Origin of the sequence: Streptomyces sp. NPDC048290 (assembly GCF_040652095.1) — a bacterium.
Classification (GTDB): Bacteria; Actinomycetota; Actinomycetes; order Streptomycetales; family Streptomycetaceae; genus Streptomyces.
In genome coordinates this window covers 240,340-355,396 of the sequence record NZ_JBEZLM010000007.1, presented here as the reverse complement: position 1 = coordinate 355,396, position 115,057 = coordinate 240,340, and the positions used below count along the sequence as shown (strand labels likewise).

The following is a 115,057-nucleotide window of genomic DNA, read 5'->3' as shown; positions in this document are numbered from 1 at the left end:
GTCTCACGCCCGAAGGTGTCGGCGTACGGCACGTTCTCGATGACGAACGGCACCCGGCGGCCCGCGCGCGGGACCAGGATGTTCCGGGTGGCGCCGAGCGCCAGGAACGGCCGGACGAGGGCCCCGCCGTGCCAGATCCGGTCCATCACCCCGTACCCGGTGCACATCTCACCGCTGTCCAGGCCGACCGAGAAACGGCGCCGCAGCTCGGGGTGGAGCCGCTCGAAGTCGGCGCCCATGGCCGTCCGGAAGATCGACCGGTGGACCGGGACGGGTCCGCCGCTCATCGCGGGTTCTCCAGGGTGCGCGGCAGCCGGGGCGCCCGCACCCGGGTGGCCGGGGCGCGCAGACAGCGGCGGGCGGCCGGAGTGGTGGGCAGCGGCGGCAGGAACAGCGCCAGTGCCACGACCCAGAGCAGCAGCAGCGGCCACAGGTACGCCATGGCGGGGGCGAGCGGCCCGAACAGCCGCAGCAGCGCCTCCATCCCGAGCCCGGTCACCGCGCACCCGATGACCAGCGCCCGTACGGCGATCTCCGCGAGCCAGTGGGCCAGCGCCCGCGCGGGGCTGATCCCGCGCTCCAGCCAGAGCCGCAGCCGGTCGAAGGACCAGGCGGTGGCCCAGCCCATCAGCCGCCGGAACAGCCACCGGTCGAGACAGACGCCGGGGCGGCCCCAGCGGGGGCGGTAGTCGTAGCCGGTGAGGAACCGCACGCCGTCGCCGTCGGGCACGTACCGCCAGTAGCCGCTGCCCTCGGCGAGCAGTGAGAGCGGGTGCGGGGAGGAGAAGCGCAGGGCGGAGGTGCGGGTGCCGTCGGGGCGCTCCTTCTCGCCCGCCGACACGCCGGTCCCGGCGACGGTGAGGAACGGCAACACGCGGGTGGCGTACCGGAAGCGCTGCGGCTCGCCGTCGCCGCGCGGGAGGTAGTCGATCTCGGTGAAGCGCAGGTCCCAGCGCTGATGCCGGGCGGGTTCCTGGGTGGCCGACCAGAGGGTGTCGAGGTCGGCACGGATGCGGGTCTCTATGTAGAGCGCGGTGTCACCCATGGTGTGTGTCCCCCACGTCGTATCGAGCGACCGTGCCGAGCAGCCAAATTGAGCGACCGCTCAAACCTTGTGACGGGCACGATAGCGCGATTTGAGCGACCGCTCAAAGTACGGGGACGAGAAAACCCCGACCCTTGGGGCCGGGGCTTCTTTTCAGCGAACGAACGGAACGCGGAGACCGGACTAAGGGGACCGCCCCTCCGAGAGGTGCCGTTCGACCGTCTCCACCTTGGAGGTGAGACCGTCGGTCACACCGGGCCGGATGTCCGCCTTGAGGACCAGGGAGACCCGGGGCGCACGCTCCTCGACGGCGGCCACGGCCCGCTTGACCACATCCATGACCTCGTCCCACTCCCCCTCGACCGAGGTGAACATGGCGTCGGTACGGTTCGGCAGCCCGGATGCACGCACCACCCGCACGGCGTCGGCGACGTACTCCCCCACGTCCTCGCCGACACCCAGCGGTGTCACGGAGAAGGCGACGATCACGCGTTCACGACCCCTTCCTTACGGGCGCGCGAGGCGATCACCGCGTCCTCGGCCTCCCGCTTGAGCATCCGCTCGGCGAAGAAGCCACCGGCCGGCAGCACGGAGAGGGCGAAGTACAGGGCGGCCCGGCCGAGCGGCCACTTGGTCTTGTTCCAGGCGTCGGCCCAGAAGATCACGTACAGGATGAACAGGACGCCGTGGACCGGGCCCATCACGGGCACCGCGTCGAAGTCGGTGGTCCGCTTGAGCACGGAGCAGACCAGCAGGACGAGGAACGAGATGGCCTCGGGGGCCGAGACCAGGCGGAGGCGGCGCAGCGCGCCGGCGGTCTTGATGTCCACGGGTCACCTTCGGTGTGTCGGGGGTATCCGGTGCCGGTCCCCTGCGGACCGGCGGCTTCACGCAGCTTTGTGAACGGAAGCACAAACGGTCACCATTGTGGCAGGCGCCCGCGCGGGGTCCGGACGGGGGGCGGTGGTCCGGGCCCGCCCCGGGCCGCTCAGCAGGTGCGCCGCTCATGGCCGGGGGCGCCTTCGGGCGTCACGTCCACGTCCCGGAGGACCACGGAGAGCCGGTCGCCCCAGTCCCGGCAGGCCGCGGCGAGACCGGCCCGCTCGTACTCGATGTCGAAGACCCGGTCGTCGTACGCCGTCGCATAGGAGCCGCACTCGTCGTACTGGCCGCACTCCTCGGCGACGGCGAAGTCGAAGCCGAGGGCGCGGCCCTTGCCCGCCAGGTCGGCGGCGTTCTTCTGACCGATGGCAAGACCGGCCGTGTGCGCCCGCTCGACCAGCAGCGCGGCGAAGGCCAGGTCGTCGGCGGCGGTGAGCAGTCCCGCGGAGCGGAGGTGGGAGTCGAGGTTGTCCGCCTCCACGGCCTGGAAACCGGCGTCGGCGCAGCCGTCGATCCACGCCCCGACGACCTCCGCGAGGCGTTCGCGCTTGGCGGGGGTGGAGATGTCGAGGAGGGCCTCGTCCCAGTCCTGGTCGACGACGAGGCCGCCGTCCCGGCCCCCGTCGCGCAGCAGGAGGTCGGGGTGGTGCTCCTCCCACCAGCCGGTGGCGTCGGGCTGGGCCTGGAAGGCGTTGACGTAACAGAGGTTGTAGAGGCCGGGGGCGGGCTTGGCGCCCCGGTCGCGGGAGACCGCGCGGACGCCCTCGGGGGGCGGGTAGGCGCCGCCGATCTGGTAGTCGAAGGACATGCCGGGGGTGGGCAGGACGACCTCGCCGGTCGGGGCGGGACCGTCGCCGTCCGCCGTGTCCGGATTACCGCCGGAGCCGGAACAGCCGCCGAGGGCCAGTGCCCCGCACAGCGTCAGCACCGTCAGCGCGCGGGGCAGGGCGGGGCGGGGACGGTGGGACATCGGGCGGGGCTCCTGTCGGGGCGGGGCGGGTGGGTGCGGGGTGGATCGGGGCCGGGGGGTTCGGGGCGGGGCGGATCCGCGCCGGACGGAATAGGGGCGGACTGGGGCAGACTCGGGCGGACCGGTGCCGGGCGGATCAGGGGCGGACTCGGGCACATCGGGGCGGGGCCATGGTGCCGTGCCGTGCCGCGCCCCGCCCATGATGCCGCCCCGGGCACAGGGCACTCGGGGCGGCATGGGCAGGCGGCCGGGTCACGGGGTCGAATCGCGGTCCGCGCGGGACGCCGACATCGGGGGCGCCGTCGGTGCGCGGGCGCGGGGCGCCACGGTCGGCCGGGTCAGTTCACTCCGTACCGAGCGCCCTCCGCAGCACCCCCACCGCCTGCGTGATCGCCGCCTCCGCGGCCTGCGTCCCCCGCAGCGCGTCGAGCATCACGAAGTCATGGATGACCCCCTGGTAGCGGACCGCGGTCACCGGAACCCCGGCCGCGCGGAGCTTGTCGGCGTACGCCTCGCCCTCGTCGCGCAGGACGTCGGAGTCGGCGGTGATGACGAGGGCCGGCGGCAGTCCGGCGAGTTGTTCGAGGGAGGCCCGCAGCGGGGAGGCGGTGATCTCGGCGCGCTGGGACTCGTCGGTCGTGTACTGGTCCCAGAACCACCGCATACCGTCCCGGCGCAGGTAGTAGCCCTCGGCGAACTGGTGGTAGGACGGCGTGTCGAAGCTCGCGTCGGTCACCGGGTAGAACAGCACCTGCTGGACCAGGTCGAGCCCGCCCCGCTCCTTGGCCATCAGGGTGAGCGCGGCGCTCATGTTGCCGCCGACGGAGTCCCCGGCGACCGCGATCCGCCCGCCGTCCAGGCCTTTGGTGGCGCCGTCGGTGACGACCCAGCGGGCGACCGTCCAGTTCTGCTCGATGGCGACCGGGTAGCGGACCTCGGGCGAGCGGTCGTACTCGGGGAAGACCACGGCCGCGCGGGCGCCGACCGCCAGTTCACGGACCAGCCGGTCATGGGTGTGGGCATTGCCGAAGACCCAGCCGGCGCCGTGGATGTAGAGGATCACGGGCAGCGGGCCCGTGGCGCCCTTCGGCTTGACGATCCGTGCCTGGACGCTGCCGGTGGGGCCGCCCTGGACCGTGACCCACTCCTCGTCCACCTCGGGCTTGGCGATGTCACCCGACTGGATCTCGTCGACCGCCTTGCGGCCGTCGGCCGGCGGAAGCTGGAAGAGGAACGGCGAGGCGCCGGTGGCCTCCGCGAGCGCCTTGGCGGCGGGCTCCAGGACGACCGGACGGGGCGCGGTGGTGTCGGTCATGACGAACTCCTCGGATCGGTGCCGTGGGCCGGACCTGCTGTCCGTCGCCCGGGTGGGGGCGGCACCTCATGAAGGTATCGCGCAACTAAATCGTGCGCAACTTATTCGAGCACGATAAAATCGAGATCGACGGAGACTCAAGGGCCGCAGGCCGCCGAGGAGGACGCCGTGACCAGCGAGAAGCACGAGGGGGACACCATGACCGGCGAGAAGCACGAGGGGAGCGCCATGACCGGCGAGAAGCACGAGGGGGGCACCATGACCGGCGAGACCGCGCCCGAGGCCGTACGACCCCCGCAGCCCCCCGCCCCCACCCCTGCCCGGCCCCAGCCCTCCCCCCAGCCCCCCTCCCTCCTCCTCGACGACCAGCTCTGCTTCGCCCTCTACGCCGCCCAGCGCGCGGTGACCGCGCGGTACCGCCCGCTGCTGGAGGCGCTCGGGCTGACGTACCCCCAGTACCTAACGATGCTCGTCCTCTGGGAGCGCGACGCGGTGGCGGTCCGGGACCTGGGCGCCGCCCTCCAGCTGGAGTCGAGCACGCTCTCCCCGCTGCTGAAGCGGCTGGAGGCGCACGGTCTGGTCCGCCGGGAGCGCCGCGCGGACGATGAGCGCTCGGTGGAGATCCGTCTCACATCCGCGGGCCGGGAGCTGCGCGAGAAGGCCCGGACCGTCCCGCTGGACATGGGCGCGGCGATGGCGCTGACCCCGGAACAGGACGCGGCGGCGAAGCAGTTGCTGCGGCGGCTGACGGCGAACGTGAGCGGTGGTCCGGAGGCGGCCGGGGGGCCTGGCACTCCCTAGGGGAGGGTTTCAGGGTGCTTCTCCACCCTGGGGCCCTGTTCGCGGGGGCTCCGCTGGGCGTACCTTCCGGTGCGTGGCGATGTTTCGACTTCAAGGCAGCAAGGTGCTGGCCGTCGAGATGACCGGGGACGCCGTGAAGGCGAAGAACGGTTCGATGGTCGCGTACGACGGCCAGATGGCCTTCAAGAAGCTCAGCGGTGGCGGTGAGGGCATCCGTGGGATGGTCACCCGCCGGCTCACCGGTGAGCAGATGACCGTGATGGAGGTGCGCGGCCAGGGCATGTGCTGGTTCGCGGACCGCGCCTCCGAGATCAGTCTCGTCGGTCTGCGGGGGGAGACACTGTATGTGGAGTCCAGCAATCTGCTGGCGACCGACGGCGGGCTGCGCACGGGCACGCAGTTCACCGGCCTGCGCGGCGCGACCCAGGGCAACGGACTGTTCACCACGACCGTGGAGGGCACCGGCCAGGCGGCGATCATGTCGGACGGTCCGGCGGTGCTGCTGCGGGTGACCCCGCAGTATCCGCTGACCGTCGACCCGGGCGCCTATGTGGCGCACCAGGGGAATCTCCGGCAGTCCTTCCAGTCCGGTGTGACATTCCGCACCCTGCTCGGCGAAGGCGGCGGCGAGGCGTTCCAGATCCGCTTCGAGGGCGACGGCGTGGTCTACGTCCAGCCCAGCGAGCGGAACACGATCGCGGGGGATGTGTGATGGGCTTCCGGGAGATCAACTCCAAGATGGTCGAGGCGACGGTCGCGCCGGGGCAGCGGCTGTTCAGCCAGCGCGGCGCGATGCTCGCCTACCGGGGCGAGGTGAGCTTCACGCCCAACATGGCGGGCGGCCAGGGCGGGGTGATGTCGATGATCGGCCGCCGGGTGGCCAACGAGGACACCCCGCTGATGACCGTGGAGGGCAGTGGCACGGTCCTGTTCGGGCACGGCGGCCATCACATCCAGGTGATCAACCTGGCGGGCGACACCCTGTGCGTGGAGGCCGACCGGCTGCTCGCCTTCGAGGGCACGCTCCAGCAGGGCACGCTGTTCCTGGGCTCGCAGGGCGGGGTGATGGGCATGGTGCGCGGCCAGATCAGCGGCCAGGGCCTGTTCACCACGACCCTGACCGGTCATGGCGCGGTCGCCGTGATGGCGCACGGCGGGGTGTTCGAGATCCCGATCACCCCCCAGCGCCCGGTGCATGTGGACCCCCAGGCGTACGTCGCCCACCACGGGGACGTGCGCAACAAGCTGTCCACCGCCCTCGGCTGGCGGGACATGGTGGGCCGTGGCTCCGGCGAGGGGTTCCAGCTGGAGCTGAGCGGCAACGGCGCGGTGTATGTGCAGGCATCGGAGGAGAAGCTGTGACCGCCTACCCGGCTGCGGGTCCCGTCGTGCACGACCCGATGACCCTGCCGACCGACGACAACGTGAACGCGTACACCTTCTGCGTGGAGCTGAAGGGCTCCCAGTGGTTTCTGCAGAAGGGGAAGATGATCTCGTACTACGGCTCGATCGAGTTCAACGGGATCGGGCACGGCCGACTCGACCGACTTGTCCGGACCTCGTTCCATTCGCCTCTGCACGCCTCGGACTGGGTGGTGGCGGAGGGAAATGGGAAGATGCTCCTCGCCGACCGGGCCTTCGACGTCAATTCATTCGATCTCGATCAAGGCAACCTGACCATTCGCTCCGGCAACCTGCTCGCTTTTCAGCCAACTCTCGCGCTCAAGCAGTCGATCGTGCCGGGCTTCCTCACCCTCATCGGAACCGGAAAGTTCGTGGCGGCCTCGAACGGGCCGGTGGTCTTCATGGAGCCCCCGATCCGGGTCGACCCGCAGGCCCTCGTCGGCTGGGCCGACTGCCCCTCGCCCTGCCACCACTACGACCATGGGTACATGACGGGCCTGATGGGCGGCCTACGGGCGATGACGGGCCTCGGCGGGGCCTCCGGAGAGGAGCACCAGTTCGAGTTCGTCGGCGCCGGGACGGTCCTGCTCCAGTCCTCCGAGGCGCTGATGGCCGAGCAGACCACCGGGACGGTGCCGCATCAGGCGGGGGTGCCCGGCGGCGGAGTGCCCGGCGGGCATGGACCGCAAGGCGGCACACCGCGCCTTCCCGGACAGCTGGGAGACCTCCAGCGTCGCTTCGGGCTGTGAGCGGTAGTCTGCGGAGTGTGACTTCGAACGCGTGCGCACTGTCACACCACCCTCACTAGTTCGCCTTTCAACCTTTTAGGTAGACTTCATTCATGGAGACCGAGACGGCCACGCGCTGGCTGACCGATACGGAGCAGTGCGCCTGGCGCACCCATCTGGAGGTCAACAAGCTGTTGGCGTACCAGCTGGAGAAGGACCTGCACCCGTTCGGCCTGACGATGAACGACTACGAGATCCTGGTGAATCTCTCCGAATCCGAGGACCTGCGGATGCGGATGAGCGATCTCGCCTCCGCCACGCTCCAGTCCAAGAGCCGCCTCTCGCACCAGATCACGCGGATGGAGAACGCCCAGCTGGTGCGCCGGGAGAACTGCGAGTCCGACCGCCGCGGCCTGTACGCGGTCCTCACCGAGCACGGCCTGGAGACGATGCGGAAGGTCGCACCGCACCATGTCTCCTCCGTGCGCAAGCACTTCATCGATCTGCTGGCCCCCGAGGCACTGACCGAGCTGGACAAGGCCCTCAAGCCGATCGCGGAGCACCTGCGCGGCCAGCGCGGACGCCCGTGACCCACGCGACCTGCATGACCTGCACGACCCGCACGACCCGCATGACCCGAGCGACCAGCATCGCCTGAGCGACCAGCATGACCAGCACAACCAGCGCGAAGTAACCGACCAGCGCGACCTCGGCGGAAGGTGGCCGGGCCCTCCCAGGGCACCGGCCCGGCCACTACCGCTCCCCGCCGAGCGGCAGGCGGAGTGCGAACAGCGCTCCGCCCGCCGGACCCGTCCCCACCGTGAGCGTGCCGCCATGGCGCACGGCGACATCACGGGCGATGGCCAGCCCGAGCCCGGCCCCGCCGTCGTCCCGGCTGCGGGCGTCGTCGAGCCGTACGAACCGTTCGAAGATCCGTTCCCGGTCGGCCTCCGGCACCCCGTCGCCGTCGTCGGCGACCTCCACCACCGCCCGGCCGCCCTCCTGGCGCACCGAGACGGTCACCTCGCTGCGCGCGTGCCGCCGCGCGTTGTCCAGCAGATTGGCGAGGACCCGCTCCAGCTGCCCCCGCGACCCGGCGACCTCCACCGGCCCCTCGGCCGTCACCCGCACACCGTCCCGCCCCGCCGCGACCTCCTCGGCCAGCGCCGCCAGCTCCACCCGCGCGTCCATCGGCCGCTCCCCCGCGTCCAGCCGGGCGAGCAGCAGCAGATCGGCGGCCAGATGCTGGAGCCGTACGGTGTCCTCGACCGCGCCCGGCACATCCAGCAGCTCCGGATGGGCGGCGCCCACCTCCAGCTGGGTGCGGAGCGAGGCGATCGGGCTGCGCAGCTCGTGCGAGGCGTCGGCGACGAACCGCCGCTGACGCTCCACGGACGCCTCCAGCGCGGCCAGCGTCTCATTGGTGGTGCGGGCCAGCCGGGCGATCTCGTCATGGGTCCCCGGCTCCGGCACCCGCCGGGTCAGATCCTCCGAGGCGGTGATCTCGGCCATCTCCCGCCGGATGCCCTCGACCGGCCGGAGCGCCCGCCGGGTCACCAGCCAGGTCACCCCGGCGACGATGCCCAGCAGCAGCGGGAAGCCGATCAGCATCACCTTCAGCGCGGTGTCCACGGCGTTCTGCTCGGCGGCCAGCGGGGCGCCCGCGAAGACGGTGTAGGTGCCCTGGCCGGGCACGGCCACCTCGACCTCGGCGAACCGGTAGTCCCCCTCCTGCCCGTCGATGGTCGCGGACCCGTTGCTCAGCGGGGCGTCGTCACCGATGTCCCCCGGCCCGAGAACGCCACCGGAGCCGTCGTCGTCCCCCGAGGCGTCCCCCGCGGTGTCGTCGGCTTCGTCATCGTCGTCGTCGCCTGGGGGCGGCGGGGCGGGCGTACCGGACGGCGCGGGCCGCACCTGATCGCTGGCCGTCCCGCTGATCCGCTCCAGCCCCTCGCTCGCCACGACCAGCGTCCCGTCCTCGGCCAGCACCTGGGTGGGCCGGTCGGTGTCGTCGAGGGTGAGGTCCTGGTAGGGCACGCCGCCCGACAGCTCGGCGGCGACCTCGCGGGCGGCGCGCTCGGCGTCCGCACCCGCCTGGTTGGTCAGATTGGCGTACAGCGAGAACAGGACGGCGGCCCCGGCGGCGGCCAGCGCGACCGCGACCACCAGGGTGGCGCCGAGCGTGGCACGGGCCCGTACGGAGGCGAACAGCCGGCTCACCGCGGCGCCTCCAACCGGTACCCGGCGCCGCGCACGGTCCGGATCAGCCGGGCGCCGAGCTTGCGGCGCAGCGCGCTGACGTAGACCTCCACGATGTTGGGATCGCCCTCGTAGGCGAAGTCCCACACGTGCTCCAGGATCTCCGCCTTGGACACCACCTCGCCCCGGCGCAGCACGAGCTGCTCCAGCACGGCGAACTCCTTGGCGGTGAGCGCGATCTCGTCCTCGCCCTCCCCGCGCACCACCCGCCGCGCCCCGAGGTCGATGGTCAGCCCCCCGACGACATGCACCGGCGAGGACCCCTTCCCCTGCCCGTGCCGCCGCAGCAGCGCCCGCACCCGCGCGACGAGCACGACATACGAGAACGGCTTGGTCAGATAGTCGTCGGCCCCGGTGTCCAGCCCTTCCGCCTCGTCGTACTCCCCGTCCTTCGCGGTCAGCATCAGGATCGGTACGTCATGACCGGCGGCCCGCAGGGTGGCGCACACCCGGTAGCCGTTCATCCCCGGCAGCATGATGTCCAGCACGATCAGGTCGTACGGGGTCTCCGTGGCCCGGTGCAGGCCCTCCAGACCGTCGTGGACCACGTCCACGGCGTAGCCCTCCGCCGTCAGGCCCTTGGCCAGGGACAGCGCGAGGCGTTTCTCGTCCTCCACGATCAGCAGCCGCATACGTCACAGGGTCCCAAACCGAAGCTGAAGTGATCTTCAGGTGCCTTCAGCGTGGCTTCAGGTGGTTCCAGGCACCTTGGTGGACGTCGGACAGCGACGGACCGCACCGACACCAGCTACGGGGAGGAACCCATGAAGCGCAACATCCTCATCGCCGCGATCACCGCGACGGCGGTCGTGGGCGGCGGAACGACACTGGCGTTCGCCTCGTCCGGCGCCACCTCACCGCCCCCGACCTCCTCGACGTCGGCGGCCTCGACGGTGACGCTGCCCCCGGCGGAGCAGGACGACCGCGACGACCGAGACGACCGCGACGACAACGGCGACGACGACGCCAAGGCGATCGCCGCCGCAAAGGTCACGGCGGCCCAGGCGATCGAGGCGGCGCTGAAGGAGCACCCGGGGACGGCGGTCTCGGCCGACCTCGACTCGGACGACGACGACGCCCCGGCGGGCCTGCACTGGGAGGTCGACATCCTCGGGACGGGCGGCAAGTCCTACACGGTCCACATCGACCCGGCGACGGCGAAGGTCACGGACTCCCGCGAGGACACGGACGACGACGATGACGCGCCCGGCGACCTGAAGGTGACCGCGGCGGAAGCGGCCACCGCGGCGTCGGCCAAGGGCTTCGTCACCTCCGTCGACCTGGCGGACGACGACGACCGCGCGACGGGCTGGGAGGTCGAGGTGACCGACAAGACCGGCACCAAGGAATCCGACTGGCACGTGAACCCGACGACGGCAGCGCTGACCCAGACCGGTGACGACACCCGGGACGAGACTCGGGACGCCGCCGGGAACGAGTCGGGTGACGACACGGGGGACAAGGCCGGGGACGACACCAGGGACGAGGCGGGTGACGACGCCAGCGACGACACCGCTGAGGCCGACGACGACGGCAGGACGGCCGACGACAAGAACGACGACGACGCGAAGGACGACGACAAGGCGGGAGACAACGACGACTGACCCCCCTCCACCCCCACCCCTCCGACAACCCCGCACGGGCGGGTGGGTGGGAAAGCAGGACTGACGCCGGGGACCGGACAGGGGCGGCGGCACCGACGCGGCGAGGGAACCCTCACCAGAGGGGCCGCACGGGCGGGTGGGCGGGAAAACACAAGGGCAACGCCGGATACCCGGCAACACGCTGCGCCACGAGGAGAGGGCGCCTCGGCAGCAGGCCCGCACGGGCGGGTGGGTGGGCAAACCTCACCCCCCCGAAACCCCCCGCACCAACTCATCCGCCGCCCCGTACACATCCACCTCCCCCGCGACGACCCGCTCCGCCAACGCCCCCAACCGCCGATCCCCCCGAAGATCGGCCATCCGCTCACGCAACGCCGTGACGGCGATCGTCTCGACCTCCCGAGCCGCGCGAGCCCGCCGCCGAGCCACCAGAACCCCCCGCTCCTCCATCCAGGCCCGGTGCTTCTCCAGCGCCTCGACGACCTCCTCGACGCCCTCGGCCCGCGCGGCGACCGTCTTCACGATCGGCGGACGCCAGTCGCCCGGCCCCCGGGCCTCCCCGAGCCCCAGCATGTGGTTCAGCTCGCGCGCGGTCGCGTCCGCCCCGTCCCGGTCGGCCTTGTTCACCACGTACACATCGCCGATCTCCAGGATTCCGGCCTTGGCCGCCTGGATGCCGTCCCCCATCCCGGGCGCCAGCAGCACCACCGAGGTGTCGGCCTGCGCGGCGATCTCCACCTCCGACTGCCCGACCCCGACGGTCTCGACCAGGATCACGTCGCAGCCCGCCGCGTCGAGCACCCGGATGGCCTGCGGCGCGGCCCAGGCGAGCCCCCCGAGGTGACCGCGGGTGGCCATGGAGCGGATGTAGACGCCCGGGTCGGAGACGTGGTCGGACATCCGGATGCGGTCGCCGAGCAGCGCCCCGCCGGAGAACGGCGAGGACGGGTCGACGGCGAGCACCCCGACCCGTCTGCCCTGCTTCCGGAACACCGTGACCAGCGCCGACGTGGAGGTCGACTTGCCGACCCCGGGCGATCCGGTGATCCCGACGACGTACGCCCCGCCGGTGAGCGGGGCGAGCGCCGCCATGACCTCGCGGAGCTGCGGGGACGCCCCCTCCACCAGGGAGATCAGCCGGGCGACGGCACGGGGCCGCCCTTCCCGCGCCTGGGCCACCAGGGTGGCGACGTCCTGCATCACGGCTCCGTCCGCCAGAGGAATGTACGCACTGTACGCAGTACGCCGTATGAGACGTACCCGGTTGAGACGACCCGGTCGAGACGTACCCGGTCGAGACGTACCCGGTTGAGACGACCCGGTCGAGACGTACCCGGTCGTCAGGGCTTGGCCACCCGCACGATCAGCGCGTCCCCCTGACCGCCGCCGCCGCACAGCGCCGCCGCGCCGATCCCGCCGCCGCGCCGCTTCAGCTCCAGCGCGAGATGCAGCACCAGCCGGGCGCCGGACATGCCGATGGGGTGGCCCAGCGCGATGGCACCACCGTTGACATTCACCTTTTCCGAGGACACCCCGAGGTCGTTCATTGACTGGACGGCGACCGCGGCGAACGCCTCGTTGATCTCGATGAGGTCGAGGTCCTCCACGCCGATGCCCTCCTTCTTCAGGGCGTGCGCGATGGCGTTGGACGGCTGGGACTGGAGCGAGTTGTCGGGTCCGGCCACATTGCCGTGGGCGCCGATCTCGGCGATCCAGTCCAGACCCAGCTCCAGCGCCTTCGCCTTGCTCATCACGACGACGGCGGCGGCACCGTCGGAGATCTGCGAGGCGGTGCCCGCGGTGATCGTGCCGTCCTTGGTGAAGGCGGGCCGCAGCTTGGCGAGGGTCTCGACGGTGGTGTCGGCGCGGATGCCCTCGTCCTTGCTGAAGAGCACCGGGTCGCCCTTGCGCTGCGGGATCTCCACGGGCGTGATCTCCGCCTCGAAGATGCCGTTCTTCTGGGCGGCGGCGGCCCGCTGGTGGCTGAGGGCGGCGATCTGGTCCTGCTCGGCGCGGCCGAGGCCGAGGCGGGTGTTGTGCTTCTCGGTGGACTCGCCCATGGGGATGTTCTCCCAGGGGTCGGTCAGCCCGTCGTACGCCATGGCGTCGAGCATCTCGATCGCCCCGTACTTGTAGCCCTCGCGGGACTTGGGGAGCAGATGCGGGGCGTTGGTCATGGACTCCTGCCCACCGGCGACGATCACCTCGAACTCGCCCGCCCGGATCAGCTGGTCGGCGAGGGCGATGGCGTCGAGCCCGGAGAGGCAGACCTTGTTGAGGGTGAGCGCCGGGACGGACATCGGGATACCGGCCTTGACGGCGGCCTGCCGGGCCGGGATCTGCCCGGCACCGGCCTGGAGCACCTGGCCCATGATCACGTACTGCACCTGGTCGCCGCCGATCCCCGCGCGGTCCAGGGCGGCCTTGATCGCGAAGCCGCCGAGGTCGGCTCCGGAGAAGGACTTCAGCGAGCCCAGCAGCCGCCCCATGGGCGTGCGCGCGCCCGCGACGATCACCGAGCCGGTCGTACCGGAAGTTCCAGAAGACATGAGCTGCGATCCCCTTACCGGCCTGCACAGCCGAGGAGTGAACGAGGGTTTACTTCGAGCGTACTGAGCGGTACTCCACGGCGTCATCGGGCCGTCGGTGTGATCGCGCGCACGTTGCGTAACCACCGCGGTGCCGCTCCACTGAAACCATGCTGACGCGTATCGACCACATCGGAATCGCCTGTCATGACCTTGACGCAACGGTCGAGTTCTACCGGGCCACCTACGGCTTCGAGGTGTTCCACACCGAGGTCAACGAGGAACAGGGCGTCCGCGAGGCCATGCTCAAGATCAACGAGACCTCGGACGGCGGCGCCTCCTACCTCCAGCTCCTGGAGCCGGTCCGCGAGGACTCCCCGGTCGGCAAGTGGCTCGCGAAGAACGGGGAGGGCGTACATCACATCGCTTTCGGCACCGCGGACGTCGACGCCGACGCGGCGGACATCCGCCAGAAGGGCGTCCGGGTCCTCTACGACGAGCCCCGGCGCGGCTCCATGGGGTCCCGGATCACGTTCCTGCATCCCAAGGACTGCCATGGCGTTCTGACAGAACTGGTCACTTCGGCGCCTGTTGAGTCACCTGAGCACTGACCCTCGTACATAGGGGCCGGTAGGGTTGGGTGCGGTCGCCACCGCTTGATGGGCGATCCGAGTCCTGCCGCCCGCCTGGGACGGCGGGATTCGTGCCGGGGTCCGGGTTTCGGGGGTCGAGCGCCGGGGCAGCAGCCCATGCTCCACCGTTGATCTGACACCATTCCCCGGGGGCACCGTCCGCAGGCCGGACTGTGCCCGTACGGAGTGACTTGCGACCAGGGGACGGATGGGACCGCGCAGTGCGGGGCTACGAGAGCCAGGAGCGAGAGGCGGCGGCTGACGTCGACCACCTCTCTCGGTTCGAAGCCGAGATGAAGCGGCTGAAGACCGAGCGGGAAAAGGCGATCCAGCACGCCGAGGACCTCGGCTACCAGGTCGAGGTGCTGCGCGCCAAGCTGCACGAGGCGCGGCGCACCATCATGTCCCGGCCGGCCTACGACGGGGCCGACCTCGGCTACCAGGCCGAGCAGATGCTGCGCACCGCGCAGCTCCAGGCCGAGCAGCTGCGCGCGGACGCCGAGCGCGAGCTGAGCCAGGCGCGGGCCCAGACCCAGCGGATCCTCCAGGAGCACGCCGAGCACTCGGCCCGGCTCCAGGCGGAGCTGCACCAGGAGGCCGTCACCCGGCGCCAGCAGCTCGACCAGGAGCTGGCCGAGCGCCGGCAGAACGTCGAGTCGCACGTCAATGAGAACGTGGCGTGGGCCGAGCAGCTGCGGGCTCGCAGCGAGTCGCAGGCCCGCCGGCTGATGGACGAGTCCCGCGCGGAGGCCGACAAGGCGCTGGCCGCGGCCCGCGCGGAGGCCGAGCGGCTGACCGGCGAGGCCCGGCACCGGCTGCGCGAGGACGCGGAGGCCACCCGCAGCGAGGCGGAGCAGTTGCTGCGCCGGGCCCGCGCGGACGCGGAGCGGCTGCTGAACGCGGCGTCGACGCAGGCCCAGGAGGCCACCGACCACGCCGAGCAGCTGCGGTCGTCCACGGCCACCGAGTCGGACACCGCCCGCCGTCAGGCGCAGGAGCTGAGCCGGACCGCCGAGCAGCGGATCACGGAGGCGGACGAGGCGCTGCGCAAGGCGCAGTCCGAGGCCGAGAAGGTGCTCGGCGAGGCCAAGGAGGCCGCCGCGAAGGCGCTCTCCGGCGCCGAGTCCACCAATGAGCAGCGCACCCGTACGGCCAAGGAGCAGGTCGCCCGGCTGGTCAGCGAGGCCACCAAGGAGGCCGAGGCGGTCCGCGCGGAGGCCGAGCAGTCGGTCGAGGACGCCCGCGCGCAGGCCGAGAAGATCGTCGCGGAGGCGTCCGAGAAGGCCCGGACGATCACCGCCGAGGAGAGCGCGACCCAGCTGTCCAAGGCGGCCAAGACCGCCGAGGACGTCCTGAACAAGGCGTCCGAGGAAGCGCGGCAGACCACCGGGGCCGCCGCCGAGGAGGCCGAGCGCATCCGCGGCGAGGCCGAGGCGGAGGCGGACCGGCTGCGCGCCGAGGCGCACGACCTGGCCGAGCAGCTCAAGGGCGCCGCGAAGGACGACACCAAGGAGTACCGGGCCAAGACGGTCGAGCTCCAGGAGGAGGCGCGGCGGCTGCGCGGCGAGGCCGAGCAGCTGCGGGCCGACGGGGTCGCCGAGGGCGAGCGCATCCGGGCGGAGGCGCGGCGCGAGGCGGTCGCCCAGATCGAGGAAGCGGCGCGTACCGCCGAGGAGTTGCTCGCCAAGGCGAAGGCGGACGCGGACGAGCTGCGCCAGAGCGCGACGACGGACAGCGAGAAGGTCCGTACGGAGGCCATCGAGCGGGCCACCACCCTGCGCCGGCAGGCGGAGGAGACGCTGGAGCGCACCCGTGGCGAGGCCGAGCGGCATCGCGCGGAGGTGGTGGAGCAGGCCGAGGGCGTCAAGGCGGACGCCGAGCGGGCCGCGCGCGAGCTGCACGAGGAGACCGAGCGGGCGACACAGGCCCGCCGTGCCGAGGCCGCCGAGGAGCTGTCCCGGCTGCACGCCGAGGTGGAGAACCGGCTCGCGGCGGCCGAGCAGGCGCTCGCCGAGGCCCGCGAGGAGGCGTCCCGTATCCGCCGGGAGAGTGCCGAGGAGTCCGAGCGGCTGCGCGCGGAGGCGGCGGACCGTATCCGCGCGCTCCAGCAGCAGGCGGAGACCGAGGCGGCCCGGCTGCGCGACGAGGCCGCGGCGGACGCGTCCGCGTCCCGGGCCGAGGGCGAGGCCGTCGCCGTACGGCTGCGGTCGGACGCGGCCACCGAGGCGGAGCGGCTGAAGGCGGAGGCGCAGGACACCGCGGACCGGGTGCGGGCCGAGGCGCAGGCCGCCGCGGAGCGGCTGGGCACGGAGGCGTCGGAGACGCTGGCCGCCGCGCAGGAGGAGGCCGCCCGCCGCCGCCGCGAGGCCGATGAGCATCTGGGCGCGGCCCGGCAGGACGCGGACCAGGAGCGCGAGCGGGCCCGGGAGCAGAGCGAGGAGCTGCTCGCGGCGGCGCGCAAGCGGGTCGAGGAGGCGCAGGCCGAGGCGGTCCGGCTGGTCGAGGAGGCGGACCGGCGGGCCACCGAGATGGTGGCGGCGGCGGATCAGCACGCCCAGCAGGTGCGGGACTCGGTCGCGGGGTTGCACGAGCAGGCGCAGGAGGAGATCGCCGGGCTGCGGTCGGCCGCCGAGCACGCCGCGGACCGTACCCGGCGGGAGGCGGGCGAGGAGTCGGACCGGGTCCGCCAGGACGCCTACGCGGAGCGCGAGCGGGCGTCACAGGACGCGACCCGGGTGCGCCGGGAGGCGAGCGAGGAGTCGGAGGCCGCGAAGGCCCTCGCGGAGCGTACGGTCACGGACGCCATCGCGGAGGCGGAGCGGCTGCGTTCGGAGAGCGCCGAGCACGCCCAGCGGGCGCGGACACAGGCGTCGGACACCATCGCGCAGGCCGACCAGGACGCCTCGCGGACCCGGGCGGACGCCCGGGAGGACGCCAACCGCATCCGTTCCGACGCGGCGAACCAGGCGGACACGCTGATCACGGAGGCCCGCAAGGAGGCCGAGCGGCTCACCACGGACACCGCCGCCGAGACCGAGCGGGTGCGCGCAGAGACGACCCGGGCGGCGGAGAAGCTGCTGTCGGACGCGACCGGCGAGGCGGAGCGGCTGCGGGCCGAGGCCGCCGAGACGGTGGGCAGTGCCCAGCAGCACGCCGAGCGGGTCCGGGCGGAGTCGGAGCGGGTCGGGGCGCGGGCCGCCGCGGAGGCGGAGCGGCTGACGTCGGCGGCGCGCGAGGAGGCGGACCGGACGCTGGACGCGGCCCGCAAGGACGCCAACAAGCGGCGCTCCGAGGCGGCCGAGCAGGTGGACACGCTCATCACGGAGACCGCGGCGGAGGCCGACAAGCTGCTGACGGAGGCTCAGCAGCAGGCGCAGAAGACGACGGCCGAGGCGGAGGCGCAGGCCGACTCGATGGTCGGCGCGGCCCGCAGCGAGGCCGACCGGCTGGTCGCGGAGGCCACGGTCGAGGGCAACAGCACGGTGGAGAAGGCCCGTACGGACGCGGACGAACTCCTCGTCGGGGCGCGCCGGGACGCGACCGCGATAAGGGAGCGGGCGGAGGAGCTGCGCGACCGGATCACCTCGGAGATCGAGCAGTTGCACGAGCGGGCCCGCCGGGAGGCGGCCGAGACGATGAAGTCGACCGGCGACCGCTGCGACGCCCTGATCAAGGCGGCGGAGGAGCAGCTCGGCAAGGCGCAGGCGAAGGCCAAGGAGCTGGTCACGGAGGCCAACTCGGAGGCGGGCAAGGTCCGGATCGCCGCGGTGAAGAAGGCGGAGGGCCTGCTGAAGGAGGCCGAGCAGAAGAAGGCCACGCTGATCAAGGAGGCCGAGGAGCTGAAGGCCGAGGCGATCCGCGAGGCCCGGCGCACGGTCGAGGAGGGCCGGCGCGAGCTGGAGGTGCTGGTCCGCCGCCGCGAGGACATCAACGCGGAGATCTCCCGGGTGCAGGATGTGCTGGAGGCTCTGGAGTCGTTCGAAGCTCCGGGTGCGGGCAAGGACTCCGTCAAGGCGGGGGCGACGGTCGGCGCGCCTCGATCGGGTGGCAAGTCCCCGGACGGGTAGCGCGTGTCCGCCCCGGGTGGGCGGCGCCGGTGACCATGATCCAGCGGTGGGTGATCGGCGCAGGTGGATGGGGGCGGTGGCGCGGTCCCGGGGCGGGCATGGGAGAGTGTCCGCGACGGGCGCGCGGTCCGCGCGTGTACCGCGGACCGTCATATCGGCGCTTGCGTTGTGCGGCGACTTCCGTGTCTGCTGGGGCCTTTGACCCTGTCTCTGGCAAGTTGTCTGACGGTTAGCCACCCAAAAGGGGTGTCATTCTCCAGATCAAACACGCATCCGCTCGATGACACACCGCTTCGGCCCCTAGGATTCCCCCTATCACCTCACCGGTCTCATTCGACAGGAACCCCATGAGCGACACTTCCCCCTACGGCTTCGAGCTAGTGCGGCGTGGGTACGACCGCGCTCAGGTGGACGAACGTATCTCCAAGCTCGTCTCCGACCGTGACAGCGCTCTCGCCCGCATCACCGCTCTGGAAAAGCGCATCGAGGAACTCCACCTTGAGACGCAGAACGCCCAGGCCCAGGTCAGCGACGCGGAGCCGTCGTACGCCGGGCTCGGCGCGCGCGTCGAGAAGATCCTTAGGCTGGCCGAGGAGGAGGCCAAGGACCTGCGCGAGGAGGCCCGGCGCGCGGCGGAGCAGCACCGCGAGCTGGCCGAGTCCGCGGCCCAGCAGGTGCGCAACGACGCCGAGTCGTTCTCCGCCGAGCGCAAGGCGAAGGCCGAGGACGAGGGCGTCCGGATCGTCGAGAAGGCCAAGAGCGACGCCTCTCAGCTGCGCGCCGAGGCGCAGAAGGACGCGCAGTCCAAGCGGGAGGAGGCCGACGCGCTCTTCGAGGAGACCCGCGCCAAGGCCGCCCAGGCCGCCGCGGACTTCGAGACCAACCTCGCCAAGCGCCGCGAGCAGTCCGAGCGGGACCTGGCGTCCCGTCAGCAGAAGGCCGAGAAGCGTCTCGCGGAGATCGAGCACCGCGCGGAGCAGCTGCGGCTTGAGGCGGAGAAGCTGCGGACCGACGCCGAGCGCCGGGCGCGCCAGACGGTGGAGACCGCGCAGCGCCAGGCGGAGGACATCGTGGCCGACGCCAACGCCAAGGCCGACCGGATCCGTTCGGAGTCCGAGCGCGAGCTGGCCGCTCTCACCAACCGGCGTGACTCGATCAACGCGCAGCTCACCAACGTGCGTGAGATGCTGGCGACGCTCACCGGCGCCGCGGTGGCCGCGGCCGGGAACCCGGTCGAGGACGAGCCGATCTCCCGTGGGGTGCCGGCCCAGCAGTCCCGCTGACCCGCTGGCCGGATAACGGCCCGGGTACAACATCTGAATATGTGCAAAGCCCTCTGCCGCCCGGGTGGCAGAGGGCTTTGTCACGGTCTAGCGTTGGCCCATGATCGAGCTTGAGGGGCTGACGAAACGGTACGGCGACAAGGTCGCGGTCGATGACCTGACCTTCCAGGTACGGCCGGGCATCGTCACGGGGTTCCTCGGTCCGAACGGTGCGGGCAAGTCGACCACGATGCGGATGATGCTCGGCCTGGACCGGCCCACGGCCGGCGACGTACGGATCGACGGACAGCACTACGACGCGCTGAAGGACCCGTTGAAGGCGATCGGCGCGCTGCTGGACGCCAAGGCGATGCACGGCGGGCGCAGCGCGTACAACCATCTGCTCTGTCTGGCGCAGAGCAACGGCATCCCGCAGACCCGGGTCTCCGAGGTGCTGGACACGGTGGGGCTGACCGCGGTGGCGAAGAAGAAGGCGAAGGGGTTCTCGCTGGGCATGGGCCAGCGGCTGGGCATCGCGGGCGCGCTGCTCGGCGATCCGCGCATCCTGATGTTCGACGAGCCGGTGAACGGGCTGGACCCCGAGGGCATCCACTGGATCCGCAATCTGATGAAATCGCTGGCCGCGCAGGGCCGTACGGTGTTCGTCTCGTCCCATCTGATGAGCGAGATGGCGCTGACCGCCGATCATCTGGTGGTGATCGGACAGGGCCGGCTGCTGGCGGACACCTCGATGGCGGACTTCATCGCGCAGAACTCGCGTTCCTACGTCCGTATCCGCTCCCCGCACCGCGAGCGGCTGCTCGATGTGCTGCACGGGGCGGGGATCACGGTGGTGGAGACGGGCAGCGGGGCGCTGGAGGTCGAGGGCGGCAAGGCGGAGCGGATCGGTGAGCTGGCCGCACAGCACCAGATCGTGCTGCATGAGCTGAGCCCGCAGCAGGCGTCCCTGGAAGAAGCGTTCATGCAGCTGACCGCGGAGTCGGTCGAGTACCACGCGCACGACGGTGCGGCGTTGGGCGGGGCGGCACCGGCGGCGCCGGTCCCGCATCAGCAGCAGCAGTGGGGCGAGGGCTGGAACGGCGGCAGCGGCGGGAAGAGGGGCGCCTGATCATGGCGGCGACACAGGTCATCCGGTCCGAGTGGACCAAGATCAGGTCGGTGGCGTCCACGGTGTGGACACTGTCCCTCGCCGTGGTGGTCACCATCGGCCTCGGCATCCTGATCTCCGCGCTCTCCAAGAGCGAGTACGACAATCTCAGCCAGGAGAGCCAGGTCTCCTTCGATCCCACCTACACCAGCTTCGCCGGGATGAGCCTCGGTCAGCTCGCGATGATCGTGTTCGGGGTGCTCGTCGTCTCCAACGAGTACTCGACCGGCATGATCCGCACCTCGCTGGCCGCCGTGCCGCAGCGCGGCACCCTGCTGTCCAGCAAGGTCGCGGTGGCCGCCGCGCTGGCCCTGGTGGTCGGGATGGTGACCAGCTTCATCACCTTCTTCCTCGGTCAGGCGATGCTCGGCGATCTGAGCGCGTCGATCGGCGACCCGGGCGTGCTGCGGGCGGTGATCGGCGGCGGTCTGTATATGACGCTGATCGCGATGTTCTCCATGGGCATCGCCACGATGCTGCGCTCCCCGATGCTCTCGCTGGGCATCCTGATGCCGTTCTTCTTCCTGATCTCCAACATCCTGGGGGCGGTCAGCGCCACCAAGACGGTCGGCCAGTACCTCCCCGACCAGGCGGGCAGCAAGATCATGCAGGTGGTGACACCGGTGAACGACGACACTCCCTACGGTCCCTGGGGCGGTCTGGCGATCATGGTGGCGTGGGTGGCGGCGGCGCTGCTGGGCGGCTACGTCCTGCTCAAGCGGCGGGACGCCTGACCCGACGGAGCGGCCCCGCGGCCAGGGAGGGCGGACCCGGTGACGGCCGGGTCCGGGCCCACGGGGTCCCATGATCGAGGATCGACGCCGAGCCGTTACTTTTTGCAGTGCCTTGGCCGGAACCGTCAGCACCTCGATATCCTCCTAACCCTTGCGGGGGCGTCTGCCCTGCTGTCCTGATCCTTTCGATGGGTGCGGAGCATGATCGAAGCAGTCGGCCTGACCAAGCGCTACGGCGACAAGACCGCTGTGTACAACCTGTCCTTCCAGGTCCGTCCCGGCCTGGTCACCGGCTTCCTCGGGCCCAACGGCTCGGGCAAGTCCACGACCATGCGGATGATCCTCGGCCTGGACAACCCCACCGCGGGCCAGGTGACCATCGGTGGCCACCCCTACCGTCGGCTGCCGAACGCGCCCCGGCAGGTCGGCGCCCTGCTGGACGCCAAGGCCGTGCACGGCGGCCGGTCGGCGCGCAACCACCTGCTGAGCCTCGCCCAGCTCTCCGGCATCCCGGCCCGCCGGGTCGACGAGGTGCTCGGCGTGGTCGGCCTCCAGGATGTGGCGAAGCGGCGCTCCAAGGGCTTCTCCCTCGGCATGGGCCAGCGGCTCGGCATCGCGGCGGCCCTGCTCGGCGACCCCCAGGTGCTGCTGTTCGACGAGCCGGTCAACGGTCTCGACCCCGAGGGCATCCTCTGGGTGCGCAATCTGATGAAGTCGCTCGCCGCCGAGGGCCGTACGGTCTTCGTCTCCTCGCATCTGATGAGCGAGATGGCGCTGACCGCCGACCATCTCATCGTGATCGGCCGCGGCCAGTTGCTCTCCGACATGAGCGTGCGGGACTTCATCGCCGCGAACTCGGCCGGGTTCGCCCGGGTCCGCACCCCCGACACCGAGCCGCAGCTGCGGGAGAAGCTGGCGTCCGCGCTCGCCGAGGCGGGCGGCCAGGTACTGCCCGAGCAGGACGGGGCGCTGCGCGTGATGGGGCTCGCGCTGCCCCGGATCAGTGACATCGCCCACGGCAGCGACGTACGGCTGTGGGAGCTGTCGCCGCACCAGGCGTCGCTGGAGGAGGCGTACATGCGGATGACGGCGCATGCCGTCGACTACCGCTCCACCACCGACCAGAAGTCCGGTCTCCAGCAGCAGCTGCCGCCGGGCGTCCAGCCGCCGCCCCCGGTCCCGGGCCAGGGCCAGCCGGGCTGGTACGCGCCCCCGCCGCCGCAGCAAGGCGGGCGGCCGTTCGCCCCGCCCCAGCCCCCCGGCGCCGCCAACCCGTACCTCCAGCAGCAGGGCACCCCGGCCGCGCCCGCCGCGGCCCCCGCCGCCGCCGACCCCACCAAGCCCGAGGACGCCCGATGAGCACGCCCCAGCCCCCCGCGCCGCAGGCCGCGCCCCCGTGGCAGCCGCAGGCGCCCGGACCGTCCGCGCACCCCGGCTACACCTCGCCGATCCCGGTGGTCCGCACCCATCTGGGACACGCGCTCGCCTCGGAGTGGACGAAGATCAAGTCGGTCCGCTCCACGGTGTGGACGCTCGGTGTCTTCGTGGTGCTGGTCATCGGCATCGGTCTGCTGGCCGGCATCGTGGTCAGCAGCAACACCTCCAGCGAGTCGATGAGCGGGGAGAGCCCGCTGCCGCTGGGCTTCTTCGGGCTGCTGCTCGGCTCGATGTGCCTGATGACCCTGGGCGTGCTGACCACGGCCTCCGAGTACGGCACGGGCATGGTCCGCACCACGATGACCGCCTGTCCGACCCGGGGCCGGGTACTGGCGGCGAAGTCGATCGTGTTCTTCACGCTGGCCTTCGTGGTGACGCTGGTGTCGTCCGGTCTCGTGGCCGTCGTGCAGACCGCGCTGCTGGACGGCGCCCGGCAGCCGACCGGCTCGGAGTGGCTGAAGGCGACCGTCGGCGTCTCGCTCTACGTGTCGCTGCTCGGGCTGCTCTCGCTGGTCGTCGGCTCGATCATCCGGCACTCGGCCGGCGCCATCACCATCATGATCGGGGCCGTGCTGGCCCCGCTGGTGATCGCGCTGTTCATGTTCGCCGAGTCGCTCCAGCCGGTGCGGGACGCGCTGTTCGAGTACTCGATCCCGAACCAGATGTCGATCTTCTACGCCAACTCGCTCAGCGAGTCCGGGCCGTCCGGCTGGGACCCGCTGTGGATCATCCTCGGCCTCACGGCCGCCGCCTTCGCCGGGGCGTACGCGCTGCTGGAGAAGCGGGACGTGTGAGCCCGGCCCCGGCCGGGGCGGACGGACCTGGCGGACGGTCAGAACTTCGGCGCGTTTCGGGACCGCTGCACCCGCGTGGTGCGGCGGTCCCGCGCGTTCCAGCACGCCGTGTGCCAGTGGCGGCGGTCGTCCACCCCCGCGTGCTGCGGCCAGGCCACCACATGCGGGACACCGTCGGGGATCGCCTGGTCGCACCCCGGGCAGCGGTACGCCTTGCCCTGCGCGCTCGACCCGGCCACATGCCGGATGTTCCACTCCTCGCCCTGCCAGTGGGCCGACGACTGCCAGCCCCCGTAGCGCCCGGGGCCGTCGTCCTCGGGGCTGCGGCCGTCGGAGTCGGCACCCTTCGGGCCCTTGGGCCGGTTGCGACGCGGGGACACGGAACACCTCTCGGGGCTATACAGGAAGCACGGTCCGTGTCCAGCGTACGCGGCACGGACCCGGGTACGCGGAGCACGAAGGGCCCGTACGTCCCCCGCCCGGTCCGCGCATTCTCCCGACTATCCGCAAATCCCTTCGCCGGGGCGTGACCTCGGCACGTGTCAGACGGTTATGCCGGGTGGGGGAGCTCCGTGTCGGAGCCGAGGAAGCAGGAAAAACGATGCGCGTTGGAACATTCGTGTTGGCGGCCCAGTTCCCGGGTCAGGGCCAGGGGGAGGCGCTGCACCGCGCGGTCCGCTCGGCCGAGGTCGCCGAGGAGGCCGGGCTGGACTCCGTCTGGCTGGCCGAACACCACTTCGTGCCGTACGGCGTCTGCCCGTCGGCGATCACCCTGGCCGCCCTGCTGCTCGGCCGCACCCGCCGTATCCGGGTGGGTACGGCGGTCAGCGTGCTGCCCACCACCCACCCCGTGACCCTCGGCGAACAGGCCGCGCTGCTGCACATGACGAGCGGCGGCCGGTTCTCGCTGGGCGTCGGCCGCGGCGGACCCTGGGTCGATCTGGAGGTGTTCGGCGGCGGTCTCGACGCCTACGAGAAGGGGTACCCGGAATCACTCGATCTGCTGTCCCGGTGGCTGCGCGAGCCGTCCGTCGGCGCGGCGGGCGAGCGGTACGGCTTCCGTGAGGTGCCCGTCGTGCCCAGACCGTCGGAGGCGCTGTCGGGCGCCCCCGGGCCGGAGCTGCTGGTGGCGTGCACCTCGCCGGGGAGTGTGCGGATGGCCGCCGAGCGGGGGCTGCCGATGCTGCTCGGGATGCACATCGGCGACGAGGAGAAGGCCGAGATGGTGAGCCACTGGCGCGGCTGCGCACGGGCCGCCGGGCGGGACGAGCGGGAGGTCCTGGACGCCGGTCATGTCTCGGCGGGCGTCTGCCAGATCGCCGACCGGCGCACGGACGCGGAGGAGACCCTCCTCAAGACGATGCCGGGCTGGCTGAAGCAGGGGCTCGACGCCCATATGACGGTGGACGGTCGGGAGCGCCGGATGCGCGATCCGCTGGCCTACACCGAACTGCTGTGCGGGCTGCACCCGGTGGGCACCCCGCGGCTGTGCGCCGACCGGCTCGCGGCGACCGGGGAGCGCACGGGGATCTCCCGGTTCGCCCTGCTGATCGAGGGCTCGGGCGACCTGGCGGCCACCGAGGAGAACGTACGGCGGCTGGGCACGGAGGTGCTGGCACAGCTGCGGTGAGCGGGCGCCGGGCGCCCGGCGGACATGCCGCGCGGGGCGACCCTCCGGTCGCCCCGCGGGGCATCCGCCATGGGGGCCTGCCGCTCCGGTACGTATCGCACCTCCCGCGTACGGAGCGGCAAGCAGGGCGGCAGGCCGCCTCAGCAGTCCCGGAGCTCCGGGGACTGGTTGAGCAGCTGACCACGGATCGACGTGAAACGGGCCAGCCGCTCGTCCACCGAGGCGTCCAGCGGGAACACCGCCAGCCGGTGGCAGTTCTGGAAGGCCAGCCGCACCCCGAAGTGCCGCTGAAGCGCACCGCGGATCGCGTCACTCGCGAGCGCACGCAGCAACTGACCGCGTGCCTGCTCGTCCGGCGGGGGCGTCTGGTTGTCGGCGAAGGGACCGCCGTCCACCTTCAGCTGGGCCACCAGGGAGCTGACCATCTCCCACGCGTAGGGCAGGGAGGTCCGGACGCAGTCGACGAAGGCTGCTTCGTCGACCTCGCCTCGCTCGGCCTGTTCGAGTAGGGCCGGTGAGACGTCGAGCGACATGGGTTCTCCTCTCGCACCCCGAACAACAGGGGTTGCCGGACAGAAAAGGGAGCGCGCGCCTTCGAACACGGTGCGTACACGGGTCGCGACCTCCCGTTCATACCGTAGGCAACTGTGGAGGGTGACACCAGGAAAACAGGCACACCTGGTGGACGCTTTACGCGCACAATCGGCCACGGACGAACAGGAGTGATCTGACAGAACTCGGGCAGCGTCCCGAGCACCCCGGGACGGCCGGGACGGGTGCGGCGCAGGCGAATCGCGCGGACCCGCACGGGTCGAGTAGCGTTGCCGACCATGCGTCTCGTCATCGCCCGCTGCTCGGTGGACTACGCCGGCCGGCTCACCGCCCATCTGCCCACCGCACCCCGTCTGATCCTGGTGAAGGCGGACGGCAGCGTCTCGATCCACGCGGACGACCGCGCCTACAAGCCCCTCAACTGGATGTCACCGCCCTGCACGCTCAAGGAGGGCAGCGGCGACGAGGACGGCGTCTGGACGGTCGTCAACAAGGCCGGCGAGAAGTTGATCATCACGATGGAGGAGGTCCTCCACGACTCGTCGCACGAACTGGGCGTCGATCCCGGCCTGATCAAGGATGGCGTGGAAGCACACCTCCAGGAACTGCTCGCCGACCGGATCGAGACCCTCGGTGACGGTTACACGTTGATCCGGCGTGAATACATGACCGCGATCGGCCCCGTGGACATCCTGTGCCGGGACGCCGACGGACAGACGGTCGCCGTGGAGATCAAGCGGCGGGGCGAGATCGACGGTGTCGAGCAGCTGACCCGCTATCTCGAACTCCTCAACCGCGATCCGCATCTCGCCCCGGTCCGCGGTGTCTTCGCCGCCCAGGAGATCAAGCCGCAGGCCCGGGTCCTGGCGACGGACCGGGGCATCGGCTGCCAGGTGCTGGACTACGACGCGCTGCGGGGCATCGAGGACGACAAGCTCCGGCTGTTCTGAGGCGGATGCCGTGACGCCGGTGTCCTGACCCGGGTCTCGCGTACGACACGAGGGCGGGGCGCCCTTTCCACGGCGCCCCGCCCTCGTGCTGTCCCTGTACGGTGCCGTCGCGCCGAAGTCGCACGGACGGCGTTCGTCAGATGCCGCCGACCGAAGAGCCGTCCGGGGTGGCCGGGTCCGACGCCACCGGGTCCGACGCGACCGGGGACGCCGCCGACCCGCTCGGCGCCGGGCCGCTCGCCGAGGCCGTCGCCGAGACGGAGCCCGTCGGGGACGACGACCCGCTCGGCGGCGGCGAGGTGGTCGGGGACGGCGACGACGAGCCGGTGGGCGTCGTACTGGGCGAGGGGGACGTCGACGGCCTCGGGGAGGTCGACGGACGCGGCGAGGTCGGCTTCGGGGACGTCCGGGTCGGCGACGGCGACGAACCCCCGCTGCCCCGCGTCCCGCTCGGCTCGTCCGACGGCTCCCCCGCGCCCGCGCCACCCGTGGCGGTCGGCCCCGGACCGTCCGCCGTACCCGGGGTGGTGCCGGGGCGGGTGGTGGAGCCGGTGGCGCCGTCGTCCGGGCGGTCCGCGCCCACGCTGTCGTCGCCGACGCCCTGGCTCACCGACGGGTTGACGCCGACCTCACCGGCGGGCGGCTCGCCCTCGCTGTTGGAGGTGGCGCCGAGCGTCACGACCGTACCGAGCACGGCGGCCAGCAGGGCGCCCGCGCCCGCGGCGACGAGATTGCGGCGGGCGAAGCCGCGCAGTCCGCCGCGCGCCTTGCGGGACGGGGCGGCGGGGCCGACGCGATGGGTCACCAGTGTGCCGTCGTCCAGCCGCTGGAGCGGCGGGACCGATCCGAGCGGGACGGCCGCCGCCCCCTCGGGGCGGGCACCGGGCGTCTGCTCGGCCGCGGTGGCGCCGAGCGCGGGCATGGTGCCCGAGCGGTCGTCGACCAGGGCCAGCGCCCGGCGTCCGGCGACCGTGCCCCGCTTGTCGGCGAGGGCCGCACGCAGCCCGATGGACGTCTCCAGCTCCGTACGGGCCCGCTCCAGCCGGTCGACGCAGAGCGCGAGCACCCCCAACTCATGGTGGAAGTACGCCTGTTCCGCGACCTCGCCGGAGAGCCGGGCGGCCTCGCCACCGGCCCGCAGCGCCCGGTCCCAGGCGCCCCAGTGCAGTCCCGCCGCGAACGCGGGCGCCGCCGTGCGGGCCAGCCGTACGGCCGGGCTCCGCTCGTCCTCGGGCGGCGTCGCGGCGAGCGGCACCAGCACGGCCAGCGCGGCGAGCACCGCGTCGGCCTCCGCGCACACCCGCTCCGGGGTCACCGAGGGATGCCCGGCCCACCAGGAGTAGTGCTGGGCGGCCGAGAGGGCGTGGGCGTCGAGGTCGTCGCCGTACCCGGCGGCCTCCAGTTGGGTCAGCACCCCGGCGGCGAGCCGGTAGCGCGGGCCCGCCGGGGAGATCAGGGCGCAGCCGAGCAGCTCACCGAGGGCGGCGTCGGCGTGGGTGTCGCCGACCAACGCCGGGAGGTGCGCCTGATGGGGCACCTCACCGCCGAGCGCGACGGCGAACCGCAGGGTCGCGCGGGCCGAGGGGCTCAGCCGGGAGGCGAGCAGCGCGGCGGGCGCGGCGCCCTCGGCGAGCGAGGGCAGCGGCACGTCGTCATGGACCGGGGCGCCGGGTACGGCGTCGAAGGGGGCGTCGACCGGGAGTTGGGGCCGTGCGGGCGGGTCGGTCCGTTCGGTTCGTTCAGTTCGTTCGGTTCGTTCGGTTCGTTCGGTGAAGACATCGGCCTCGTCGAGGGCCTCGGCGTCGGACCGCAGCCGGTCGCGCTGCCGCAGCAGGGCCCCGGCCTGGACGAACCGCAGTGGCAGTCCCTCGGACTCGAACCACAGGTCCCCCGCCCAGTTGGCCTCCTCCTCGGTGAGCGAACGGCCGGTGGCGCGGGTCAGCAGATCGAGGCCCTGGGCCCGGTCGAGGCCGCCGAGGACGACCTCCTCGACGGCCGAGTCGGCGGCGGGCGCCGGGACCTCGGGGGTCGCGCCGAGCACGAAGGCGCACTCGGGGGTGGCGGCGAGGAGTTCTTCGAGGGGGGCACCGCCGAACTCGATGTCGTCGACGACCACCACCGCGCCGACCTCGCCGAGCAGCGCGCGCAGTTCCGTGCCGTCGGGGCGGTACCGGGACGTTCCGTGGACGGCCTGGAAGAGGTCGTGGAGCAGGTCGTGGGCGCCGCGGCCGACCCCGCTGAGCCGGACCACGCCGTCGGGGGCGAGGTCGGCGCAGTCCTCGGCGACCAGCCCGAGCAGCCGGGTGCGGCCGGAACCGGCGGGTCCGGTGAGCCGTACCGAGCGGCCCCGGGCCAGCAGCCGGACCAGACGCTCGCGCTCCTCCTGGCGGCCGAGCAGCGGCAGCGGCTGCGGGGCGGGGCCGGGGGGTACGGGCGGGGCGGCGGCGCGGGCGGCCTCGGCGCGGGCGGCGGGGCCGAGTTTCACCGGCCGGGGCGGGGCCTCGCCGGGCGGGCAGATCTCGATCTCGCTGCCGTCGACCGGATTGACGGTGAGCAGCAGTTCGCCGGTGACGAGCCGGGCGGTGCGGGCCGGCGCGGGTGCCTGCTGGCCGAAGTCCTGGGTGAGGGATTCCCGGGACGGACGCGGACGCGACGGACCGCCGTCGCCTTCGTGGCCGTACTCCTCGGGTCCCGGGTCGATCGGGTCCATCGGTTGCAAGCCCCCCAAAAGCGTCGTGTGGCGTGGGCCCCTCCCGGCCTGCCGCGCACTGCGCTGTCGCCTCTGGTCCGGTGCCCGCTTCAGGGTGTCGGACGGCGGGCATCCGAACCGTAAACCTTGGCGCAGTATCTACGACAGCCCGGGGTGCCGGGCCGTCCGAGAGGTCACGGTCTCGTGAGAATTGCGTGCGTCGGGGGGATTTCCCCAGCTCGCGCACGCCCCGTCGGGACCCCGTTCACTCCCGGGTCGGCCACGGTTCGCGGCGCGGCGCGGCGCGACCAGGGTCACACCCGGGGCAGGGACTCCACGCCGATGCCGCCCTCGATGGCCAGGATGCGGTGCAGCCGGGTGGCGACCAGCAGGCGCTGCATCTGCGGCGGCACCCCGCGCAGCACCAGCCGGCGACCGCAGCGGCCGGCCCGCCGATGCGCACCCATGATCACGCCCAGTCCGGTGGCGTCCCAGGAGTCCAGCTCGGACAGGTCCAGGATCAGATCGCCGACGCCGTCGTCGACCGCCGTGTGCAGGGCCGTACGGGCGTCCGCCGCGCTGCGGACGTCGAGGCGGCCCCCGACGACCAGCTCGACGTGGTCGCCCCTGATGTACATATGCGCTCCCCGTACTGCGTTCGTGGTGCTCCGGGTGGACATGTCCGTCGACGCAACGTCTGACGGCGTCGAGCGCCCCCAGGTTGCCGTCTGTAAGCGAACCGATACCGAATTCACCCCGAGGTGTGATGCCCACGGGGTGTGTGCGGCTGATCGGCCGCATGTACGGGCTCAGTGGCTGTAGAAGCCCTGCCCGCTCTTGCGCCCGATGTCACCGGCGTCCACCATCCGGCGCATCAGCTCCGGCGGGGCGAACTTCTCGTCCTGGGTCTCGGTGTAGATGTTGCCGGTGGCGTGCAGCAGGATGTCGACGCCGGTCAGGTCGGCCGTGGCGAGCGGACCCATGGCGTGGCCGAAGCCCAGCCGGCAGGCCAGGTCGATGTCCTCGGCGGAGGCGACCCCGGACTCGTAGAGCTTGGTGGCCTCGACCACCAGGGCCGAGATCAGCCGGGTGGTGACGAACCCGGCCACGTCCCGGTTGACGACGATGCAGGTCTTGCCGGTGGACTCGGCGAACTCCCGCGCGCGGGCAAGGGTTTCGTCGCTGGTCTTGTAGCCGCGCACCAGCTCGCACAGCTGCATCACCGGCACCGGCGAGAAGAAGTGGACGCCGACCACCCGCTCGGGGCGCCGGGTGACCGCCGCGATCTTGGTGATCGGGATGGCGGAGGTGTTGGACGCGAGGATCGCGTCGTCCTTCACCAGTTTGTCCAGGGCCTGGAAGATCTCGTGCTTCACATCGAGCTGCTCGAACACGGCCTCCACGACGACATCCGCATCCGCGGCGGCGTCGAGGTCGGTGGTCGTGGTGATCCGGGCGAGCGCGGCGTCGACGTCGGACGCCGCCAGCCTGCCCTTGGACACGGACTTCGCGAACGACGCCTCGATCGCGTCGGTGCCGTGGCGCAGCGCCTCGTCGGTGACATCGCGCAGAACGACGTCCCAGCCCGCCCGCGCGGAGACCTGGGCGATGCCGGAACCCATGAGGCCGGCCCCGATGACGGCGAGCTTGCGTGCCACTGTGCGACTCCCCTGATACGCGCTGTCGTTGTGTCCCTGGCCGGACCTTAGCGGGCCCGGGGCGCTGTGTGACCGCTTAGTAACGCGCGTCACGTCTCACATGACGGACATCACACCGGGGGGAGTAACTACGCTGGACCCATGGTCAATCTGACGCGTATCTATACCAGGACCGGGGACAAGGGCACCACGAACCTGGGCGACATGAGCCGGGTCCCGAAGACCGATCTGCGGATCGCCGCCTACGCCGACGCCAACGAGGCGAACGCGGCGATCGGTACGGCGCTGGCGCTCGGCGGGCTCGACGAGGACATCGCCGCGGTCCTCACCCGGGTCCAGAACGACCTGTTCGACGTGGGCGCGGATCTGTCGACGCCGGTGGTGGAGAAGCCGGAGTTCCCGCCGCTGCGGGTCGAGCAGTTCTACATCGACCGGCTGGAGGCGGACTGCGACCGCTTCAACGAGCGGGTGGAGAAGCTGCGGTCGTTCATCCTGCCCGGCGGCACGGGGGGCGCTGCGCTGCTGCACCAGGCTTGTACGGTCGTGCGGCGGGGTGAGCGGGCTACGTGGGCGGCGCTTGAGGTGCACGGGTCTTCTATGAATCCGCTGACGGCGACCTATCTGAACCGGTTGTCCGACCTGCTGTTCATTCTGGCTCGGGTGGCGAATCGGGGGCATGGGGATGTGTTGTGGGTGCCGGGTGGGGAGCGGTGACGATCCCCTCCGGTCGGGGGCGAGTGCGGGTTGTGTGTGGTTGATCGCGCAGTTCCTCCCCCAGAGGGGGTACCCCCAGCGCCCCTCAAGGGCGTTGCTCTAGCTGTTTCTCTTCCACGGGGGCCTTCTTGGGCCAGATGGCGTAGGTGAGGGCTATGAGGCCGTGGATGGCTACCGCCCTCAGGGCGGCGCCCTGGGTGCTGGTCAGGGATGACGTGTCGCCGCCGTCGCCCACGTACCAGATCGCGGCCTGGAGCAGGGCGCAGGCGACCGCCGCCGCGACGACCGTACGGAGCCACAGGCGGCCCTCGTGGGCGGCGCGGGCCAGGCCGTAGCGCGGGGGGCCCGGTGGGCGCGGGGCACCGCCGAAGCGGTGGGCGGCGTGACCGTCGAGCCACGTGATCGTGTAGTGGCCGTACGCGACGGTGAAGCCGATGTAGATCGCCGCGAGGCCGTGTGTCCAGCTCGGCTCGGCGCCGCTGCGTAGATCGATCGCCGTCACCACGAACAGCACGACCTCCAGCAGTGGCTCGCACAGCAGCAGGACCACGCTGGTGCGCTGCCACTTCAGCAGATAGCGGGCGGCCAGCCCCAGGGCCAGCAGGACCCAGAACCCCACCTCGCAGGCGATGATCAGGGCGACGATCACGGAGTGCTCCCTTCGTCCACCCTCCCAGGCTCCCGTCGGCCCCGGCCCGATACGTCGTCGCCGGTGAGGACGTGCCGGTACATCGAAAGATGCAGTCCGGGACCCTTCCCCGGCATCAGGCGTCCCGCGGTCCGGCCGTGTTGGATGGGGGCATGGCCGCCCGACCGTCCCGTCTGCCCCGCCCGCACCCGTTCGATGTGCGCATCGCGCTGGGCGGGCTGATCGGCGGGGTCGTGCTGGCGGCGCTCGGGCTCGGGCTGCGGCCCCGGGGCGGTGCGGGCGTGCTCTTCGAGGGACCCTGGCCGCTGCTGGTGCCGCTGGTCGTGATGGCGGGCTGCGAACTGCTGCGCCGGACCGCGCCCGCCGTGGCGCTGCCGGTCGCGACCGTCGCGCTGGTCCTGGACCAGCTCACCCAGGGCAGCCTGGCCACCCTCGTGATGTTCACGGATGTGATGTACGCGGCCGTGCTGTACGGCACACCCTCCGCCGCCCGGCGTATCCCCTGGGTCACCGGCATGCTGTCGGTGCTGGCCACCATCGTGCCGTTCGCGCTGTGGCGGACGCCGGAGGCGCTGCTGATCGGCGTGGTCACCGGCATCGTCGCCTTTGGTCCCGCCAGTACCGGCCTGATCGTGCGCAACCACCGTGAGGCCGCGGAGGCCGCCCGGCTGCGGGCCGAGCAGACCGCGCTGCTGGCCGAGATCGACCGGACGCAGGCGGTGACCGCCGAGCGCGCCCGGATGGCCCGGGAGCTGCACGACATGGTCGCCAACCATCTCTCCGCCATCGCCATCCACTCCAGCGCCGCGCTCTCCCTCGACGACGCCCGGACCTCCCGGGAGGCGATGGCGGTGATCCGGGAGAACAGCGTGGCGGGCCTCGCGGAGATGCGCCGGCTGATCGGCATCCTGCGCGACGACAGCGGTGACCGGGAGCCCGCCGCCGCGCCCACCCTGGACGGGCTCGACGCGCTGGTGGCGACCGCCCGCGCCAACGGTCTGGACGTCACCCTGGACGCGGACTACGGGGAGGGGCTCCCGGCGCCGGTCGGGATGGCCGCGTACCGGATCGTGCAGGAGTCGCTGACCAACGCGCTCAAGCACGCGGGTCCGGGACGGGTCACGGTCGCCGTGTTCCGCCGGGGCGGCTGCCTGTGCACCACCGTGAGCAGTCCGTACGGCGACCGGGACGGCCCGCGGGCGCCGGGTTCGGGGGCCGGGTTGGTGGGGATGCGGGAACGAGCGACGCTGCTGCACGGGACGTTCGAGGCGGGGCCGGAGGACGCGGGGGGAGGGGAGGGGGCGGAGGATGCGCAGGGGGCGAGAGGGCGGGAGGCGGCGGAGAGGTCGGGGGGATGGAAGAGGGCGGAGGGGCCAGAGGGATCGGAGGGTGTGAGGGGTCGGGAAAGGACTGAGGAGGCGGGGGCGATGTCGGGCCCGGCCGGCTCGGAGAGCGCCGCGGGCCCGGGGAGTTCCGGGAAGCCGGGGGGCCTCGGGGGCTCCGAGGAGTCCGGAGAGCCCGGCAGCCTCGGTGGACCGGGCGCTCCGGGCCACGCCGCCGACCCCGGCCGCCCCTCCAGCCCTGCCAGCCCCGGAAGCCCCTCTAGCCCCTCTAGCCCCTCTAGCCCCTCTAGCCCCGGCCACCCTGCCAGCCCCGGACATCCCGGACGCCCCGCCAGCCCTGGCCGCCCCGGACGCCCCGCCAGCCCTGACCGCCCCGGCCACCCCGAACGCCCCGGACGTTCAGAGACGGCCCCCCACCCCACCCCCTCCCCGCACGCCCCCCGGACTCCCGGAACCCCCCGACCCCCCACCGCCCCGCCCCCCGGCAAGGTCTGGGTCGTCCGGGCCTGTCTGCCCGTCGCCGAAGGAGAAGTCGAATGATCCGCGTGCTCGTCGCCGAGGACCAGTCCGCCGTGCGGGCCGGGCTGGTGCTCATTCTGCGCAGCGCGCCCGATATCGAGGTGGTCGGTGAGGCCGCCGACGGTGAGCAGGCCGTGGCGCTGGCGCGGGAGCTGCGCCCGGATCTGGTGCTGATGGACATTCAGATGCCCCGGCTCGACGGGGTGTCGGCGACCCGGCTGGTGGTCGCGGAGGGCATCGCGGACGTACTCGTACTGACCACCTTCGACCTGGACGAGTATGTGTTCGGCGCGCTGCGCGCGGGCGCCTCGGGGTTTCTGCTGAAGAACACCGACGCCCGGGATCTGCTGGAGGCGGTCCGTACGGTGGCGCGCGGCGAGGGACTGATCGCACCGGCCGTGACCCGGCGGCTGATCGCCGAGTTCGCGGCGAAGCCGGTGAAGCGGCCGGGTGCCGATCCGGCCGTTCTGGACACGCTGACCCGGCGTGAGCGCGAGGTGCTGTCGTGTCTCGGCTCGGGGCTGTCCAACGCAGAGATCGCGACCCGGCTCGACATGGCGGAGGCGACGGTGAAGACGCACGTCAGCCGCTTGCTGGGCAAGCTGGAGCTGCGCAACCGGGTGCAAGCGGCGGTGCTCGCCCAGGAGTTGGGGATCTAGGGCCGGAGCGGCTCGCAGGCGCCTCAAGCCCGGCCGCGTACCCCCCTCGTCACTTACAGAACACCCTTGGGCAATGGTCCAGACCTATTGACCGGTGGTCCAGACCTTTCTATTCTCGCGTCACTACGCCATGCCCATGGCAAGGCGTGGTGACACCCCTGACAACTCCCCATAGGAGGCGCTCCGCAATGCGCTTCAGACACAGAGCAGTGGCCGGGCTCGCGACCCTGCTGCTCCCGCTGGCGACCATGGTGGGGCTCGCCTCGCCCGCCTCGGCCGCCACATCGGCCACCGCCACCTTCACCAAGCCCTCGGACTGGGGCAACGGCTTCGAAGGCCGCTGGACGGTCAAGAACACCGGCACCACCACCATCAGCTCCTGGACCGTCGAGTGGGACTTCCCCACCGGCACCCGGGTCAGCTCCGGCTGGGACGCCACCATCACCAACACCGGCGACCACTGGACCGCCAAGAACCTGAGCTGGAACGGCACCCTCGCCCCCGGCGCCACGGTCACCTTCGGCTTCAACGGCACCGGCCCCGGCGCCCCGTCCAACTGCAAGCTCAACGGCGGCAACTGCGACGGAACCACGGTCCCGGGGGACAACCCTCCGACCGCCCCCGGCACGCCCACCACCTCCAACGTCACCAACACCTCGGTGAAGCTGGACTGGGCCGCCGCCACCGACGACAAGGGCGTCAAGAACTACGACGTCCTGCGCGGCTCCACGGTGGTCGGCACCGTCACCGGCACCACCTACACCGACTCCGGGCTCACCGCCGGGACGGACTACTCGTACACGATCCAGGCCCGCGACACCGCCGACCAGACCGGACCGGTCAGCGGCGCGACCTCGGTCCGCACCACGGGCGGTGACCCGCCCCCGCCGCCCGGCAAGACCAACCTCGGCTACTTCGCCGAGTGGGGCGTCTACGCCCGCAACTACCACGCCAAGAACCTGGTCACCTCGGGCTCCGCGGCCAAGATGACGCACATCAACTACTCCTTCGGCAATGTCCAGGGTGGCAAGTGCACGATGGGCGACTCCTACGCGGCCATCGAGAAGTCCTACACGGCCGACCAGTCCGTGTCCGGTGTCGCCGACACCTGGGACCAGCCGCTGCGGGGCAACTTCAACCAGCTGCGCCAGCTGAAGGCCAAGTACCCGCACCTGAAGATCCTGTGGTCGTTCGGCGGCTGGACCTGGTCCGGCGGCTTCACCCAGGCCGTGCAGAACCCGACCGCGTTCGCCGAGTCCTGCTACAACCTGGTCGAGGACCCGCGCTGGGCCGATGTCTTCGACGGCATCGACCTGGACTGGGAGTACCCGAACGCCTGCGGCCTGACCTGTGACACCTCCGGCCCGGCGGCCTTCAAGAACATGATGCAGGCCATGCGCGCCAAGTTCGGCGCCAACAACCTGGTCACCGCCGCCATCACCGCCGACGCCTCCCCCGGCGGCAAGATCGACAAGGCGGACTACGCGGGCGCCGCGCCGTACTACAACTGGCTCAACGTCATGACGTACGACTTCTTCGGCGCCTGGGCGGCGCAGGGTCCGACGGCCCCGCACTCCCCGCTGCACCCGTACCCGGGTATCCCGCAGGCCGGCTTCTCCTCCTCCGAGGCGATCGCCAAGCTGAAGGCACAGGGCGTCCCGGCGAACAAGCTCCTGCTCGGCATCGGCTTCTACGGCCGAGGCTGGACCGGCGTCAGCCAGTCCGCCCCCGGCGGCACCGCCACCGGACCGGCGACCGGCATCGAACCGGGCAACCAGGACTACAAGATCCTCAAGACCACCTGTCCGCCCACCGGCACGGTCGGCGGCACGGCATACGCCCACTGCGGCAACAACTGGTGGTCCTACGACACCCCGGCGACCATCGCGGGCAAGATGAGCTGGGCCAAGAGCCAGGGCCTAGGCGGCGCGTTCTTCTGGGAGCTGAGCGGCGACACGGCCGACGGCGAACTGGTGACCGCGATCAGCAACGGTCTGAAGTAACAGCACCTGAGCACCACACAGCACCATCGGCGCTCCCCCGGGCCTCGTCCGGAGGGGACCCCCACCCAGCGGGTGAACGCGGCTACGCCACGTTCACCCGCTGTCCGGGTGGGGCCGCCTCGAGCCAGGCGAGAAACCCGGTCAGCGCGTCCTCGCTCATGGCCAGCTCCAGACGCGTCCCCTGATGCAGACAGGTGAGGATCACCGCGTCGGACAGCAGCGCGAGTTCCTCCTCGCCCTCCGGCAGCCGGCGCCCGGCGACCTCGATCGAGGCGCGCTCAAGGACCCGGCGCGGACGCGGGGCGTAGGAGAAGACCCTGAACCACTCGATCCGGTCACCGTTGTAGCGGGCGATGCCGTACGCCCAGCCCTTGCCGCTGGTGTCGCCGGACTCCGGGACCCCCCAGCGCAGCGAACAGTCGAAGGTGCCTCCGGACCGCTGGATCAGCCGGCGGCGCAGCCCGAAGACGAACAGGCCGATCACCACAAGGGCGACGACGATTCCGCACACAGTCAGAGCGAGGACCATCGGCACCGACCTCCTCGTCTCCTAGGTACCTTCGCAGGTAACGGAACGGAAAAAACTTCCATATCTGCCTCAGCCGCGACCGGCACCGGATCGCTCCGGTCCCAGCCGCGGCTGAGTGACATCATTGGCGCGGGCGCTCTCCCAGATCTTAGTCGGCCCGAGAGGTGCCCCGGTCAGCGCGTGGTGGCCGCCTGGAGACGGACCGCGGCGCGCCGCCCGGCGAGGGCGTCGTCCGCCGACTTCGCCCGGTCCAGCGCCCGCTCGGCGCGCTGGACGTCGATCTCGTCCGACAGCTCGGCGATCTCGGCCAGCAGCGAGAGCTTGTTGTCCGCGAAGGAGATGAAACCGCCGTGCACCGCGGCGACGACCGTTCCCCCCTCGCTGGTACGGATGGTCACCGGGCCCGACTCCAGCACACCCAGCAGCGGCTGGTGACCGGGCATGACGCCGATGTCGCCGGACGTGGTGCGCGCGACCACCAGGGTGGCTTCGCCGGACCAGACCTCTCGGTCGGCCGCGACCAGCGCGACATGCAGCTCAGCCAAGGGAGGCTCCTCGGGTCACCACCCGGCCTTTCGTGCCGGGTGTCAGGTCACATTCTAGGGGGCGTGAGAAGAGGGGCCGGGCATGCCCCGCCCCTCTTGGCTCACGCGGGGTTCACGAGGGAACCGGTGTCAGGAGACGCCCAGTTCCTTCGCGTTCTTCTTCAGGTCCTCGATACCACCGCACATGAAGAACGCCTGCTCCGGGAAGTGGTCGTACTCGCCGTCGCAGATCGCGTTGAAGGCGGAGATCGACTCCTCCAGCGGGACGTCCGAACCGTCGACGCCGGTGAACTGCTTGGCGGCGTGGGTGTTCTGGGACAGGAAGCGCTCCACGCGACGGGCACGGTGGACGACGAGCTTGTCCTCCTCGCCCAGCTCGTCGATACCGAGGATCGCGATGATGTCCTGGAGGTCCTTGTACTTCTGCAGGATGTTCTTGACGCGCATGGCGGCGTCGTAGTGGTCCTGCGCGATGTACCGGGGGTCCAGGATCCGGGACGTGGAGTCCAGCGGGTCCACGGCCGGGTAGATGCCCTTCTCCGAGATCGGACGGGAGAGCACCGTCGTCGCGTCGAGGTGGGCGAAGGTGGTGGCCGGGGCCGGGTCGGTCAGGTCGTCCGCGGGGACGTAGATCGCCTGCATCGAGGTGATCGAGTGACCACGCGTCGAGGTGATCCGCTCCTGGAGCTGACCCATCTCGTCGGCCAGGTTCGGCTGGTAACCCACCGCGGAGGGCATCCGGCCGAGCAGGGTCGACACCTCGGAGCCCGCCTGGGTGAAGCGGAAGATGTTGTCGATGAAGAACAGCACGTCCTGCTTCTGCACATCGCGGAAGTACTCCGCCATGGTCAGACCGGCCAGCGCCACCCGGAGACGGGTGCCCGGGGGCTCGTCCATCTGGCCGAAGACCAGGGCGGTCTTGTCCAGAACGCCGGACTCCTCCATCTCTGCGATGAGGTCGTTGCCCTCGCGGGTGCGCTCACCGACGCCCGCGAAGACGGAGACGCCCTCGTGGAGGTTGGCGACACGCATGATCATTTCCTGGATCAGCACGGTCTTGCCGACACCGGCACCACCGAACAGACCGATCTTGCCGCCCTTGACGTACGGGGTGAGCAGGTCGACGACCTTCAGGCCCGTCTCGAACATCTCGGTCTTCGACTCGAGCTGGTCGAACGCGGGGGCCTTGCGGTGGATGGACCAGCGCTCGCCCTCGTACTGCTCGTCGACGTTCAGCACCTCACCGAGGGTGTTGAACACCTTGCCCTTGGTGAAGTCGCCGACGGGGACGCTGATGCCCGTGCCCGTGTCGGTCACCGGGGCCTGGCGGACCAGACCGTCGGTGGGCTGCATCGAGATGGTGCGGACCAGGCCGTCACCCAGGTGCTGGGCGACCTCCAGGGTCAGCGTCTTCTGCTCGCCGGCGTTGGCCGGGTCGGCCACCTCGACGTGAAGGGCGTTGTAGATCTCCGGCATGGCGTCGACGGGGAACTCCACGTCGACGACCGGGCCGATGACCCGGGCGACGCGGCCCGTGGCAACGGCCGTCTCAACTGTCGTCGTCATTACCTGTCACTCCCCGCGGTCGCGTCGGCCAGGGCTGCGGTGCCACCGACGATCTCGCTGATTTCCTGGGTGATTTCGGCCTGTCGGGCCGCGTTGGCAAGTCGGGAGAGCGTCGTGATGAGGTCTCCCGCATTGTCGGTGGCCGACTTCATCGCGCGCCGCGTGGCGGCGTGCTTGGAGGCGGCCGACTGGAGCAGCGCGTTGTAGATGCGGCTCTCCACATAGCGCGGCAGAAGGGCGTCGAGGACGTCCTCCGCCGACGGCTCGAAGTCGTACAGCGGAAGGACCTCGCCCTTGGTGGAGGGCTCCTCCGCGGCCGACTCAAGACTCAGCGGCAGCAGCCGGGAATCGACCGCCGTCTGCGTCATCATCGAGACGAACTCGGTGAAGACGATGTGGATCTCGTCCACCCCGCCGTCCGCCGTGTCCCGCTCGATGGCCTCGATCAGCGGAACGGCGACCTTCTTCGCGTCCGCGTACGTGGGCTCGTCGGTGAAGCCCGACCACGACTCCGTGACCTTGCGCTCACGGAAGTGGTAGTGGGCCAGACCGCGCCGGCCGACGATGTAGACGTCGACCTGCCGACCCTCGCGCTCCAGGCGCGCGGTCAGCTGCTCCGCCGCCTTGATGGCGTTGGAGTTGAAGGCGCCGGCGAGACCCCGGTCGCTGGTCAGCAGCAGCACCGCGGACCGGGTGACCGTCTCGGCCTGAGTGGTCAGCGGGTGCTTGGTGTTCGACCCGGTGCCCACCGCCGTGACCGCACGCGTCAGTTCCTTCGCGTACGGCGTGGAGGCCGCCACCTTGCGCTGCGCCTTGACGACGCGCGAGGCGGCGATCATCTCCATCGCCTTGGTGATCTTCTTGGTCGCGGTGACGGAACGGATGCGACGCTTGTAGACCCGGAGCTGGGCTCCCATGAGTCAGGTCCCTTCCCTACGTCACTTGGCGGCGGACGGGGCGTCCTCGCCGAGCAGCCTGCCGTCCGAGGTCTCGAACTGCTTCTTGAACTCGGCGACGGCGTCGTCGATCGCCTGGATGGTGTCGTTCGACATCTTGGCGCCCTCCTTGATGGAGGTCATCAGGCCCTGCTCCGAGCGGTGCAGGTACTCCAGCAGCTCCTTCTCGAAGCGGCGGATGTCGGCGACCGGCACCTCGTCCATCTTGCCGTTGGTACCGGCCCAGACGGAGACGACCTGGTCCTCGGTGGCCATCGGCTGGTACTGCGGCTGCTTGAGCAGCTCGACCATCCGCTGCCCCCGCTCCAGCTGCGCCTTGGACGCGGCGTCCAGGTCGGAACCGAAGGCGGCGAACGCCTCCAGCTCACGGAACTGGGCGAGGTCCACGCGCAGTCGGCCGGACACCTGGCGCATCGCCTTGTGCTGGGCGGAACCACCGACGCGGGAGACGGAGATACCGACGTTCAGCGCGGGGCGCTGACCGGCGTTGAACAGGTCCGACTCCAGGAAGCACTGGCCGTCGGTGATGGAGATGACGTTGGTCGGGATGAACGCCGAGACGTCGTTGGCCTTGGTCTCGACGATCGGCAGACCGGTCATCGAGCCGGCGCCCATGTCGTCGGAGAGCTTGGCGCAGCGCTCCAGCAGCCGGGAGTGCAGGTAGAACACGTCACCGGGGTACGCCTCACGGCCCGGCGGGCGGCGCAGCAGCAGGGAGACGGCGCGGTAGGCGTCGGCCTGCTTCGAGAGGTCGTCGAAGATGATGAGGACGTGCTTGCCCTCGTACATCCACTGCTGGCCGATGGCCGAGCCGGTGTAGGGCGCCAGGTACTTGAAGCCGGCCGGGTCGGACGCCGGGGCGGCGACGATGGTGGTGTACTCCAGCGCGCCGGCGTCCTCCAGGGCGCCCCGCACGGAGGCGATGGTGGAGCCCTTCTGGCCGATGGCGACGTAGACGCAGCGGACCTGCTTCTTCGGGTCGCCGGAGCGCCAGTTGTCGCGCTGGTTGATGATCGTGTCGACGGCCAGGGCGGTCTTGCCGGTCTGACGGTCACCGATGATCAGCTGGCGCTGGCCGCGGCCGATCGGGGTCATCGCGTCGACGGCCTTGTAGCCGGTCTCCATCGGCTCGTGCACCGACTTGCGCTGCATGACCGTGGGGGCCTGCAGTTCGAGGGCGCGGCGGCCGGACGTCTCGATCTCGCCGAGGCCGTCGATCGGGTTGCCGAGCGGGTCGACAACGCGGCCGAGGTAGCCCTCGCCGACGGCGACGGACAGCACCTCACCGGTGCGCTGCACCGGCTGGCCCTCCTCGATGCCGCTGAACTCACCGAGGACGATGGCACCGATCTCGCGCTCTTCGAGGTTGAGCGCGAGGCCCAGGGTGCCGTCCTCGAACTTCAGCAGTTCGTTGGCCATGGCCGAGGGAAGGCCCTCGACCTTCGCGATGCCGTCGCCGGCAAGGGTGACCGTACCGACCTCCTCGCGCGAGGCCGCGTCCGGCTGGTACGACTGGACGAAGTTCTCCAGTGCGTCCCGGATCTCCTCCGGCCGGATCGTGAGCTCCGCCATCTGGGTTCCCTGCTCTCCTTGTTGGGCCCGAAGTTTCACTTGGGGGGATGGGGACTCCCCCCTGAAAGAGGTGAATCCTCTGCACGGCCCAACATGGGCCGTATGTACTGCTCTGCTTGTTCAGTTGCGGCGGGGGTCAGCCCGCCAGGCGGCGCGCGGCGTCCTCGATACGGTCCGCGAGGGAGCCGTTGATGACGTCGTCACCGATCTGCACCCTGATCCCGCCGACGACCTCGGGGTCGACGTCGAGGTTCAGATGCATCTGGCGGCCGTAGAGCCCCGCCAGGGCCCGGCCCAGACGCTGCTTCTGCTGGTCGCTCAGCGGAACCGCCGAGGTGACCACGGCGACCATCCGGTTGCGGCGGTCGGCGGCGAGCTTGGACAGGGCGTCGAGCCCTGCTTCCAGGCTACGTCCACGCGGCGCGGTGACCAGACGGGTGACGAGTCGCTCGGTGACGGTGTCCGCCCGGCCGCCGAGGAGGCTGCGCAGCAGCTCGCTCTTGGCGGCGGTGGTGGCCTTGCGGTCGGTGAGCGCGGCACGCAGTGCGGTGCTGGAGGCGACGATCCGGCCGAACCGGAACAGCTCGTCCTCGACGGTGTCGAGCGTGCCGCGCCGCTGGGCGGCGGTCAGCTCGGCGGTGTCCGCCAGTTCCTCCAGCGCGTCCACCAGGTCGCGGGTCTGCGACCAGCGGGCGCGGACCATGCCGGACACCAGGTCCGCGGTCTCGCCGCCGACCTGGGCGCCGAGCAGGCGCTGGACCAGCTCGGCCTTGGCGTCGCCGGGCTGCGCCGGGTCGGTCAGGACCCGACGCAGCGAGACCTCGCGGTGGAGCAGCGCGGTGACGGCCGCCAGCTCGTCGCCGAGCCGGGCGGCGTCCACGGACGTGGCGTCCGTCAGCGCGTCGAGCCGCTCGCGTGCGGCGGCCAGGGCCTCGCGGCTCGCCCCGTTCATCGTGCCGCCTCGGCCTTCTCCTCGAGTTCATCGAGGAAGCGGTCGATGACACGGCTCTGCCGGGCGTGGTCCTCGAGGGACTCGCCGACGAGCTTGCCGGCCAGGTCGGTGGCGAGCTTGCCGACGTCCTGGCGCAGCGCGGACGCGGCGGCCTTGCGGTCGGCCTCGATCTGCGTGTGACCTGCGGCGACGATCTCCTCGCGCTGACGCTGGCCCTCGGCCCGCATCTCGGCGATGAGTGTGGCGCCCTGCTCCTGGGCCTCCTGGCGCAGACGCGCGGCCTCGTGCCGGGCCTCGGCGAGCTGGGCCTTGTACTGCTCCAGGACGCTCTGGGCCTCGGTCTGGGCGGCCTCGGCCTTCTCGATACCGCCCTCGATGCTCTCGCGGCGCTGCTCCAGAACCTTGTTGATGTTCGGGAGGAGCTTCTTGGCGAGGACGCCGAAGACGATGACGAAGGCGAGCAGGCCGATGACAAGCTCAGGGATCGGCGGAACGAGCGGGTTTTCCAACTCCCCCTCGGCCGCCAGAATGAGCAGCTGGCTCATGTCAGTGCCTTTCGTCTAGTGGGCTGGTCGTCTCGGAACGATCAGGTGCCGTAGACGAACGGCATGACCAGACCGATCAGCGCGAGCGCCTCACAGAAGGCGAAGCCGAGGATCTGGTTGGCGCGGATCAGGCCGGCCGCCTCGGGCTGACGGGCCAGGGCCTGGGTGCCGTTACCGAAGATGATGCCGACGCCGACGCCGGGGCCGATCGCGGCGAGGCCGTAACCGATGGAGCCGAGCGAGCCGGAGACAGCGGCAAGGGTCTGGGACATGCCAGTTCTTCCTTCTTCTTTACGGACCGGTGGGGGTTGGCCACCGGACGTCTCGGGAGGGGGTAGGGGCCGGGCTGCGCGCTCAGTGGTGCTCGGCGAGCGCGCCCTGGATGAAGGTGCAGGTCAGGAGGACGAACACATAGGCCTGAAGGGCCTGGACGAACAGCTCGAAGACCGTCATCACCAGGACCATGATGAAAGAGACACCCGCGTAGGCGATGCCGATGCCGTTGAGCAGGTACCAGGTGGCGATGGTGAAGAGCAGCAGCAGGGTGTGCCCGGCGAACATGTTCGCGAAGAGTCGGACCGCGTGGGTGAAGGGGCGGACCAGCAGGTTCGAGAAGAACTCGATCAGCATGGCCAGCGGCAGGACCGCGCCCAGCTCCTTGTTGTAGCCCGTGAAGTTCTTGAACGCCCCCACGAAACCGTGGCGCTTGAAGGTCAGCGAGACCCACAGCACATAGACGATCAGAGCCAGTCCCGCCGGGTAGGCGATGATCGAGGTGACCGGGAACTGGGCGACCGGGATGATCGACCACAGGTTCATGATCCAGATGAAGAAGAAGAGCGAGACGATCAGCGGTACGTACTTCTCGCCCTCCTTCTTTCCGATGGTCTCGTAGACCACGCCGCGGCGGATGAAGTCGTAGCCCGCCTCGGCGACCATCTGGAGCTTGCCGGGGACGACCTTCGGCTTGCGGAACGCCGCCCAGAAGAACCCGAGCACGACGATCGTGCTGATCAGCGCCAGCAGCATCGGCTTGTTGAAGTACAGGTTGCTGTCCGGGTCGCCCCACAGGGGTTCGAACAGGAACGAGTGCAGGCCGGGAGCCGGGAAACCACAGTCGGCGAAGATGTGGCAGTCGGTCTCGAAGGCGAGCACCTGCGTCGGGTCAGCACTCACCGCGGGCTCCTTCAGCGTGGCGCATGGGTACGGCAACCTCGTTGTGTCGGCGCGGCACGAGGCCGCGGTTCGGCACGGGACTGGTGTTTCTGGTGTGGGGGCGGCGGTTCGGCGTCGAGCCTCGCGTCGGTACAGGCGTCAGCTCGAATGCCCGCGCCCGCTGTGCCGCAGTTGGCACCGGACGATAGCAGCTTGTCGAACGCGTCCTTATCCCGGCCCTACCCCTCACGACGAGGGGCCCGTCTTCTCGGGCCGGGGGGCCGTCGAGGACTCGGGTTCGACATAGAGGATCTTGGACTTCATGTGCGCGTAGGTCTGTGCGCCGATCCACGCCAGGGTGGTCGCGACCAGGGTGATCGCGAAGGAGCGCGGATTGAACAGCGTGGTGTTCTTGAAGGCGGCGAGGAAGACGAAGAGCAGCAGGATCTGAGCCGCGTAGAGCATCAGGCCCATCGCCTGGAAGAGGTGCGGAAGCGATCTGGCGGTCTGCTGGAGCACCAGAAGTCCGATGCCCATGAAAAGAATCGTCACCAGCGCGGCCACTCCGGCCCCGAGGGCCCCCTCGCCACCGGCGATCACTCCGCTGACCACGGCGGCGACGGCACCCACGGCGGCCGTGGGAACGGCGGCGTGGATGAGCATCCGGGCGTCATTGGACGGCATGGCGGCAACTCCGCTTTTTCACAGGGGGGCTGGGGTGTCGTCATGGACGAGCGTAGTCCCCGGGCCGAGCGGGAAACTCACGCCAATGGACCGTCGCACTACGGTCCTTCGGCCCTGTCCCGGGTTCTCGTGAACGGTATCACAAACTATTTGATGAGGTCTTTACCTGGCGCTGTGCCTACTGTCACACATGAGAGTGAACTTGCCCGTCTGTGCAGGCGGAGCGGTGACTTGTCTGGTATTAGGGCGCTTCGTCACCGCCCGGTTCTCCCATGAATTGGCAATGCTCTAGTCAGATTCTTACCTTCGGCGTCAGCTCCGGCGTCAGCGCGACGACCCGGCTTTGCGCCGATCCAGGAGCCGCGAACGGGGGCCCAGCGCGGTCGCCCCGTTGACCCCGTTCACCCGTGCCTTGGTGCCGTTCACGCCGGAGCCGCCGGGCGTCCCCGCCCCGGCCGGGGCGAGTACCGGGGCCGACCCGTCCGGTTCCGCTTCCTGGACGGCGCCCGCCTCCCCGGCGTACGCAGGGGACCCCTCCAAGGCCCCGTCGACCGGTCCGCGGCGGCGGTAGCGCGGCGGTACGAAGGACTCCGCCCAGCGCGGGGCACGCGGGGTGAACCGGGGCAGCAGAAGCAGCACCAGGCCGAGGGCGCTCAGTACCACCACACCGAGCACGATCCACATGGACGCGGAGTTCACGGAGTACGTCAGCGCCCCGAAGGCGATCAGCGCCGACCAGAAGTACATGATCAGCACGGACCGGCTGTGCGAGTGGCCGATCTCCAGCAGCCGGTGGTGCAGATGCCCCCGGTCCGCCGCGAACGGCGACTGCCCGCGCCAGGTGCGCCGCACGATCGCCAGGATCAGGTCGGCGGCCGGGATGGCGATGATGGTGAGCGGCAGCAGCAGCGGGATGTAGACCGGCACCGTCTGGTGCACGGTGTTGCGCTCCGAGCCGGAGAACAGGTTCATCACATCCGGGTCGACCTGCCCGGTCACCGAGATCGCGCCGGCCGCCAGCACCAGACCGATCAGCATCGAGCCCGAGTCGCCCATGAAGATCCGCGCCGGATGCATGTTGTGCGGCAGGAAGCCCAGGCACATCCCCATCAGCACGGCCGCGAACAGCGTCGCCGGGGCCGCCGCCTCGATGCCGTACGAGTACCAGATCCGGTAGGCGTACATGAAGAACGCCGCCGCCGCGATGCACACCATGCCCGCCGCGAGGCCGTCCAGGCCGTCCACGAAGTTCACCGCGTTGATGGTGATCACCACCAGGGCGACCGTGAGCAGGGTGCCCTGCCACTGGGTGAGCGCCACCGTGCCGATGCCCGGGATGGGCAGCCACAGGATGGTCAGACCCTGCATCACCATCACACCGGCGGCGATCATCTGCCCGCCCAGCTTGATCAGGGCGTCGATCTCGAACTTGTCGTCCAGGACACCGATCAGCCAGATCAGCGCGGCACCGCTGAGCAGCGCCCGCGGCTCGTTGGACTTCTCGAAGACCTCGTTGAGGTTGGTGAGGTGGTCGGCGACCAGCAGACCGGCGCACAGACCGAAGAACATGGCGATACCGCCGAGCCGCGGGGTCGGTTCCCGGTGCACGTCCCGGGCCCGGATCTCCGGCATCGCCCCGGCCACGATCGCGAACTTCCGTACCGGCCCTGTCAGCAGGTACGTCACCGCGGCCGTGATGCAGAGCGTCAGCAGGTATTCACGCACGGGCTTCCCCACAGGTCTCGCTGGCCATCACAGCCCCACACCCTAGCGAGGGACGCATATGAGTGGGGACTTCCGGGTAGCGACGATGGTTGCACGTATCGCTGTGCAGAGTTGTCGCCTTCTGCTGTGCACGGTGGTCACGTCTGGTGGTGCCGGTGTGCAGAGAGATAACGGACGAGGCCCCGCGAAGGTGTCCGCCCGTGCACCCGACCGCCGGAACGCCCCCCGATCCGACTCCCGCCCGCCCGGCGCACCCCGGCCCCTTCATCCGGGGTACGGGCATCCGGGGTACGGGGGGAAGGCCGCGGCCAGCTCCCGTACGTCCTGCCTGGTCCGGGCGCCGTCGCCGCGGCCCCGCACCGCGCCGGCCAGCAGCCCGGCGATCCGGGCCATCTCCCGCTCCCCCATCCCCTGCGTGGTCACCGCGGCCGTGCCCAGCCGCAGCCCGCGGCCGTTGCCCCGGGGCAGCGGACAGCAGTCCAGCACCATCCCGGCGGCGGCCAGCCGGCTCCGCGCGGTCCGTCCGTCGACGCCCAGCGGCGCCGGGTCGACGGCGATCAGATGGGTGTCGGTGCCGCCGGTGAGGACGGTCATGCCCTCCGCGGCCAGCCCGGCGGCCAGCACCCGAGCGTTGGCCACGACCTGGTGGGCGTAGGTGGTGAAGGCGGGCGCCGCCGCCTCGCCGAACGCCACCGCCTTCGCCGCGATGGTGTGCATCTGCGCCCCGCCCTGGGTGCAGGGGAACACCGCCCGGTCCACCCGCTCGGCCAGCTCCGCCCCGCACAGCACCATCCCGCCGCGCGGCCCGCGCAGCACCTTGTGCGTGGTGGCACACACCACATCGGCGTACGGCACCGGATTCGGCGCCGCTCCCCCGGCCACCAGCCCGGCCGGATGCGCCGCGTCCACGATCAGCCGGGCGCCCACCTCGTCGGCGATCTCCCGGAACAGCGCGTAGTCGAGATGCCGGGGGTAGCAGATCGAGCCGCAGACGATCGCCCGGGGCCGCCGGGCCCGCGCCAGCTCACGGACGCCGACGTAGTCGACGAGCCCGCTGTCCGGGTCGACCCCGTACCCCGTGAAGGCGAACCAGCGTCCGGACAGATGGGCCGGGGAGCCATGGGTGAGATGCCCGCCGTGCGCCAGGTCGAGGGCGAGCACCGGGTCACCGGGGCGCAGCAGGGCGGCGTACGCGGCGAGCACCGCCGCGGAACCGGAGTGCGGCTGCACATTGGCGTGCACCGCCCCGAACAGCGTCCGCGCCCGGTCCACCGCGATCCGCTCCGCCACGTCCACCAGCTCACAGCCGCCGTGGTACCGGGCGCCCGGATAGCCCTCCGCGTACTTGTTGGCCAGCGGGGAGCCCAGCGCGGCCAGCACGGCGGGCGAGGTGAAGTTCTCGGCGGCGTTCAGCTGGAGCGTCGTCGACTGCCGGGCCAGCTCCGCGAGCAGCACCTCGGCCAGCTCCGGGTCCTGGCGCCGCAGGACATCCGCCCCCGGCGCCCCTGGCTCATGGACGACCGTCATGATCCGCTCCGCGCGTCGACACTGACGTACGTCCAATGTAGGCCGGGCCCGACCGGACCGCTTGCGGATCGGGTCCCCATGGGTGCACAGGGGTGCGCGCGGGCGAGGGGGCGCCGCTACCTGCGCGCCGCCACCCCCGTGAGCGCCGTCACCACCGGGTCCAGCGCCTGGTGTATCTCGTCGCCGATGGAGCGGAAGAACGGCAGGGGCGCGCCGTACGGGTCGTACACCTCGTCCGCCTCCGCGGTGGGGGCGAGGAGCCAGCCGCGCAGGGCCGCCGCCGCCCGGACCAGGGCACGGGCGCGGACCACCACGCCCTCCTCCAGGGAGGGCAGGGTCGCCGGGTCGATGGCGCGGACCAGGCGGGTGAACTCCTTCAGGGTGAAGGTGCGCAGGCCCGCGGAGTGCCCCATGGAGATCACCTGCGCCCGGTGGTCACGGGTCGCGGTGAGCACCAGATCGGCCATGATGACGTGCTCGTCGAGCAGCTCGCGGCCGGTGAACCCGGAGGCGTCCGCGCCGAAGTCGGCCAGTACCGCTTCGGCGTTGGCCTCCATGGGTGCCCCCTCGTGGCCCCAGGTGCCCGCGCTCTCCACGATCAGCCCACCGCCCAGCACACCCAGCCGCTGGCTCACGTAATGCCGGGTCAGCCGCTCGGTGATGGGTGAGCGGCAGACATTGCCGGTGCTGACGTGGAGGATGCGGAAACTGTCGCGCGGCAGTCCGACGAATGTCGTGGTGATCTCCGCCGCGCTCTCCCCGTTGCCTATGCCACGCCCCGCGTCAGGGGCTGTCAATTGGCCACCTCAAGGTCGGGTACGACCTTGCGCAGCTCCTCGGGCGAGAGCGCGCCCTCGCGCAGCAGCACCGGCACCGGGCGGCTGACGTCCACGATGGACGACGGGACGATGCCGGGGGTCCGGCCGCCGTCGAGGTAGACCGAGACCGAGTCGCCGAGCATCTGCTGCGCGGCGTCGCAGTCCTCGGGCGCCGGGTGCCCGGTGAGGTTGGCGGAGGAGACGGCCATCGGGCCGACCTCGGTGAGCAGTTCGATGGCGACGGGGTGCAGCGGCATCCGGACCGCGACCGTGCCCCGGGTGTCGCCGAGGTCCCACTGGAGGGACGGCTGGTGCTTGGCGACCAGGGTGAGCGCGCCCGGCCAGAACGCGTCGACCAGCTCCCAGGCCAGCTCGGAGAAGTCGGTGACGAGGCCGTGCAGGGTGTTCGGGGAGCCGATGAGGACGGGGGTGGGCATATTGCGGCCCCGGCCCTTGGCCTCCAGCAGATCGGCGACGGCCTCGGAGGAGAAGGCGTCGGCGCCGATGCCGTACACGGTGTCGGTGGGGAGGACCACCAGCTCGCCACGGCGGACAGCGGACGCGGCCTCGCGCAGACCGGTGACCCGGTCGGTCGCGTCATTGGTGTCGTATCGCCGTGCCATGTCTAGCGGGCCTCCTCGAACCGGACGTACACGCGGTACGCGAACTGCGGGGATGAAGTCGGGCGGGTGCTCACGGCAGCGCCTTGCGGGCGGTCGCGAAGCGCGGGCGGTTGTTGAGGTCGGGATGGTCGGCGGCGTCGGCCCAGCCCCGCTCCTCGGTGAAGATCCACGGGACCTGGCCGCCCTGGGTGTCGGCGTGCTCGATGACGACGACCCCGCCGGGCCGCAGCAGCCGGTACGCGGTGCGCTCCAGTCCGCGGATCAGGTCGAGGCCGTCCTCGCCGGAGAACAGGGCGAGGTCCGGATCGTAGTCCCGGGCCTCGGGAGCGACGTACTCCCATTCGGTGAGCGGGATGTAGGGCGGGTTGGAGACCACCAGGTCGACCTGGCCGTCCAGGTCGGGGAAGGCGTCCAGCGCGTTGCCCTGCCGCAGGTCCACCCGGGACCCCTCGACGTTCTTACGGGTCCACACCAGGGCGTCCTCGGACAGCTCCACGGCGTGTACCCGGGAGCGCGGGACCTCCTGGGCGAGGGCGAGCGCGATGGCGCCCGAGCCGGTGCACAGATCGACGATGCAGGGCTCGACCACATCCATGGCCCGTACGGCGTCTATGGCCCAGCCGACCACCGATTCGGTCTCCGGGCGGGGCACGAACACCCCGGGCCCGACCTGGAGTTCCAAATAGCGGAAGTAGGCGAGCCCGGTGATGTGCTGGAGCGGCTCGCGCTGCTCCCGGCGCGCGATGGCCTCCCAGTACCGGGCGTCGAAGTCGGCGTCCTGCACGGAGTGCAGCGCGCCCCGCTTCACACCGTGCACGAACGCGGCCAGTTCCTCCGCGTCGGTGCGCGGCGACGGCACGCCGGCGTCGGCCAGCCGCTGGGTGGCCTGGGCCACCTCCGCGAGCAGCAGGTTCACGCAAAGTCCTCCGTGTCGTACTCGGTCGCCGTGCTCGGTCGCCGTTCCGTCCGCCTTACGCGGCTGCCAGTTTGGCCGCCGAGTCCGCGTCGACGCACGCCTGGATCACCGCGTCGAGGTCGCCGTCCAGGACCTGGTCCAGGTTGTACGCCTTGAAGCCGACGCGGTGGTCCGACAGCCGATTCTCCGGGAAGTTGTACGTACGGATCTTCTCGGAGCGGTCGACGGTACGGACCTGGCTGCGGCGGGCGTCGGCGGCCTCCTTCTCCGCCTCCTCCTGCGCCTGGGCGAGGAGCCTGGAGCGCAGGATACGCATCGCCTGCTCCTTGTTCTGGAGCTGGCTCTTCTCGTTCTGGCAGGAAGCGACGACTCCGGTCGGGATATGGGTGATGCGGACGGCGGAGTCGGTGGTGTTGACGGACTGTCCGCCGGGCCCGGAGGAGCGGTAGACGTCGATCCGCAGATCGTTGGGGTTGATCTCCACGTCCACCTCCTCGGCCTCGGGCGTGACCAGCACTCCGGCGGCGGAGGTGTGGATACGGCCCTGGGACTCCGTGGCCGGTACCCGCTGCACCCGGTGCACCCCGCCCTCGTACTTCAGCCGGGCCCACACCCCGTGGCCGGGCTCGATCTGCCCGCGGGTCTTCACGGCGACCTGGACGTCCTTGTAGCCGCCCAGCTCGGACTCGGTGGCGTCGATGATCTCGGTCTTCCAGCCGACCCGCTCGGCGTAGCGCAGATACATCCGCAGCAGGTCACCGGCGAACAGCGCGGACTCGTCGCCGCCGGCGCCCGCCTTGATCTCCAGGATCACGTCCTTGTCGTCGCTGGGGTCGCGCGGGACCAGCAGCAGGCGCAGCTTCTCGGTCAGCTCCTCGCGCTGCTTCTCCAGATCCTTGACCTCGGCGGCGAAGTCGGGGTCGTCGGCGCCCAGCTCACGCGCGGTGTCGATGTCGTCACCGGATGTCTTCCAGGAACGGTAGGTGGCGACGATCGGGGTCAGCTCGGCGTAGCGCTTGTTCAGCTTGCGCGCGTTGGCCTGGTCGGCGTGGACCGAGGGGTCAGCGAGCTTCTGCTCCAGTGCGGCATGCTCACCGACCAGCTCCTCGACGGCCTCGAACATCTTGGGCTCCTGTGTGTACGACTGCGTTGTACGACGGTGAAGAAGGGGCGGGCGACCAAAAACGCCGGTCCCGGCACACCCCGGACGGGAGCGTGGCCGTGGACCGGCGCGAGGGGGCTCGCTACTTCTTGGAGCCGGCGGCCTTGCCGAAGCGGGCCTCGAAGCGGGCCACACGGCCACCGGTGTCGAGGATCTTCTGCTTGCCCGTGTAGAACGGGTGGCACTCGGAGCAGACCTCGGCCCGGACGGTGCCGGACGCGATGGTGCTGCGGGTGGTGAACGACGCGCCACAGGTACAGCTGACCTGCGTCTCGACGTACTCGGGGTGGATGTCGCGCTTCAAGGTGTCTCCTAGTTTCGGGAGGGCGCCGGGTCGCTCCGCGGGGTGCGGGGCGTGAACCGGGGCCGACGGTCCAGTCTGCCAGGACTGGGGCCATCCCCCAAAACCGGGGGTTGCCGGGATCTATTCCGGGGGCGTGGATGGGGCGCCGAAGGGGGTGCCGCTGGGGCGCCATGGGCGGGTGCGGGAATGTGGTGGGCTGGTCGCGCAGTTCCCCGCGCCCCTAAAAGCCTGCGCCCAGCCCGGCGCTTACGGGGCTACGACGCCGTCCGCCTGGCCTGTTGCCGTGCCTTCCGTGGCTGACTTCGGGATGGGCTTGTCCGCCTTCAGGGCCGTCCAGACCTGGTCGGCCTTGGTCTCGTCGAGGAGGACGCGGTTGAGGTCGGCGGGGTCGTACTGGACCGGCATGGTGACCATGTCCATCTTCGAGGCGCTGATCGACTTCAGACCGTTGGCCCAGGACATCAGGGAGTCGACGGAGCCCAGGTCGGAGTCGGTGGTGACGGACTTGGTGGCGGTGTCGGCGAGGTCGTAGAGGTTCTTCGGGTTGGTGAACAGGCCGACGCTCTTGACCTGCTCGACCAGGGCCTTGATGAACGCCTGCTGGAGCTGGATACGGCCCAGGTCGGAGCCGTCGCCCACGCCGTGCCGGGTGCGGACCAGGCCGAGGGCCTGCTCGCCGGTGAGCTGGTGGGTGCCGGCCGGGAGGTCGAGGTGGCTGTCCGGGTCGCTGATGGCCTCGGTGGTGGTGACCTCGACGCCGCCGAGTTCGTCGACCAGCTTCTCGAAGCCGCTGAAGTCGACCTCCAGGTAATGGTCCATCCGGATGCCGGTGAGGGACTCGACCGTCTTCACCGCGCAGGCGGCGCCGCCCGTGGAGTACGCGGAATTGAACATCACGCCGCTGGCCGCCGGGTAGGTGTCGCCGTCGGTGTCGGTGCAGTCCGGGCGGTCGATCAGGGTGTCGCGGGGGATGGACACCACGCTGGCCGACTGATGGCCCTCGTAGACATGGACGATCATCGCGGTGTCGGAGCGGGCGCTGCCGTCGTCCGCGCCGCCGCCGAGCTGCTGGTTGTCGCCCGAGCGGGTGTCCGAGCCGAGGACCAGGATGTTCTCCGAGCCGTCGTCGACCTTGGTGGGGCGGTCGGTGCCGAGGGCGTGGTCGATGTCGACGCTCTTCAGGTTGCCGTTGAGCTTGAAGTAGACATAACCCGCGCCGGTGCCGCCGAGCAGGACGATCCCGGCCGCGGCCCAGGCGGCGACCCGCGCTCCGGTGCGGGGCTTGCGGCGGCGCCCCTTGCCCCGGTGACGGGAACCGCTGGAGCCGGAGGGGCCCGGTATGCCGGGTTCCGGCGTGCTCTCGGCAGACATGTGCTCCTCGGTTCTCGTCCGGTCGGTGACCCCCAGCGGTGACGGACAGGGCGGGCGGGGTGCGCCCGGATGTCGGCAGGACACCGGGTGCGCCCCGTATCCATCGTGCTCCGTACGGTCAGACGGGGAAACTCGGCACAGGGTTGCACAACGCGCTGTGCCCACCGCCGGGGGCGATGGGCACAGGGAGTAGCCAGGTGGGCGGGGAGGACCCCGCTCACCTGGGGGTTCAGCCGAAGATGTCGTACTGCTTGAAGTCCGTACCGATCGTGATGGCTGTGGCGAAGATCTCGCTGGTCGCCTTGCCGGTGCCCGGGTACAGGGACAGTTTCCCGGCGGGCGTACGGGCCAGCAGGTCGGCCTTGCCGTCGCCGGTGATGTCACCGACCGCGGCGAACGCGTCGAAGCCGGCCCAGGTGCGGACCTTGATCCGGGGCGCGAAGGCGGCGCTGCCCGACTTGCCGGTGCCCTTGTAGAGGTAGACGGCGCTGCCGGTCTTGGCGCGGGCGATCAGGTCGGTCCGGCCGTCGCCGGTGAAGTCGCCGTGGCCGAGGACCACGTTGTACTGGTTCCAGCCGGAGCCGACCTTGACCCGGGCGGCGAAGGTGCCGTTGCCCTTGCCGGGGTAGATCCACAGCACCCCGGCGGAGTCCACGGAGAGCAGGTCCGGCAGATAGTCGCCGGTGACATCGCCGGGGACGATCAGCTGGGTCCGGGTCTTCCAGTTGTCGGCGAGCTTGGTGGTGACCCACTTCCCGGTGGTGAGCACGAAGTGGCTCCAGAAGATGTCGCCGTCGCTGCTGCGGCGGTAGACCAGGTCCTGGAAGCCGTCCCGGTTCAGGTCGGTCTGGAGGACCTTGTTCACCCCGTCCCAGTTGCCCCACTCCTCGCGGGCGTCGAACGTGGTGCCCTTGGACGCCTTGCTGTAGCCGAGCTTGGTGGCCGACTTGCGCACCCACATGTCGGCCCGGGGGTCCCGGCTGATGTTGCTGTCGTCGATCCGCGGATAGACCGCGCCGACATACGAGGTGACCTTGGCGAACACGCTGTACTTGCCCCGGTACACACAGTCCTCGACGCCCCAGGACACGACCCCGATGATCCGGTTGTTGACCACCAGCGGCCCGCCGGAGTCACCGTTGCAGGCACTGACGGTGGTGCTGTCGCTGCCGGTGGACGGGTCGCCCGCGCACACCATGTGGCCCTTGACGAACTCCCGGCCCCAGGCGCCCGCGCAGGTGGAGTCCGACTGGAGCGGCAGGGTCGCCGTCCTCAGGGTCGGTGAGAGGGCGTCGCTGGTCGAGCGGGTCCGGCCCCAGCCGTAGACCTTGGCCTTGGTCCGGGCGGCGTAGGAGGCGCTGTCCCCGGCGGTGGTCATCCGGATCGGAGTGGCCTTGACCGGGACGTCCAGGGTGAGGACGGCGATGTCGTTGTCCAGCGTGCCGGCGTTGTACGACGGGTGCTGCCACTGGCGCAGCGGGAGGGTCACCGTGCCGTCGGTGCCGGCCTCGGTCGGCATCTTGGCGGTGCCGGTGACGACGACCCCGTTGAGGTACCAGTTGTAGCCCTTGACACAGTGCGCGGCGGTGAGGATCTTCGTGGGCGACACGACCGCGCCGCCGCAGAAGAAGCCGATGTCGTCGGCGGTGCCGGTGGTGCCCCGGTCGTCGAAGTACCAGAGCTGGGCCATCCACGGGGCCGAGGTGATCGTGGTGGTCGTCCCACCGATGATCTTCGCCTCCTTGCCGCCGGAGGGGCTGCCGCCGGTCCCGGTGCGCGGCGACTCCCGGTTCCCCTGCCCGGCGATGTCGTCCTCGGCGAGCGCCCCGGACAGGCGGTCGAGCAGTTCGTCCTGGGTGACGGTGGTGGGACCCGGGGTCACCCCGGTCGGCGGCTGTGGAGTGGCGGCGTCGGCGGTCGAGGTCAGCAGCGCGGCCCCGAGCGCGGCGGCGAGTGCCGCGGCGACAGCGGAGACCGCGATACGTATCCGCCGTCTCGGCCGCCCCTCACCCCCTGTGGACATGGACATACCCACTCAAGTCCCCCCTAGGGATCAGTAGTTCGAAGTCGCCGATGGTACCGCAACGACGGTGGCCGCCCCCGGGAAGGGGACGGCCACCGTCAGGCGCGCGCGAGGTGCGTGCCGTGCTGTCAGTCGTTGCCGGGAGTCGGCGTCGTCTTCTGGATCTGCATCAGGAATTCGATGTTCGACTTCGTCTGCTTCATCTTGTCCAGCAGCAGCTCGATCGCCTGCTGCTGGTCCAGCGCGTGCAGCACCCGGCGCAGCTTCCAGACGACCGCCAGCTCCTCGCCGCCGAGCAGGATCTCCTCCTTGCGGGTACCGGACGCGTCGACGTCCACCGCCGGGAAGATCCGCTTGTCCGCGAGCTTGCGGTCGAGCTTCAGCTCCATGTTGCCGGTGCCCTTGAACTCCTCGAAGATCACCTCGTCCATGCGGGACCCGGTGTCGACGAGCGCGGTGGCGAGGATGGTCAGCGAACCGCCGTCCTCGATGTTGCGCGCAGCGCCGAAGAAGCGCTTCGGGGGGTAGAGGGCGGTCGAGTCGACACCACCGGACAGGATGCGGCCGGAGGCGGGCGCGGCGAGGTTGTACGCACGGCCCAGACGGGTGATGGAGTCCAGCAGGACCACCACGTCGTGCCCCAGCTCCACCAGCCGCTTGGCCCGCTCGATGGCCAGCTCGGCGACCGTGGTGTGGTCCTCGGCCGGGCGGTCGAAGGTCGAGGAGATGACCTCGCCCTTGACCGACCGCTGCATGTCGGTGACCTCTTCCGGACGCTCGTCGACCAGGACGACCATCAGGTGGCACTCGGGGTTGTTGTGCGTGATCGCGTTGGCGATGGCCTGCATGATCATGGTCTTGCCGGTCTTCGGCGGGGCCACGATCAGACCGCGCTGGCCCTTGCCGATCGGCGAGACGAGATCGATGATCCGGGTGGTGAGCACGCCCGGGTCGGTCTCCAGGCGGAGCCGGTCCTGCGGGTAGAGCGGGGTCAGCTTGGTGAACTCGGGGCGGCCACGGCCGTGTTCGGGGGCCATGCCGTTCACCGAGTCCAGACGGACCAGCGCGTTGAACTTCTCGCGCCGCTCGCCCTCCTTCGGCTGGCGGACCGCGCCGGTGATGTGGTCGCCCTTGCGCAGCCCGTTCTTACGGACCTGGGCGAGGGAGACGTACACGTCGTTGGGGCCCGGCAGGTAGCCCGACGTACGGATGAAGGCGTAGTTGTCGAGGATGTCCAGGATGCCGGCGACCGGGATCAGGACGTCGTCGTCGGCGAGCTGCGGCTCGGGGGTGCCGATCTCGTCGCGGCCACGGCGTCCGCGGCGGTCCCGGTAGCGGCCCCGGCGACCGCGCCGGCCGCCCTCGAAGTCGTCGTCGTCCTGCTGCTGCTGGCGGTTGCCGCCCTGGCCGCCGCCCTGGCTCTGCTGCTGGCGCTGCTGGCCCTGGCCCTGCTGGTCGTCGCCCTTGTTGCCGCGGCGGTCACGGTCACGGTCGCGGTCCCGATCGCGGTCGCGGTCCCGGCCGCGCTCACGGCGGTCGCGGCGGCGGCCCTCGCCGGCGTCCCCGGCGTCGCCCTGCGGCTGCTGCTGGACGGGGGTCTCGGCCTTGGGCTCGCTCTTGGCCTCGGCGGTGACCGTCTCGGGGCTGCCCGCCTCGGCGGTGGCCCGGCGGCGCCGACGCTCGGCCGGGGCCTCCTCGCCGGCCTCGCCGGAGGCGGCCTTGGAGGGCTGGCCGGGGATCTCGATCTGCTGCTGGGCGGCGGCCTGCTCGGCCGGGGCCTCGGTCTTCGGCTCCGCCTTCTTCGCGGCCGGCTTCTCCGCCCCTTCGGCGGTGTCGCCGGTGCGGGTCCTGGAGGTGGTGCGGCGCTTGGGCTTGGTCTCGGCGGTGTCGTCGGCCTTGGGGGCCTTGGGGGCCGCCCCGCCGGACGCCTGCGCCTCCTTGATGACCTCGATCAGCTGGCTCTTGCGCATCCGCGCGGTGCCCCTGATGCCGAGGCCCGATGCGACCTGTTGCAGCTCGGCCAGCACCATGCCCTCGAGGCCGGTACCACGGCGCCGCCGGGAGCCGGCACCGGTGGCAGGCGCGGAGGCGTCCGTGGCGGGCGCGGCAGCGGTCTCCTCGACACGTGCGCCCATCAGATCGGTGGTGTCGCTCACGAAGGGTCCTTCCCTGGAGCGGACGTCGGCCTGTCTGGCTCGGCGACCGGTTGTGCTGTCCGGCTTCGGTCCGTTCCGTGTGGACCGTGCCGGGGCGGTGGTCCGCCAAAGCGGCGGAAGAAATTTCTGGTGATGGCGCTTCCCGTGGCCGTGACACCCAGTGTCACGTGGCGTGGTCGCACCGGCTCCGAAGCTCCCCCAGAGGGGGTACCCCCACCGATGACCCGCTCAGTGTCGGCGTACGGCGTACTGCCCGCATACGTAGTACGAGACACAGTGCGGCTTGGGGGGCTCCCGGAAGAATGTCTGTCCCGGAGGGGGACACGAGGCACCTCGCCATGGTGAGGTCGGGTGCAGACTTGAGGTTAACACTACCGGATCTAACAAACATTCCCCCTCTCCACATCCGGCAATCGCGTGCTCCCGCCCGTCACTGGCCGGGATCGACCGGTTCGACGGGGTCGGGCCCGGTCGACGCGAGCGGCAGCACACAGGCTCCTTGGAGGTCGAGGTTCAGCCGGTTGGCGGCCCAGTCGGCCCCGGCGAGCGCCTCGACCTTGTCGGCGGTGCCCTGGTCGGCCAGCGCCATGACGGTGGGTCCGGCGCCGGAGATGACGGCCGGGATGCCGTCCGCCCGCAACCGCTCCACCAGCGCCGCGCTGTCCGGCATCGCCGGTGCGCGGTACTCCTGGTGCAGCCGGTCCTCGGTGGCGGGCAGCAGCAGCTCGGGGCGCCGGGTGAGGGCCTCGACGAGCAGTGCGGCCCGGCCCGCGTTGGCGGCGGCGTCGACATGCGGCACCGTACGCGGCAGCAGGCCACGGGCGGTCTCGGTGAGCACCGGCCGACCCGGTACGAAAACCACCGGAACGATGGAATCCGCCGGGTCCATCCTGATCGCGCGGGCGGCCCCGGCGTCCATCCAGGACAGCGTGAAACCGCCGAGCAGACAGGCGGCGACATTGTCGGGGTGGCCCTCGATCTCGGTGGCCAGCTCCAGCAGCGCGGTGTCGTCGAGGCGGGCCTCGCCGCCTATGGTCACCGCGCGGGCGGCGACGATCCCGGCGCAGATGGCGGCGGAGGAGGAGCCGAGACCCCGGCCGTGCGGGATGCGGTTGGCGCAGACGATCTCCAGTCCGCGCGGCTGGCCGCCCAGTACGTCGAAGGCGGTGCGCAGGGACCGGACGAGCAGATGGGCCTCGTCACGCGGGAGGGTCTCGCTGCCCTCGCCGGCGATGTCGATGTGCAGCCCGGAGTCGGCCACCCGGACGACCACGTCGTCGTAGAGCCCCAGCGCGAGGCCGAAGGCGTCGAAGCCCGGACCGAGGTTGGCGCTGGTGGCGGGGACGCGCACCCGTACGGCGGCGGCGCGGAAGGCGGGACCGGCCATCGCTCGATGACTCTCCTTGAGCTGCGTGATGGTCGAGGACACTCGATGACATCTATGAGATTCGATGACGTACGACGAACCTTTCGGCCGCCGTGCACCGCCCTCGGCGGTGCGCCCGGCCGGGCGCCGGGCCAGGAAGACGATGGGGAGACGACGCGGAGTCGGCGCGGCACCGCGGCATATGCGGCGGGCGGGTTCGGTACAGCCTATCGAAGGAAGGTTCTCGGGCGACATAGGGCGCACAGGAGGCGCACGATGCGTGTCGCAAGCCCCCCGTGCCACCCCCTGCGGGGAAGCCCCCCGAGGGATCCCGGGGAGACCCCCGGAGGACCCCCGAGCAGCCCCTGAAGAGGCTGCTCCCCTGCTTCAGGAGTGCTTCAGGAGTGCTTCAGGAGTGCCTCAGGAGTGCCTCAGGAGCACTCCCGCGAGCACTCCCGAAGCAGGGCGGGGCCGCTCCGGAGCCCGTGCCCTACGCCAGACCCAGCCGGGTCGCCGCCGTCGCCGCGTCGACCGGGACGGTGACCGGCTGCGGGGCACCGGCGACGGCCCAGTCGGGGTCCTTCAGACCGTTGCCGGTGACCGTACAGACGATCCGCTGGCCGGGGTCGACGTCTCCGCGCTCGGCGGCCTTGAGCAGTCCGGCGACGGACGCGGCCGAGGCGGGCTCCACGAAGACGCCCTCCTGGGCGGCCAACAGCCGGTAGGCGCGCAGGATCTCACGGTCCGTCACCTCGTCGATGAACCCGCCGGACTCGTCGCGGGCGGCGAGGGCGAGGCTCCAGGAGGCCGGGTTGCCGATCCGGATGGCGGTGGCGATGGTCGAGGGGTCCTTGACGACCTCGCCGCGCACGATCGGCGCGCTGCCGGACGCCTGGAACCCCCACATGCGGGGCGTACGGGAGGACACACCGTCGGCCGCGTACTCCTTGTAGCCCTTCCAGTACGCGGTGATGTTGCCCGCGTTGCCGACCGGCAGGACGTGGATGTCGGGCGCGTCGCCGAGCATGTCGACGATCTCGAAGGCGGCGGTCTTCTGGCCCTCGATCCGGACCGGGTTGACCGAGTTGACCAGCGCGACCGGGTAGTTCTCGCTGAGCGCGCGGGCCAGCGTCAGACAGTCGTCGAAGTTGCCGTCGACCTGGAGGATCTTCGCCCCGTGGACCAGGGCCTGGCCCATCTTGCCGAGCGCGATCTTGCCCTGCGGGACGAGGACGGCGGAGACCATCCCGGCCCGTACGGCGTACGCGGCGGCGGAGGCGGAGGTGTTGCCGGTGGACGCGCAGATGACGGCCTGGGCGCCCTCCTCCTTCGCCCTGCTGATCGCCATGGTCATACCGCGGTCCTTGAAGGACCCGGTCGGATTGGCGCCCTCCACCTTGAGGTGGACCTCGCAGCCCGTGCGCTCGGAGAGCACCTGCGCGGGCACGAGGGGCGTGCCGCCCTCACGGAGCGTCACGACCGGCGTGGTGTCGGAGACGGGCAGCCGGTCCCGGTACTCCTCGATGATTCCGCGCCACTGGTGGGTCATTGCTGGTTACTCTCCTTCAACCCGCATGATGCTGGCGACACCCCGCACGGTGTCGAGCTGGCGCAACGCCTCGACGGTCCCGGTGAGGGAGGCGTCGGACGCGCGATGGGTGACGACGACGAGCGAAGCCTCGCCGCCCTCCCGTCTCCCGCCACCGCCCTGTTCGACGGCGACTGCGTCGCCACTGATTTGATTTCTGCCCTGCTGGCGAACGGTGTCGATGGACACCCCGTGCTCAGCGAAGACCGTGGCCACCTGGGCGAGCACACCCGGCTTGTCGGCCACGTCGAGGCTGATGTGGTACCGCGTGACGACCTCGCCCATGGGCGAGACGGGCAGCGCGGCATACGCCGACTCGCCGGGCCCGGTGGACCCGTCGAGCCGGTTGCGGCAGACGGCGACCAGGTCGCCGAGGACGGCCGAGGCGGTGGGCGCGCCACCGGCACCGGGCCCGTAGAACATCAGCTGACCGGAGGCGTCCGACTCCACGAAGACCGCGTTGTACGCGCCGCGCACGGAGGCGAGCGGGTGGGTCAGCGGAATCATGGCCGGGTGCACGCGCGCGGTGACCGAGCCCCCGTCGGCGGCCCGCTCGCAGATGGCGAGCAGTTTGATGGTGCAGCCCATCTCCCTGGCGGAGGCGAAGTCGGCGGCGGTGACCTCGGTCATGCCCTCGCGGTAGACGTCGTCCAGCCGGACCCGGGTGTGGAAGGCGATCCCGGCGAGGATGGCGGCCTTGGCTGCGGCGTCGAAGCCCTCGACGTCGGCGGTGGGGTCGGCCTCCGCGTAGCCGAGGGCGGTGGCCTCGTCCAGCGCCTCCTGGTACCCGGCGCCGGTGGAGTCCATCTTGTCGAGGATGAAGTTGGTGGTGCCGTTCACGATCCCGAGGACCCGGTTGACCTTGTCCCCGGCGAGGGACTCGCGCAGCGGCCGGATCAGCGGGATGGCACCGGCGACGGCGGCCTCGTAGTACAGGTCCTTGCCGTGCTCCTCGGCGGCGGCGTGCAGCGCGGCGCCGTCCTGGGCGAGCAGGGCCTTGTTGGCGGAGACCACGGAGGCGCCGTGCGCGAAGGCGGTGGTGATGAGGGTCCGCGCGGGCTCGATGCCCCCGATGACCTCGACGACGACGTCGATGTCGCCGCGTTTGACGAGGGCGGTGGCGTCGGTGGTGACCAGCGCGGGGTCGATGCCCTCGCGCACCTTCCCGGGGCGCCGCACGGCGACCCCGGCCAGCTCCACCGGGGCGCCGATCCGCTGGGCGAGATCGTCGGCGTGCGTCGTCATGATGCGCGCCACCTCTGAGCCGACCACTCCACAGCCCAGCAGCGCCACCTTCAGCGGACGCGTACGCATCATCCGACCTCGTTTCGTCTTCCAACCGGTTACCGTCTGGGTTCGCACCCAGCGCGGGGCCTCACCAGTCTCACTCACCGGACGGGACTTTCTGCCCCTGGTCCGGATCGTGAGACATCTATTTCATTTTCCCGGAACCGGAAACAGGAGATTCTCCGTCCCCTGTCCTCCGGCACCCCGCGGCCCCTCGGGTCTCTCCGGCACCTGCGGCCCTCAGGTCACCCGACATCGAGCCGGAGCAGATCCTCCTCGGTCTCGCGCCGCACGATGACCCGGGCGGCCCCGTCCCGCACGGCCAGCACCGGCGGCCGGGGCACATGGTTGTAGTTGCTCGCCATGGACCGGCAGTACGCGCCGGTCGCCGGTACGGCGATCAGGTCACCCGGGGCGAGGTCGCCCGGCAGGAACGCGTCCTTGACGACAATGTCACCGCTCTCACAGTGCTTCCCCACGACCCGGACCAGCATCGCCTCGGCGTCGGAGGTCCGGGAGACGAGAGCGACGCTGTACTCGGCGTCGTAGAGCGCGGTGCGGATGTTGTCGGACATGCCGCCGTCGACGGAGACGTACGTGCGCAGCCCGTCCAGCGGCTTGACCGTGCCCACCTCGTAGAGGGTGAAGGCGGTCGGGCCGACGATGGCCCGGCCGGGCTCCACGGAGATCCGGGGGGTGCGCAGCTTCGCGGAGTCGCACTCGCGGGCGACGATCTCTTGCAGCGCCTTGGCGATCTCGTGCGGCTCGCGCGGGTCGTCACCGCTGGTGTAGGCGATGCCGAGGCCGCCGCCGAGGTCGATCTCGGGCAGCTCCACCCCGTGCTCGTCCCGTACGTCCTTGAGCAGCCCCACGACCCGGTGCGCGGCGACCTCGAAGCCGGACATGTCGAAGATCTGCGACCCGATGTGGGAGTGGATCCCGACCAGGTCGAGGGAGTCGAGCTGGAGCGCCCTCCGTACCGCCTCCGCGGCCTGCCCGCCCGCCAGCGGAATCCCGAACTTCTGGTCCTCGTGGGCGGTGGCGATGAACTCATGGGTGTGCGCCTCGACGCCGACGGTGATCCGGATCTGCACCCGCTGCCGTACGCCCAGCTCCCGGGCGACATGGGCGACCCGCACGATCTCCTGGAAGGAGTCGAGCACGATCCGGCCGACGCCCGCCTCGACGGCCCGCCGGATCTCGGCCACGGACTTGTTGTTCCCGTGCAGCGCGATCCGCTCGGCCGGCATCCCGGCGGACAGCGCGGTGGCCAGCTCGCCCCCCGAGCACACATCGAGGTTGAGCCCCTCCTCCCGGAGCCAGCGCACGACGGCCCGCGAGAGGAACGCCTTACCGGCGTAGAAGACATCGGCGTCCGCCCCGAAGGCGTCCCGCCAGGCCCGCGCCCGCGCCCGGAAATCGGTCTCGTCCAGGACGTACGCGGGCGTCCCGAACTCCTCGGCGACATCCGTCACCGGCACCCCGCCGACCCGGACGACCCCGTCGTCGCCGCGGACGACGGTCTGCGCCCAGACCTTGCCGTCGAGGGTGTTCAGATCGGCGGGCGGGGCGGAGTAGTGCCCCTCGGGGAGGACATCGGCGTGACGGGGCCCGGCGGGATGTGCGGAACGGCTCATGTCTCTCGTCGTCTCTTCGTCTCTTCTGAGGTCGTCTCAGAGGTGGTCGGGTGCGTCGATACCGAGCAGGGACAGGCCGTCGGCCAGCACCGCCCCGACGGCCTCGACAAGAGCGAGCCGGGCACGGTGGACGGCCGAGGGTTTCTCGTCCCCCCTCGGCAGCACGTCCGGCAGCACCCCGGTCACCGCGTCCGCGAGCGCGACGAGCTGCCGGGCGAGCCGGGAGGGGTCGTGATGGCGGGCGGCGGCGGCGAGGACGCGGGGGTGGTCGCAGAGCGCGGTGCCGACGGCGTCGTAGGCCGCGGTCCCTTCCCCTCGTACGTCTCCCGCCTCGGCCTGGAAGCCCAGGTCGGCGGCGTTGCGGTGGAGCGCGCGGGTGCGGGCGTGGGCGTACCGGACGCGGAAGAGGGGGTTGCTCTCCCGCTGGACGAGGAGCCCGGGTCCGACCCGGACGTGATCGTGCGGCGCGGTGCTGAGCATGGCCCAGCGGGTGGGGTGGGTGATGGGGGTGCCGGGGTGGCTGTCGTGGCCGGGGGGGCTTTCCTGCCCGGGGTGGAGGGGGACGGGGCGGATGAGGTGGGCGGGGATCTCGTCGGGGGCGGAGTCGTCCCCCACCGCCTCCGCGACGGCCTCGCCCTGCGAGCGCAGAATCCGGGCGACGGCACCCATCACGACCAGGGCCCGGGGCTCGGGCGGCGCGCACAGCCGTACGGTCACGGTGTCGCCCCGCGGGACGACATGCCCGTACGGCACCTCGTCGCCCCGCGACACCTCACGCACCAGCCCCGCGATCACGGTGGCGCGGATGTCGCCGTCCCCTTCTCGCGGCCCGGCGAGGGTGAGGTTGAGGAAGCCCGGTCCGGTGACGACGACGTCCCGGATGCCGTGCGCCCGCAGCAGATGGGGGGAGAGGATCTCGGCGACCCGCCGGGGAGTGTGTCCGGCCGGACGGGCGAGCTGGAGGGCGATGGTGGTGGCGTAGTCGCCGCATCCCCCGGCTCCCGGGGCCGTGACCACGGCCCGCGCCGGAACCTTCACCCTCAGCTCCCCCTGCTCCACAGCACTGCGCACCGCGCGCAGCACGGTACGGGAGAGCTCGACGGGGGTCACGGGACCAGCGTAGGCGAGGAGGGGGGTGGGGAGGCGAGCCGATTTGCCCGATGGTCCGGGATGTGGACGGTTGGGGGGAGGTTCGGTGCGTATCCGGCGGCGGGGGTGAGCGGGGAGGTGGGGCGGAGGGCGGTGTGACGGGGGGGCGGTGTGACGGAGGGCGGGGGGGGCTTGGCACTCCCGGGGGTGTGGCGCGGTCCGGTCCTTGTCAGCCGGTGCAGCCGCGCCCGCCGTCGCCCGAGGCGCCGGAGCCGCCCGCCGCGCCGCCGAGGAGCCCTTCGACGAGTCCCCGCCCCTGCTCCGCCACCCGCTGGTGCCGCAGCTCGACGAGCCGCCGGACGAGCCGCACCAGCTCGCTGGGCTCGAAGGGCTTGGCGAGGAAGGCGTCGACCCCGACGTCGAGCCCGCTGTCGACCTCCTGCTGAGTGCAGGCGCTGACGATGGCGAGGGAGAGATCACGGGTACGGGGGTCGGAGCGCAGGCGGCCGGCGGTTCTGAGCCCGTCGAGCCGGGGCATGACCACGTCGAGTGTCACCACATCGGGTCGCACTTCATGAACGACATCCAGACACTCGACACCATCGGCCGCGGTCACCACCTCGATACCCTCCAGTTCGAGGTTGACCCTGATCAGCTGCCGGATGACCTTGTTGTCGTCTACAACAAGCACCCGGCCCGAGGCGCCTGACACAACTTGAGAGTAGGTCGGCACCGGCCACCGCGTCCGGCTTTTCCGCACTTCCAACCCGTCGGGGCGACCGGGCCCATGTCCCGGGGCGACCTGTCCTCTTCCCCGGCCCACCGCTCGGGGCGCCGGGCGTCGTCCCCCGGTCCGTATCTCGGGACGACCTGTCCCCTTCCCCGGTTTCCCGGCCCGCCGCTCGGCGCGACCGGCCGTCCCCCGGCCCGGCAAAAACGCGTTCCTGACCACCCCGAGCGAGCTGGTAGTGTTCTGTCCGTCGCCACGAGCAAGCAGCTCAACGGCCGACACGCCCCCGTAGCTCAGGGGATAGAGCAACGGCCTCCGGAGCCGTGTGCGCAGGTTCGAATCCTGCCGGGGGCACTTCGTGAGAAGTGCCAAAAGACCCCGCCACCAGCCAACCAGCTGGGTGCGGGGTCTTGTTGTGTGTGCGGTCGGATGCGGTCGGAGGCAGCCCGATGACAGTGATCACGTAATGACCACGTGATGATCTTGAAGGGTCTTTCGGCAGGTCAGCCGCCGTTTTCCAGCGTTTCTGGTGCGCCTGTCCGCGCCTACCTCCACGCACAGCGAAAAGCCCCGGATCGCTCCGGGGCTCTTGCGTGTCGGTCACGAGGGTCGCGTCACTCCGTTGTCTCGTCCCCCTCCCCCAGCCCTCTCAGAATCCGGTCGTTCATCTCCTGTTCCTGACCGTCGATGCACTTCGCGTAGATCTTGAGGAGCACGTCCACCGAGTGACCGGCACGGGCCGCCACTTCCGGGGCGGGTACGCCGGAGTTGAGCCACTGGGAGACGCCCGCGTGCCGCAGGTCATACGGACGGGCGGCCAGGACCGAGGAGACCTGTTGTAGCGGGAACGCCAGCGCACGAGCGTGCTTCCACACGCGGGAGTACGACGAGGCCGCCACGACGTTGCCCCGTTCACTGGCGAACAGTCGGCCATCCGACGCCGTACCGAACTCCTTGATGTGCTCCTGGAGCATCCGCACCAGCGGAGGCGGGATCGGCACGATCCGCACCTCACCGCTTGCTCGCTGCTTCAGGCCGCGACGGTCGTGAGCCTCACCGGAGTCGGTCCACGCCTTACCGGCGGTGGGACGTGTCTCAGTGAGTTCGATCCGGCCCCAGCCCCTCTCAGGAAGGGTGCAGTCGGACAGGCGCAGACCGAGTGCTTCACCGGGGCGCATGGCCGCGTAGTAGAGGCAGCCGAAGAAGGCTCGCAGCCGTCGGCCGCTGGCCCGCTCGTAGCCGCCAACATAGGTCACGGCTGCCAGCAGTTCCCGCGCTTGCCGGGGGTTGACCACGACTCTGCGGTCGACTTCCTGCACGGGGCGCTTGCCGCGCTTGCGCCGCACCCTGCTCAACGGGTTGGACGGCAGCATTTCCAGCTCTACGGCGTGTTCGAGGACGTTGAAGACCACTGCACGACGTCGGCGGTAGGTCTGTGTCGCCGCAGGCTTGCCGTCCAACTTCCTCGTCAGGGCGTCCAGCAGCTCATGGACACGGGTGATCTCCTGGAGTTCCGCCACCGGCAGCGATGCTTTCTCGAACCACTTCGCCGCCGCCACGATCTCCTCGGGCCGTTCCTGCTCCCGCCGAGGCGGGGGCAGGATGTAGGAGCGCAGCGCCCGTCGGAGATCGGTACGGGAGGGACGCCCCCGAGCCTGCTTGACCATCGTGGGCAGTACGGTTGCGAGGGCATCCGTCATGCTGTCGCGTTGCTTGGCCGAAGCCTCAGTCCAGCGGGCGTCGATGTACTTCAGCGCCAGCCCGAGCAGGGACAACGAAGCCTTGCCTCCGCGCAGCGAATCGGGCAGGCCCGTCACAGTGTCGAACGGCTCCCCCTTGTCGGCGGCGCGGAGCAGCTTCGCCCGGAAGCGGTCGGCCAGTGGCCTTGTCTTGTACGAGTCGTTGAACGGCTCGCCGTCCACGGACCAGCGCACCACGTGTGTCGGCTTCTTGGCCGAGCGGTTGACGCTGAGGTTCCAGATCACCACCTTGTAGGACTTCACGCCGTACCCTCCGCTCGTTCGGCCAGCCAGGCATCAAGTGCCGCGCGCCGGACACGAAGCTCCCCGTTGGGGAGGCGGATGCAGGACGGGGCGCTCCGCAGTTCCCGCCAGCGGTAGAAGGTGCGACGTGAGACGCCGCCCAGTTCCTCAAGCACTTCACGGACTGTGAGGAGTTCGCCCGCAGCCGAGTTACGCACCATGGTCGCCACCGCCTTCCCGGACCGAGGCCGCCAGGACGGCCGCCTCCGGGGTGTAGCCGCGTCCCGCGTAGCGCCAGTTGCTCACGCTGATCACGGGTCGGTCGGCAAGGCCGAGCGCGGCGTGACGCTCCCGGGTGCGGTGTTCGGTGCGTGCCTTGCGTAGGGCGGTGAGGGTGGTCGAGTAGCAGCGGGATTTGGTGGAGAAGTGGCCCCGGTAGCCGAGCATGTGGGCCCAGCGGCGCAGGCCGAGCGGGGCGAACGGCTCCAGACCGCCGAGCCACCAGCACGTTCCGATCATGCGGAGGGTGTGGTCCCGTACGGGCAGTTCGGCCAGGTCTCGGGCGTGCCGGATGCGCCGGTCGACGGCTCCGGCGGGTTCGGCTCCCTTGGTGGCGTACTTGGCGATGTATCCGGCGATGGCAGCCGGGCTGGGTCGGGTGTCCGGGGCGGGGGCGGGGATCGGGCGCACGTCGATCTGGGCGCCGAAGCGGAGCAGGCGACGGCCGACGACATCCGCACCGGGCGCGGGAAGGCGTACCAGTCCCGCAGCGGCGTGCACGCCGTCCGTCAGCAGTCCGGCCGTGGCCCAGGCGGGCGGAGGTGTGGCGGGACCCTCCGGGCCGTCCAGGCGGATGACCGCGTGAAAGTGGACCAGGCCGCGCCGCTGGTACTCGGCGACCTTCACGTAGGACAGCCGCGCCGCGTCCGTGAACTCCGTGCGCGACAGGCCGACACGGCGGGCCAGTTCGCGGCGGAGTTCGAGGGCGAAGCGGTGCCAGAGCTGTCCGGCCTGTGCCTGCCAGAGCACCGCTCCGGCGTAGTCGTAGCAGCGTGGGCAGAGCGGTTCGCCCAGTCGTTGGTCGTCTTGTGTGTGGTGGAGGTGGCAGCCCGTGGGGGTGCCGTGCGTGCAGGGGGCGGACGGTTTGCGGGGGCGGCAGGCGACCGTCCGGCCGTCCCTTTCGCGCCTGGTGTGCACCGGGCCGAAGCCGGGGGCTGTGAGGGTGGCGAACACCCTTGGGTGCCCGCCGATCTCCTGGGGGATCTTCTTGCCGCCGACCAGGCCAGCGCGTACAAGGTGGTACGTGTCGGCCCGGTAGAGGCGTGCGCAGGTCGGGCAGATGGCAGCGCGGCGGTTGCCGCAGGCGATCAGCAGCCTGCCGCCGTCCGCCCCCGGGGTGTAGGTGTGGAGCACCTCCCCGGTCGCCGCGTCGGCGAGTGCTGCGCTGCCGACGAGGTGGATCGGGTCGGTACAGCCGCCAAGGCGGACGATGCTGCGGCGCCAGGCGTCGAAGCCGGGTTCCGCCGCCCGTGCGAGGAGGGCGGAGACGGGCGCGGGTAGTGGGGTGACGGGGTGGGGGTCGGTCATCGTGAGCCCCCGGTCCCGAATGCCTGCCGCATCACGGCCTTGATGGCTTCAGGCCCCGTCTTGGTGCTGAAGACGATGGTCGGGTCCGTCAGCCACAGGGCGGCTGCATGGCTCGCGCAGACTCGCTGTTCCCGGCCGTAGGCGCCGACGATGACGAGGACGACGACGGCCGGACCTACGCAGGTGGGCTGTTCGTCCTCCCGCAGTTCGCACTGCGGGGGTGGGGATTTGCGCGAATGGTGGGAGGTGGACACAGTGTGAGTGCTCCTTTCACTGCTCTTGTGGCGGTTGGAGTGGGCTCCCGGCGGGGTCGGGTTTGGCGACTTCGCGCCCCGCCGGGGGTTCTGGTTGTTGGGGTGGCTCAGTGCCGGTGGGCTCACGTCCGGTCCTCTCTGGGCGGTACCGCCGCAACGCGGTAGGAGACCGGGCCGAACGCCCGCGCGGCGGAGTAGAAGCCCTCCCCTAGGTCCTCCACCTGAACGTCCAAGGGCCGTGCGGCGAAGTCAGCGCCCTCTCTGCGCGCGGCGTTGTCGACAGCGCTCACCACGAGGACGAAGCTGGGCCAGGGCGGGACCAGGACCTCCGGGTTGTCGGCCAGGAACTGGGCCAGTTCCCTTAGTCCGGCGATGACCGCTTCACGGTCACCACTCTTGATCACGTACTCGGACATGAACGTCTCCTCGTTTGCTTGTCGTTGCGGTCAGAGCCGGAGTTGGCCGAGGAGGGCGGCGAGGGTCTCCAAGGCCGCCTGTACGAGCGGTGCGACCACTGTTCGGTCCAGGAGGAACCCGAACGTCCCGCAGAGCAGGACCGTCGACCACCGCAGGTAGCGGATGTGGAGCAGGAACCAGATCAGCAGGCCGAGCAGCAGCACGGCCGACAGGGACAGCAGCACGACGGTCCACCGCTCTCATTCGCTCGGGTCGAGGCGTTCTAGGTGCACCGTGATCCCGCCAGCCGCGTCGGTGATGCCGGGCAGGCGGGGGGTCAGATGCGCGTACTCGGCCGCGATCGATTCGGCTTCCTGCTCGGAGAGCAGGTGGGAGCGGGCTCGCTCCCAGCCGTCCGCCGACGCCAGCACGGCCGTCCCCGCGTCTTCCGGTGCGATGGCCTGAGCCGCCAGCAGGGCATCGGGGTTGAGGTCCCCCAGGGTCATCTCCGCCGTGCCGGGGTCGGCCACCCGGTGGCAGATCCTGCCGCCGAGTTGTGCCCGCAGGGCTGTGACGCCGGGGCCGAGGTCGGAGCCGACCCGCTGTCCGGCGACGATCAGGAAGACCCCGAGGGCCGCGCCGAGCTGTGCGAGCCGGACGAGTGAGGTCGCCGCCGCTTGAGCTTCGTCCTTCTCGCCGCGTCCCGCGATCAGGAACAACTCCGCGATCTCGTCCACGATGACGACGATCGGGACGGGGCGTACGCCGTCCGCGAGGCCCCAGATGTTCCGGACGCGGTGGGCACGGCACAGAGCCATGCGCTCCTGCGTCTCGCCGACCAGCGCGGCCAGCACCTTCACGGCTTCCGCGCGGTTGGTCGCCAGTGCGGACAGGCGAGGTCCGTACAGGGACAGTTCCATGCCGCCCTTGCAGTCGATTCCGATCAGCGCGACCGGTTGCGGGGCCAGGCCCGCGACGAGGGCGTTGATCAGCGTCGACTTGCCGGAGCGCGTGGCTCCGACGATCAGCCAATGCGGGATGCGGCGAAGGTCGATCACCCAGGCCGTACCGGCTTCCAGGACACCGACGACGACGGTCAGCAGTCGGCCGGTCCCTCGCTGCCGGGGAATGCGCGGATTCTTCAGCGGGTCCGCCGCCGAGGCGGATATGCGGACGACTCCCGGCTTCCACACGGCCACGCGGACCGCGTGCACACCCCAGTCGTGGGCCATGGCCGGAGCCGCCTTGACGAAGTCCTCCGGCACCTGTCCCGGCAGCAGCCGCACCCGGAACCAGAAGCCGCCGGGTGTCGGGCGGATGCCGGACCGCCGGGGAACGCGCGGCTGAGGCGGAGCGGTTCCGTTGCCGACCAGCCCCGACACCAGGGTGAGCGCCGGTTTCCGGCTCACCGCCAGGCCGCACCCGGCCATCAACGGCCGCCAGGTCGAGGCGACCCGGAGACAGACCAGGGGGAAGCCGACGCAGAACCACCACGCGACGGGATGCCGTCGGCGCAGCGCCGGGCCCGTGATGAGCAGGCCCAGCGCCAGCACGGCGGCCACCAGCAGTGTCCCGCTCAGCCAGGTCGCCCCGGCTGACGGTGCTGAGGCCAGGAGCCTCATTCTCCGGCCCCCTTCCTCACCGGGCCGGTGCTGCTGGCCGGTGCGGTCAGGGGCTTGATCTCGGCGGCACGGAAGGCGATGCCGTGCCGTCCCTCGTTCTCCCACGGCGTGGCGATGAGGTCCCGGACCTGCACCGGAACGCCGTTCTGCACGCCCACCGGCTCACCGGGAACGCTCACCGTCACCACGTCGGCCGAGGTACCGGCCATCAGGCACAGGCCGACCTGGTACACGGTCTGCCCGGTCTCGCGGTCCACTCGCAACTGACCGGTCTCCCGGTTGGCCACGCGCGGGTTCGGAGCCACGGCGCAGATGATCCCCGTGAACTTGGCGGTGTCGATCGGAAGGGCAACCACTCTTCTGAACTCCTTCTCTGCAACCCCCGAAGGGACATCCTTCGGGCGGTATATCCACCCGTAGTACGGGTGCAAGCAAGAGTGGCCACCCGTAGTACGGGTTGTCAAGCGACAAGAAGTGTTGGACGCTGTACCGGCTGATTGACCAGGCGACCAGAAGCAGAGCGCGGAGACTCGCATGCCTCCCAAGAGCAACCCGAAGAAGGACCCGCCCAAGTACCAGCAGATTGCCGATCACCTGCGAAAAGGCATCCTTGACGGCACCTACCCCGCTGGCCAGCCGCTCCCGTCCGAGGAGATCCTCGCGGGCCAGTTCGGTGTGACGCGCCCGACAGTCCGTCAGGGCATCGCCGAGCTACGGGCGGCCGGGTTGATCGAGGCCATGATGGGGCGGGGGACGTTCGTCCGCTCTCCTCACTCCCGCCCCGGCCTCACCCGCCCGCGCGGCGTACGCCAGGACTCGGAGGGCCGATACATCGAGGCGGACGGCCTCCGCTGGACCGGCACCGAACCCTCCGTCGCCACCCGCACGGATGCTCCGCTCGCGCTCGCGGACCTGCTCCGCATCCCGCCGGGCGAGCCGATGTTCACGTACGACGCCTTGGAGACCGCCGAGAACGGCCGTCTGCGACAGCTCCACCGCACGTACGTACCGTTCTCCGTGCTTGTCGGCACGAAGTACGAGGAGGAGGCCCCGCCTCCGGCTCCACACCTGTACGCGGCCATGGCCGAACTCGGGCACACGCTCCACTTCACCGAGTACGTACGTACCCGCATGCCCCTACCCGACCAGACCCAGGCCCTGCGCCTGCCCGGGGGTGTACCGGTTCTCCACGTCCTTCGGGTGTCTCTCAACCAGCAGGACATGCCTGTCGCCCTGGAGGAGCTCCATCTTCCCGGGGATGGCGTGGAACTCAGCTACGGCATCTGACGAAGCGAGCCACCAGCGGCACCGTCCGGCTCAGACTTTCTCTACTTCATCAAGGGCGGCGCGTCCGCGCCGCCGGTGGCCCCTGCCGCCCCGTCCGGGCTGCGGCGCTGGGGCGCCGGTCCCGGCCGGACGACTGGGGCCACCGTGGGAGTGCTCGCCTCAATGGCCGAGTCGAGCGGTCTCCAGCCGTTGAGCAGTCTCCCCGTTTGATATCCGACGCGTGGCATTTGTTCCTCGCGTCAGAGCGAGCGCCGCCGTGGCTGGGGCTGTCGGCTCCACGTCTTTAGGCAGCCACTTTGGGGCGAGCCTCTAAGATCATGGCCCCAACGTCGTGCTTTACCGGGCAGGTCCACAGACTGCCCGACGCGCCGGAAGCTTACGGGGCCATGATCACTCGCCCCAAAGCAGCTCCAGCCCAAAGCCGCTCCGACGACCGCGAGATCAGCGAACCCATCGTGTTCAAGACGCAGAGAACCCCGTGCGCCGACATCTCAAGACGACAGCGCACGGGACTCTGGCCGGGATTCCGGAATTCAGTTGCGACCCTGACCCGAAACGGTCGCCATGGGTAGATCAGTAACTCAGCGAGCTATTTCGATGGAACGGAAACGCCTCACGACTAGAGGTGTAGTCAGGTCGAGGGTGATGAATTCGCTGCTCTCAAAGAGGACCTTCTTTCCGCCGCCGCGCAGGGCGAACATGTCAGCGACTCGGAACTCTTCGCCTTCCAAGCTCGCGAGATCGCCGACCCGCACGGTGGACGCATTCACGGTCACCACCTCCATGAACTCACTCCGCACGGGCCTCCCCTTCCCCGAGGCTCTCCCCGCCAGTGCTCCGGGGCGCAGTCTGCCGCTCTGCCATCTCCCGAAGCACGCCCTCACTCAGGGCAGATGCGAGAAGTCGCACCGCCTCAGGGCGCACGGCCCCCAGGCATACGATCCCGTCACCGTTGACATTCACGTCAGCCTTCAGCCCCGGGAAGTCCATTTCAAGGCCCAGATCTCGTAATGCCTCCGCAAGAGTCCATGCCCCGCGCTTGCCCCGAGTCCATCCACGTACGTAAGGGACTCCGGGAATGAAGTCTTCAACGCGCTTCGCGCAGACACTTCGCCGGTCGGTCATTTCTTCCATCCCTCCAGAATTCTCCTCACGGCTCCGCGGTTTCCTCTTCACTCGGAGACGCGAGGGCAAGTCGCAATAGTTCTGCCAGGCGTTCCGCCGTCTCTGGGGACACTCGGCCGAGTTCCACAAAGCCCTGGCCGAAGGCGTTCAGGTCGGCCCTCAGGTACGGGAAGTCCCGTTCCATCCCTGCCGCGATCAGTACGTCCCGGAGCGCTGCTGTGGCGTCCCGCGCCGCGTACCACTCGCCGCCGTTGATGGGGGCCCAGTTCGCGGCGTCGCTCTGCTCCCTGCTCTCACCGGACACGGGGCTCCCCCTGGTCCGGCTCCGGCTCGTCCCACATCTGAGCCGCCGGAGTTCGGCTGTACTGCTCCCCATACCGGTCCGCCCGCGCCACCACCGAGGCCGCCGCGACGAACATCGCCGCCAGAGCCGCCGTCCGCGCGGGGGTCGCCTCTGGTCGGCGCATCGGCGCCCGGAGCCACGTATACCGGTCCCCGCTCAGCGGCATCGGTCCGGGGACGATCACGTAGGAGCCCTCTCCTGCGTAGCGGTACTTGGGCGGGTCGGCCGTCTCCTCACCCACCATTCGGTCGAACCGCTCGCGCGACCCGGAGGGCAGGAAGAAGCCGGTGCGTTTCCCGCCCCAGTCGGCCATGACCGGACCCAACGGCATCGCGCGCCGGTCGAGCTGAGAGAAGGTCTCCAGGCCGATCCGCTGCTCGATCACCACGACGTCGAAGTAGCGCCCGGCAGGCAGGGCGTACGGGTTGCGCGGGTCATCGGTCCAGGCCGCACGGCAGTCCTGCGGGTCCTCCGCCGTGGCAGACAGCCATTGCAGTCCGCGTTTCGTCATCATCTGCATGCCGTGCCGTACCTCCCAGGTTGGCCCGACGGCCCGTCAGCCGTCGTGCGACCAGCCTTGTGCGCACGGCATCACGTGGGGAGATGACGAGGGGTGACAGGGGATGACGTGTGCCGTTGTGCCACGTCACCCCGCGTCATCCCACCCGAGCAGTCGTGATCTTCCGCAAGACAGAGGACAGCAACGCTTCTCTTCCGTAAATTCGGAGGTCTCCGCCAACAGGCGACCATCCGTAGGGGGAGGCAGCCATCACCGACTCAACACAGCCGTTCGGGGTCCTCCTGCGTGAGGCCCGTAAGCGACGCGGGTGGGGTCAGCTGCGCCTTGTGAGTGAGATGCGTACCGCAGCCGGTAGTCGGGGCGACACCCTTCCCGCGGATGCCAGCGTGAAGCGTCGCATCGCGAGTTGGGAGAACGGGCACAGCGTCCCGGACGAGTTCTACGGCCCCTTGCTGTGCGCATCACTGGGCATGTCCGCCGCGGAGCTTGGACTCAACCATCTCAGCGGTCGTGACGTGCGACTACTGGAGACCCGCTATCCACCGAGCCCGGAAGACACCTTCCGGACCGTGGTCCAGATCTGGCGAGCCGACCTCAACGGGTACGAGCCGTTGGTTCTGTCGGAGCCGTCCCGGCCAGCGTGGAGCGAGGCGTCCCTTCGATGGCTCGTCGCTCCCGAGCCGTCGTTCCCGAGTGCCCAGGGGGCTGGTGGGAGCCGCGTGGGGATCAGTGACGTAAGCATGATCAGGACCACTGGCGGAATGTTCGCCGAGCTGGACGACCGTTTCGGCGGAGAACACGCCAGGCATTCTCTCGTGCAATATCTCAGCCGCGATGTGGCGCCCCTGCTCACCGGGCAGTACACGGAAGCGGTCGGGCGTGCGCTCTTCTCCACGGTCGCGGAGACGACTCTCCTTGCTGCTTGGATGTCCTACGACGCATGCCATCACGGACTTGCCCAGCGATATTTCTTGCAAGCTCTGCGGCTCGCCCAGGACGGCAATGACCGGCGCTTAGCGGGAAGCATCCTGTCTGCCATGAGCCACCAGGCCACGTTCTTAGGCCACTTCACAGAGGCCGCCACACTCGCGCGTGCGGCACGCATGGGAATTTCAGGGGTAGCGACTCCCACTCTGATGGCCCAGTTCCACGCCATGGAGGCGCGGGCATTGGCCCGTACCGGCGACATCCGTGCGTGCGAATCAGCCTTATCCGAGGCGACTAAGGCACTGGAAAGCCGCAACAACAGCGACGAGCCGGAGTGGATCACCTACTTCGACGAGGCCGAGTTGGCCGCCGAGGCCGCGCACTGCTTCCGGGATGTGAACAGTGCACGTCAGGCCGTTGCCCATGCCCAGAACGCCATGAGCGGTAGTCATGTCCGGAGTGACTTCTTCGCGACGATGGTTCTCGCCGATGCGCACCTTCGGGCGGGTGAACCCGAAGAAGCCTGCCGGGTTGCCCTAGATGCGCTTGACCTTGGGGAACAGCTTAAGTCGGCTCGTTGCGTCAGCTATTTAGCGGAGTTTCGTCACCGTTTAGACACGGTTGGCGACACGGCGTTCATCCGAGATTTTCGGGAGCAGGCAGCGGAGAATCGGCTTTGGGTGGCGAGTGGACGGCTACCGGCGAGCAGGTGATCCATGGAATGGGTCAGAAGGGGCGCCAGTCTCGCCGACTCCCGTCGGTCCGCAAGGACTCCACACGGCGCCCGAACTCATCACCAGATTTTGCACTGGTTGCTACTTGGTGGCCGAGCCAGACCACCATCATCAACTCTCGCAGATCCCCGAGAACCGGATAGCCGGGCCAGTTCATCAGGTCGAATCCGTAGTGGTAGACGAACGATTCGTACTCGGTCCGCGTGTGCCATCCGTATCGCTCGTAGTAGAGGGCAGATTGCACGAGGTCCCACTCGCGTGCGGCGAGGGAGAAGCCATCGAGATCGATCAGGATCGCATTTCCGTCCCGATGCCGGATGACGTTTCCTATGCTCGCGTCCCCGTGGATCATCCCGAACGGGAGCACGAAGTCCAGGCGGTCATACAGCTTGTGCAGCGCTCCCGCCCGCTCCTCCAGGAACTCACGGTCCGCCTTGGCGATCCCGTCGAGGGACCGCAGGCCATCCCACAGCTTGGTGAATGGGTCGAAGTACGGGAGCCCGAGTGACTCCGGTTCTTCGAGCCAGTGCAGCCGCTTCAGGAGGTCTGCCAGCTCCTCCAGAGTCGCGTACTCCTCCCGGTCCTGAGCGCTCTCCCAGAAGGTCACGACCCGGCCGCCGACGGTTAAGGGTTGCTGCACCCCCGCCAGCACGCGCGTCGCCGGAAAGTCCTCCGCCTCCAGCCACCGGGCTACGCCGACCGCCCGTGCCATCTGTTCAGTGACTGCGGGGTCCCGCGCGATGCGGACGATGGCGGGGGACGACGCCAGTCGGTACACGGCGTTGGAGCCCAGTCTCAGCAGCGCGGCGCCTGAGGGGTCCAGCCCCGCCTGGTCGCACGCCTCGCGGAGGACTTCCCCCGCGGTCTCCTCCGTGAAGTCCGTCATGCCGCCGTGGGAGCCGCCGCCACCTGAGATCATGCTTCGACGCTACCGCCCGGCCTGAAGCTACGGCAGGGCGCTTGCGTAATCAGGGCGTGATGATCATGACTCGGGGCAAGGTACTGGACGGCTTCTGTGCAGGTCAGAACCCCAGCTCGGCACGGGTCTTCGACGGCCTCCGGAGCCGTGTGCGCAGGTTCGAATCCTGCCGGGGGCACTTCGTAGGGAGTGCTAAAAGACCCCGATCTCAGCGGAAACGCTGAGGTCGGGGTCTTTGCGTATGTCCGGCCTCCCGTGGGTGGGCGGGATGCGGGGTCCGGGGTGGGGTGCCGGGCGTGGGGGGCTCGCGGTCTCCGTCGGGAGGGGGCGTTTGGGGGCTTGGTTGTCAGTGGGCGCCGATAACGTTTTGTCTGTCGTCGCACTGGTGTCGGGAGATCCCGGCTGAACTGTGCTTTCTTCTTGCTGTCTTGATGCGTGAGGCGGGGATCGTGGGCTGGGTGTCGGCGGGTGACGGGTATGAAGTCGCCCTGGTGGAGGGGCGGGTGGCGGCGCGGGCCACTGCGGGGAGGGCGGCGGGGAGGCAGCTGAAGTCGCTGCCCCGGGCGCTGCGGGATCATCCCGAGGTGGACCGGCTGCGGCGGTTCGCGGAGTGGCTCGAACGGCATGCCTCGGGGTGTGTCGCGCAGGTGGACGCCTGGATGGTGTCGTCGCTGCCCGTGCCCACCGGGCTGCTGGCCCAGGTGTGGCCGGACGAGGCGTGGCAGGTGGCGCTGCGTGATCTGGTGGTGGTCGGGGACGATCCCGACGAGGTCGGGTTTCTGCGGGGGGCCACCGAGGACGGGGAGTTGCAGGTGGTCGATCTCGACGGGGAGACCGTGCGGCTCGCGCCGCGGACGGTGACGCTGCCGCATCCCGTGCTGCTGCCCGACCTCGACGACATCCGGGAGTTCGCGGCGGAGCTGGGGATCGTGCAGCGGGTCGAGCAGATCCATCGGGCCACCTGGCAGCGGCCCGGGGAGGTCGACGGCACGGTGGGCCATGAGATACGGGAGTTCGCCGGCGGGGCGTTCCGGTCGCGGTTCGCGCTGGCCGCTCGGGCGAGTGCGCTGGGGTACCGGGTGTCGGGTGGCTACGCCACGGCTCGGGTGCGTGAGGGGGCTCGGGTCGTCGAGGCCGCCGTGTGGATCGGGGAGCCGTACTGGGAGGACTCCGTGGAGACGGGCGGGCTCATCTGGAACGGGGCCGACGGGCGGGCCCTGAGCCTGCGGGACGTGGGGGCCGTCGCCTGGTCCGAGGGGATGCGGATGGCCGCGGCGCTGTACGCGGGGCGGGACATCGAGGAGGGCAAGAACGCATGAGCGGGGGGACGCAGGTGTCGTACGAGGAGATGCTCGTCGCGGGTGGGGTGCTGCCGCCGGACACGGCGGACGCGGGGGAGCGGGCCGTGTCGCTGACCGCGCGGCGGTATCGCCATCCGGCGCTGGATGGCAGGGTGGTCGTGCGGGTCGTGGCGGGGGAGTTGGGGGCCGCCGAGGATCTCGCCGCCGGGTTTCTCGGGATGGAGGGGGATGGGGAACCCGTTGTCGTGGGGCTGGGGCTGCGGCAGTCGCTGGGGTTTCCGGAGTGGGTGCTGGTGCACCATCCCGAGGACGGGCATCACGCCCTCGGTGTCGTACCGGATCTGGAGCGGGTCGCCCGGCAGGTGAAGTCCCGGCCCAAGGCCGCCATGGACGCCTATACGGAGCTGGGCGCGCGGCTGGCGGCCTCCGTGCCGCACTTCCTGCCGACCTTCTACGAGCAGGCCGGGCGGGTGTTTCTGGCGGAGGAGAACGCCACCTATGCGGCTCAGTTGTTCACTCGGGCACGGAAAGCGGAGGCGGAGCACGGGCTTGTTGTCGAGGAGGAGCGGCTCGACGCGGTGTTCCTCGAGTTCGCCCTGGCGGGGGCGTTGCCCGTGAAGGTGCTGTCCGCCTATGGGCGGGAGCTGGCCGCCCGCGTGCCGGCCGAGGAGGCGCTGCGCCGCTTCACCCGGCTGTGTCTGCGCCGCACCGCGGGCGGGCTGCCGCCGTCCGCGCAGATGGCGGGCGATCTGCGGAAGCTGGCGCGGGCCGCGGGGCTGGACGCCGGGCTCGCCGAGCAGGAGTACCTCGCCGAGCTGCTTGAGCTGCCCGCCACCCTGCGGGCCGCCGCCGGCTGGTGGAAGGGGCACCGGGCCGCGCTGGTGGCGCTGGCCGCGCGGGACCGGCGGGTGCGCGGGACGCTGCTGGGCATGGTCCCGGCGGGCCATGACGACGAGCTGCCCGCGCTGTGGCTCCAGGTGCTGGAGGACTCGGGCGCCGCGGCGGGGCTGTGGGACGCCGCCCTTCCGGTGGAGGAGCGTCCGCACGACGGTACGGCGGGCTGGCTGGGGCGCTTCCTGGTCTTCCGGGAGCGGGCGCGGTCCTGGCGCGGCTCGACCCGGATGCCTGAGCTGTATCCGGTCGTGGAGCGGTGTGTGGAGCGGCTGCGGGCGGAGCTTCGGGACTCCGGGGGCGCGCTGCGGGTCAGCCATGACATCGATCTGGTGGATCTGCTGCTGTCCCTCGATGTGCCGGTGGCCGGGCCGGAGCCGGACGACGCGCTGCCGCTGACGCAGTGGGCCCAGGGCGACGGGCAGCGGGACCTGGTGTTCCTGGGCGCCGACAGCCGGTTCCACGACGCCTTCCTGAAGGGCGCGGAGCGGTTCGGCAACCAGGACGACGCGCTGCGGGCGATCCGTCTGCTGGCCGCTTCTCCCGGCTGCCGTCCGCTGCTGGCGCGGTGGGTCGCGTCGGCCGTCAAGCGGTTCACCGTGGTCGGACTGCCCCAGTTGCCCGACGCGCTGGCCCGGCTGAAGTGGCTGCCCTCCGAGGCACTGGCGCTGGCCGAGGACGAGGTGCGCGAGGCCGTCGCCACCGACCTCGCCCCCGTGCTCGTACGGACCCTGCGGGCCGGGATCTTCGACGAGCTGGGGTGGCCGGCCTGGGAGGAGGCGGCGGCCGACCTGGTGCCGAAGGCGCAGGTCGAGGATCTGATCGTCGCCGACGCATGGCCGCATCTGGTGGTCGCCGGGGCGGCCCAGGCCCGGGTGATCGGCGCCGGGGGCACCCTGCTCACCCACGATCTGCGGATCCCCGCGGGCGACCGACGCGGCGACCCCGGCTTCCACCATGTCGACGGTGAACTCCTCGTCTACTGGAACAGCGGCCAGAGCGGTCTGCGCGGCTACTGGCACAGCCGGGCCGACCGGGTCGAGACGCTGGCGGGCCCGAGCGCCACCCGCGGCACCGAGATGGACTGGTACCGCGGCGACTTCCCGATCACCCTGCCGCTGTCCGGCGGCGGGCGGGCGACCGGCGGCGGTGTCGTGCACCCAGGCGACACGACCCTGCCCGAGGAGCGCTCGCTGCTCTTCGACGGCACCTCCTACTGGGTGTGGCACGCGGACTCCGAGGACCACGCGGGACACGGCTGGTACGAGTACGACCCCGTCGGCGGCGGACGGGGGCGCATGAGCCGGCCCGCGTTCCTCGCCGACGCGCTGCGGGACGCCCCCGACGGCAGCCGCTTCGCGGGCGGGCGGCTGAGCCCCTCCCCCACGGCCGGTGCCGCGCCCGCCGCCGCGCCCGTGGACGGGCTCGTGGGGCTGCGCCGGGTGACGCTCCCGGACGGGTCCACCCGGGTCGAGGACCTCGCCGGGCACACCCTCACCGTCCCGGCCGACGCCGGTGTGCCGTACACGCTGGTGATGTTCCCCGGCGCCGAGCGGCCCACGGCGGTGGTGCGCAACAGCTGGCAGCTCGATCTCGTGGACGCGGAGGGGGTCGTCACCGCCTGGGCGAAGACCGACCGCACGGCGGGCGTCTTCGGCGAGGGCACCCTGCTGCTGCCGCCCGTGCAGTACTGGGAGTGCCTGACCGCGCGCGACCCGGAGGGCTCGGCGGGGCTGCGGCGGGTCGACCGCGGGACCGCCGCCGCGCTGCTGGCGGCTGCCGCCGACGAGGACGCCGGGGCGCTGTCCGGCGCGATCGGCGCCCTGCTGTCCGTCACCCACCCCGCGCTGCTCAAGGGAATCGCCGGGGTCGTGCGCTACGCGGCGGCCCAGCAGGGGGTCCTGGACGCGGCGGCGACCCGGCTGACCCGGGCCATGGACGGCGACCTGGCGGACGAGGGCCCGGCCGGTCCGCCGGACCATGTGGTGCGGGACGCGATGAGCGGTCTCGGTACGCCGAACAACTACTGGTGGAGCCGCGACGACGGGGCCACCACCGTGTTCGGGGCGCTGCGGGTGCTGACGCGCGCCGCCGGGGCGGTCGGTGACGGGGCGGTCGGTGACGGGGCGGTCGGTGCCGCAGGGGACCTTCCCGGTGGCCGGCTGCATCTCGACGGGCCCGAACTGCCGATCGGGCAGCCGGCGCTGCCCACCCTGATCGCGCGGAGGGGGGCGCTCGCGTACCGGGCCGCCGCCGGCACCACGACCGAGGAGCACCGTGAGGTGCTGGGGCAGCTTCTTGCCGGGTTCGAGGGGTTGGGGATGGGCGGGTCCGTCGGGGCCGTCGGGTCCGCCAGGGCCGTCGGGGCCGTCGGGGCCGGGGCCGAGGGGGCGGGGGCTGAGGAGGCCCCGGACTCCCGGTGGCGGTGGGTGTCCTTGCATCTGGACGCGCACCGGCTGCGGATCGGCTCGGGCGAGTGGCGGGAGGGCTCCTGGTACGGAGTGCTGTCGCTGGGGGGCGGTGCCTTCATCGCGGTGACCTCGCGCGACTCCGACGACGATGACGACGGCTGCGACTTCACCGGTCTCTTCCACGACCCCACGGGCCGGTTCGAGGTGCCGGAGCCGTACAAGGTGCTGTCCTTCGAGCCGTTCGACCGGGGCGGACGTCCCGTCCCGCTCGGGGCGTTCCTGGCGCAGCTCGCCGAGCGCGGTCCGGCGCCCTGGTTCCCCGAGGCGGCCGACGAGTTCGCCCGGCTGACCGGCACCACGGAGACGATGGCCCGGCTCGTCGTCGCGGGGCTGCCCGGGGTCGACATCTACGAGCGGACGTTCCTCACCACCGAGGCCCGTAACGCCATCGGGGTGAAGGCCGCTCCCGCCGCGGTCGCCAAGGACGAGCTGCGGGAGATCAGCAGCGGGGTGCGGGCCGCGGTCGTGGCCGCGCTGCTGCCCGCCGATCCGGCCCGGCTGTGGACCGAGGGCCCGGACGTGGCCGCCGCTGCCGCCGTCTGGAACGACACGGTCGGCAGGCGTCCCGCCCTGCCCGAGGAACTGCTCGGCGACGCCGTCCGCGCCCTCAAGCACGCGGCCTGGACCGTACGGGAGGCCCTGCCCGCGCTGCTGGAACCGGCCGGTTCCCCGCGGCTCAGCCGGGATCTGCGCTGGGCGATCGACGGGGACCGGGCGCGGCCGGTCGGCGAGGACGAGCCCGGGTTCGACGTGGACACCCTGGTCGGCACCGTGACGCTGGCGGCCTGGCTGGCCCATCGGCTGCCCGCGGGCGACCCGGTGCGGGCCGCGCTGCCGCCCGCGCTCACCGCCGTACGGGCCCGGCTGGCGGCCCCCGGCCTCATGCTCGACCTCGGCCGGTACATCAGCCTTCCGGCGTTCCGGAAGGCGGCGGGCGCGCCGACCGAGACCGGCCAGGGATACGAGCGGTACGGCGCCGTCGTCCTCGCCACCGCCGACAACCAGCCCGCCCCGGCCATCCGGGTCGACCTCCTCGACGAGGCCGGGCAGGACCCCCATCTGCCCGCCACCCGCGTCGACGACCACCCGTACCCGGCCGAGGTCGCCCTGCGGCTGGTGCGCGATCCCCGGTTCGCGGCCCTGCTCGCCGACCCCGGGGAGCCGGTCGGGGGCGAGCGGGACAAGGCCGGGACCTGGTGGCCGCAGGACCCGGGCCGCTCGGTGCCCGACCTGGTCACCGAGGTGGCCAAGGAGTACGGCCTCGGCGAGGACGCGGCGACGCTGTATCTGATGCTGCTGGCCATGCCCGACCCGACCGACCGGGCCACCGCGCGGTGGACGGGCTGGAAGCCGGCCCGGCTCAAGGCGGCCCGTGCGGAACTGGCGGCCACCGATCTCGTGGTCGAGGCGACCCGGACCAGGGCGGGGCGTTCCCTCTTCCTGCCCGGCGGCTGGGCCGAACAGTCCGCGCCCCGGGTGCCGCTGGAGCGCTGGAAGCTGCCGCTGTTCGACGTGGTCGACGGCGAGCACGCCTCGTTCGGGGTGATCGTGCCGACGGAACCCGTCGCCGATCTGTACCGGCGGGCCTGGGAGCGGGTGCGGAGCGGTGACGGGCCCCGGTTCGAGGAGCTGAAGGTCCGGCGGGGGCGGCGGCGGTGAGGGGGCGGGCGGTGCGGTGCCGGTGAGTGTATGGCGGGGGCGGTGAACTTACGGCTGCCCTGGCTCCGGTGAACTTACGGCTGCCCCGGCTCCGGTGAACGTACGGCTGCCCCGGCTCTGGTGAACTTACGGCTGCCCCGGCTCTGGTGAGCTGGGCGAGGCGCTCTCGTTGAGGGGAGGGCGCTTGGGGGGAGCGCTCGTGGGGCCCTCGTGGGGGGGGAGCGCTCGTAGGGGGGCGCGCTCGTTGTGGGGGGGCGCGTGAGGGCCTCGGGCGCCACCAGTGCCCTGGCCCTCCCCCCTCCCTCCCCCTCCCCCCAGTTCGCCCCTCATCGACCCCGGTCGACCCCCCTTCCCCCAGTTCCCCACTCCCCCACTCGTCGGCGATCAGCAGATCCTCGACCCCGATCAGACCTACCCAGCAAGGACATCCATGCCCTCGATCACCACGGCGACCTCACTCCCGCCACGGCAGACGCTGCCCGCCGAGGAGCGTCACGCCACCGAACTCGCCTTCCTCGCCGCCCATGACCAGGGTCCGCGTCCGCCCGGCTGGCTGCTGACGCCCCGCTCCGTCATCACCTTCGTCTGCGGCAGCGCGGGCGATGCGCTCAAGCTGTCCGAGCCCGATGAGACGCTCCCGGCCGAGCTGGTCGTCTCGCCGAAGTTCGTCGGTGAACGCGCCCTGGTGGAGCGGTGCGTGGTCACGCTCGCCGGAGAGCGGGGACTGCTGCTGGTGGGTGAGCCGGGTACGGCCAAGTCGATGCTCTCGGAGCTGCTCTCGGCGGCCGTCTGCGGTACCAGCGCGCTGACCGTGCAGGGCACCGCGGGCACCACCGAGGACGCCCTGCGCTACGGCTGGAACTACGCCCTGCTGCTGGCCCAGGGCCCCACGCCCCAAGCCCTGGTGGACTCCCCGGTGCTCAGCGCGATGCGCTCCGGACGGGTGGCCCGGGTCGAGGAGATCACCCGCTGTCTGCCCGAGGTGCAGGACGCGCTGGTGTCGATCCTCTCCGACCGCCGGATGAGCGTGCCCGAGCTGTCCGGCACGGACGCGGCACAGGTGGCCGCCGCTCCCGGGTTCGCGGTCATCGCCACCGCCAACCTGCGTGACCGCGGGGTGTCGGAGATGTCGGCCGCGCTCAAGCGCCGTTTCAACTTCGAGACCGTGCACCCGATCGCGGACGCCGACGCCGAGACCGCGCTCATCAGGCGGCAGGCGGTCGCGGCCGTCGCGCGGGCGGGCGCGGACTTCGACGTCGACGACGCGGTGCTCGACGTCCTGGTGACCGTCTTCCGGGATCTGCGGGCCGGGCGCTCGGCAGAGGGCTGGGACGTGGAGCGTCCCGGCACGGTGATGTCCACGGCGGAGGCGGTGCAGGTCGCCGTCTCCCTCGGGGTGTCCGCCGCGTATCTGCCCGCCGGGGACTCCCTCGACCTGGTCCCCGGTCATCTGCTGGGCGTGGTCCGCAAGGACGATCCCGGTGACCACGCGCGTCTGCTGGGGTACTGGGACGGCCCGGTGCGGCGGCGCGCGGAGGACGGGGCGCCGACCTGGCGCCGTCTGTGGGACCTGCGGGAGAACCTTCGGTGACGCGGAATCAGGGCCAGGGGGCCGCCCAAGTCGCCCCCGTCCACGAGCCGCATGTGTCCGGCGTCCAGGACCCGCGCGTGGCGCTCGACGCCCTCGCCGCCTCCTCGGTGCCGTATCTGCTGGGCGTACGGCACCACAGTCCCGCGCTCGCGGCGGCCGTGCCCGCGCTGCTGGACGCGGCCGGTGCGGAGGTGGTGTGCGTGGAGCTGCCGGTCGACTTCCAGCCGTGGCTCGTCCATCTCGGCGCGCCCGGTACGGTCGCGCCGGTCGCGCTCGCGGGCGCCGGGCAGGGCGGGCGGCTCGGCTTCTACCCGTTCGCCGACTTCTCTCCCGAACTCGCCGCGGTCCGCTGGGCGCGTGAGCGGGGCGTGGAGGTCGTCTGCTGCGATCTGCCGATGGGCGACGCGCGGTGGGGCGGGGCGGGCCCGGAGGTCGGCGCGGATGTGGACGCCGGTGCGGCCGGGGACCCTCGTGAGACGCCCGCTGCGGACGAGGCGGGCGCCGGGACCGCCGTCGACCGGCCCGCGCCCACCTCCTTCGCGCAGGCCCTCACCGCCGCCGGGACCGGCCGCGACGGGGACGACCTCTGGGACCGCAGCGTCGAGGTGCGGGCCCCGGGCTCGGCTCCGGAGCTGCTGCGCCGGGCCGCGCTGGGCGTCGGCTGGGCGCTGCGTCAGGACGCAGTGTCGTCCGGCGGGGTGCCCGCCGTGGACCTGGCGCGTGAGGCGCACATGCGGGACACGATCGCCCTCGCGGCGGCGGGGGGCCGCCGGGTCGCGGCGGTGATCGGCGCGTTCCACGCCCCGGCGCTGGCCGACGGGGCGAGCGTGCCGGGGGCGGCGGCTGCCGACGGGGCGGCGGCGCGCGGCACGGGGACGGGGACGGGGACGGGGATGGCGACGGCGGGGACGGCGCTCCCCGGGGACGCCTCCAGCGTCGTCACCTCCCTCGTCCCGTACGGGTTCGATCTGCTGGACTCCCGGTCCGGTTATCCCGCCGGGATTCGCGATCCGCGCTGGCAGCAGGCGGTGTTCGGGGCCGGGGGCGATCCCGGGCTGCTGCACGACGCCGCGGCCCGGTCGATCACGGACGTGTGCCGGGAGCTGCGGTCGGCCGGGCACACGGCCGGGACGGGCGAGGCGCGGGAGACGCTCCGCGTGGCCTGCGACCTGGCCCGGTTGCGCGGGCTCCCGGCGCCGGGCCGCGGCGAGGTCCTCGAAGCCCTGACGGCGGTGCTGGGCCAGGGCGAGCCGCTCGGCCGGGGGCGGGCGCTGGCGCGGGCCCTGGAAGTGGTCCTGGTCGGCACCGAGCGCGGGCGGGTCGCGCCCGGCACACCGCGCTCCGGGCTCGGCCCGTCCGTCGAGGCCGAACTCGCCGCCCTGCGGCTGCCCGGCCCCGACGATCCCGCGCCGCGCGAACTGCGTCTCGACCCGTTGCGTTCGGCCCTCGACCACCGCCGCGAGATCCTCCTGCGCCGGCTCGAGGTGTGCGGCGTGGGATACGGCGAGCCGGTGGCGGTGGCCGGTACCGGCGACGCCGCCGCGCTCTCGGCGCGTTGGCGGCTGGCGTGGGTGCCCGCCGTGCCGGTCCGGCTGGACCTGGCCGGGGTGCGCGGGGTGACGGCGGCGCTGGCGGCGGAGGGCACCCTGCGGGAGACCTTCCGCCGGGAGTCGGCGGACGGCGGGCCCACCTGCGCCCTCGTCCTGACGGGGCTGCGGGACGCCGCGCGCTGCGATCTGCCCGCGCTGGTCGCCCACCGGCTCGCCGAGGCGGCCGAGGTGCTGCCCGCGTCCGCGACGGTCCCCGAGATCCTCACCGGGCTGGATCTGCTGGAGGCGCTGCGCCGGGAGCATCTGCCCGGTACGACGCCCGAGGGCCGGGCTGCGGCGGGCGCGCTCACCGCCGACCTGCTGGAGTCGGCCGTACGGTCCCTGCCGGGGCTGGCGGGCAGCGACGATCCGGAGGAGGCCGCCGCGCTGGTCGCGCTGGCCGCGCGGGCCGGTGAACTCCGGCTGGGGCTGCGGATGGACGAGGCGCTGGCCGGGCTCGCGGACTCCGCGTCGCCCCTCGTCCAGGGTGCCGCGCTCGCCTGCCGGGTGCTGTTCGACCTGGAGGACGCCGAGACGCTCGGGGCACGGGCCGCGGGCTGGATCGACACGGCCACCGGTCCCGACACGCGGCGCGCGCTGGCCCGGCGGCTCGTCGGACTGCTGACCGGGGCCGCGCCGCTGCTCCAGTCGGCGCCGACCGCGCTCGATCCGCTGCTCGACCGGATCGACGCGCTCGACGACCGGGGATTCCTGGACCGGCTGCCCGCGCTGCGCGGTGGCTTCGACACACTCACCCCGGCGGGCCGCGACCGGCTGCTGCACACGGTGACGGAGCGGCTGGGCGACCGTCTCGACCTCGCGCTGGGCGCCTCCCCGGAGCTGCTGGCGCTGTGGACCGCGGCGGACGCGGTGGGTCGCTCGGCGGCGGACGCCGTGGGCCGCTCGGCGGCGGACGCGGTACGGGGTACGTCTTCGGCGGGGCGGGGGCTTACGGGGGTGCGTGCGCTGGGGGCGCCCGGCGCTGAGGCGCCCGCGCTTGGGACGCCGGTCTCTGAGGCGCCGCCTGCCTCCGGCCCGCCCGCGCCCGGGGCACCGGGCTCCGAGGCGCCCGGCCTGAAGGCGTCGGCACGTGAGACGCCGACCGCTGCAACACCCGCCCCCAAGTCGCCCGCTCATGAGGCTCCGATCGCTGAAGCGGGCACACATGGGGCGCCCGCCGATGCACGCACACATGGGGCGCCGACCGCTGAGGCACGCGTACATGAGCCGCCCACCGAATCACGCACACATGGGGCGCCGACCGCTGAGGCACGCGTACATGAGGCGCCCGCCGAATCACGCACACATGAGCCGCCGACCGCCGAAACACGCGCACATGAGGCGCCCGCCGAAGCACCCATACATGAGCCGCCGACCGCCGAGACACGCACACCCGAGACACCCACACCCCTGCCCCCCACCCCCCACCTCTCCCCCGCCGACCGCTGGCGGCTGCTCCTCGGTCGGGAACACGACCGTCTCCCGTCCGGTGCCCGGCGCTACGCGCACGCGCTCGACGAGCTGTACGGCACGGGTCGCGGCGAGGGCTCCTCGGACCTGGGCCGGGAGGGCGGTCGCGGCGGCGGACAGGACGCCTCCTTCCCGACCGCCCGCGAGTGGGCGGAGGAACTCCAGGCGCTGTTCGGCGTGGAGGTGCGCGAGGAGGTCCTGGCGCGCGCCGTCGACCAGGGCCGTAACGACGTGCTCGCGGAGATCGACCCCGCGGCGGTCCGTCCGTCCGTCGCCCTGCTGACGTCCGTGCTGTCGCTGGCGGGCGGGCTGCCGGAGCAGCAGCTCGCGCGGCTGCGCCCGCTGGTCCGCCGTCTGGTCGACGAACTGGCCAAGGAGCTGGCCACCCGGATGCGTCCGGCGCTCACCGGGCTCGCCACCCCGCGTCCGACCCGCCGTCCGGGCGGCCGGATCGACCTGCCGCGCACCCTGCGGGCCAACCTCGTCCACGCCCGCAAGAGGGCCGACGGCAGCACGCTGGTGGTTCCGGAACGGCCCGTGTTCAGTACCCGTTCGCGCAAGGAGGCGGACTGGCGGCTGATCCTGGTGGTCGATGTGTCCGGGTCCATGGAGGCGTCCGTGATCTGGTCGGCGCTGACCGCGGCCGTGCTCGGCGGCGTACCCACGCTCAGCACGCACTTCCTGGCGTTCTCCACGGATGTGATCGATCTGACGGACCGGGTCGACGACCCGCTGTCCCTGCTGCTGGAGGTGCGCGTCGGCGGTGGCACGCACATCGCGGCCGGGCTCGCCCACGCCCGCTCCCTGGTGACGGTGCCGAGCCGGACCCTGGTGGTGGTGGTGAGCGACTTCGAGGAGGGCTACCCGCTCGGCGGGCTGCTCGGCGAGGTACGGGCCCTGGCGGGTTCGGGGGTGCATCTGATGGGCTGCGCCGCGCTGGACGACGGCGGCAACCCGCGCTACTCCGTACCCGTCGCCCAGCAGTTGGTCGCGGCCGGTATGCCCGTCGCCGCCCTCAGTCCCCTCGCCCTCGCCCGCTGGGTGGGCGAACGCCTCCGCGGAGAGACCCGATGAGCCCCGAACTGCCCCCGGCCGCCCCCGAGGTGACCGCCGCCGCCGTGGCGGGTCTGACCTCCCGGCTGCGCAAGAAGCTGGACGCCGCCGTGGAGACGTACGCGGCCGTGCCCGTCGTCGTACGGGGCGCCGAGCGGCTGGTGCGGTGCGGCGCGGACGCGGAGGTCGTCCTCACCCCGGGCCCTTCCGGGGCGGTCACGGACGACGGCCAGGCCGTGTGCAGCTGTCTGCTGGCACCGAGGTGCCTGCATCGCGCCGCGGTGCTCAGCGCCTGCCCGGTGGCCGACGCGGACACGCTGCCCCACACGGACGGTGCCACGGGCACGGACGCCGCCCCCGGCGCGGACCCGGCAGCCGCCCCGGGCACGATGACCGACACCGACCCGGCAGCCGCCCCCGAGACCGCGCCCCCGGCCCCCACCCCGACCGCCCCGCCGACGACAACGACGGCGGACCTCACGGCACCGCAACAGGCCGCCGCCCGCGCCCTCTGGTCCGCCGCGGTGGCGGCGCTGACCGCCGGGGTCCCCGCGGCGGGCGCGGTCGCCCAGGCGGAGCTGCTGCGGGCCTCGCACTCGGCGCGGCTGGCCGGGCTGTACCGCGCGGAGGGCGCGGCGCTGCGGGTGGTGCGCGGACTGCGCGGCGCCCGGTCCCGCCACGACGGCCACCGGCTCGCGGACCTGGTCGACAATCTGCGCGAACTCCTCCTGGCCACGGCCCTGCTGACCGCGCCGGACCCGGACCCCGCGTGGATCGGTTCCGCCCGCCGCGCCTACCGCCCGGAAGGCGCGCTGCGCGTCCACGGGGTGTGCCGGGAGCCGGTGATCTCGGCGACCGGGTACGGCGGGGTGGTCACGCATGTCATCGCCGACGACGGACGCTGGTTCAGCGTCGCGGACGTCAGACCGGGCGGGTCGGCCCGTGCGCGCGGCGCGGCGACGGCCACGGTCGCGCTGGGCTCGGGGAGTCTCGATCACGCCCGGCTCTCGCGCGGCGGGCTGCTGATCTCGGGGGCGACCCTGTCGGCGGACGGCCGTCTCGGCGCGGGCAAGGGAGTGCGGGCCACACCGGTCACGGGCCGGTCCTGGACCTCGGGCCCCTTGGCCGCCCTGTTCGCCCGGCCGCTCGCCGACTCCGTGGGCGGCGGGCTCGGAACCGCTCCGCCGAACGCCCCCGAGGACGCGGAGCTGCCCGACCGATCCGGACCGGCGGCCGATGAACTGATCGGCTGCGACCTGATCATCGTAGGAGCCGTCGACGACCATGTGCTCGCACGGGAGTTGACACCCGGCCGGACGGAGGGCGGCGCGGAGGGCGGCGGCCTGCTGGTCCGGCTGCTGCCCGCGCACGGTCATCCCGACCTGGCGCACACCGCGAACCTCCGCCGCCTCGCGTCCCGTCCCGGGCTGCGGCTGCGGGTCGTCGGCCGTCCCGACCCCGACCGCGCCGCCACGCTCCGGCCGCTGGCCGTCGGACCCCTGCCGGACGGCGGTACGGCGACCCTGCGGCTGCCGGAGGAGTGGCAGGGCCATGCCGACCTGGGGTACGACCGCCTCGAAGGCGTCCATCTGCCGCCCGTGGACGCGTTGCCGCCGACGGCCGGGCTCGTGGGCGTCCCCCCGGACCCGGTGGCGGAGGCACCGCTGTGGCGGCTGCGGCGGCTGGTCGAGGTCGCCGTGTCCGGTGGCCGCCGGGCCGTGGCCCAGCCCGCGCGCGACGGCGACCGTGCCGGGAGCGCCGCCGCCCTGCGCCGGGTCGGGTTCCGCGCGGCGGCCGACCTGTTGACGGAGCTGGCGGAGGAGGCGGACCGGCGCGGGCGTGACGTCTTCGGCCGTACCGAGGAGGCCGACCCGGACGCGTACGCGCGGGCCTGGCTCGCGGCGGCGGTCTATCTCGCCGGTACGGAACGCGCCCTGGTCCGGGCGACCTGGCAGCCGTCGGAGCCGTGGGGAGGCGTCCCGGCGGCGTGAGGCGCACCCGCCCGCATCGCCTTCGGCGCCGGGCGGCCTGCGCATAGGGTGGAGCCGGCCACCGTCCCCCTCCTCACACCCCGTCCCGCCGCCCTGAGAGGTCTGTGATGCCGGAGCCTTCCTCCGACCCCGCCGTCGCGCAGTTCGGCGCCCAGGGGCTGCGCCGTATCAGCGTGCCCGCGTCGTACGGGAGCGTGCCGGACGCGGCCCGGGACCATCTCGCGCGGATCGGTGTGCCCCTGCACGTGGGCCCGTACTTCAGCGCGGCGGACGACGGCGACGGGCCGACGCTCGGCATGTACGGCGGCCACCGGGGCATCGCCCTCCAGGGGGACTGGGCGGACTGGGTGCGCATCGGCACCGACCGGCTGGCGCACCTCTGCGTCCGGACCGACGGGTCCGTACAGGCCCTGTTCCTCGGTCGCGGTGAACCGGCGCTGTTCGTCGGCTCGGACGTCGCCGCCTTCACCCACTGTGCCGCGGCGCTGGACCGGGCCCTCCCGGTGATCGCGGCATCCGACGGGCTCCAGTCGGCCGCCGTGGCGTTCGCCGCGCTGGTGCGGGAGATCCGGGAGATCGACCCGGCGGCCGTCGCCGACCGGGAGAACTGGTGGTCACGGGTGCTCGACGACGTCCGTCACACCCTCAACTTCCCCTTCTCCTCCGCCTTCGAGTACGTCGACGGGGCCGGCGCCAAGCAGATCGTCACCGCCCGGACCGGTCCCGGCCGTCCGCACCCCGAGGAGCAGATCTGGCAGCGGCTCTCCGCCGCCGGAGTGACACCCGAGCAGGTCCGCCGCGTCTACTGCGAGCTTGAACCCTGCATGATGCCGGGCCACTACTGCTCCGCCTGGCTGCAAGCGGTCCTCCCCGACGCCGAGTTCACCCACAGTTTCGGGTACGGCGCCACGGCCGAGTCCCGGGAGGAAGGCATGAGGGAACTCATCACCCACGCGGCACGGCAGGCCGAGCGGTGACACCGCGCGGCGACGACTCCCGCGACAGCCGTTGGTCGCGGCCCGCCGACGGACGGGAGCCCGCCGCTGCCGCCCTTCTCTCCTGGCTCGGCGACCCCCGCGCCCCACGGCTCGCCGTCGTCACCGGCACCGAGGACAGCGGCGCGGAACGGCTCCTCGCCTGGCTGATCGGGCACGGCACCCGGCCCGGTACCGTCGGCGAACGCCGGGTCCACGGCTTCGTACCACTGCCCGGTCTGACGGCGACGACCGCCGCCTGGATGCTCGGTGAGCAGTTGTCGATCGCCGCGCGTTCCCCAGGCGAGCTGCTGGCCGCGCTGGCCGCCGACCCGCGCCGGACGGTCGTCGCGCTGCCCGGACTGCACGCCGCCGAGGACCCCGCTCCGCTCGTCCGGCTCGCGCTGGATCTGGCCGCGTCGGGGCATGTCCGGGTGCTCGTGGAGGTCCGCTCCGGTACGCGATGGGCGCGGGAACTGTCCGCCGGGACCTGCGCCTTCATGGACCTGGACGAGGCCCGGTGGACGGACGAGACGCGCCGCGCGTCCTGGGAGGCGACCCACGGCAGCGAACCGGCGGCCGGTCCCAGTGGACCGGCGCCGCATCCCGACGGACCAGCGACTCACCCCGACGGACCGGCGGCTCAGCCCGATGGACCGGCGACCGGACCCGGCGGACCGGCGCCGCATCCCGACGGACCAGCGACCGGACCCGGCGGACCGGCGGCCGGACTTGAGGCATCGGCCCCACAGCCCCCACTCCCCGCCGACCCACAGCCCCCACAGCCCCCACTCCCCCCACCCCCCTTCGACCTCGACGACCCCGCCTCGATCTGCGTCGCCGACCCCTGGGCCGTGACCACCGCCTACGAGCGTTCCGACCGACCCCACGGCGGCCTGCGCGCCGCCTGGCTCCGCGCCGGCGCCTCCCTGACCCGAGAGCAACCGCCCGCCGAACGCGCCCTGGTACTGCTCACCGCCCTCGGCGACGACAGCGACCCACGCCTCCCCGCCGCTCTCACCTCCACCGCCCGGGACGCCTCCTGGACCGTCGTCTGGCACCGGGTGCGCGGCGATGTCACACCCCCGTGGCCGGGCCCGGCCCGCTCCCTGACGGCCGGTACCGGTGCCCTGGCGGGTCAGCTCGTCGTGGGCGACCACCAGGGCACCGTGCGGGTCCTCGACGCGGCGAACGCGCGCCCCGCCGGACGCCTCCCGCTCCCCACGCCCGGCGCCCTCGCCACCGCCGAGCACGGCGACGGCACGGTCACCGTGCTGGACGAGCACGGCCGCCTCCACACCCAGGTGGCGACCGACTCCACCCGCCCCAAGGGCCTCGCCGCGCTGCTGGACGACAGCCCCTCCACGTCGGAACGGCTCCTCGACGCCGTACACGCGCACGTCCGGCGGCAGGAGGCGACGGTCACCTCGCTGGCCCGCGCCGGGGGGCGGGTCGTCCTCGGTGACGCCACCGGGACGGTGCATGTGGTGGGCGTCGACGGCGATCCCCGTACCGCCGCCCTGCACCGGGGGCGGGTCACGGCGGTGGCCGGGGTGGGCCTGCCGGTCGCGGCGGCCGGTGACGCCCTCACCCTGCTGTACACGGGCGGCGCCGACGGCACGGTACGGGCATGGGCCCCGCACACCGGTCCCCTGCCCGAGCCGGTGGCCGCCCGTGCCTGTGCCGTCGACGCGGTGGCGGTGACGGCGACGGGGGACGCCGGGCCGGTGCTGGCGCTCGCGTGGGCCGACGGCCTGGTCGAGCGGCGCGCGCTGGACGACGACCGGTCGCACACCTTCCGCCCCGGCAGCCGGGTCCACGCCCTCGCGTTCACGACGGAGGGGGATCTGCTGGTGGGCACGGACGAGTCACTGATCCGTCTGAGGCACAAGGACAGAGAGAACAAGTAGGACAGAGTCGGGACCGGGACCCTCAACTCCCCCTCGGTCACCACTGGATGAGGCTCCTGTCACAGTGCTGTGACACAACCGGTCTGCCTCTGTGCACCTGACAATTCGGCACGTTAGCTGGTGACAGCGATGCAGCGGTTGTCGGGGGACGGAGCACGCGGTCATGGGTCTGGTACTGCCGAGCGTCATCGACGAGGCACTCGACATCATCGGGGTCCGATGGCCCAACGTCGACGAGGACGACTACTTCGAGATGGCCACGTCCCTGCGGGACTTCGCGGAGGACTTCCAGGGCCAGGGCGGCAACGCGCACACGGCGATGACCCGCGTCATGGACTCCGCCGACGGCTGGGCCGTCGAGTCCATGCGCAAGCACTGGACCCATGTGAAGGCCGGTCACCTGGAGAAACTCCCCCAGGTGGCACGGCTGTTCGCGGACGCCTGTGACGGGGTCGGCCAGGTCATCCGGGGGATGAAGGTCAAGGCGGGGGTCGAACTCGGGATTCTGGCCGCGACGATCGTCGCCGAGATCGCCGCCGCTCCGGTGACCCTGGGCATCACCGCCGCCGTCGCCGCGGGGGAGATCGCGCTGATGCGCACCCTCGCGAAGCGGATCATCGACGAGGCGGTCGACCAGATCGTCGACGAGCTGATCGCACGGCTGACCGAGCCCGTCACCGGCAAGCTCCAGCAGCTCCTCACCGACACGGTGCTCGACCTCGCCGAAGGCGCGTTCAACCCGGGCGACGGCGCGGGCGGCGGCGGGATGCAGCTGGCCTCCGCGGGGGACACCGGCGGGGACGGGAGTCCCGGCGGCGGCAAGAAGACCGTCGTGGACCACTCCGAGTTCGAGGACGGCGCGGGCAAGATCTCCCTGCACGGCAGCGACATGGGCGGCAACGCCCGGCTGCACCTCGGGAAGTCGAAGACCACGTTCGGCAGGACCAAGGGCAGGGACTCGTTCACCGAGGCGTTCGACGGCCTGCTCGAAGAGGCTGTCGACGGCCTCCAGAAGGCCGCGCAGAAGACGACCGACCACGTCACCGACACCATCCCGGACCGGGTGAAGGCCGCCTCACGGCATCTGAAGGACAAGGACCACGACACCGGCACCGAGGCCGGAAAAGTCCAGGTCAAGAAGGTGGACCACGACGGGGACGGCGGCGGCGACACGCCCATGTACCTGCTCAGCGACGACGGAACGATCCGCCAGCTGCACCACGACGGCACCACCAGCCCCGTACGCCCCAACGACTCCTCCGGGGTGAACGACGTACTCGGCGACCGGGCCTGGTACCCGTGGAACAACGCGGGCGACAAGCAGCGCAAGAGCAAGCCCGGCACCGGCGACACGGTCGACTCCACGAAGGTCGCGCCCGGCTCCACCGACCTGGCCCGCGCGACCCAGCTCGGCCGCTACGCCAACCGCACCGAGCGCCCCGACTCCTACATCCCGGGCGGCAACTACGCCTCGGCGCTGTACGACGACGGCCAGGGGAATCGATTCATCCTGGTCGGCGCGAGCGGCGAGGCGCACTCCGAGCGCTCCATCGGGCACCCGCTGATCAAGAACGGCCAGGAGGGTCATGTCAGCGAGCTGTACACCGAACGCGAGCCCTGCCAGAAGAACCCCAAATGCGACAAGTATCTGGCCCGGGAATTCCCGGACGGCCTGGACGTCACCCACAGCGCGAAATACGACCAGTCGGAAAAGGGTCCGAACGGCGAAGAGCTGAGCAAATACCGGAAGGACCGGGAACACCGCGCCTATGTCCGATGGCTGCACGAGCAGTGGGACCAGCACGGTGTCGCCGGTGGGCGCACTGATACAGTCATGAACCTCTCACCTTCGGAGAACAGATTCGTCCCGTGAGAGACCAGGACGGGGGACGGCGGGGAATTCGATCCCCATCGTCGACGTCAAAGGTCGACCCCAATGGTCGACCCGGAATTACCTGACTCCTCTCCCCACCCGTCCCCCCTCCTCCGAAACGAACCTCATCCGAACCTGATCCGAATGCGGAGTCCCGGCCGTGCTTTTCGACGTCACCCGCGAGGAACTCGCCGCCCGTTTCGGCGCGGACCGGCTCGCGACCCTGCCCGCCACCGCGTTCCCCCCGTCCGCCGTGGACGGCGAGGGCGCCCGGCTCCTCCAGACCGTCGGCGTCCCCACCGGAACCCTCCGGCTGCGCGCCCCCGAGGAGGAGTCCGGCCGACTGCCCCTCGTCCAGGACGTCGCCGACACCGCCGGCTTCGAGGACGCCTCACCGGACATGGCCGCGTGGCCCGTCATCGCCTGGCTGCTCAACGCCCACCTCGCCCTCGACCCCGCCTCCGGCGCGGTGTACGCCGTCGACACCGACGAGGAGACCGTGCGGGGACTGCACACGGACGTCTCCTCCCTGATCCAGGTCACCGCCCGCTTCCAGGGCCTGCTGGCGGAGTTCACCTTCGGCGACGACGAGGAGGCCGACTTCGCGCGGCTGGAGGGCGAGGTCGAGCGCGTCGGCCGGGAGACCAGCGGCGTCGACCCGCTCCCCTTCCAGGACGACGACACGCCCTGGTCGGTGATCGGGGAGGAGATCGCGGCGGGCCAGCGCTTCACGGCGGACAGCCCCGGGGGACGCGCGCTGTACGGCTGACCGCCCACGCGGAACCGCCGGACCCGCCGAATCCACCGAGCCCGATGAGCCCGCCCAGCCCACCGAGCCCACCGGACCCACCGAGCCTGCCGAGCCCGATGAGCCCGCCCAGTCCGCCGAACCCACCGGGTCCGCCGAATCCACCGAGCCCGAGGAGCCCACCGGGTCCGCCGAACCCACCGAACCCACCGAGCCCACCGAATCCGCTGATCCCACCGAATCCACCGAGCCCACCGCTCCCGACTAGCTGCTCCGCCGCCCCGGCCGATGCTGGCGGCGCAGCCTCTCGGCGAGGGACAGAAAGACCCCCAGGGTGCTGATCGGGGACGCCGGGATGGACAGCCAGGGCTGCTCCGCCCCGATCTGACGGACGTGCAGATAGTCCTGCTTCACCTCGACCCGCTCCACCTCCCGCCAGGCCAGATGCCGGTCGCGGTATCCGATCCCCTCGGGATCGAGCTGGACGAGGAAGTAGTCGACCCGCTCGCCCGCCTGGAGCCGGGCCGTGTCCTGCCGCAGCCGCCGCTGGGTGAACGCGGTGTCGAGGTCGTCGGCGAACCGCACGAACCCCGAGAACGCGTCGCTCATTTCGATCGGAGCCCCCTCCACGGGGGTCACGGTCAGCGTGCGGTGGGTGGCCCCGACCATCCCGTTGCTCACCTTGGTGTCCTGCCGGGTGATGTCCGCGATCTCGTCCCACTCGTAGACCTCGGGCACCCGCCCGGTGACCCACCGGATGACCCCGTGCTCGTAGTGGCCGACCCAGATCTGCGGCGCGCTCCAGGACCGTACGACGATCCAGCCGGCCAGGACGAGCGGCCCCAGCCCCAGGAGGAGGAGCGGGGCGGAGTAGTACCAGGCGCCGTCGGTGCGCTGGTCCTCCAGGGCGGAGCGGACGGCGAACCACAGCATGAAGGCGCCGAACAGCACGAGCGGCACCAGGACCCCCCACACGAGCCGCCTCGGCTCGGTGTGCACCGTCCCCCGCCGGCTGCCCAGCTCGAAGTCCCGCGCCGCGTTCCGCATCTGGGGCGGTACGGCGGTGGCGCTCTGGTCCGGCATGAATCCCCCCATGGTCCGTACGGGAGAGCCATTGTCGGGGAGACGGCGTGAAGGCGTGAAGGGGGTAACTGGGTTATGGCTGAGGGGACTTCAGCCAGGCGCGGGGGCGCGCGCCGCCAGGCTCTTCACGCCGGGTAATTCACTCCCGCGCCGGACCGGAGCAGATTCCCCGTACTCATCCTCCCGACCCGCCCCGGGTACGTCATCGAGCCCGGACGATCCGGTCCCGACCGGTGGCCGCCCGGCCAGGCTGAGGGCCTGCCGTGGGCCACTCGCGCGCCCCGGGGGGCGAGCCCCGTCGACAACGCGCCGGAGGCGCCCCCACCGAAGCCGGGACCCCCCTCGTGGTCGCCCGCGCGCGGCCGGTCCGGTGGGCCGCCGTGTCTCTCCGTTCCCATCGCTCACTCCCGCCCCAGAGACGTCATGGCCTGAACGCGACCCCAGGGCCGTGCGGCGCGTTTTGGAGGCTCGGCGTTCTGGGAGGTACCGGGGCGACCCCCAGCCAGAAGGAGCGTGAATGAGCGATCTCATAGAAGGCAGCCAGTACCTGATCAAGAACCAGCAGAACGGGCTCTACCTCACCGGCAGGCCCACCGGGGACCGCGCGGAGCACGGCTCGGTGGAGCTTCAGCCCCTGCGGGACGGCGAGGAACGCAAGGCGCAGTTGTGGGAGCTGCGGCAGGGCAACGCCGCGGGGCGTTACATGCTCCGCAACATGCAGCGCAGGCAGGCGTTCCTGCACCCCGTCGGGCACAGCGGCGACGCCGGCACGAAGATCGAGGAGTTCGTCTACGAGGACGACCACACCGACAGCTACCAGTGGGAGGTCGCCGAGGACGGGGCCGTCCGGACCCTGAAGTGTGTCGTCGGCGGACGTCGGCTCGGGGTCAGTGGCCAGTCGGACGCGGCGGGCGCCGAGGTGGAGCTGAGCGACGATCCGCAGGACGGTCACGGCTACCGGCAGTGGTCCTTCGGCCGGGTCCCGGTGACCGCCTCCGAGCGGGGTGCGGAGCTGCCGCTGACGTTCTCCGTCCCGGCGCAGTTCCAGTCCCTGGATCTGACGGCGTCGGCGGAGGAGAACACCAACCGGCTGCTGGACCAGTTGGGGCAGCTCGACCCCGCCCCGTCGCAGGAGGAGACCGCCCACGCGATCCTGGCGCAGCAGACCATGTTCGAGATGCTGACCGCCGCCGGTGCCGTCTACGCGGGGGTCCTGCTGGCGAAGACGCCCGCGAGCGCCCCGCCCGAGCGGCAGCATCTGACGTCCGTGATGCTGACGGTCCTCTGCCGGCCCAGCGAGCTGAACAACGCGGACACGGTCAAGCGCCTGGCGCGCACGATGGGCGCGCTCCATCCGAACGCCGAGGTCGGCGTCGTCAATCTGCGCCAGGGACAGGCGGTGCTCCTCACTCAGGACAGCTCCGTCGACAAGCCGGTCAACCTGCTGGTGAGCGACGACCAGCCCAGCGTGGTACGCCAACTGCACGCCTTCGTGCCGATCCCGGGGCGGCTGGCCATGGCGGACTTCTCCATCGCCACCGAGAACATCGCCGAGTGGGACCACTGCGTGGACATCCTCGCCGGGGTGTGCAGCACCATCGCCTTCACCTGAGGCCGCCCGTACACCCTCCCGCCCGATGCCCGCCCGCATGCCCGCACCCCGGGCCGAAGGACCGAAGGACCCTCATGGCTGATCCGCTGTACACGACCGAGAGCGAATCCGCGACCAGGCTGGACAACCTCCACTACAACGCCTCCCTGCACGACCTGGTGGTGCAGGCCGCCCACCGGGAGATCAACCGGTTCCTCACCAACGAGGCCGAAGCGGTGCAGATGTGGGGCTGGGACGCCAACTCCCTGCACGACGCGGACCGCTACCGCGTCTCCCAACTGCTGCGCTCCTTCGTCTACCAGGAGCGGGTCGTCGTCGCCGCCCTGAAGTGGCTGGACTCCCTGTACCGCGCCTATGTCGACGCCTCCCCCGCCAACCGGGCCAAGGCCGAGGCGTTCATCGAGTCCCTCAACCTGGCCGCCGCCCGCCGGGTCATCGACGACTGGGCGGGGCGGCTGCCGGAGGGCTCATGGGCCCAGTGGCTGACCGACGACAAGCGCAACAAGGCGGCGAAGGACCTGGTGGCCCGCTGGCGGGAGAAGACCAAGAACGCCAATCCGCGCGCCGGGGAGCCGCAGCGCGGACCGGAGGACGGCCCGCCGCCCTTCGATCCATCCGGGACGGACGACTCGGAGGTGTTCGGGCTCGGTGAAGAACTCGCCGCCGAGGTGATCGCGGACGCCCTGAAGGCCGCGCCCTTCTTCACCCAGGCCGCCTTGAAGGCGAAGGAGATCGTGCTGGGCGACAACCCCACCTGGGAAGAGCTGGAGCGGGAGCGGGAGCAGGCCCAGCGGCCGAGGACACCGCAGGAGTTCCTGGACCAGGTCAAGAACGGTTTCGCGCGCGCGGACTCCCACATGGTGGACCACTATCTGGCGCCCCCTTACCGGCGGGTCTTCACCGTGAACAGCGTCATGGACTTCCATGACCCGGAGATAGCCCGGGTGCTGGGCTGGCGTCCGTTCGTGCTCTCCTCCAGCCCCTGGGACGAGTCAGGCGCGAACATGCCCGAGGACAACTCCTTCAAGGCGTCGGGCATCGAGGCGGAGCTGTGGCGGCTGAAGGACCGCGGCTACCCGCGCGAGCGCATCAAGGACGGGCTGCTGTACGACCTGGTGGACTGTGTGCTGGCGGTGCAGGCCGAGTACCAGGTCCAGTGCTTCTTCGTGGACCGCGAACTCGCCAAGCTGGTGGAGCTGCGCGGCAAGGAGGAGCAGTGGCTCTACCAGAAGACCGCGGAGTGGGCCGCCGAGGTGGCCAAGCGGCGGCAGGCCGAGATCGACCGCTGGAGCTTCATCGGTGATGTCCTGGGCATGATCAGCGCGGTCGCCGGGGTGCTCTCCTTCATCCCCGGGGTGTCGCTGATCGCGGGGCCCATCGCCGTCATCGCGGCGGTCGGCTCGCTCAGCGCGCACGCCAAGGCGATCTCCCTCAAGGGGAACTGGGATGTCGCCGACGGTGTCACCATCGCCACCGACGTCCTGGCCGCCATCCCGGCCGTCGGCTCGGTGGCCAAGGGAGCGAAGGCGGCCTGGGCCGCGGCCCGGATGAACAAGGTCGCCAATGTCATCATCAGCAACGGCGGACGGGCGTTCATCGGGGCGATGGCCGTCAAGGGCGGCGCGGACGCCGCCCGGGTCTCCGACTACCTGGGCCAGCGGGCCGTGAAGGTCATCACCGGGACCACCACCGGGAGCAAGATCCCCGGCAAGGTGCTCCAGGGCGCGGTCGCCCTGGCCACCCAGGTGCCCACGGCCGTCGAATGGGCCAACCAGCCGGTGGAGCAGGCGGCGAAGAACACATCCGCCGGCACCGCGCTGACCGCCAACCTCGGGCAGACCGTCGGTGAGTGGGACGGGATCGGCATCATCGCGCAGAAGGCCAAGTCCGTCAGCCTCAGCCGGTTCAGCGCCTTCTTCAAGGCCCTGTAGGACTCGCGGGCAGCACCCGCGGTCATCACGCACCGCGCCCCGGGGAGCCGTACCGGTCCCCGGGGCGCGCACGCGATCACGCGATCACACCGGCCTGGCGGATCAGACGCGGTCCGCCACGATCAGCAGATACTGGAAACTCCCGTTGCGGTACGCGTCCAGGAACGCGTCCTCGATCCCCGTCACCAGGTGCTCCGCCTCCTTGCGCAGCTCCCAGTACGGGATCGTCGCCGCCGTCAGGTCCTCCACATGCACCGGGACCAGGCGGTTCCTGGACAGCGCGCGGAAGTACTCCGACCGCGGGTGGATGTCACAGATGTAGTGCGCGTTGATCTGCGAGACCTCCCGCGACGCCCGGCCGTAGGTGTCGTTGTAGCAGCCGGTGACGGTGACATAGCGGCCACCGCGGCGCAGCAGCCGGGAGTGCTCGGCGAAGAGGAGTTCCAGCTCGACGTACATCGTGGACTCGTTGTTCCACGAGGCCGCGTACGCGCCCGTCTCGAAGCCGGTGTCCAGCATGTTGCGGTGGTGGTAGCGGACCTTGCTGTCCACCCCCCGCTTGCGGGCCATCTCGTTGGCGAACGCGTGCTGCTTGGCGGAGATGGTGACGCCGTCGGCGTGGCAGCCGTAGCGGAGATTGGCCACGATGGAGCCGCCGCCGCGTCCGCAGCCGGCGTCGAAGACGCGGTCGGTGGGCGTCAGCGGGCCGAGGTGGGAGGCGAGCAGCTCGGCCTGGGCGTGTTCGAGGCGGTGGAGTTCGGTGGTGAGGCGCTCCTTCCGCAGGGCCGGGTCGGGCTCGTCCAGGACCGAACGGTCCGCCGCTCCGATGCCGTAGTGATGGTGGTACAGGTCATCGATCTTCCCGAGTTCGAGATTGACCGGGTTCTCCTCCGCGTTCCAGTAGTCCGCGACCCGCGTCTGGTAGATGGTCTGGGTCGGGATCTGGAGCGGGGCGGTGGTCGCTTCGCGGGCAGTGGTCAACGATGACTCCTCTGAACGTGCTGCACAGTCGTTGTTGCAGGGGTGGAGATAGGGGTGGATATGGGGGGTCTGCGGTACGGGAGGTAATCCCGTGGCTTGAGGTGCTCCCGTGGCTGGTGGGGCACGGCTACCAGTAGTCCGGCAGGTGGTAGCGGGCCCGGTTGGTGGCGTGCCACTCGTGGTTGCCCGCGACCCAGGCCGCCAGTCCCTCGGCGTAGCGCGCGACGAGGGGGGACAGGGCGGACACCGCCGCCGACTCCTCCTCGAAGGCCGCCATGATCTGGTTGTGGATGTCGACGGACTTCAGATACGCGTTCTTGAGTCCGCGTCCGTCGTTGGCCGCCACCACCTGGGGCAGATTCAGGTGGTCGGGGTCGCTCGCCAGCTCCTTGGTGAAGGAGTAGAGGTCGTTCACGAGGGTGGTGGCGTTGCAGGCCAGTGCCGTGATCCGCTGGATCTCCGGGCGGGAGTACAGGGGTTCGGGCAGTTCGTAGCCGTCCACGGCGTCGACCAGGGACAGACACGGACGGAAGTTGTTGAACTGGCGCATCACCAGGTACTCCCAGATCCGTGGCATGTACCGGGTCTCCATCCAGGCCGCCTCGCCCAGATAGCCCATGTGCAGCCGGGCCATGTCATGGACGAACCGATTCGTCTGGCTGGGCGTGGCGAACGCGGCGTACTCCGCGAGCGCGTGGTGGTACGAGCGCAGGGGGCCGTCCGCGTCGATGCCCGCCCGCCAGTCGGCCTGTAGCTCCGGGACGCCGTGGAACGGGTCGAGCGCGGACTGGGCGATGATCAGCGGACCGCCAAGACCCCGGCGGGAGCCGCCACGGCCCTCGTCCTCCTCGCAGTAGCAGGAGTCCACCAGGTTCTCGGCCAGCAGGAGCTGGCCCGCGGCGGTGAGCCGGTCCAGGTCCAGGGCGCCGGGGTGCTGGAGGACCACGGCCCGGCCGAACTGGAAGTCCGAGAAGTCGCCCGTCCAGTGGGCCGGGAAGAGGTCCAGGCCGCGTGCCCATGCCTCCAGACGGCGGTCCAGCTCCGCCGCCTTCTCCGGGTCGGCGGGGGCGACGGGGCGGTAGTGCAGGCCCGGGACCACGCCGCTGCGGTCCGTCGGGTCCGGGTCCGGGTGCGCGGAGGTGGCCTCCGGCGGGCGGGGTGGTGACGGGCGGCGCAGGAACCGGGTGATGTCCGGGGGGCCGGGGAGCGTGTAGGGCGTGTGGGAGGGGAGGGGGGGCCGGTCCGCCTCGGGGGCGGACGCGGTCGGCGTGGTGGTGGGCGTGTCCGCGGTCGCGGGGACCGCGGTCGCCGCGATCTCGGTCGCCGGGGTCTCGGCGGGCGGCTGCTCCGGGGCCGCGCCCGGCGTCGAGACCGCCACCGTGTCCGGTGTCGGGGTCGGCGCCGGGGCGGGCGTCAGGGTCGGCGGCGCGATCGGCGCCGTGGGGATGTCCATCGGTCGGCTCCCGGGCTCAGTCGGCGGTCCGGCCGAGCTGGACGTTCTCCAGGATTCCCGCCGCGTCGGGGACGAGGATGGCCAGCGAGTAGTACGCCGTGACCAGGTAGTTGATGACCGCCTGTTCGTTGACGCCCATGAAGCGGACGTTCAGGCCCGGCTGGAACTCCTCCGGGATGCCCGTCGGGTACAGGCCGATCACCCCCTGGTCGGCCTCGCCGGTGCGCAGCGCGATGATGCTGGTGGTGTGGTCGTCGCTGATCGGGATCTTGCCGCAGGGCAGGACGGGGACTCCGCGCCAGGCGGGGACCTCGTGGCCGTCGAGGGTCGCGGTGCCGGGGACGAGGCCGCGCCGGTTGCACTGGCGGAAGAGGGCGGCGATGGCCTTGGGATGGGCCAGGAACACCTTGGTCTTGCGGCGCATGGAGAGCAGTTCGTCCATGTCGTCGGGGGTCGGCGGGCCGGTGAAGGTGGAGATCCGCTGGCCGTAGTCGACGTTGTGGAGCAGGCCGAACTCGCGGTTGTTGACCAGTTCCCACTCCTGGCGCTCGCGGATCTCCTCGACCGTCAGACGCAGCTGCTGCTGGGTCTGGTCCATCGGGTCGTTGTAGAGGTCGGCGACGCGGGAATGGACGCGCAGGACGGTCTGGGTCAGGGACAGTTCGTATTCGCGCGGATTGAGTTCGTAGTCGACGAAGCCGCCCTGGAGGGTCGGCTCGCCCACATGGCCCGCCTGGATGGGGACTTCCGCCTCGCCCTTGCGGTTCATCGGGCGGCCCTGGCGCTCCACATACGCCTGGAGGTGCGCGGCGAGGGACGGGGCGCGTCCGGTGATCGACTGGATGGTGGTCCACGGGACGGCGAGGACGATGCCCGCGGTGTCGGCCCGTACGGAGGTCAGCCACAGCGGGTCGGACTGGCCGGCCGCCTCGTCGCCCATCTGGTCGCCCGCGGTGACGACGCCGGTGATCTCCTCACCGCCGTACTTGCCCCGGGTGAAGCGGGTGAAGCGGCCGTGGACGACGAGGTAGGTCTCCGTCACCGGCTGGCCGGCCTCGAACAGCACCTCACCGGCGCGTACCTCGCGGGGACGGAAGCCCGCCGCGAGGTCGCGCAGCACATCGGCGTCCTCGTAGCCGCGCAGGACGGGGAGCTCGGTGAGGGTCTGGGGGACGACCCGGATGTCGTCCGCGCCGTTGTGCTCGAACAGGACCCGGCCGCGACCGGTGCGGAGCTGGAGACGGCGGTTGACCCGGTAGGCGCCGCCCTTGACGTCCACCCAGGGCAGCGACTTCAGCAGCCATCGTGAGGTGATGGCCTGCATCTGGGGCTGGGACTTGGTGGTGGTGCTGAGCTGGCGGGCCGCCTGGGTACCCAGGCTGGTCGGCTGCCGGTCGGGCTCGGGGACGGGTTCTTCGACGACGGAACCGGTGGCGTTGCCCGGTGTGGACACATTCCCTCCAGCGAGGCGGAACAGACGAGGGCGAGGAGAAAGAGGGGGACAGAGGAGACAGCGGAGACAGAGGGGAAAGGCGAGAAAGGCGAGAAAGGCGTAAGGCGTAAGAAGTGGAGAAAAGGGATGAGATATGACGAACCGCGGTGCGGTCGAGCAGGGACAGCCAAACAGGTCGGACGATCATCGGGTAAGGCGCGAAGTGGGGCGCTTCGCGCGCGGGGTGCGCAAACATGCCTCTTGCGTCAAACCACCGGCGCGCGCCGCCTCGCACGCCCCTATGACACCCGCACCACGGGGTTCACGCCCCTCGCTTCACCCTGACGAGTGGCTCCACTCACCCGCACGAGTGACGGGACGTCTCCGATCCACAGCTCTCGGTGATGCTCTGCGGAAAGGTCGGCCCCGGGCCGGGGTGAGTCACCGCGCGGACGGGAGGCATAAGCGGCTCGCCGTGACAACCCCCGGAAGGTCACCGTGATTTACGTCACTCACCAGCCGCCCTCTTCTCGCCGGACCGTCCCCTCCGCCCCAATCGCCCCACCCCCACCCGCCGTCGCACCCACCCATCCCCTCCCCCGGACCAGCAGGTCAGCGCGGCACGGACGGTCCGGAATGGTTCCGGACCGGAACCGGGGCGGGGCGCGGAACGGCAAGCGACGATCTGTCAAAAGTGCTGTGCAAAGGCTGTGTTGAACATGCGTTTAGACCCCGAACAGGGGCTCTTGGGAGCACATGTGCGGTGGTAGCATTCCGGCGTCCGCGACCTTGATCCACTCGGGTCGGGCGCCATTTCGAAGTCGGCCGGCTTGCCGTGCACAGCGGCCACGCAGTGCCACGCAGTTCCTGGGGGATGGCTGCGGATCATCGCGAGGTGAGTCGGGCCGATGTCTGCTGCCACGCGCCGGGAAAGGTTTCCATGATTCGAGACGTGCTCATATGGTGCCTGGCTGCCATCGCGGCCATAGCCGTCGCCGCGGCCGTCGTGCTGTATGTACGCAACAGAGCCGTGGGAGTGAAGAGAAGGCAGCTCGAAACCGCGCTGACCCAGCTGCACGGGGAGTCGGAGAACGAGATCCAGCGGCTGCGGAGCGAGGTCTACAAGCTCCGTCAGGAGCAGGACGACGTCATCAGTGAGGCGGAGCGGTCCGCCGAGGACCGCACCAAGGCGGTGCTGAAGGGCGCGGCGCGCTTCCTCCAGAGCCTCGCGGCCGAGCAGACCACCGTGCTCGACGACATCCAGCGCAAGTACGGCGGCCACTCGGTCCTCACCGACCTGCTGGATGTGCACCACGCCAACGCGCAGATGGCCCGTAAGGCACAGGGCATCGCGGTGATGTGCGGGGCTCCCATCGGGCGCCGGCCGCGGCCCGCGAGCGTCTATGACGTGGTGCGCAGCGCCCAGGGGCAGATCCGCAACTTCCAGCGGGTCGAGATCATGCAGCACAGCGGGATCGCGCTGAAGGCCGCCGCGGTGGCGCCGGTCGCGCTGACCGTCGCGGAACTGCTCGACAACGCCGCCAGCTTCTCGCAGCAGGACGCCCCGATCGAAGTGACGTTCCAGCGGGTGCAGAACAGTGTGTGCATCGTGATCGACGACGCCGGTGTCGGGATGAACGACGAGGACCGGATGTCCGCCTCGATGCTGCTCGCCGGGGACGACCTGCCCCGGCTGTCGCAGCTCGGCAACCAGCCCAAGTTCGGCTTCCCCGTGATCGGCCTGCTCGCCCGTCAGCACGGATTCAATGTCGATGTCACCGGTGTCTCCCGGTACGGCGGTGTGCGTGCCGTCGTCCGACTGCCCGAGGAGCTGTGGACCATGGAGGAGACAGTCCCGCCGGCGAACCATGAGAACAACGGGGCCGAGGCGCCGGTCAGCAGCATCCGGCCGCACACCGAGGTGCCGCGGATCGGTGGCCGTACCGCCCATGGGCTGCCCAAGCGCGGGGCGCGCAAGGCGCCGATGGCCGGGTTCGGCGACGCGGGCGGTGCCGGTGAGGCGGCTGCGGCGCGGCGCGGGCTGTCCGGCCGTGGGCTGGGCGCGTTCCAGCGCGGTTCGATGTCCGGCCGCGACCTTTCCGCTCCCTCGCCCGAAGGGTCCGAAGACGTATGACCACTGACCTGTCGTGGATGGTCAAGGACATCGTGGACAACGTGCCGCGGGCGCGGCACGCCGTGGTGCTCTCGGCCGACGGGCTGCCGCGCGGCGCCACCGACGGGCTGTCGGAGCGGGATGTGCGGGCCGTGTCCGCGGCGATGGCCGGGATGCAGTCGCTCAGCCGGGCGGCGGCGGGCTTCGCCGGTCCGGCGGACGTGGTGCGCTGGAACCAGACCATCGTCGAGTTCGAGCACGGCTGGATCTTTCTGATCGCCGCCGGGGACGGGGCCTATCTGGCCGCCGCCGCGGAGCCGGATGTCGACATCGAGCAGATCTCGTACCGGATGAACCGGCTGGTGGCGCGGCTCGGGGACAGTCTGACCTCGGCGCCCCGGGTGAATCCGGGGGATCTGCACCAGGCGGGCACGGACCGGGAGCTGCACGACGGCACGGGTGGTCCGGCGTTCGTGATCCCGGAGCTGGACAAGGCGATCGCCGAGGTGCCGGGCGCCCGGCACGCCGTGCTGCTGGGGATCAACGGGCTGCCCAGGGGCGCCTCCTCGGGCATGGGCAAGGACCTGGCCGACCGGATCGCGGCGGCCATGATGGGCCTGCACGCCTACAGCCGGGCCACCTCGCCGTTCACCGGCGGTCTTGAGGACCCGCGGTGGCGGCAGACGGTGATCGAGTTCCAGCACGGCTGGGTCTTCCTGATCTCCGCGGGCGACGGCGCCTATCTGGCGGCGGCGGCCGAGCACGACTGTGACATCGAGGAGTTCACTACTCGTCTTCAGGACGTGGTGCCCGTACTGACCGGGACACCGCGGGGAGGGACGGTCGGACATGCATGACGATCCGGAGCTGGAGATCGAGCTGACCTCCGATTTAGTCCCTCTGTTCGTGATCACCAAGGGGCGGTCGCTGCCTCCGGAGCACGAGTACTCGCACACCACGCTGGTGACGGCGAAGGACGGGGCGTCCGCGGCGGCCCGCACCCTGTCGCCGGAGGCCCGTCAGGTCATGGATCTGGTGGCCAACGGGTTCCTTTCGGTCGCGGAGGTGGCGGGGCACACCCGGCTGCCGCTGGGGATCGTACGGATTCTGCTGGCGCAGATGGACGACGCCGGGCTCATCCTGGTCCGGCCGCCGATCCCGCGCGCCGAGCGGCCCGACCGTGAACTGCTGAGCGCTGTCATCAGTGGCCTCCAGACGAAATTCGGAGCCTGACCCTTGTCCGTCTATCTGGAACCCAATGTCTCCCACGCCGTGAAGATCCTGATCGTGGGTCATTTCGGCGTGGGCAAGACCACCTGTATCGGCTCCATCTCCGAGATCACGCCGTTGCAGACCGAGGAAGAGATCACCGAGGCCAGTGTCGGCGTCGACGACCTGTCGGGCACGCCGGACAAGAAGACCACCACCGTGGCCATGGACTTCGGCAGGCTCACGCTGAGCGATCAGCTCGTCCTCTATCTCTTCGGTACGCCGGGGCAAGAGCGCTTCAAGGAGATGTGGGAGGAGCTGTCGCGGGGCGCGCTGGGCGCCCTGGTGCTGGTCGACCCGGAGCGGCTGCACGAGAGCTTCCCCGTGCTGGACCTGGTCGAGCAGTTCGGTCTGACGTACGCGATCGGGGTCAACCGGTTCGACGGGACGCCGGACTATCCGTACGACGAGGTCCGCGAGGCGCTGAACCTCTCCCGGGAGACCCCGATCGTGCACTGTGACGTGCGTGACGAGCAGTCGTCGGCACAGGCGCTCATCGCGCTGGTGAAACACCTCATGTCCATCCTCGGCTAGGAGCCAGGCATGCAGCACCACGACATACCGCCCGGTTGCCCGGCGCACGCGAACGTCCGGCTGTACGGTCCGGACTTCGGTGCCGATCCGGAGGGGCACTACGCCCATCTGCGTTCGCTCGGTCCGAGCGCGTCCGTCGACATCGCCCCGGACGTCCAGGTCGAGCTGGTCACCGGGTACGACGACGCGCTGTCCATCCTCCAGCACCCGGAGCTGTTCGTCCGGGACTCGCGGCGCTGGAACGCGCTGCGGGAGGGCCGGGTGCCGCAGGACAGCCCGGCGCTGCCGATGATGGGCTACCGGCCCAACGCGCTGTTCGCGGACGGGGCGGCGCACGCCCGGCTGCGGCAGGCGGTGACCGACTCGCTGGCCACCGTCAACGAACTCCAGCTGGCCCGGCAGGTGCAGCAGTCCGCCGACTATCTGATCAGTGTGTTCAGCACCCGTGGCCAGGCGGAGCTGATGGCGGACTACGCGGGGCCGCTGCCGCTGCTGGTCTTCAGCGACCTGTTCGGCTGCACCCGGGAGATCGGTGACCGGGTGATCGTCGGCACCACCGGCATCTTCGAGGGCACGCCGGGCGCCGACGAGGTGCTGGGCGGGGCGCTCGCCGAGCTGATCGCGCTGAAGCGGAGCAACCCGGGTCCGGACCTGACCACCCGTCTGATGCTGCACCCGGCCGGGCTGACCGACGAGGAGGTGCTGCACCAGCTGGTGACGCTGCTGTCCGGCGGCACCACCCCGACGGCGGCCACCATCGGCACCAGCACCGCGCTGTATCTGGGCGAGGACTGGCAGGTCGGACTGCCGGTGGAGGACGCGGTCGCCAAGACGCTGTGGAACTACGCGCCGATCGCCAACTACGCGGCGCACTACCCGGTCCAGGACGTCGATCTGGGCGGGCGCATCCTGCGCGAGAACGACCCGGTGCTGGTGTCGTTCGCGGCGGCCAACACCGACCCGAAGCTGAGCGAGCACCGGGAGCAGCTGAGCGCCAAGGCGCATCTGGCGTTCGGGGCGGGTCCGCACGCCTGTCCGGCGAAGGACCCGGCGTTCATGATCGCGGTGAAGGCGGTGGAGACGCTCTCCAACCGGCTGCCGGACATCGAGCTGCGGGTGGCGTTCAAGGAGCTGGCGTGGGTTCCGGCGCCGTGGAGCCGGTCGCTGGTGACGCTTCCGGTGCGGTTCAGCCCGCGGACGCTGCACTCGGCGGCGCAGTCCGGGACACGTCCGGCGACCGCCGGGGCCCCCGGGCAGCGTACGGCCGCGGCGGCGACGGCGGCCCGTCCGGCGGGTGCGGCTGCGCCCAAGCAGGGCCTGTTCAGCCGGTTCCTCGCGTGGACGCGGGGGGAGTGACACAGGTAACCGTATAAGAGCACCGTGTTATTGGATGCTTGAAACACCTGCCGGGTATGGATGACGGCTGTGCTCAGAAAGGGGCCGTCATCGTGAGGACCGTCGCGACCCAGTCCGACCGCAGAGCCACCCTCTCCCTCTTCACCCGACTCCGCTCGGCGCAGGGCCAGGAAGATCCCTTCCCGCTGTACGCCGAGCTCCGCTCGCTGGGATCGGTCGCCCCCGCACCCTGGGGGGGATTCCTGGTCACCAGCTTCGACCTGTGCGACCAGATACTGCGCAGCCCCGCCTGGCTGGAGCCCGACAAGCGCTGGCGGGAGAAGCAGGGGCCGCGCACCCGTTGGAGCGCGCCGTCGGCGCGCGAGATCAGCAGTACCCTGCCCGCGCTCAACCCGCCGGACCACAGCCGGGTCCGGCAGGCGGCGGGCACGTTCGACCGAGGCACGATCCAGGGGCTGGGCCCGATGGTCACCGAGGTGACCGACCGGCTCCTGGACACCCTGGCGGAGCGAATACGTGACGGCGGCGAAGCCGACTTCGCCGCCGTCGTCGGGGAGCAGCTCCCCGTCGCCACCATCGGGAACTGGCTCGCGCTGCCCGAGGCCGACTGGCCACGGCTGCGCGAGCTGACCCATGACCAGGTGTACACCCAGGAACTGCTGCCGACGGCGAGCCAGCTGGCCCGCTCGGACGCGGCGATGGCCGAACTGCGGGCCTACTTCCTCGACCTGGTCCGCGACCGCCGCGCACACCCCGGCACGGACCCGGTGTCCCGCTGGATCGGGAAGTGGGACGCGCTGGAGCCGGACGACCGGGCCAAGGCGGACGAAGGGGTCTACTTCCTGGCCCTGTTCGTGCTGCTGGCCGCTCTGGAGACCACCGCCAATCTGCTGTCGACGATGACCCTGCGGCTCGTCGAGGCACCGGAGCGGTGGGAGCAGCTCGCCGACCGCCCGGACCTGGCGCCCGCGTTCATCGAGGAGTCCCTGCGCTACGACGCCCCCACCCATGTCATCAGCCGGGTCGCCGCAGACGACCAGGTACTGCACGGCATGGAGGTGCGCCGGGACGAGATGGTGCACCTGATGGTGGGCGCCGCGCACCGGGACGCCGAACGGCACCCGGACCCCGAGCGGTTCGACATCCACCGCAAACCCGCCCATCTCGCGTTCAGCGCGGGCATCCACTACTGCCTCGGGGCGCCGCTCGCCCGTCTGGAGGCCGAGACCCTGCTCCGCCGACTGGTCACCCGTCTGCCCCGCCTGACCCTGGTACGCCGTCCGGCGATGGCCCCGCGCCGGGTCGTCTTCCGGCGGCTGATGAATCTGGATGTTGCTCTGGCATGAACTCAACACCCACGCTCACCGCGGCGCCGCCCGTGACGCCCCTCGGCGTCACCCAGGACGGCCCCGTCCTCCATGTCCGCCTCAATCCGTCCCAGACCCCCGACGACTCCCTCGGCATCGCCGCGATCGACGCGCTGACCGCCGTACTCGACACCCTGCACGACCGCCCCGACGTCCGGGTCCTCGTCCTGTCCTCGCTGGGCACGGACTTCTGCCTCGGCGCCGACCGGCACGAGTACCAGGACAGCCTGGCCGCCGATCCCACCGGTACGGCGCTGCGCCGGGTCGCCGACAAGGCGCACCGGCTCTGCCAGGCCCTGGAGAACACCCACGCCGTCACCATCGCCCGGCTGCACGGCAAGGTCGTCGGCGCGGGCCTCGCCCTCGCCTCGTACTGCGATCTGCGGGCCGGCGCGGACACCACCCGGTTCCGGATGCCGGAGGTCGGCCTCGGCCTGCCACCGGCCTGGGGCGGGGCGATGGGCCGCCTGGTCTCCGAACTGGGCATGGCCCGTATCCGCGAACTGATGCTCACCAGCGAGACCTTCGACGCCGCGACGGCCCACCGCCTCGGCCTGCTCCACAAGACGGCCCCGCTGGAGACCCTGGACGACACGATCACGACCTGGACCCGCCCCCTGCTGCGCCGCTCCCCCGAAGCACTCGTCCTGACCAGACGCATGCTGACGGGCTACGCCCGAGCGGACCGCACGGCGGACGTGTCCTTGCTGGACGCACATTTGCTGACGTCGATGCTGACGCCGTCCCAGGCGCCGGCACAGGAGGTGGTGGGGCGGTGAGAGATGCTACGGGGGCTACGGGGAACAGCACGCGCGGTCGTACGCGGCGCTGACGCGGTACCGGACCAGAGACGCCGCCGGGCGTGACCCGGCGGCGTCTTCGTGTGTGGGCATGGGGGGTATGCATCCGGGGCGACCATACGGGGTACGCCGCCGAAGGTGTGCCCGGAGCGTTCCGCGGCGATCGAGAGGGCGGTGGGTCATGACCCGGCCATGGGAAGCCGATCCGGAGACGACGTTCAAGCGGCGGCTCGGGAAGTCCCCGCAGGAACTGGGGGTCACCACCGACAGCCCGGACTGCCCCGACATCTGGGAGCTGGAGAACGGGGATGTCGCCGTCGTGGGCCGCGATCTCACCGGGTCCCTGGGGGACCGGCTGCCGCCCGGGGTCTCCGTGGGGCCCGACGAACGGCTCGTGGTGATCCCGAGGAGCATGCTGATCGCGGCGAAGCCGGACATCCCTGACGCGTGACCGAGGGGCGTCGGCCGGGGAGGACGGAGCCGACGTGGGTCACGCCGAGCGTTTGCGGGTGGCGGGCTTCTTCGCGGGGGGCTGTTTCGCCGTGGACTTCTTCGCCGTCGTCTTGGCGGAGGTCTTCGCGGTCGTCTTCGCGGTCGTTTTCGCGGGGGGCTTGGCGGAGGTCTTCGTCGTCTTCTTTGTGGCGGGTGGCTTCTTCTGCGTGGGCTTCTTCGCCGGGGGCTTCTTGGTGCTTGGCTCGCGTTGGGGCAAGGGGTGGACCTCGGCCTCCTCGCCTCGGGACTGTTTCGCCGCGCGGACGCTGCTTTCCAGGGCCGCCATCAGGTCCAGGACCTTGCCGCCCGCCGCGGGCTCCGGGAGGGACGGTGGGGTCTCGCCCGCTGCCTTCGCGGCGATGACCTCCTCCACCGCCTCGCGGTACTCGTCGTGGAGGTCGGCGAGGTCGACCTCGCCGAGGGTGTCCATCAGGGCGTCCGCCAGGTCGAGTTCCTTGTCGCGGATGGTGACGGAGGCGTCGGGGGCCACGCCCTCGGGGGCGCGGACCTCGTCCGGCCAGAGCAGGCCGTGCATCGCGATGACGTCGTCCAGGACCCGGAGCATGCCGAGCCGCTCCCGGCCGCGCAGCGCGAACTTGGCGATGGCGACCTTGTTGCTCCGCTTGAGGGCCTCGCGCAGCAGGGTGTACGGCTTGGCGGCCGGGGTGCCGCTCGCCGCCAGGTAGTAGGCGGAGCCCATCTGGAGGGGGTCGATGCGGTCCGCCGGGACGAAGGCGACGATCTCGATGGTCTTCGCCGTGGGGATGGGGAGCTGGGCGAGGTCCTCGTCCGTGATCGGGATGACCGTGCCGTCCGCGTCCTCGTAGCCCTTGCCGATCTCCGCCTGGCTGACCTCGCGGTCCTCCAGTTCGCAGAACTTGCGGTAGCGGATACGGCCGCCGTCCTCGGTGTGGATCTGGCGGAAGGAGATCGAGTGGCTCTCGGTCGCGTTCACCAGCTTGATCGGGATGCTGACCAGGCCGAAGGAGATGGCTCCGTTCCATATGGATCGCACGGGCGGTACTGCCTTTCCTGGCCGGGTTTGTGGGGTTTGTGTGTGATTCTTATCGTATGACGCCGATCACGGTCGTGGCGGGGCGGCGGCTCGCGCTCAGCAATCTGGAGAAGGTGCTGTACCCGGCGACCGGGTTCACCAAGGGCGAGCTGCTGCACTACTACGCGACCGTCGCGGACGTGCTGGTGCCCCATCTGCGCGGGCGGCCGGTGTCCTTCCTGCGGTATCCCGACGGGCCGGACGGCCAGCTCTTCTTCACCAAGAACGTGCCGCCGGGTACGCCCGACTGGGTCACCACCGCCCAGGTGCCGCGGTCGGACGGGCCCGCGCGGATGGTGCTGGTGGAGGATCTGCCGTCGCTGATCTGGGCCGCCAATCTGGTGACCGAGTTCCATACGCCGCAGTGGCTGGTCCGGGCGCCCGAGCGGGCCGACCGGCTGGTGTTCGACCTGGACCCGGGCGCCCCCGCGACCGTCGTGGAGTGCTGCGCCGTGGCCGGATGGCTGCGGCAGCGGCTGGCGGCGGACGGGATCGAGGCGTACGCGAAGACCTCCGGGGCGAAGGGGCTGCATCTGCTGGC

99 protein-coding genes, 2 tRNA genes and 1 pseudogene (2 of these 102 running past the window's edge) are annotated in these 115,057 nt (G+C 71.3%); 43 read left to right on the top strand and 59 right to left on the bottom strand.

The genetic code is table 11. The features are described 5' to 3' along the window. The 6 genes from AB0D49_RS15200 to AB0D49_RS15175 all read right to left on the bottom strand — a co-directional run. Positions 1–287 carry the beginning of a DUF4166 domain-containing protein gene (locus AB0D49_RS15200; protein WP_362756770.1) on the bottom strand. Its footprint begins 418 nt before the window's first position, so the window shows 287 of its 705 coding nt (coding positions 1–287); it begins with the start codon at positions 285–287; its stop codon lies off the left edge, out of view. Beyond that, positions 284–1,045: a hypothetical protein gene (locus tag AB0D49_RS15195; protein ID WP_362756767.1), complete on the bottom strand. Its 762-nt coding sequence runs from the start codon at positions 1,043–1,045 to the stop codon at positions 284–286. The genes AB0D49_RS15200 and AB0D49_RS15195 overlap by 4 nt, the downstream gene beginning before the upstream one ends. A gap of 183 nt (positions 1,046–1,228) precedes the next feature. Further along, entirely contained in the window at positions 1,229–1,534 is a 306-nt protein-coding gene (locus AB0D49_RS15190) for an MTH1187 family thiamine-binding protein (RefSeq protein ID WP_362756764.1), read from the bottom strand. Beyond that, the gene (locus tag AB0D49_RS15185; protein ID WP_362756761.1) at positions 1,531–1,875 is read right to left on the bottom strand and encodes a DUF3817 domain-containing protein; all 345 of its coding nucleotides are present in this window, start codon (positions 1,873–1,875) and stop codon (positions 1,531–1,533) included. The genes AB0D49_RS15190 and AB0D49_RS15185 overlap by 4 nt, the downstream gene beginning before the upstream one ends. Positions 1,876–2,033: 158 nt before the next feature. After that, positions 2,034–2,897 (bottom strand): endo alpha-1,4 polygalactosaminidase, encoded by an 864-nt coding sequence (locus AB0D49_RS15180; protein WP_362756758.1) that lies wholly within the window; start codon positions 2,895–2,897, stop codon positions 2,034–2,036. Positions 2,898–3,240: 343 nt separating this feature from the next. Continuing rightward, complete coding sequence (locus tag AB0D49_RS15175; protein WP_362756755.1) at positions 3,241–4,212, bottom strand: alpha/beta hydrolase; 972 nt, start codon at positions 4,210–4,212, stop codon at positions 3,241–3,243. Between the two features lie 258 nt (positions 4,213–4,470). On the opposite strand from AB0D49_RS15175, the gene AB0D49_RS15170 reads away from it, so the two are divergent. The 5 genes from AB0D49_RS15170 (at position 4,471) to AB0D49_RS15150 (ending at position 7,735) form a co-directional block, all read left to right on the top strand. Then, entirely contained in the window at positions 4,471–5,013 is a 543-nt protein-coding gene (locus AB0D49_RS15170; protein ID WP_362756932.1) for a MarR family transcriptional regulator, read from the top strand. Positions 5,014–5,092: 79 nt separating this feature from the next. After that, positions 5,093–5,725, top strand: a complete 633-nt coding sequence (locus AB0D49_RS15165) for an AIM24 family protein (RefSeq protein ID WP_362756929.1) — start codon at positions 5,093–5,095, stop codon at positions 5,723–5,725. After that, positions 5,725–6,375, top strand: a complete 651-nt coding sequence (locus AB0D49_RS15160) for an AIM24 family protein (RefSeq protein ID WP_362756752.1) — start codon at positions 5,725–5,727, stop codon at positions 6,373–6,375. The genes AB0D49_RS15165 and AB0D49_RS15160 overlap by 1 nt, the downstream gene beginning before the upstream one ends. Then, positions 6,372–7,166: an AIM24 family protein gene (locus tag AB0D49_RS15155; protein WP_362756749.1), complete on the top strand. Its 795-nt coding sequence runs from the start codon at positions 6,372–6,374 to the stop codon at positions 7,164–7,166. The genes AB0D49_RS15160 and AB0D49_RS15155 overlap by 4 nt, the downstream gene beginning before the upstream one ends. A 92-nt stretch (positions 7,167–7,258) precedes the next feature. Beyond that, the gene (locus AB0D49_RS15150; RefSeq protein WP_362756746.1) at positions 7,259–7,735 is read left to right on the top strand and encodes a MarR family transcriptional regulator; all 477 of its coding nucleotides are present in this window, start codon (positions 7,259–7,261) and stop codon (positions 7,733–7,735) included. A gap of 163 nt (positions 7,736–7,898) precedes the next feature. Here the strand turns inward: AB0D49_RS15150 and AB0D49_RS15145 are convergent, their stop codons facing one another. After that, a complete protein-coding gene (locus tag AB0D49_RS15145; protein ID WP_362756743.1) occupies positions 7,899–9,365 on the bottom strand; it encodes a HAMP domain-containing sensor histidine kinase in 1,467 nt (488 codons plus the stop codon). Continuing rightward, on the bottom strand, positions 9,362–10,036 hold the full coding sequence (locus AB0D49_RS15140) for a response regulator transcription factor (protein ID WP_362756740.1): 675 nt from the start codon (positions 10,034–10,036) through the stop codon (positions 9,362–9,364). Before AB0D49_RS15140 ends, AB0D49_RS15145 begins: the two co-directional genes overlap by 4 nt. A gap of 132 nt (positions 10,037–10,168) precedes the next feature. Here AB0D49_RS15140 and AB0D49_RS15135 point away from each other — a divergent pair, with 132 nt between their 5' ends. Then, positions 10,169–11,008, top strand: coding sequence for a PepSY domain-containing protein (locus AB0D49_RS15135; RefSeq protein WP_362756737.1), 840 nt, complete (start codon positions 10,169–10,171; stop codon positions 11,006–11,008). A 243-nt stretch (positions 11,009–11,251) separates the two neighbouring features. On the opposite strand, the gene meaB is transcribed toward AB0D49_RS15135, so the two are convergent. After that, positions 11,252–12,208, bottom strand: a complete 957-nt coding sequence (gene meaB / locus AB0D49_RS15130; protein WP_362756732.1) for a methylmalonyl Co-A mutase-associated GTPase MeaB — start codon at positions 12,206–12,208, stop codon at positions 11,252–11,254. Between the two features lie 140 nt (positions 12,209–12,348). Next, positions 12,349–13,557 carry an acetyl-CoA C-acetyltransferase gene (locus tag AB0D49_RS15125; protein ID WP_362756729.1) on the bottom strand — a complete coding sequence of 403 codons (1,209 nt, stop codon included), beginning with the start codon at positions 13,555–13,557 and terminating at the stop codon, positions 12,349–12,351. Between the two features lie 149 nt (positions 13,558–13,706). On the opposite strand from AB0D49_RS15125, the gene mce reads away from it, so the two are divergent. From mce to AB0D49_RS15090, 7 genes are all read left to right on the top strand, one after another. Continuing rightward, on the top strand, positions 13,707–14,147 hold the full coding sequence (gene mce, locus AB0D49_RS15120; RefSeq protein WP_362756725.1) for a methylmalonyl-CoA epimerase: 441 nt from the start codon (positions 13,707–13,709) through the stop codon (positions 14,145–14,147). Between the two features lie 242 nt (positions 14,148–14,389). Continuing rightward, entirely contained in the window at positions 14,390–18,235 is a 3,846-nt protein-coding gene (scy, locus tag AB0D49_RS15115) for a polarized growth protein Scy (protein ID WP_362756722.1), read from the top strand. Between the two features lie 347 nt (positions 18,236–18,582). Continuing rightward, positions 18,583–19,518: a cellulose-binding protein gene (locus AB0D49_RS15110; RefSeq protein ID WP_362756719.1), complete on the top strand. Its 936-nt coding sequence runs from the start codon at positions 18,583–18,585 to the stop codon at positions 19,516–19,518. Positions 19,519–19,618: 100 nt separating this feature from the next. Next, a complete protein-coding gene (locus tag AB0D49_RS15105; protein ID WP_362756716.1) occupies positions 19,619–20,626 on the top strand; it encodes an ATP-binding cassette domain-containing protein in 1,008 nt (335 codons plus the stop codon). 2 nt (positions 20,627–20,628) lie between these two features. Then, positions 20,629–21,399, top strand: coding sequence for an ABC transporter permease (locus AB0D49_RS15100; protein ID WP_362756712.1), 771 nt, complete (start codon positions 20,629–20,631; stop codon positions 21,397–21,399). Positions 21,400–21,600: 201 nt separating this feature from the next. Then, a complete protein-coding gene (locus AB0D49_RS15095; RefSeq protein WP_362756708.1) occupies positions 21,601–22,758 on the top strand; it encodes an ABC transporter ATP-binding protein in 1,158 nt (385 codons plus the stop codon). Next, on the top strand, positions 22,755–23,630 hold the full coding sequence (locus AB0D49_RS15090; RefSeq protein ID WP_362756705.1) for an ABC transporter permease: 876 nt from the start codon (positions 22,755–22,757) through the stop codon (positions 23,628–23,630). The genes AB0D49_RS15095 and AB0D49_RS15090 overlap by 4 nt, the downstream gene beginning before the upstream one ends. Positions 23,631–23,668: 38 nt before the next feature. Here AB0D49_RS15090 and AB0D49_RS15085 read toward each other — a convergent pair whose 3' ends face one another. Then, on the bottom strand, positions 23,669–24,010 hold the full coding sequence (locus tag AB0D49_RS15085; RefSeq protein WP_362756697.1) for an ATP/GTP-binding protein: 342 nt from the start codon (positions 24,008–24,010) through the stop codon (positions 23,669–23,671). Positions 24,011–24,231: 221 nt separating this feature from the next. Between AB0D49_RS15085 and AB0D49_RS15080 the strand changes: the two genes are divergently transcribed. Next, positions 24,232–25,260 (top strand): LLM class flavin-dependent oxidoreductase, encoded by a 1,029-nt coding sequence (locus AB0D49_RS15080; protein WP_362756694.1) that lies wholly within the window; start codon positions 24,232–24,234, stop codon positions 25,258–25,260. 140 nt (positions 25,261–25,400) lie between these two features. Here the strand turns inward: AB0D49_RS15080 and AB0D49_RS15075 are convergent, their stop codons facing one another. Beyond that, positions 25,401–25,793, bottom strand: coding sequence for an SCO5389 family protein (locus AB0D49_RS15075; RefSeq protein ID WP_362756691.1), 393 nt, complete (start codon positions 25,791–25,793; stop codon positions 25,401–25,403). A 297-nt stretch (positions 25,794–26,090) separates the two neighbouring features. Between AB0D49_RS15075 and nucS the strand changes: the two genes are divergently transcribed. Continuing rightward, positions 26,091–26,762, top strand: a complete 672-nt coding sequence (gene nucS / locus AB0D49_RS15070; RefSeq protein ID WP_362756687.1) for an endonuclease NucS — start codon at positions 26,091–26,093, stop codon at positions 26,760–26,762. Positions 26,763–26,898: 136 nt separating this feature from the next. Here nucS and AB0D49_RS15065 read toward each other — a convergent pair whose 3' ends face one another. The 3 genes from AB0D49_RS15065 to AB0D49_RS15055 form a co-directional block, all read right to left on the bottom strand. Further along, a complete protein-coding gene (locus AB0D49_RS15065) occupies positions 26,899–29,472 on the bottom strand; it encodes an ATP-binding protein (protein ID WP_362756684.1) in 2,574 nt (857 codons plus the stop codon). Between the two features lie 293 nt (positions 29,473–29,765). Further along, positions 29,766–30,089, bottom strand: a complete 324-nt coding sequence (locus AB0D49_RS15060) for an STAS domain-containing protein (protein ID WP_362756681.1) — start codon at positions 30,087–30,089, stop codon at positions 29,766–29,768. A 171-nt stretch (positions 30,090–30,260) separates the two neighbouring features. Then, on the bottom strand, positions 30,261–31,109 hold the full coding sequence (locus tag AB0D49_RS15055) for a 3-hydroxyacyl-CoA dehydrogenase family protein (protein WP_362756678.1): 849 nt from the start codon (positions 31,107–31,109) through the stop codon (positions 30,261–30,263). Positions 31,110–31,250: 141 nt separating this feature from the next. Here AB0D49_RS15055 and AB0D49_RS15050 point away from each other — a divergent pair, with 141 nt between their 5' ends. Then, complete coding sequence (locus AB0D49_RS15050; protein ID WP_362756675.1) at positions 31,251–31,823, top strand: cob(I)yrinic acid a,c-diamide adenosyltransferase; 573 nt, start codon at positions 31,251–31,253, stop codon at positions 31,821–31,823. Between the two features lie 85 nt (positions 31,824–31,908). Here AB0D49_RS15050 and AB0D49_RS15045 read toward each other — a convergent pair whose 3' ends face one another. Beyond that, positions 31,909–32,472: a hypothetical protein gene (locus tag AB0D49_RS15045; RefSeq protein ID WP_362756672.1), complete on the bottom strand. Its 564-nt coding sequence runs from the start codon at positions 32,470–32,472 to the stop codon at positions 31,909–31,911. 152 nt (positions 32,473–32,624) lie between these two features. Here AB0D49_RS15045 and AB0D49_RS15040 point away from each other — a divergent pair. The 3 genes and pseudogenes from AB0D49_RS15040 to AB0D49_RS15030 all read left to right on the top strand — a co-directional run. Further along, positions 32,625–33,752, top strand: a pseudogene (locus tag AB0D49_RS15040) (histidine kinase); the annotation flags it as partial. 599 nt (positions 33,753–34,351) lie between these two features. Further along, a complete protein-coding gene (locus AB0D49_RS15035; protein ID WP_362756669.1) occupies positions 34,352–34,993 on the top strand; it encodes a response regulator transcription factor in 642 nt (213 codons plus the stop codon). Between the two features lie 188 nt (positions 34,994–35,181). Further along, complete coding sequence (locus tag AB0D49_RS15030) at positions 35,182–36,996, top strand: glycoside hydrolase family 18 chitinase (RefSeq protein ID WP_362756666.1); 1,815 nt, start codon at positions 35,182–35,184, stop codon at positions 36,994–36,996. A gap of 82 nt (positions 36,997–37,078) precedes the next feature. Here AB0D49_RS15030 and AB0D49_RS15025 read toward each other — a convergent pair whose 3' ends face one another. From AB0D49_RS15025 to AB0D49_RS14900, 26 genes are all read right to left on the bottom strand, one after another. Next, positions 37,079–37,525, bottom strand: a complete 447-nt coding sequence (locus AB0D49_RS15025; protein ID WP_362756663.1) for a DUF2550 domain-containing protein — start codon at positions 37,523–37,525, stop codon at positions 37,079–37,081. A gap of 173 nt (positions 37,526–37,698) precedes the next feature. Next, complete coding sequence (locus tag AB0D49_RS15020) at positions 37,699–38,070, bottom strand: F0F1 ATP synthase subunit epsilon (protein ID WP_362756660.1); 372 nt, start codon at positions 38,068–38,070, stop codon at positions 37,699–37,701. A gap of 129 nt (positions 38,071–38,199) precedes the next feature. Next, positions 38,200–39,636: a F0F1 ATP synthase subunit beta gene (atpD, locus tag AB0D49_RS15015; RefSeq protein ID WP_362756657.1), complete on the bottom strand. Its 1,437-nt coding sequence runs from the start codon at positions 39,634–39,636 to the stop codon at positions 38,200–38,202. Beyond that, positions 39,636–40,553: a F0F1 ATP synthase subunit gamma gene (locus tag AB0D49_RS15010; protein ID WP_362756654.1), complete on the bottom strand. Its 918-nt coding sequence runs from the start codon at positions 40,551–40,553 to the stop codon at positions 39,636–39,638. Before AB0D49_RS15010 ends, atpD begins: the two co-directional genes overlap by 1 nt. A 21-nt stretch (positions 40,554–40,574) precedes the next feature. Next, positions 40,575–42,164, bottom strand: coding sequence for a F0F1 ATP synthase subunit alpha (gene atpA / locus AB0D49_RS15005; RefSeq protein ID WP_362756651.1), 1,590 nt, complete (start codon positions 42,162–42,164; stop codon positions 40,575–40,577). A gap of 136 nt (positions 42,165–42,300) precedes the next feature. Then, entirely contained in the window at positions 42,301–43,116 is an 816-nt protein-coding gene (locus AB0D49_RS15000) for a F0F1 ATP synthase subunit delta (protein ID WP_362756648.1), read from the bottom strand. Continuing rightward, on the bottom strand, positions 43,113–43,661 hold the full coding sequence (locus tag AB0D49_RS14995; protein ID WP_362756645.1) for a F0F1 ATP synthase subunit B: 549 nt from the start codon (positions 43,659–43,661) through the stop codon (positions 43,113–43,115). The genes AB0D49_RS15000 and AB0D49_RS14995 overlap by 4 nt, the downstream gene beginning before the upstream one ends. Before the next feature lie 41 nt (positions 43,662–43,702). Then, positions 43,703–43,933, bottom strand: a complete 231-nt coding sequence (gene atpE / locus AB0D49_RS14990; RefSeq protein WP_028804225.1) for an ATP synthase F0 subunit C — start codon at positions 43,931–43,933, stop codon at positions 43,703–43,705. Positions 43,934–44,015: 82 nt separating this feature from the next. After that, positions 44,016–44,852, bottom strand: coding sequence for a F0F1 ATP synthase subunit A (atpB, locus tag AB0D49_RS14985; RefSeq protein ID WP_362756926.1), 837 nt, complete (start codon positions 44,850–44,852; stop codon positions 44,016–44,018). Between the two features lie 210 nt (positions 44,853–45,062). Then, the gene (locus AB0D49_RS14980; RefSeq protein WP_362756641.1) at positions 45,063–45,500 is read right to left on the bottom strand and encodes a hypothetical protein; all 438 of its coding nucleotides are present in this window, start codon (positions 45,498–45,500) and stop codon (positions 45,063–45,065) included. A gap of 324 nt (positions 45,501–45,824) precedes the next feature. Next, positions 45,825–47,225, bottom strand: a complete 1,401-nt coding sequence (locus AB0D49_RS14975; RefSeq protein ID WP_362756638.1) for an MraY family glycosyltransferase — start codon at positions 47,223–47,225, stop codon at positions 45,825–45,827. A gap of 264 nt (positions 47,226–47,489) precedes the next feature. Then, positions 47,490–48,752: a serine hydroxymethyltransferase gene (gene glyA / locus AB0D49_RS14970; protein WP_362756635.1), complete on the bottom strand. Its 1,263-nt coding sequence runs from the start codon at positions 48,750–48,752 to the stop codon at positions 47,490–47,492. Between the two features lie 116 nt (positions 48,753–48,868). Next, the gene (locus tag AB0D49_RS14965; protein ID WP_362756632.1) at positions 48,869–49,549 is read right to left on the bottom strand and encodes a protein-tyrosine-phosphatase; all 681 of its coding nucleotides are present in this window, start codon (positions 49,547–49,549) and stop codon (positions 48,869–48,871) included. After that, positions 49,546–50,193, bottom strand: a complete 648-nt coding sequence (locus AB0D49_RS14960) for an L-threonylcarbamoyladenylate synthase (protein ID WP_362756628.1) — start codon at positions 50,191–50,193, stop codon at positions 49,546–49,548. Before AB0D49_RS14960 ends, AB0D49_RS14965 begins: the two co-directional genes overlap by 4 nt. A gap of 70 nt (positions 50,194–50,263) precedes the next feature. Further along, entirely contained in the window at positions 50,264–51,109 is an 846-nt protein-coding gene (gene prmC, locus AB0D49_RS14955; protein ID WP_362756624.1) for a peptide chain release factor N(5)-glutamine methyltransferase, read from the bottom strand. A 55-nt stretch (positions 51,110–51,164) separates the two neighbouring features. Beyond that, a complete protein-coding gene (prfA, locus tag AB0D49_RS14950; protein ID WP_362756621.1) occupies positions 51,165–52,232 on the bottom strand; it encodes a peptide chain release factor 1 in 1,068 nt (355 codons plus the stop codon). A 121-nt stretch (positions 52,233–52,353) separates the two neighbouring features. Beyond that, on the bottom strand, positions 52,354–52,575 hold the full coding sequence (rpmE, locus tag AB0D49_RS14945; protein ID WP_235456953.1) for a 50S ribosomal protein L31: 222 nt from the start codon (positions 52,573–52,575) through the stop codon (positions 52,354–52,356). 246 nt (positions 52,576–52,821) lie between these two features. Continuing rightward, entirely contained in the window at positions 52,822–53,946 is a 1,125-nt protein-coding gene (locus tag AB0D49_RS14940; protein ID WP_362756617.1) for an LCP family protein, read from the bottom strand. A 229-nt stretch (positions 53,947–54,175) separates the two neighbouring features. After that, positions 54,176–55,975, bottom strand: coding sequence for a trypsin-like serine protease (locus tag AB0D49_RS14935; protein ID WP_362756614.1), 1,800 nt, complete (start codon positions 55,973–55,975; stop codon positions 54,176–54,178). Between the two features lie 122 nt (positions 55,976–56,097). Further along, positions 56,098–58,125 (bottom strand): transcription termination factor Rho, encoded by a 2,028-nt coding sequence (gene rho, locus AB0D49_RS14930; protein WP_362756611.1) that lies wholly within the window; start codon positions 58,123–58,125, stop codon positions 56,098–56,100. 430 nt (positions 58,126–58,555) lie between these two features. Continuing rightward, entirely contained in the window at positions 58,556–59,512 is a 957-nt protein-coding gene (gene thrB, locus AB0D49_RS14925; RefSeq protein ID WP_362756608.1) for a homoserine kinase, read from the bottom strand. A gap of 469 nt (positions 59,513–59,981) precedes the next feature. Further along, a complete protein-coding gene (thrC, locus tag AB0D49_RS14920) occupies positions 59,982–61,040 on the bottom strand; it encodes a threonine synthase (RefSeq protein ID WP_362756605.1) in 1,059 nt (352 codons plus the stop codon). Between the two features lie 6 nt (positions 61,041–61,046). Next, on the bottom strand, positions 61,047–62,396 hold the full coding sequence (locus tag AB0D49_RS14915; RefSeq protein ID WP_362756602.1) for a homoserine dehydrogenase: 1,350 nt from the start codon (positions 62,394–62,396) through the stop codon (positions 61,047–61,049). 215 nt (positions 62,397–62,611) lie between these two features. Next, positions 62,612–64,003 carry a diaminopimelate decarboxylase gene (gene lysA, locus AB0D49_RS14910; protein WP_362756599.1) on the bottom strand — a complete coding sequence of 464 codons (1,392 nt, stop codon included), beginning with the start codon at positions 64,001–64,003 and terminating at the stop codon, positions 62,612–62,614. 36 nt (positions 64,004–64,039) lie between these two features. Continuing rightward, positions 64,040–65,113 (bottom strand): ArgS-related anticodon-binding protein NrtL, encoded by a 1,074-nt coding sequence (gene nrtL, locus AB0D49_RS14905; RefSeq protein ID WP_362756596.1) that lies wholly within the window; start codon positions 65,111–65,113, stop codon positions 64,040–64,042. 208 nt (positions 65,114–65,321) lie between these two features. Further along, positions 65,322–65,852: a response regulator gene (locus tag AB0D49_RS14900; protein ID WP_362756593.1), complete on the bottom strand. Its 531-nt coding sequence runs from the start codon at positions 65,850–65,852 to the stop codon at positions 65,322–65,324. Between the two features lie 252 nt (positions 65,853–66,104). On the opposite strand from AB0D49_RS14900, the gene AB0D49_RS14895 reads away from it, so the two are divergent. After that, a tRNA-Arg gene (locus AB0D49_RS14895) sits at positions 66,105–66,176 on the top strand. Positions 66,177–66,436: 260 nt separating this feature from the next. Here AB0D49_RS14895 and AB0D49_RS14890 read toward each other — a convergent pair. From AB0D49_RS14890 to AB0D49_RS14855, 8 genes are all read right to left on the bottom strand, one after another. Then, positions 66,437–67,825: a site-specific integrase gene (locus AB0D49_RS14890; RefSeq protein ID WP_362756590.1), complete on the bottom strand. Its 1,389-nt coding sequence runs from the start codon at positions 67,823–67,825 to the stop codon at positions 66,437–66,439. Next, positions 67,822–68,025: a helix-turn-helix domain-containing protein gene (locus tag AB0D49_RS14885; protein ID WP_362756587.1), complete on the bottom strand. Its 204-nt coding sequence runs from the start codon at positions 68,023–68,025 to the stop codon at positions 67,822–67,824. The genes AB0D49_RS14890 and AB0D49_RS14885 overlap by 4 nt, the downstream gene beginning before the upstream one ends. After that, on the bottom strand, positions 68,015–69,391 hold the full coding sequence (locus AB0D49_RS14880) for a replication initiator (protein WP_362756583.1): 1,377 nt from the start codon (positions 69,389–69,391) through the stop codon (positions 68,015–68,017). Before AB0D49_RS14880 ends, AB0D49_RS14885 begins: the two co-directional genes overlap by 11 nt. Next, the gene (locus AB0D49_RS14875) at positions 69,388–69,645 is read right to left on the bottom strand and encodes a hypothetical protein (RefSeq protein WP_362756580.1); all 258 of its coding nucleotides are present in this window, start codon (positions 69,643–69,645) and stop codon (positions 69,388–69,390) included. Before AB0D49_RS14875 ends, AB0D49_RS14880 begins: the two co-directional genes overlap by 4 nt. 122 nt (positions 69,646–69,767) lie before the next feature. Beyond that, entirely contained in the window at positions 69,768–70,061 is a 294-nt protein-coding gene (locus tag AB0D49_RS14870) for a hypothetical protein (protein ID WP_362756577.1), read from the bottom strand. Positions 70,062–70,091: 30 nt separating this feature from the next. Then, positions 70,092–70,286 (bottom strand): hypothetical protein, encoded by a 195-nt coding sequence (locus AB0D49_RS14865; RefSeq protein WP_362756574.1) that lies wholly within the window; start codon positions 70,284–70,286, stop codon positions 70,092–70,094. 15 nt (positions 70,287–70,301) lie between these two features. After that, positions 70,302–71,663, bottom strand: a complete 1,362-nt coding sequence (locus AB0D49_RS14860; protein WP_362756570.1) for an FtsK/SpoIIIE domain-containing protein — start codon at positions 71,661–71,663, stop codon at positions 70,302–70,304. Beyond that, on the bottom strand, positions 71,660–72,019 hold the full coding sequence (locus AB0D49_RS14855) for a hypothetical protein (RefSeq protein WP_362756567.1): 360 nt from the start codon (positions 72,017–72,019) through the stop codon (positions 71,660–71,662). Before AB0D49_RS14855 ends, AB0D49_RS14860 begins: the two co-directional genes overlap by 4 nt. Positions 72,020–72,197: 178 nt before the next feature. Between AB0D49_RS14855 and AB0D49_RS14850 the strand changes: the two genes are divergently transcribed. Beyond that, positions 72,198–72,950, top strand: a complete 753-nt coding sequence (locus tag AB0D49_RS14850; protein WP_362756563.1) for a GntR family transcriptional regulator — start codon at positions 72,198–72,200, stop codon at positions 72,948–72,950. 581 nt (positions 72,951–73,531) lie between these two features. Here the strand turns inward: AB0D49_RS14850 and AB0D49_RS14845 are convergent. The 3 genes from AB0D49_RS14845 to AB0D49_RS14835 form a co-directional block, all read right to left on the bottom strand. Continuing rightward, positions 73,532–73,735: a hypothetical protein gene (locus AB0D49_RS14845; protein WP_362756560.1), complete on the bottom strand. Its 204-nt coding sequence runs from the start codon at positions 73,733–73,735 to the stop codon at positions 73,532–73,534. 365 nt (positions 73,736–74,100) lie between these two features. Then, complete coding sequence (locus AB0D49_RS14840) at positions 74,101–74,379, bottom strand: hypothetical protein (RefSeq protein ID WP_362756558.1); 279 nt, start codon at positions 74,377–74,379, stop codon at positions 74,101–74,103. Further along, on the bottom strand, positions 74,369–74,938 hold the full coding sequence (locus AB0D49_RS14835) for a bifunctional DNA primase/polymerase (RefSeq protein WP_362756556.1): 570 nt from the start codon (positions 74,936–74,938) through the stop codon (positions 74,369–74,371). Before AB0D49_RS14835 ends, AB0D49_RS14840 begins: the two co-directional genes overlap by 11 nt. A 386-nt stretch (positions 74,939–75,324) precedes the next feature. On the opposite strand from AB0D49_RS14835, the gene AB0D49_RS14830 reads away from it, so the two are divergent. Then, positions 75,325–76,578 carry a hypothetical protein gene (locus AB0D49_RS14830; RefSeq protein WP_362756553.1) on the top strand — a complete coding sequence of 418 codons (1,254 nt, stop codon included), beginning with the start codon at positions 75,325–75,327 and terminating at the stop codon, positions 76,576–76,578. Positions 76,579–76,591: 13 nt separating this feature from the next. On the opposite strand, the gene AB0D49_RS14825 is transcribed toward AB0D49_RS14830, so the two are convergent. Further along, a complete protein-coding gene (locus AB0D49_RS14825; protein WP_362756550.1) occupies positions 76,592–77,518 on the bottom strand; it encodes an aminoglycoside phosphotransferase family protein in 927 nt (308 codons plus the stop codon). A gap of 105 nt (positions 77,519–77,623) precedes the next feature. On the opposite strand from AB0D49_RS14825, the gene AB0D49_RS14820 reads away from it, so the two are divergent. From AB0D49_RS14820 to AB0D49_RS14775, 10 genes are all read left to right on the top strand, one after another. After that, positions 77,624–77,693 (top strand) — tRNA-Arg (locus tag AB0D49_RS14820). Positions 77,694–77,967: 274 nt separating this feature from the next. Then, complete coding sequence (locus AB0D49_RS14815; protein ID WP_362756922.1) at positions 77,968–78,837, top strand: DUF4132 domain-containing protein; 870 nt, start codon at positions 77,968–77,970, stop codon at positions 78,835–78,837. Then, positions 78,834–83,840, top strand: coding sequence for a DNA-binding protein (locus AB0D49_RS14810; protein WP_362756548.1), 5,007 nt, complete (start codon positions 78,834–78,836; stop codon positions 83,838–83,840). The genes AB0D49_RS14815 and AB0D49_RS14810 overlap by 4 nt, the downstream gene beginning before the upstream one ends. Before the next feature lie 430 nt (positions 83,841–84,270). Then, positions 84,271–85,431, top strand: a complete 1,161-nt coding sequence (locus tag AB0D49_RS14805; protein ID WP_362756545.1) for an AAA family ATPase — start codon at positions 84,271–84,273, stop codon at positions 85,429–85,431. Between the two features lie 53 nt (positions 85,432–85,484). Beyond that, positions 85,485–89,564, top strand: a complete 4,080-nt coding sequence (locus AB0D49_RS14800) for a DUF5682 family protein (protein ID WP_362756919.1) — start codon at positions 85,485–85,487, stop codon at positions 89,562–89,564. Further along, positions 89,561–91,534: a hypothetical protein gene (locus tag AB0D49_RS14795; protein ID WP_362756542.1), complete on the top strand. Its 1,974-nt coding sequence runs from the start codon at positions 89,561–89,563 to the stop codon at positions 91,532–91,534. The genes AB0D49_RS14800 and AB0D49_RS14795 overlap by 4 nt, the downstream gene beginning before the upstream one ends. Positions 91,535–91,641: 107 nt before the next feature. Next, positions 91,642–92,511, top strand: coding sequence for a nucleic acid/nucleotide deaminase domain-containing protein (locus tag AB0D49_RS14790; protein WP_362756539.1), 870 nt, complete (start codon positions 91,642–91,644; stop codon positions 92,509–92,511). Further along, positions 92,508–94,418, top strand: a complete 1,911-nt coding sequence (locus tag AB0D49_RS14785) for a hypothetical protein (protein ID WP_362756536.1) — start codon at positions 92,508–92,510, stop codon at positions 94,416–94,418. The genes AB0D49_RS14790 and AB0D49_RS14785 overlap by 4 nt, the downstream gene beginning before the upstream one ends. Positions 94,419–94,581: 163 nt before the next feature. Further along, positions 94,582–96,291 carry a nucleic acid/nucleotide deaminase domain-containing protein gene (locus AB0D49_RS14780; RefSeq protein WP_362756533.1) on the top strand — a complete coding sequence of 570 codons (1,710 nt, stop codon included), beginning with the start codon at positions 94,582–94,584 and terminating at the stop codon, positions 96,289–96,291. 160 nt (positions 96,292–96,451) lie between these two features. Next, positions 96,452–97,060 carry an SUKH-4 family immunity protein gene (locus AB0D49_RS14775; protein ID WP_362756530.1) on the top strand — a complete coding sequence of 203 codons (609 nt, stop codon included), beginning with the start codon at positions 96,452–96,454 and terminating at the stop codon, positions 97,058–97,060. Between the two features lie 243 nt (positions 97,061–97,303). Here the strand turns inward: AB0D49_RS14775 and AB0D49_RS14770 are convergent, their stop codons facing one another. Then, entirely contained in the window at positions 97,304–98,122 is an 819-nt protein-coding gene (locus tag AB0D49_RS14770; protein ID WP_362756526.1) for a DUF6585 family protein, read from the bottom strand. A gap of 517 nt (positions 98,123–98,639) precedes the next feature. Between AB0D49_RS14770 and AB0D49_RS14765 the strand changes: the two genes are divergently transcribed. Next, a complete protein-coding gene (locus AB0D49_RS14765) occupies positions 98,640–99,734 on the top strand; it encodes a hypothetical protein (protein WP_362756524.1) in 1,095 nt (364 codons plus the stop codon). A gap of 74 nt (positions 99,735–99,808) precedes the next feature. Continuing rightward, positions 99,809–101,665 carry a hypothetical protein gene (locus tag AB0D49_RS14760; protein WP_362756521.1) on the top strand — a complete coding sequence of 619 codons (1,857 nt, stop codon included), beginning with the start codon at positions 99,809–99,811 and terminating at the stop codon, positions 101,663–101,665. 102 nt (positions 101,666–101,767) lie between these two features. On the opposite strand, the gene AB0D49_RS14755 is transcribed toward AB0D49_RS14760, so the two are convergent. The 3 genes from AB0D49_RS14755 to AB0D49_RS14745 all read right to left on the bottom strand — a co-directional run bounded on the left by AB0D49_RS14755 (position 101,768) and on the right by AB0D49_RS14745 (position 105,552). Continuing rightward, entirely contained in the window at positions 101,768–102,646 is an 879-nt protein-coding gene (locus AB0D49_RS14755; protein ID WP_362756518.1) for a geranyl diphosphate 2-C-methyltransferase, read from the bottom strand. Positions 102,647–102,773: 127 nt separating this feature from the next. Then, positions 102,774–104,099, bottom strand: coding sequence for a family 2 encapsulin nanocompartment cargo protein terpene cyclase (locus tag AB0D49_RS14750; RefSeq protein WP_362756515.1), 1,326 nt, complete (start codon positions 104,097–104,099; stop codon positions 102,774–102,776). Positions 104,100–104,115: 16 nt separating this feature from the next. Beyond that, a complete protein-coding gene (locus AB0D49_RS14745; protein ID WP_362756512.1) occupies positions 104,116–105,552 on the bottom strand; it encodes a family 2B encapsulin nanocompartment shell protein in 1,437 nt (478 codons plus the stop codon). Positions 105,553–106,489: 937 nt separating this feature from the next. Between AB0D49_RS14745 and AB0D49_RS14740 the strand changes: the two genes are divergently transcribed. From AB0D49_RS14740 to AB0D49_RS14705, 8 genes are all read left to right on the top strand, one after another. Further along, on the top strand, positions 106,490–107,665 hold the full coding sequence (locus tag AB0D49_RS14740; RefSeq protein ID WP_362756916.1) for an ATP-binding protein: 1,176 nt from the start codon (positions 106,490–106,492) through the stop codon (positions 107,663–107,665). Further along, positions 107,662–108,501: a roadblock/LC7 domain-containing protein gene (locus tag AB0D49_RS14735; protein WP_362756509.1), complete on the top strand. Its 840-nt coding sequence runs from the start codon at positions 107,662–107,664 to the stop codon at positions 108,499–108,501. Before AB0D49_RS14740 ends, AB0D49_RS14735 begins: the two co-directional genes overlap by 4 nt. Next, complete coding sequence (locus AB0D49_RS14730; RefSeq protein ID WP_362756506.1) at positions 108,494–108,877, top strand: DUF742 domain-containing protein; 384 nt, start codon at positions 108,494–108,496, stop codon at positions 108,875–108,877. The genes AB0D49_RS14735 and AB0D49_RS14730 overlap by 8 nt, the downstream gene beginning before the upstream one ends. 3 nt (positions 108,878–108,880) lie before the next feature. Beyond that, on the top strand, positions 108,881–109,447 hold the full coding sequence (locus tag AB0D49_RS14725; RefSeq protein ID WP_362756503.1) for an ATP/GTP-binding protein: 567 nt from the start codon (positions 108,881–108,883) through the stop codon (positions 109,445–109,447). A 9-nt stretch (positions 109,448–109,456) separates the two neighbouring features. Then, positions 109,457–110,803 carry a cytochrome P450 gene (locus AB0D49_RS14720; RefSeq protein WP_362756500.1) on the top strand — a complete coding sequence of 449 codons (1,347 nt, stop codon included), beginning with the start codon at positions 109,457–109,459 and terminating at the stop codon, positions 110,801–110,803. Positions 110,804–110,895: 92 nt separating this feature from the next. Further along, complete coding sequence (locus AB0D49_RS14715; protein ID WP_362756497.1) at positions 110,896–112,149, top strand: cytochrome P450; 1,254 nt, start codon at positions 110,896–110,898, stop codon at positions 112,147–112,149. Next, on the top strand, positions 112,146–112,949 hold the full coding sequence (locus tag AB0D49_RS14710) for an enoyl-CoA hydratase/isomerase family protein (RefSeq protein WP_362756494.1): 804 nt from the start codon (positions 112,146–112,148) through the stop codon (positions 112,947–112,949). The genes AB0D49_RS14715 and AB0D49_RS14710 overlap by 4 nt, the downstream gene beginning before the upstream one ends. 202 nt (positions 112,950–113,151) lie before the next feature. Next, complete coding sequence (locus tag AB0D49_RS14705) at positions 113,152–113,421, top strand: hypothetical protein (RefSeq protein ID WP_362756491.1); 270 nt, start codon at positions 113,152–113,154, stop codon at positions 113,419–113,421. Between the two features lie 39 nt (positions 113,422–113,460). Here the strand turns inward: AB0D49_RS14705 and AB0D49_RS14700 are convergent, their stop codons facing one another. Continuing rightward, the gene (locus AB0D49_RS14700) at positions 113,461–114,477 is read right to left on the bottom strand and encodes a Ku protein (protein WP_362756488.1); all 1,017 of its coding nucleotides are present in this window, start codon (positions 114,475–114,477) and stop codon (positions 113,461–113,463) included. A 56-nt stretch (positions 114,478–114,533) separates the two neighbouring features. Between AB0D49_RS14700 and ligD the strand changes: the two genes are divergently transcribed. Further along, positions 114,534–115,057, top strand: the 5' portion of a protein-coding gene (ligD, locus tag AB0D49_RS14695) for a non-homologous end-joining DNA ligase (protein ID WP_362756485.1). The gene runs 376 nt beyond the window's last position; only the first 524 of its 900 coding nucleotides appear in the window; its start codon is at positions 114,534–114,536; its stop codon lies off the right edge, out of view.

What these genes read in the sequence shown, in the direction of transcription:
- AB0D49_RS14885 (WP_362756587.1), bottom strand. Translation starts at nt 68,025, where the DNA reads ATGGTGCGTAACTCGGCTGCGGGCGAACTCCTCACAGTCCGTGAAGTG.
- AB0D49_RS15060 (WP_362756681.1), bottom strand. Translation starts at nt 30,089, where the DNA reads ATGTACATCAGGGGCGACCACGTCGAGCTGGTCGTCGGGGGCCGCCTC.
- AB0D49_RS14995 (WP_362756645.1), bottom strand. Translation starts at nt 43,661, where the DNA reads ATGAGCCAGCTGCTCATTCTGGCGGCCGAGGGGGAGTTGGAAAACCCG.
- AB0D49_RS15010 (WP_362756654.1), bottom strand. Translation starts at nt 40,553, where the DNA reads ATGGGAGCCCAGCTCCGGGTCTACAAGCGTCGCATCCGTTCCGTCACC.
- AB0D49_RS15030 (WP_362756666.1), top strand. Translation starts at nt 35,182, where the DNA reads ATGCGCTTCAGACACAGAGCAGTGGCCGGGCTCGCGACCCTGCTGCTC.
- thrB (WP_362756608.1), bottom strand. Translation starts at nt 59,512, where the DNA reads ATGGCCGGTCCCGCCTTCCGCGCCGCCGCCGTACGGGTGCGCGTCCCC.
- AB0D49_RS15065 (WP_362756684.1), bottom strand. Translation starts at nt 29,472, where the DNA reads ATGGACCCGATCGACCCGGGACCCGAGGAGTACGGCCACGAAGGCGAC.
- AB0D49_RS14960 (WP_362756628.1), bottom strand. Translation starts at nt 50,193, where the DNA reads ATGGCACGGCGATACGACACCAATGACGCGACCGACCGGGTCACCGGT.
- AB0D49_RS15095 (WP_362756708.1), top strand. Translation starts at nt 21,601, where the DNA reads ATGATCGAAGCAGTCGGCCTGACCAAGCGCTACGGCGACAAGACCGCT.
- AB0D49_RS14940 (WP_362756617.1), bottom strand. Translation starts at nt 53,946, where the DNA reads ATGTCTGCCGAGAGCACGCCGGAACCCGGCATACCGGGCCCCTCCGGC.
- AB0D49_RS15080 (WP_362756694.1), top strand. Translation starts at nt 24,232, where the DNA reads ATGCGCGTTGGAACATTCGTGTTGGCGGCCCAGTTCCCGGGTCAGGGC.
- AB0D49_RS15180 (WP_362756758.1), bottom strand. Translation starts at nt 2,897, where the DNA reads ATGTCCCACCGTCCCCGCCCCGCCCTGCCCCGCGCGCTGACGGTGCTG.
- AB0D49_RS15125 (WP_362756729.1), bottom strand. Translation starts at nt 13,557, where the DNA reads ATGTCTTCTGGAACTTCCGGTACGACCGGCTCGGTGATCGTCGCGGGC.
- AB0D49_RS14870 (WP_362756577.1), bottom strand. Translation starts at nt 70,061, where the DNA reads ATGTCCGAGTACGTGATCAAGAGTGGTGACCGTGAAGCGGTCATCGCC.
- AB0D49_RS14850 (WP_362756563.1), top strand. Translation starts at nt 72,198, where the DNA reads ATGCCTCCCAAGAGCAACCCGAAGAAGGACCCGCCCAAGTACCAGCAG.
- AB0D49_RS15165 (WP_362756929.1), top strand. Translation starts at nt 5,093, where the DNA reads ATGTTTCGACTTCAAGGCAGCAAGGTGCTGGCCGTCGAGATGACCGGG.
- AB0D49_RS15150 (WP_362756746.1), top strand. Translation starts at nt 7,259, where the DNA reads ATGGAGACCGAGACGGCCACGCGCTGGCTGACCGATACGGAGCAGTGC.
- AB0D49_RS15100 (WP_362756712.1), top strand. Translation starts at nt 20,629, where the DNA reads ATGGCGGCGACACAGGTCATCCGGTCCGAGTGGACCAAGATCAGGTCG.
- AB0D49_RS15050 (WP_362756675.1), top strand. Translation starts at nt 31,251, where the DNA reads ATGGTCAATCTGACGCGTATCTATACCAGGACCGGGGACAAGGGCACC.
- mce (WP_362756725.1), top strand. Translation starts at nt 13,707, where the DNA reads ATGCTGACGCGTATCGACCACATCGGAATCGCCTGTCATGACCTTGAC.
- AB0D49_RS14710 (WP_362756494.1), top strand. Translation starts at nt 112,146, where the DNA reads ATGAACTCAACACCCACGCTCACCGCGGCGCCGCCCGTGACGCCCCTC.
- nucS (WP_362756687.1), top strand. Translation starts at nt 26,091, where the DNA reads ATGCGTCTCGTCATCGCCCGCTGCTCGGTGGACTACGCCGGCCGGCTC.
- AB0D49_RS15075 (WP_362756691.1), bottom strand. Translation starts at nt 25,793, where the DNA reads ATGTCGCTCGACGTCTCACCGGCCCTACTCGAACAGGCCGAGCGAGGC.
- AB0D49_RS14860 (WP_362756570.1), bottom strand. Translation starts at nt 71,663, where the DNA reads ATGAGGCTCCTGGCCTCAGCACCGTCAGCCGGGGCGACCTGGCTGAGC.
- AB0D49_RS14795 (WP_362756542.1), top strand. Translation starts at nt 89,561, where the DNA reads ATGAGCCCCGAACTGCCCCCGGCCGCCCCCGAGGTGACCGCCGCCGCC.
- AB0D49_RS14825 (WP_362756550.1), bottom strand. Translation starts at nt 77,518, where the DNA reads ATGATCTCAGGTGGCGGCGGCTCCCACGGCGGCATGACGGACTTCACG.
- atpE (WP_028804225.1), bottom strand. Translation starts at nt 43,933, where the DNA reads ATGTCCCAGACCCTTGCCGCTGTCTCCGGCTCGCTCGGCTCCATCGGT.
- AB0D49_RS15195 (WP_362756767.1), bottom strand. Translation starts at nt 1,045, where the DNA reads ATGGGTGACACCGCGCTCTACATAGAGACCCGCATCCGTGCCGACCTC.
- AB0D49_RS15175 (WP_362756755.1), bottom strand. Translation starts at nt 4,212, where the DNA reads ATGACCGACACCACCGCGCCCCGTCCGGTCGTCCTGGAGCCCGCCGCC.
- AB0D49_RS14705 (WP_362756491.1), top strand. Translation starts at nt 113,152, where the DNA reads ATGACCCGGCCATGGGAAGCCGATCCGGAGACGACGTTCAAGCGGCGG.
- atpD (WP_362756657.1), bottom strand. Translation starts at nt 39,636, where the DNA reads ATGACGACGACAGTTGAGACGGCCGTTGCCACGGGCCGCGTCGCCCGG.
- AB0D49_RS14780 (WP_362756533.1), top strand. Translation starts at nt 94,582, where the DNA reads ATGGGTCTGGTACTGCCGAGCGTCATCGACGAGGCACTCGACATCATC.
- AB0D49_RS14730 (WP_362756506.1), top strand. Translation starts at nt 108,494, where the DNA reads ATGCATGACGATCCGGAGCTGGAGATCGAGCTGACCTCCGATTTAGTC.
- thrC (WP_362756605.1), bottom strand. Translation starts at nt 61,040, where the DNA reads ATGACCCACCAGTGGCGCGGAATCATCGAGGAGTACCGGGACCGGCTG.
- AB0D49_RS15090 (WP_362756705.1), top strand. Translation starts at nt 22,755, where the DNA reads ATGAGCACGCCCCAGCCCCCCGCGCCGCAGGCCGCGCCCCCGTGGCAG.
- meaB (WP_362756732.1), bottom strand. Translation starts at nt 12,208, where the DNA reads ATGCAGGACGTCGCCACCCTGGTGGCCCAGGCGCGGGAAGGGCGGCCC.
- AB0D49_RS15140 (WP_362756740.1), bottom strand. Translation starts at nt 10,036, where the DNA reads ATGCGGCTGCTGATCGTGGAGGACGAGAAACGCCTCGCGCTGTCCCTG.
- AB0D49_RS15000 (WP_362756648.1), bottom strand. Translation starts at nt 43,116, where the DNA reads ATGAACGGGGCGAGCCGCGAGGCCCTGGCCGCCGCACGCGAGCGGCTC.
- atpA (WP_362756651.1), bottom strand. Translation starts at nt 42,164, where the DNA reads ATGGCGGAGCTCACGATCCGGCCGGAGGAGATCCGGGACGCACTGGAG.
- AB0D49_RS14935 (WP_362756614.1), bottom strand. Translation starts at nt 55,975, where the DNA reads ATGTCCATGTCCACAGGGGGTGAGGGGCGGCCGAGACGGCGGATACGT.
- AB0D49_RS14720 (WP_362756500.1), top strand. Translation starts at nt 109,457, where the DNA reads ATGCAGCACCACGACATACCGCCCGGTTGCCCGGCGCACGCGAACGTC.
- AB0D49_RS14915 (WP_362756602.1), bottom strand. Translation starts at nt 62,396, where the DNA reads ATGATGCGTACGCGTCCGCTGAAGGTGGCGCTGCTGGGCTGTGGAGTG.
- lysA (WP_362756599.1), bottom strand. Translation starts at nt 64,003, where the DNA reads ATGAGCCGTTCCGCACATCCCGCCGGGCCCCGTCACGCCGATGTCCTC.
- AB0D49_RS15170 (WP_362756932.1), top strand. Translation starts at nt 4,471, where the DNA reads ATGACCGGCGAGACCGCGCCCGAGGCCGTACGACCCCCGCAGCCCCCC.
- AB0D49_RS14880 (WP_362756583.1), bottom strand. Translation starts at nt 69,391, where the DNA reads ATGACCGACCCCCACCCCGTCACCCCACTACCCGCGCCCGTCTCCGCC.
- AB0D49_RS14805 (WP_362756545.1), top strand. Translation starts at nt 84,271, where the DNA reads ATGCCCTCGATCACCACGGCGACCTCACTCCCGCCACGGCAGACGCTG.
- AB0D49_RS14770 (WP_362756526.1), bottom strand. Translation starts at nt 98,122, where the DNA reads ATGCCGGACCAGAGCGCCACCGCCGTACCGCCCCAGATGCGGAACGCG.
- AB0D49_RS14750 (WP_362756515.1), bottom strand. Translation starts at nt 104,099, where the DNA reads ATGGACATCCCCACGGCGCCGATCGCGCCGCCGACCCTGACGCCCGCC.
- AB0D49_RS15110 (WP_362756719.1), top strand. Translation starts at nt 18,583, where the DNA reads ATGAGCGACACTTCCCCCTACGGCTTCGAGCTAGTGCGGCGTGGGTAC.
- AB0D49_RS14735 (WP_362756509.1), top strand. Translation starts at nt 107,662, where the DNA reads ATGACCACTGACCTGTCGTGGATGGTCAAGGACATCGTGGACAACGTG.
- AB0D49_RS14790 (WP_362756539.1), top strand. Translation starts at nt 91,642, where the DNA reads ATGCCGGAGCCTTCCTCCGACCCCGCCGTCGCGCAGTTCGGCGCCCAG.
- AB0D49_RS14765 (WP_362756524.1), top strand. Translation starts at nt 98,640, where the DNA reads ATGAGCGATCTCATAGAAGGCAGCCAGTACCTGATCAAGAACCAGCAG.
- AB0D49_RS15160 (WP_362756752.1), top strand. Translation starts at nt 5,725, where the DNA reads ATGGGCTTCCGGGAGATCAACTCCAAGATGGTCGAGGCGACGGTCGCG.
- AB0D49_RS15035 (WP_362756669.1), top strand. Translation starts at nt 34,352, where the DNA reads ATGATCCGCGTGCTCGTCGCCGAGGACCAGTCCGCCGTGCGGGCCGGG.
- AB0D49_RS14760 (WP_362756521.1), top strand. Translation starts at nt 99,809, where the DNA reads ATGGCTGATCCGCTGTACACGACCGAGAGCGAATCCGCGACCAGGCTG.
- AB0D49_RS15025 (WP_362756663.1), bottom strand. Translation starts at nt 37,525, where the DNA reads ATGGTCCTCGCTCTGACTGTGTGCGGAATCGTCGTCGCCCTTGTGGTG.
- glyA (WP_362756635.1), bottom strand. Translation starts at nt 48,752, where the DNA reads ATGACGGTCGTCCATGAGCCAGGGGCGCCGGGGGCGGATGTCCTGCGG.
- AB0D49_RS14980 (WP_362756641.1), bottom strand. Translation starts at nt 45,500, where the DNA reads ATGCCGTCCAATGACGCCCGGATGCTCATCCACGCCGCCGTTCCCACG.
- AB0D49_RS14845 (WP_362756560.1), bottom strand. Translation starts at nt 73,735, where the DNA reads ATGGAGGTGGTGACCGTGAATGCGTCCACCGTGCGGGTCGGCGATCTC.
- AB0D49_RS15105 (WP_362756716.1), top strand. Translation starts at nt 19,619, where the DNA reads ATGATCGAGCTTGAGGGGCTGACGAAACGGTACGGCGACAAGGTCGCG.
- AB0D49_RS14810 (WP_362756548.1), top strand. Translation starts at nt 78,834, where the DNA reads ATGAGCGGGGGGACGCAGGTGTCGTACGAGGAGATGCTCGTCGCGGGT.
- AB0D49_RS14835 (WP_362756556.1), bottom strand. Translation starts at nt 74,938, where the DNA reads ATGCAGATGATGACGAAACGCGGACTGCAATGGCTGTCTGCCACGGCG.
- AB0D49_RS15135 (WP_362756737.1), top strand. Translation starts at nt 10,169, where the DNA reads ATGAAGCGCAACATCCTCATCGCCGCGATCACCGCGACGGCGGTCGTG.
- prfA (WP_362756621.1), bottom strand. Translation starts at nt 52,232, where the DNA reads ATGTTCGAGGCCGTCGAGGAGCTGGTCGGTGAGCATGCCGCACTGGAG.